The sequence below is a fragment of the Salisediminibacterium halotolerans genome, from assembly GCF_003814815.1.
GTDB classification, from domain to species: Bacteria; Bacillota; Bacilli; order Bacillales; family Salisediminibacteriaceae; genus Salisediminibacterium; species Salisediminibacterium halotolerans.
The window spans coordinates 172,395-285,871 of sequence record NZ_RKQQ01000004.1; the positions used below are offsets into that span (position 1 = coordinate 172,395).

The window sequence follows — 113,477 nt, forward strand, 5'->3', positions numbered from 1 at the left end:
CCAAACAATGTTTAACGGACTTGTATACACGATGATTGCAAAGGAGATGGTTAATCAATTTATGGAATGTGACTTAAAAACGTAACGGCCCCGTCTCGGTAATTGAGGCAGGGGCCGTTTTCTTGTGATAACGGAATTGAACAAGTCAGAATCGATTGTTCTCTGGCGAATTCCTTTTCTTTACGGTGTAATCCATGTATACTGTCGGTGTAGCGAGTGAGAGAGAAGCACCGGTTTGGAGGTTTTGGCATGACGGCGAAGCGCGCACGGTTAATATACAATCCAAAGTCTGGCAGAGAACAAGTGAAAAAACATTTGCCTTACATATTAAACGCATTTGAAGAGGCAGGTTATGAAACCTCGGCTCATGCGACGAAAGGAGAAGACTGTGCCGTAAAAGCGGCTGCAGCTGCCTGTGACGATCATTATGATCTGATCATTGCCGCGGGAGGAGACGGGACGATTAATGAAGTGGTGCGGGGGATGGCTGAGAAGCCGCATCGACCGAAGCTGACGATTTTGCCCGGCGGCACGACGAATGATTTTGCCCGAGCGCTTCATATTGCAAAAGATTTACCGACAGCCTGTGACCAATTAACAAAAGGCAAAACGCTTCCCGTTGATATCGGCAAGATCGGTGCAGAATATTTCATAAATATTGCCGGGGGCGGTACGCTGACGGAGCTGACTTACGAAGTGCCGGGCCGGCTTAAAACAATGCTCGGCCAGTTAGCTTACTATATCAAAGGGATTGAGAAATTGCCGCGGATCCGGCCGACAGAAGTCGTCATTGACTATGATGGCGAACGGTTTGAAGGCGAAATCATGCTGTTTTTAATCGCGAATACAAACTCCGTCGGGGGCAATGAGAAACTTGCGCCGAACGCGCGGATTAATGACGGATATTTTGATATGATTCTTGTTAAAAAGACGAATCTCGCTGATGTTGTCCGCTTAGCCGGCGCCGCTTTGCGCGGGGAACATTTGGATGACCCGCGCGTGCTTTACCGCCAGGCTAAGCGAATTGATGTCAGTGCGGCTTCTGAAATGCTTTTAAACGTTGACGGTGAATACGGCGGGAAGCTTCCCGGCGAGTTTATCAACCTCCATGCCCACATCGACATGATTATCCCGGATATTGATCTTCCTTGTGTAGCAGATCATGAATAAACCCCGCTGAGGCGGGGTTTTTCAGAGTGTTGACAAAGTCATGTTATCGTCATATGTTATCCTGATTAAAGACCGGATGACGACGCATCGTCCGGCTTATTTCCTGCGGGCGAGCGCGGGCGGCTTCGGGCTGATGCCCTGCAGGGTCTCGTCTGTCTCGCTTTCCCGCGGGAAAAAGCCGGGATGCTGGGTCATCCTCTTTTTTGAAGCGAGTTTATTCATAAAAAAAAGAAGCCATGCATCCACTCCTCCGACGCCTCCGGGAAAGCAAGAGACGAAGATCCGTATTCGGCGGTCTCAGGCCTCCGAATACTAGCTGAGTCCTTGCCCGGGGGCAAGCGGAGGGTAGTGGATTCATGGCTGAGGTCAAAATAATAATTTGTCTACAACCTGTAACCCCCGCTGAGGCGGGGGTTTTATGTTTGAAGCAGGGAAATGCGAGCAACGGGGGAATCATTGCCGCCGAATCGGAACAATTCTCATATATGTGCCGCTGCGCCAGAGCCATTCCATTGGACCCAGTGTGAAATAGTTCAGCCAATGGGTGCTGATGATCATTTGCATGATAAAAAGGACGGCAACAAGCAGGATTCCCGGCAAAATGCCGAGGTTTCCAAAAAGACCCAGGCCATAGCCGTAAAAAACCGATGTCATAACAAACGATTGTCCGAGGTAATTGGTTAAAGCTGTTTTTCCCACAGCTGCAAGGCCGCGGTTTAAGCCGGTTCTAGTGAAACGGAAATAGTTTAAATTAAAGGCGGCTATCCAGCCTAATCCAAGCAGCGGTCCGCCGATCATATAGCCCGCATAATCCCAGCCGGCGGTGAAAACCATCATGCCTTTAAGAAGCAAACCGGCAGGAAGGGCCGTCCAAAAGATTGTCTGCCAAATATTGCGGTAAGTTTGCAAGTTGTGCATCCATTCTTTTTTGGCAATGTAGCAGCCGATTAAAAATAAAAATAAAATTTGTCCAAGCATAAAGATAAACGAGGAGATCGCTGCCAGTTGAGAAATGCCGGCTTTTTCATACGGATCGCCTGAAATTCGCAAATCGAGAACTTCTCGGTACGTTCCTTCTGCGAGGATATGTTGCTCGGCTTCGATATAATCAGCAAACAGTTTCGCTTCGTTCATACCAGGGTCGCCGCCGAGCGCTGGAAGGATGATAAATAAGGCGAGCGAGACAATCCAAATCAAGATCGTTTTCGCCTGCGCTGCAAGAAAGGCGGTAAACACAAAACCAGTCAAGGCGTACGTCAGCAAAATGTCGCCGTCCCAGAGGAGATATAAGTGGGCAGCGCCGATGAACAATAAAATCAATAAACGCCGGGCGTAAATGGAGTAAAACGGTTTGCCTGCTTTCGCTGCACTCATAAACATTAAAGCGCCGCCAAAGCCGAAGAGAATCGAAAAAACCGGGTAAAAACTTCCTTGAAAAAGCCACTCGATCAGCAATAATCCGGCGCCGTCGCCTGTGTCGGCCGTACCGGGTGACAACGTTTTGAATCCATACATACCGTACTGAAAAGCGAGCATATTTACGAGCAGAATGCCAAAGAGTGCGAAGCCCCGTAAACTGTCAACATGTTCAAGCCGTTGCGGATGTTTTCTCTCTGCGATCAGATTCACACCACCTTTCAAATAACAAAGCCCTCATCTGAATGAGGGCTTCAGAGTGTTGACAAAGTCATGCTATCGTCAGATGTTAACTTGATTAAAGACCGGATGACGACGCATCGTCCGGCTTATTTCCTGCGGGCGAGCGCCGAGCCGCTTCGAGCTGACGCCCTGCAGGGTCTCGTCTGTCTCGCTTTCCCGCGGGAAAAAGCCGGGATGCTGGGTCATCCTCTTTTTTGAAGCGAGTGTATTTATAAAAAAGAAGCCATGCATCCACTCCTCCGACGCCTCCGGGAAAGCAAGAGACGAAGATCCGGATTCGGCAGCCTCAGGCCGCCGAATCCTAGCTGAGTCCTTGCCCGGGGCAAGCGGAGGATAGTGGATTCATGGCTGACATAAAAATATAGTGTGTCTACAGTCTGCAAAGCCCTCATCTGAATGAGGGCTTTTTCTTGTCAGGCTTCATTTTTGTCTGTTTTGCTCATTTGTTTCAAATAATAGAAAAAAGCCGCTCCGCGCAAAAGACCTTCGAGCTGGCTGCGGTCAATCGCATCAGCACCTTCTTTCGCTTTGTCTGTTTTTTGACCGGTAAAGCGGACAAGTGTAGAAGTTAAGTGGTGCGCTGCTTGCCCGGTATCGTGAATAATATCAAAAACCGGGTTCACTTTTTCCATCTTGCCGTGCACATCGGTTAACGTTTCGTTAGCGTTGTGCAGAATCACGGTGATTTCGCCTGTCATTTCACCGACGCTTTTATTAACCGTACTGACCGTGTCTGCGGTGTTGCCGAGTGTTGCCGTCAGTTTTTTCATCACCGGAATTAAAATCACGACCAAGCCGGCAAATGCCAAGCCTAAAATAAATACGCCAATTCCTAACCAATCCATATGTAATCACTCCTTTAAATTTATCGCGGCGACATCTGCGCCGTTTTGATATTGTTGAATCATATCAAGAAATTCTGCAATCCATTGACCGACTAACGGCAGTGAAACAGCTTGGCTGAGTATATAAAACAGCAAACCCAATACAATAGCCGTGCCGAGCGTTAATCCGACCCCGCGGGCGACACCGGCGATGAGATTGGTTTTAATCACTTCTTTTTTATTTGTGAAATGATAAGCCATGTCTTTTAGACGGCCTTTTGTCGTCATTTCTTCCAGTTTATCAAGCAAGGTTTCGAAGCGTTCGTTTTCTTCCTGGCGCTTTTGATCGCCTCGTGTTTTTGACTGAATTTTCTTTTCTTCCTGATCGCGGGAGACGCTCACATAATCCTCTCCTTCAGAATGATCTCTGTGTACTCTTTGACTATTCCACGATCACTATTATTGTAAACCAATTCCTGCAAAAGTTCCATGCCTGAAAAAATTATTGGAAGGGGTTTCAATTTACAAACAGTTTTGCTAAAGTGAAGAATGTACAACAAGACGTTAGACGTCTGATCTACTTTGCGGAAATTTCAGAATACTACTTGCATCTAAGAGGTGAGCGGCAATGAATATATTATGGGGAATCATGGGGATTTTAACGGTTTTCGCAATCGCTTTTTTAATTTCGAGCGATAAAAAAGCGATTCGTCCGCGAACGATATTAGGCGGATTAGCGATTCAAATGACGTTTGCGTTTTTGGTGCTGGAATCGGAAGTCGGGCAAAATGCGCTTCAAGTATTGACGTTTGGTGTCACAAATGTCATTGAATACGCCGATGAAGGGATTAATTTTCTTTTTGGACCGGTGCTTCCAGAAGACGGCAATGTCTTTGCATTTCAAGTATTGACCGTTGTGATTTTCTTTTCATCGCTGATTTCAGTTTTATACTACATAGGTATTATGCAATGGATCGTCAAGATTGTCGGAGGTGCACTGTCGAAACTTCTCGGCACGAGCAAGCCGGAATCATTATCCGCTGCCGCAAATATTTTTGTCGGCCAGACAGAAGCGCCGCTGGTTGTTAAACCGTTTTTAGAAAAAATGACGCGTTCAGAACTGTTTGCGATTATGACCGGAGGGTTGGCGTCTGTCGCCGGCTCGGTGTTAATCGGTTACTCTTTGTTGGGCGTTCCGCTTGAGTATCTTTTGGCCGCGAGCTTTATGGCGGCTCCTTCGGGTCTTGTAATGGCAAAAATGATTATGCCCGAAACAGATCCTGCTGCTACCTCGGATGAGCGGGAAGAAATGACGATGGGCGATGACAAGGAATCCTTCAACGTAATTGATGCAGCGGCGCGCGGCGCGAGCACGGGGTTGCAGCTGGCGCTAAACATCGGAGCGATGCTGTTAGCTTTTATTGCCTTGATCGCTTTAATCAACGGGCTTCTCGGCGGTGTGCAGACGGGCGTGAATGAATCCGTCAACACGTTAATGAGCTGGTTCGGTTCTGATTTTAGAATGGAATTTGAGGCTTTAACTTTAGAAAATATTTTCGGTGCACTGTTTGCCCCGCTTGCTTTTATGATTGGTGTCCCGTGGGCAGAAGCGTTTGATGCAGGCTCATTTATCGGACAAAAGCTGATTTTAAATGAGTTTGTCGCGTATGCAAATTTTGCGCCGGAAATTGATGCGCTCGATCCAAAAACGGTTCTTGTCGTTACCTTTGCTTTGTGCGGATTTGCAAACGTCTCCTCTTTAGGGATATTATTGGGAGGACTGGGAAAATTAGCTCCATCAAGACGATCCGATATCGCCCAGCTCGGTTTGAAAGCGGTCGCTGCCGGTATGCTTGCTTCATTGCTTAACGCGGCAATTGCAGGAATGTTTTTTTAACAAAGAGTTGCCTCAGCAGCTCTCACATTATAGAAAGGGTGATGAGAAATGACATCGTTAGCAAAAATGATCGATCACACACAACTGAAACCGGAGACGCGCGAGGAGAAAATCCGTGAAATTTGCACGGAGGCGAAAGATTATCAGTTTGCTTCCGTTTGTGTGAATCCGACGTGGGTAAAATTAAGCAGTGAGCTGTTAACAGGTACCGGGGTAGATGTCTGCACTGTGATCGGTTTTCCGCTCGGTGCGAACACCCCGGAAGTTAAAGCGTTTGAAACGACCGATGCGATTGCAAACGGCGCAACCGAAGTCGATATGGTGTTAAACATCGGTGCACTGAAAGACGGAAATGATGAGCTCGTAGAAAAAGATATGAAAGCGGTCGTCGAAGCAGCAAAAGGCAAAGCGTTGACAAAAGTAATTTTGGAAACGTGTCTGTTGACTGACGAAGAAAAAGTGCGTGCTTGTGAGATCGCCAAACGCGCCGGTTTGGACTTCGTCAAAACCTCTACCGGATTTTCGACCGGCAATGCAACGGTGGAAGATGTCGCGCTGATGCGAAAAACAGTCGGCAGCGACCTCGGGGTCAAAGCGTCCGGCGGGATCCGCAGCCTGGAAGATGCAGAAGCGATGAAAAATGCCGGCGCGACTCGAATCGGTGCGAGCGCCGGTGTGAAGATTGTTAAAGGTGAACAATCCGACAGCGATTACTAATACGCGACATTCAGCGAAGCTGACCGATTCGGTCAGCTTTTTTCTGTATCGGGAAATGCTCCCGGCCTTTTTGCGTCTGTGATACAATCAAACGAGATGAATTTAAGTTGTTATGGAAGGATGTATATACATGAGTAATACGGCTCCGCCTGTACAAAAAAATGAAACGGTGCAGGTCACGTTTGAAGACTTAACGCACGACGGCGCCGGAGTGGCGAAAATTGACGGTTACCCGCTGTTTGTAAAGAAAGCTCTTCCGGGCGAAACCGGCGAAGTGAAAGTGATTAAAGTGAAAAAAAATTACGGTTTCGGACGGCTGATCTCGCTTGAAAATGAAAGTCCCGAGCGAACGGAACCGCCGTGCCCGATTTTTGACCGTTGCGGCGGCTGCCAGCTCCAACATTTAAGTGCGGCTGGACAAAACCGCTATAAGACGAATCTTGTGTCGAGTGCGCTGGCTAGGATCGGCGGAATGGACGATGTCAAAGTCCATCCAGTACTGGCGATGGATGATCCGTGGCGTTACCGAAATAAAGCGCAAGTGCCTGTCGGTTTTCAAAATGGCGAACTCGTCGCCGGATTTTACGCGGAAAGAAGCCATAAAATCGTCGATATGAACGAATGCTTGATTCAGCATGACGTTAATGACCGTCTGCTGCAAACCGTCAAACAGGCGGCAAAAGATTTCGGCATCACCGCCTATAATGAAGAAACCGGCAAAGGGCTTATGCGGCATGTTGTCATCCGCCACGGTCAAGCGACCGGAGAAAAAATGGTCATTCTTGTTACGAACGGCAGCAAGCTTCCGCAAGCGGACAAACTGATTGAAAAAATTCATGCCGCCGTTGACGGGGTAACCTCAATTGTGCAAAACATTAATACAGCGAAAACAAATGTCGTTTTTGGCGAGCAGACGCATGTTTTGGACGGGAAAGCGGCAATTGAAGATAAGATCAGCGACATTCGTTTTCACATTTCGCCGCGTTCGTTTTATCAAGTCAATTCTGAACAAACTGAGGTGCTGTATGACGAAGCGCTGAAAGCCGCGGGTTTAAGCGGGGATGAAACGGTGCTTGATGTGTACTGCGGGATCGGAACGATCAGTCTCTTTCTCGCGCAAAAAGCGAAACACGTATACGGCATCGAAGCGGTGCCGGAAGCGGTGAATGATGCGAAGAAAAACGCGACGCTCAATGCGATCGACAACGCCTCCTTTTACGTCGGCGAAGCGGAGACGCTTATGCCGTGGTGGCGTTCGCAAGGGATGGCGCCCGATGTCATTGTCGTCGATCCGCCGCGAAAAGGCTGTGATGAAGCGCTGCTCGACGCGATGGCAGCGATGAATCCGGCGAAGATCGTTTACGTTTCTTGCAATCCGGCAACACTCGCGCGCGACATGGCCTATTTAGCAGAAAAAGGCTACCGCAGCGACGCCGTGCAGCCGGTCGATATGTTTCCGCAGACGACGCATGTCGAGTGTGTCGTCCTGCTTGAAAAGACGGAGCAATAAATTAATTTACATCGTCGGGAGGGGATTTTTTGAAAACGAAAATGATTTTCAACGACTATTTTGAGAGTGACCGATTGAGTGATGAATTAAGCTGGTTTTGTGAACCGGACAAATGGTTTATCGACACACATTCCTCTCAGCTTGTTCTCAAGACAGACAAGAATACGGATTATTGGCAGAAAACGCATTACGGTTTTCAAGCAGATAACGGCCATTTTCTTTATCGGGAAATAAATAAAAATTTCAGATTAACGACAAAAGTGAGCGCCAAACCTGAATCAAAGTATGATCAAGCAGGCTTAATGCTTCGAGTTACAGAAGATGAATGGGTCAAAACGTCATTGGAATATATCCCTGACGGCTCGAGTAAATTAGGCGCAGTTGTGACAAAAGGCGGCTATTCCGATTGGTCATCGCAACCTGCAGCTGATGATCAGGAGTATTTGTATTACCGGATATCAAGAATTGGCGCAAACATTTATGTCGACGTCTCGTTAAACGGCGCGGAATGGAAGCAAATACGTGTCGCTCACTTGGACATCCCGGAGCATTCTTCCGTTAAAGCCGGGTTATATGCATGCAGTCCACAGGGAGAAGGTCAGGAAGTAAGGTTTGATTATATTGAAATTGAAGAGCTGTCGGACGACCCTCAAGAGGCTTACTTATAAACGTGGTTTTAGCGGCTTATACGGGCCGCCGAGGCCGTTTGAAGGCGGGATGGTAACTGAACATCCACAAAGGCAAATGTTCGCTGGGATTATAATTTTCATATAGAGGAGTGAGGCTGTGAATCAGCAAACCTTTCATTTTATTAATCCTTTTCAAATCGACATCGACCCGATGGACCGGCTCTTGCTCGTGAATATTGAAAACGATCCGGATGATATTTATATCGGTTTTGAGCCGCAAGTATTTGCCGACGAACAACTTGGCGAAGTGCATTTAGTCATCGGGTGGCGGCGTGACGGCAAGGTTGATGTCTACCATCAACCGGGGATGAACATTGACCCAAGCAATTATGATATTGTCGGCAAGGGTTTGGCCGCTATCGTTGAATGCGAATTCGCGGCAGCGTTTTATGAAGTGACCGATACCGGCGTGCAAGCGAATTATCAATTTGCTGATCGATATCAGCGCGAGATTAATATAAAGATTGCTGAAACAAATTCAAAAAAGCGCAAACCTTTTGGCTTGCTTGCCCCGATGGGGGATGCGGCAGAAACGCCGTCAGCGCTGCCGTTAGTTCTGCTGCACGACTTTTATTTTGTGCGAAAAAAACAGACGACAGCCGAGGTGGAAATCAACGGCAAGTCGCATCAGCCGGATGAATTGCCCCTGCCGATCGACCGAGCAAAGATGCTCTTTACCCGCTACAGCCCCAAACCGCTGATTGCAAGATTTAACCCTGCAGTTGAGGAAGATTTAATCCCGCTGGAAGTCCAATTGCAGCAGGAACAGCTTACATTAGCGAACTGTGATTTTACCTTTGAGTGGACAGGGCGTAAGCCGGCGATCAAGAGCATCACGCAGAGGAATGACATTTATCCTGTTACGTTACGTTTTACCGAGGCTTTTCCTGATATTAAATCTTTGTATGAAAACAGCAGATTTGAAGGGAAGTTTGAACTGAGCGCTCATCCTTCTACCGGGGTGATCGCCGGAAACTATGCGGTTGAGAAAACAAAAGGCGAAACAACGATCACGATCGTCCCGTCAGACGGGTGGAAACCGCGTCCGGCAAAATTGTCACTGCTGTTTTTATATACAGCAGCGAAAATTTTTAAGCATTGGCCGAAAACGTATGAATGGACAGCCAATATTTACGAACAGGACAATGGCCAGTATGCGATCAGTTCGAATTGGAGACGAATCAGGTAGTTAGCTGTAATCATCATCATTTTGTCAGCGAAATGTACTGAGGGGATTTTTATGAATTGGCAAGTATATAATGAATTAGCATGGACGGACGCGTTGCTGTCTGCGGCAGAGGATTATCAATACGAAGTAAACTTGTACGTTGAATGGCTGAAGCAACACGCGAAAAGATCAGTGGACAATGTCCTTCATCTCGGTTGCGGGGCAGGCGGGCATGATCAGTTTTTGAAGCAGTTTTTTAATGTGACGGGTGTCGATTTGAGCGACGGCATGCTGAAAGAAGCTGAAAAAACCAATCCTGAAGTGGCCTATATCAAAGACGATATGCGGACAGTGAACCTTTCCAGGAAATTTGACGCGGTTGTTATTCCTGATTCCATCATGTATCAATCGGAAATAGAAGATGTCGAGCGTACAATTCAAACGGCGGTAGATCATCTCTTGCCGGGCGGGTGCCTGTTGATTGTGACACACACGAAAGAACAGTTTCAGAACAATCAATTTAGCTACACAGGCTCTGATAATCACACACATATTACATTGTTTGAAGATAATTTTATCGTCTCCGAGAGTACATATGAAGCCGCATTCGTGTACCTCATTAGACAGAATAATGAGCTTTCGATTCACGAAGAAGTTCATACCCTCGGCATTTTTCCTGAAAAAGATTGGCAGCAATTATTTCATCAAGCTGGTTTCGAAGTTTCAGTCAAACCGTTACCGGATTTATATGAAAGTTATCTGCAAAATGAGGGAGACTATCCGCTGAGCGTCATAGTCGGGACATTAAAAGCAAATGATGAGAGTGAATAAAACAGCCCGCTTCTGTAAAAGAAGCGGGCTGTTTGAGTTCATTCGTACAAGGTTCGGCGGTCAAACCGTTATCGGCATACGGTGTTCATAAATTTGCCATTTTTTTATGATAAATATCGTTTTATTTGTAAATATTTATTGAGCAGCCGGCAAACCGGCTATATAATTAAATTAACAGGTACTGGGTGTAAATTGAGAGGAGATGCTGCTCTATGTACTCGGAGTGTTATTTTCATCCAGGTAAAGGATCCGTAGCAGGATGTGGGGATTGCGGGAAAGGACTGTGTCGTGACTGCGCTGCTTACTGGGAGCCGCCGTCTTGTTCGAAATGTGTGGAAAAGGCACTCAGCCGGCAAAAAAGTCAGGTTATGGGATTGTTGATTGCTTCGGCCGTGTGTTTCGTCATTGCCATCTTAATTCCAATTAATAACTGGCTTTTTATTTTATCATTCACCGGCATCCCGGCTATTTACTCAGCTGCATCTTTAAAAGACCCGATGGAGGACAGTCTGATTTTTAACTATTACTTTTGGTGGTGGTACTTAGTCAAGTTGGTACTTGCATTTATATTCGGTTCGTTAGGGTTTATCTATATCGTTTACAAAGTACTCAGCTTCTTGAAGCGGGAACGTTCATACAAAGAACTTTTCAATCGATCGCCCAACTATCAAGTGTCGGGAACTGTATTTCCTTCTGACATGAAGGAGGAAGATGCCCAGGCAGCGAATGTCGTAGCTGGTTCAGCGGTATATGCGCAATATTCAGGAGACAATTGGTTTTATTTAGCTAATGTAGAAGAAGTTTTTGCTGATCGGGTCACAGTGAGGTTTTTTGATAATATTGTTGAAACGCTCCCGTTGCATAAGCTGCGCGACATCGATTATGCCCTTAACAACATGAGTCCGCACGCCAATATGAACAATATCGGTTATTATTATCAATGCGGGATTGAACAGATTTTTCCCGATCATATCGTCGTTAATTATTTTGGCAATCAACCAACAGAGAAAGTCAGCCTAGAGCAGCTTCGCTTTACGATGATGTAGAAGATCGGAGCCAGCGATACTGCGACAAAGGTTTCTTGGAAAGGTAAAAAGCTTCAGTTGGCATTTATTCCAACAGGTCATGGACGGCGAAAGGACTCGATCAAATCGAGCGTATTCATAATAAAAGATAAAAAATGGCTCTCACTGATGTGAGAGCCATTTTTATTTACTGGTTTTTGTCCCAGCCTCTTTAATTTAATTCATCACCGGTTCCGGCGTGCGGATCAAGTGATCGAAGGCGCTGAGTGCTGCTGTTGCACCGCCGCCCATCGAAATGATGATCTGTTTGTACGGCGTGTCGGTACAGTCGCCGGCGGCAAACAGCCCCGGCACGTTTGTTGCACCGCCATTGTCAACGATAAGTTCGCCGAATTTGTTTTTCTCAATCTCGCCGCCGATCCAATCGGTATTCGGGACGAGGCCGATTTGAACGAATACACCTTGCAGGGCAATGTGTTTCGTTTCCTCTGACACGCGGTCGAGATAGGTGATCCCATTGACCGTGTCATCACCGGTGATTTCGGTTGTTTTCGCATTCGTAATCACTGTTACGTTGTTTAAACTGTTTAGTTTTTGCTGCAAGACCTCGTCTGCTTTTAATTCCGGCATGAATTCAAGCACGGTGACGTGTTTGACAATGCCGGCAAGATCGATCGCCGCTTCGACGCCGGAGTTGCCGCCGCCGATCACCGCAACATCTTTGCCTTCAAACAGCGGTCCGTCACAATGCGGGCAGTAGGCCACGCCGTTATTGCGAAATTCCTCTTCGCCCGGAACGCCGATATTGCGCCAGCGTGCACCGGTTGAGAGGATAACGCTTTTGCTTTTCAGTACAGCATCGTTATCAAGTGTTAACTCAAAGTGATCATTCTTTTCCAGTCCGGCTGCCGTCAGCCCTTTCATGACATCGACATCGTAATCGTTGACATGCTCTTCAAGGTTGGCAACAAGCTTCGGGCCTTCGGTTTTATTGACACTGATGAAGTTTTCAATACTCAGTGTATCTTGGACTTGGCCGCCGAAACGGTCAGCAACAAGTCCGGTGCGAATTCCTTTGCGGGCAGCGTAGATCGCTGCGCTGGCACCGGCAGGTCCGCCGCCGACAACGAGAACGTCAAACGGATCTTTTTCAGACAGTTCATCAGCATCAATTCCTTGGCCGAGTTTGTCTAAAATCTCTTCGATCGTCATCCGTCCGCCGCCGAAAAATTCACCATTCAAGTAAACGGCCGGCACAGCCATCACATTGTTGTTTTCTGCTTCATCTTTGAATGTCGCTCCGTCAATCATCGTATGCGTCACACCCGAATTCAAGACGCTGAGCATGTTCAGTGCTTGGACGACTTCCGGGCAATTTTGACAGCTTAAGCTGACGTACGATTCAAAATGATACTCGCCGCTTACAGCTTTCATTTGGTTCATAACGTCTTCGTCCACTTTCGGCGGGCGGCCGCTGACTTGCAACAGGGCCATGACAAACGATGTGAACTCGTGGCCGAGCGGAATTCCGGCAAATGTTACACCGGAATCTTCGTCGGCGCGGTTTATACTGAAGCTCGGTGTTCGGTCTAGAGCTGTTTTTTCGACAGAAATACGCGAAGACATGTCCGCAACTTCATGAACGAAAGACAACAGGTCATCTGATGACTTTTCCGAACCGGCGCTCACTTTCAGGACGATGTCGCTCTCCAATAGCTGGAGATATTGCTTCAACTGTTCTTTAATGTTTGCGTCAAGTGTCATGCGGCTCCCCTCCTTGATTTAGATTTTGCCTACAAGATCGAGGCTAGGCGTAAGTGTATCTTCGCCTTCTTCCCATTTTGCCGGGCATACTTCGCCTGGGTTGTTGCGCACGTATTGCGCAGCTTTAATTTTGTTAGCAAGAATACTTGCATCACGGCCGATGCCTTCTGCATTGATCTCTGCAGCTTGAATGATACCGTCCGGATCAATGATGAATGTTCCGCGATCAGCAAGGCCTTCTTCATTCAGCACTTCGAAATTGCGGGAAATCGTCTGCGCCGGATCACCGATCATCGGATAGGTAATTTTACCGATTTTTTCGGAAGCGTCGTGCCATCCTTTGTGTACGAAGTGTGTATCCGTTGAAACGGAGAAGACTTCGGCACCGAGCTCTTTCAAGTTTTCGTATTCGTTTTGCAAATCTTCAAGTTCTGTCGGGCAGACAAAGGAAAAGTCGGCAGGGTAGAAGCAAACAACGCTCCACTGTCCTTTGAAGTTATCTTCTGTTACATCAATGAATTCTCCATTTTGATACGCTTTCGCCTGAAACGGCTGAACTTCTGTTCCGATAAGTGACATAGTAAATCGTCCTCCTTTGAATTGTCAGCCGGTGTTAAAACACCTAACTGTTTATAAGAATTATTACTCGATAGCTATTATTATATAAATGCGATTGTTTGTCAACTCTTTCACAAGCGACGGGCTGTTTCGGCAAAATGTTATCAGAACAGGTTTACGTCAGATGTGCAGTAAGAACAATAAAAAGAAAATTATGAACATTTTTTAACGATCTCTTCTTAATTGCTAAAGGTTTTTCTCAGTCGTGCGTTTGAGGATAGTTCTGTACGGCAAAGAGGAAAACATGTACGCTTGAAGCAGAAGATGATACCAAGGCTGATAAATATAGAGGAGGAATTGTGATGAACATTCGGCAGGCGGATATTTCCGACGCGCAAGCGATGGCGCGGATTCATGTCGATTGCTGGAAGCAAGCTTACGAAGGGATTTTACCGGAAGACTTGCTTCGTTCACTTTCATATGAAGATCGCGCAAAACGCTGGAAAGAAAATATCGAAGAAGCGACGAGCGGCGGATCGATGATTTATGTCGCCGAAGATCCTGAACTCGGCGTCATCGGTTTTGTGCTTGGCGGGACGATGCGCGATGCGACGATGAGAATGCGTTATACCGGCGAAATATACGGCATTTATGTTTTGCCGCGTTACCAGCGGATGGGGATCGGACGGGCGCTTTTTGAAAAAATGGCTGCATTTCTCGATGCGATCCATCACGCCAGAGCGGGCGTATGGATTTTGGCGGATCACCCTGATCGGCTGTTCTTTGAAAAATTAGGTGCAGAAGAAGTGTACAAAAAAAATGAAAAAGTCCGTGATGCAGATCATGTAACGCTAGCTTATGGAATTGAGGACTTATCTGCTTTTGCTGAGGATACTTCTTCAGGTGCATAAAATGTGAAAAAAAACGCAAAATTGTGTGTTCTGAAGCTATTCTCCGCTAAAAAGGCTGTATCGGCCTAAGTCGAGCTTAACCTCGTTTGTAGTAATACAGTGAAAGAGATATAATTCACTGTTGTAAAAAAAATTAAGAAATGGGGTATGGCTGAATGATGCGAGGATCTTTGCTTTCAACCGGTATGCTCTCTGCAGCACTGATTTTGACAGCTTGCGGAGAAAACAATGCCGATAATACAGAAAATGAAAATAATCTAAATGAGAACGAAACGAATAATATCGATGAAGACGGAAATGAGGTTTCCGGTGAAGATGAAATTGAAATCGGCTTAAATAACTGGGCGGAAAACGTTGCCGTTGCCAACATGTGGGGCGTCCTCCTTGAAGAAGAGGGCTACGATGTTGAACTGACAATGTCTGAAAAAGCGCCGATTTGGGAAGCCGTCGCGACAGACGGCATCGATCTTTCCTTGGAAGTGTGGCTTCCGACAACAGACGAGCCGTTTTATGAAGATCATGGAGACGATGTATATTTGAGCGATGAAATCTGGTTTGAAGGAACCGGACTCGGCTTGGCTGTCCCTGAATACGTCGACATTGACAGCATGGATGAGCTGAATGACAACGTGGATATGTTTGACGGCGAAATTGTCGGAATTGACGCCGGCGCCAGTTTAACGAGACTGACCGACGAAGCGATTGAAACCTATGACTTAGAGTACGAACAGCTCGTCAGTTCCGAGTCGTCGATGCTCTCAGCCTTAGATCAAGCATACAGCAATGAAGAGCCGGTGCTTGTCACGATGTGGAATCCGCATTGGGCGTTTTCAGAATATGATATTAAATATTTAGACGATCCGGAAAATGCCTTCGGCGAAGCAGAAGATATTCATTATAAAGCCCGTGAAGATTTCCCGGAAGTTTATCCGGAAGTAAAAGAATGGCTTGATAACTGGATGATGGATGATGAGACCCTCGGTGATTTAATGTCGTATATTGAAAACTCCGATGACGAGCGCGAAGGTGCAGAAGATTGGATTGAAGACAACCGTGACTTGATTGATGAGTGGATGGAATAAACATGAACGGTCCAGTTTCGCTGGGCCGTTTTTTAAATCAAGCTTGTATAAAAAGGGATTTTTGTGTAAAATATTCTGACAACGGGTGTATAACCGTTATTTCATTATTAGATGAGGAGAGATTTAGGCATGGAACGTTACAAAGTAACTTTTGAGTTCACGAACGGTAATATTGAAGATACGTATTTTACGGAAAATCCTCATGCCCGTGTTCAGTATTGGATTGAGCGGGAAAAAGGCGACTGGATCCCGATTGAAACGGGGATGGTTAATTTGGACAATGTCAATATGATCCGGATTGCCAAAGTAGAACTTGACGAGAAAACCGAAAAAGAAACATTTATTGAATGGGTATAATACGAATCCCCTGCTGATCGACAGCAGGGGATTGTTCATATCCTTAAGCATTGTGACAGCGAGGTGAGAATTTCCTCACTGAGGAGATTCACCGCTTTTTTCTGCGGCATTTTTCGCTATAATGAAAAGAAGGATGTCCGATAGGAGGAAAACCGATGTGGATTGAACAACTGCTTCACGAACCGCTCGTGTTAATATTTATCATTTTATTTTTCGGCTCGCTTTTGGGCCGGCTCAGTTTTAAAGGGATCAGTCTCGGGACGAGTGCGGTTTTATTTGTGGCGATGTTTTTCGGCCACTTCGGCTATGAAGTATCATCAGTCGTGCAAAATTTAGGGTTAAGTTTGTTTATTGTCGCTGTCGGCTTGCAAGCCGGTCCGCGTTTTTTCCGGATGATGCGGACGACCGGGGTCGTTTTTGGAATTATCGGGCTGATTACGATTGTGATTGCAGCTGTAACGACAGTGGTGATGGCAAAGCTGACGGGAATTTCGCCGGCGTTAAGTGTCGGAATTATGACCGGAGCGCTCACAAGCACGCCTGGACTTGCGGCAGCGCTGGATGCGACGGGCGATCCGCTTGCTTCGGTCGGATACGGAATCGCTTATCCATTCGGGGTGTTGGCGGTCGTATTGTTCGTGCAGCTTTTTCCGAAATTATTGAAAGTTGATTTAATGAAAGACTTGCATAAAAAAACCGGTCCGGTCAGACATAAAGGATCTCCTGAGGCGATGACAATTGAGGTGACCCGCGATGAATTGCATAAGCGCACGCTGAAAGAAATCGGCATCGGCAAAGGGACTTCAGCCGTTATCAGCCGGGTGATTCGAGGCGACCGAAACATTATCAGTTTGAGTGATACGGTGATTTTAAAGGGAGATCGCCTTGTTGCTGTCGGTTTACCGGAAGATTTACGCAAAGTTCGTGATCAAGCCGGGCGCGAGGTGGAACAAGCGTACGAAAACCCGGACCACATCGGCCTGCGCCGTGTGACGGTGGATTCAGACGAGATTGTCGGCAAAAGTTTACGGGAGCTTGCGCTGCGCCGAAATTACGGTGTGACCGTAACCCGGATTGAACGGGGCGGTTTTGAATTTAATCAGCAGCCCGGCTGGCGTCTTGAAAACGGCGATATTTTGACGATTGTAAGCAGCAGCGACCGGATCGACGAAGTTGAAAAACTGTTCAGCCGGCGGCCCTTGCAAGTGACAAATGTACATATCTTTTCGCTCAGTTTGATCCTGCTGATCGGGGTGTTGGCAGGAATGATACCGATCTATATTCCCGCTCTCGGTTCGATAACGCTCGGGGTAGCCGGAGGTCCTTTGTTTGTCGCCTTGATTATTGGGCATTTCGGCCGCCTAGGACCGATTCGGGCGCGTTTTTTTCAGCCGTCTAACCAAGTGATTCGCGACATCGGTTTGGTTCTGTTTTTAGCCGGAGCCGGCACCACAGCGGGGGACGGTTTAGTGGAGGTTGTTGCTGAAGAGGGACTGCGTCTGCTCGGCGCCGGGGCCGTTATTACGATTGTTCCGCTTGTCGTCGGGTTTTTAGTCGCGAAAAAGCTCTTTCATTTAAGCATGGTTCACTCGCTTGGAGCGCTGTGCGGCGGGATGACGAGCACACCGGGATTAGGTGCGCTGAATCAAATCGTAAACAGCGAAGATCCGTCGATTGCTTATGCTGCAGCTTACCCGTTTGCATTAATTTTTGTCGCGGTTGTTTCGCAGCTGCTCGTCTTTTTCTTATAACCCAGCAAATGATTAAGAAGGTGATCGAACGTGGAATGGCATGTGAAGAGATTTGAGGAATTGACGGCGAAAGAACTTTACCGCATCCTCGCGGCGAGAGTCGCTGTGTTTGTCGTCGAACAAAATTGTTCGTACCATGAAACTGACAATAAAGATGAAGCATCGATTCATATATACGTGCAAAATAACGAACGGATCACCGCCTACGCACGGATTTTACCGCCGGGATACGCGTACGAGGCACCGTCGATCGGGCGGGTCTTGGTCGAGAAAGAACAGCGCCGAACGGGACTCGGTGCTGTTTTGATGAAAAAAGCGCTCGAAATAACCGTGAATGAATGGGACTCGGAAAAAGTGATGATCCAAGCCCAGACACAGGCTAAGTCATTTTATAAAGGGTGCGGATTTGAAACCGTCTCAGAGATGTATCTGGAAGATAACATTCCGCATGAAGACATGGTGTGGAGGCGCCCGTTATAACTGAAAAGCCGCGGCTGTCAAAGCAGCCGCGGCTTTTTTTTAAGTTGACGCAGTTCGAACAGGCCGTTTCAACTTAGAGATTGTGTAAAGGATCAACCCGCTCCAAATCAATAGAAACGAAACAGCATGAACGGTAGTAAAAGGTTCTTGATATAATAATACGCCGAGCAAAAGCATCGTTGTCGGTGCGATGTATTGTAAAAACCCGATCAATGAGAGCGGAATATGCTGGGCGCCGTAACCAAACAGGATAAGCGGGACAGCTGTTGCAGCGCCGCTGCCGATCAGAAGCCAGAGCGTCGTATTTTCGCCGCCGCTAAGATGAAGCGCCTCTGTCAGTGAGCCGTGCAGCCAAAAAAGGTACACAAGAGCTGCCGGCATAAGCAGGATCGTCTCAATCATCAGTCCTGTCATCGAGCCGACCTGTGTTTGCTTTTTGACGAGTCCGTAGAAGCCGAAACTGAATGCCAAGATTAACGCGACGTAAGGAATTTCACCAAACGAGAATGTCAACACTGTTACGCCGCTTAAAGCGAGTAAAACGGCAATCCGCTGCGCATAACTGAGTGATTCTTTGAAAAATAACACGCCTAATACGACGTTTATCAGCGGGTTTATGTAATAGCCTAAACTTACTTCGACAATTCGCTCATTGGCGACCGCCCAAATAAATGTCACCCAATTAATGCTGATTAAAAGGGCGGTTAAAAAAATGGCAACGAAGATTTTTGGATGGGTCTTTATATAGCGAAGATCGGTCTTTAAAGAGTCGATTCGGTTCATAAGGAAAAAGAGCACGCCGAGAAAAACAACAGACCAGATGATTCGGTGAGCGAGCACTTCATCAGCTGGAATGTGGTCGACCAGTTTCCAGTAAATCGGCAGGAATCCCCATAACAAATAAGCTCCGATCCCGGAACTGACACCTTTACGTAAATCTTGGTACGCGCTCGTCATCTTCTATGCCTCCGTTTAACTCGAACATTCACTTCCTACAGTATAGACGCGAATATTCAAACTTGTAAACGAAATTGTTTAGTGACACGAATAATCTGCTGTGAAAGGCGAAAAAAAGCCGCTTCGGGCTTATGCTCTGCAAGGTCATTCTCTTTTTTGAAGCGAGTGTATTGATAAAAAAGAAGCCATGCATCCACTCCTCCGACGCCTCCGGGAAAGCAAGAGACGAAGATCCGGATTCAGCGGCCTCAGGCCGCCGAATCCTAGCTGAGTCCTTGCCCGGGGCAAGCGGAGGGCAGTGGATTCATGGCTGACATAAAAATATAGTTTGTCTACAGTCTGAAGCCGCCGGTTTAATTGAGACCGGCGGCTATCAACTTGTTATCTTTTAAGCGTTCTATCAAGCGGGGCTGTTCAATAAATAAACCCGGGCTTCATAAGGGCGAAGTGAGACAGTCAAAGCATTCGAATGGTCCGGATAATCCGGATAATTGATCAGCTGTAAATCCTGCGCTGAAAGAGCTGAAGCCTCTTTGTCAGCAGTCCATTCCGCCTGTTCGTCTGTCAGATTTGTGATCACAAGCGCAGTTGTTCCGTTCAATTCACGGCGATAAGCGAAAACAGCCTCATCTTTCGGCATCAACAGATCGTAACTTCCGTACGTGAATACGTCTGCGGATTTTTTCAGCCGAATCATTTTTCGGTAGAAGCTCAAGATCGAGTCAGAGTCTGCGGTTTGATCAGCAGTGTTGACGCCTGCTTGATAATTGGGATTTACTTTCATCCAAGGTGTTCCGTCAGTAAAGCCGGCTTGATCAGTTTTATCCCATTGCATCGGCGTTCGGCTGTTATCCCGTGACGTGTGCGCCAGTATTTCCAGCACTTCTTGAGGATCTTTTCCTGCCGCAGTTTCTTCGTTGTAAAAGTTCAGTGCCGCCACATCATCGTAATCTGCAATCGCATCAAAATAAATGTTTGTCATCCCGATCTCTTGGCCTTGATAAATGTAGGGGGTCCCTTTCATGAGAAAGTACATCGCTCCGAGCGCGGTAGCACTCTCTTTCCAATAGGTGGTATCGTCGCCCCACGTCGAGACGACCCGGGCTTTGTCGTGATTTTCAATAAACAGGGCGTTCCACCCGTCATGTTCAAGTCCTTTTTGCCAGCGGGAGAGCGTTTTTTTCAGTTCAACGACATCAAGGTCCGAAGCGACTTCGTAATCCCAAAGATCCAAGTGTTCAAACTGAAAAACCATATCCATTTTCCCGTTGTTTTTTCCGACCCACTCATCGGCATTTTTAGCGCTGACACCATTCGCTTCACCGACGGTCATCACATTCGGATCGTTTCCGTACGTGTGATCTTTCAGTTCTTGCAAAAACGTATGAATACCTTCTTGATTCATGTGCATTTTAAATGACGGGACGTAAGTCAAGCCCTTCGGATTCGGCATATCCGGCAGTCCCGGCCGTTTTTTAATATGGCTCAAGGCATCGATACGGAATCCGTCGACGCCTTTTTCCAGCCACCAATTAATCATGTCGTAAATGGCCTGGCGAACGTCGGGATTTTCCCAATTTAAATCAGGCTGACGGCGGCTGAAGACGTGCAAATAATACTGCCCGGTTTTATCATCATACTCCCAGGCGCTTCCGCCGAAGATGCTTTCCCAGTTGTTCGGCTCCGAACCGTCCGCTTTCGGATCACGCCAAATGTACCAGTCTCGTTTCGGACTGTTTTTTGACTGGCGCGATTCGATAAACCAAGGATGTTCATCGCTCGTATGATTCGGGACGAGATCAATGATTAACCGCATGCCGCGGTTGTGCACTTCGTTGAGCAGCTCGTCGAAATCAGCCATCGTGCCAAAGTCATCTAATATATCGCGGTAATCGGAAATATCATAACCGTTGTCATCAAGCGGCGATTTATACATCGGACAGATCCAAATAAAATCGATTCCTAGCTGTTTTAAATAATCAAGCCGGCTGATGATCCCTTGTAAATCGCCGATTCCGTCTCCGTTGCTGTCTTGAAAACTGCGCGGATAAATTTGATATCCGACCGCTTCTTTCCACCAAACACGTTCCATCAGACTCCACCTCTTGTCCATACATTTTGTGCAAACGATTTCCCAACTCATCATACCTAAAAAAAGGCGTATTTTCAATTCAGCGCATGAAATTGTTTGCAAAAATTTTTGCGGTGAAATATCCGTCTCTTTTTTCTGGAAATGGCTTATGAGTTTTTATCAGTCGATAGAACAGAAAAGCTGTGATACAGTTAGCAAAAGAATTTTTCGACTCTCTAACGATTAAGTCGAGTGTGAGGATGCGGTCAATTTATGAGACATATTTTTTCAGCGTTAAACCGTTACCGCTTTGCTGTCGTCATTGCGTTGTTATTAACACTTACAGAACTGGCGGTCGAATTAGTGCAGCCGCTGATTATGGCGCGGATCATCGATCAAGGTGTCGTTCAGCAGGATATGGAGACGGTGCTCTTTTGGGGCGGGGTTATGCTTATCCTCTCGTTTGCGGCATTCGGAGCCGGGATTGTCAACTCGTTCTACGCCGCACATGCGAGCCAAAATACAGCGTACGATTTAAGAAACGGTCTGTTTGCAAAAGTGCAGTCGTTTTCGTTTGCGAATTTCAGTCAGTTTCCGACCTCATCGCTGATGACGCGGATAACAAACGACGTGAACCAAATACAAAATACGATTTTTATGAGTTTGCGGATTATGCTCCGTGCCCCGCTGCTGGTAGCAGGCTCTGTCATTATGGCGATCGTTGTCAACGCTCAGCTCGCGCTCATTTTAGTGTTGACGATTCCGCTTCTCGTCGTTTTTCTCGTCTATTTAATGCGCAAAGCCGGAGCGCTGTTCAAACAAGTGCAATCGCGTGTAGACCGGGTGAACAGCGTCGTGCAGGAAAATTTAACAGCGATCAGAATGATCAAAGCCTTTACAAGGCGTTCTTATGAAACGGAGCGTTTTGACGGCGCGGCTGATGAGCTGCGTGTAAAAATGATGCGCACATTTCGTTTGATTGAGACGACGATGCCGGTCATTTTGCTCGTGATGAATTTCTCGATTATCGTGGTTCTATGGTTTGGTACAACAGGGGTGAATACCGGCGGAGCGACGATCGGCGAAGTCGTCGCGATCATCAACTACATTACCCGTATGAGCGGAGCTTTAACAGTATTTTCGATGATTATTATGATCTTTTCACGCGCCAGGGCATCAGCGGAGCGGATCGGCGAAGTGTTTGAAGCGGATGTTGATTTAAAGGAGCCTGGCGATCCTTACGATGATGCGTTGCTGTTTAACGGGGAGATAGTTTTTGATAATGTTCATTTCCGCTATCCGGGGACGAGGCAGTCTGTCTTAAACCGCTTGTCGTTCACCGTACAAAGCCGAGAGCAAACAGCCGTTCTCGGGGCGACGGGAGCCGGGAAAACATCGCTTTTTCAGCTGATCCCCCGCCTGTATGACACGGATGGCGGAACAGTGCGGATCGACGGCAAAGACGTCAGCCGAATGCCGCTGAAATCTTTGCGCCGGCAGATCGGTTACGTTCCGCAAGAAACGATGCTTTTTTCCGGTACAATTGAAGAAAATCTGCGCTGGGGAAATGAAGAAGCAGATGAAAACGAGATGATTCGAGCGTTAAAAGATGCGCAAATTTATGACACTATTGCTTCGTTAAAACACGGTTTGCAATCAACAGTCGGCCAGCGCGGTGTGAATTTATCCGGCGGGCAAAAGCAGCGGCTCGCGATTGCCCGAGCGCTTTTGCGCCGGCCGTCGATCTTGCTGCTTGATGACAGTACAAGCGCGCTTGACGCTAAAACGGAACAATCGCTTTTACAGGCGATTCGCAAGTATTCATGCACAACGATCATGATCACGCAAAAAATGAGTACGACGGTACGCGCGGATAATATTTTGCTTCTCGATGAAGGTGAACTTGTCGGTAAAGGCAGTCACAGTCAATTGCTTCGCGAGTCCGATCTGTACCGGGAGATTTACGCGTCGCAGCATGCGGTGAGCGAAGAGGAGGGAGTGCATGAATAAATGGACCGAACCGTTTCGTTATGAACGGATACAACTGAATCAAACCTGGGAAGATAACGATCTTCAGACAGAAACAGCGCCGGCCAAACGGGCGGAAGATTTCCGGGGAACTGCGAAGCGGATTTGGCAGCTATTATCCGAGCGGAAAATGTCTTTATATCTCGTGATTTTGATGGTTGCCCTCAGTTCATTTTTTTCCTTGGCCGGCCCCTTTGTCGTCGGGATGTCGATCGATTGGTTTGTTGAAGACGGTGACGTGACAAATTTAATTTATGCACTGATCGTTTTAGCTGTTATTTATTTATGTCATTCGCTGACGGTTTTTTTACAGCATTTTTGGATGATTAAAATTGCTCAAGAAACGGTATATCACATGCGGATTCAGTTATTTCATCATATGCAAAAACTTCCGATCCCGTTTTTTGATCGGCGCCGGCACGGCGAATTGATGAGCCGATTGACCAATGATATGGATAACGTCAGCAATATGCTGAATTCGTCCGTAATACAGATTATTCAAAGCGTTTTGACGCTTGCCGGTGTGTTGACGGTTATGCTGTATTTAAGCCCTCTTCTCACACTGGTGACGCTAACGATTATCCCGGCGATGTATGTTGGCATGAAGTGGATTACAAAGCGTACAGGGAAACTGTTTAAAGCGCAGCAGCGCCATCTCGGTGACATGAACGGGTACCTTCAAGAGACAATGTCAGGTCAAAAGGTTATTAAAAGTTTTTCCCAAGAAGACCGGGTGATCGCTGGGTTTGAAGAACGAAACGTCCGTTTAAGACTGGCAGCATTTTGGGCGCAGGTGATTTCAGGATTTATTCCAAAATTGATGAATATGCTGAATAATTTCAGTTTTGCAATTATCGCAGGTGCAGGCGGATTGTTCGTGCTGTATGATATGATTACGATAGGTGTTATTGTCATTTTCGCTGAATACGCCCGGCAATTTACCCGCCCGTTAAATGATCTTGCCAATCAGTTCAATACCCTCTTGTCGGCGATTGCCGGTGCTGAGCGCGTCTTTAACATTATCGATGAGCCCGATGAAGTGACTGAAGAAGCTGACAAAAAAGAACTTGTTTCGCTGCAAGGCGGAGTCTCGTTTGAAAACGTTTCGTTTGCTTACGATAATGACGAATGGATTTTAAACCGGCTGTCGTTTCAGGCCTCTCCCGGTGAAACGGTCGCCTTTGTCGGCCCGACCGGCGCAGGAAAAACGACGATTATCAGTTTGTTATCGAGGTTTTATTCGCCGACAACAGGTCTCATCCGCTTCGACGGGGAAGATGTGACCAATTTTAAGCGGGAATCGGTGCGAAATAACATCGCCTTTGTCCTGCAAGATTCCTATTTGTTTGAAGGGACCATTCGCGAGAACATCCGGTACGGCCGGTTAAACGCAACCGATGCGGAAATTGAAGAAGCGGCCGTTAAAGCAAATGCTCATTCGTTTATCCGCCGCTTTCCCGACGGCTATCAAACGAGGATCGACAGCGAAGGCGGCGGAATCAGCCAAGGGCAAAAACAGCTCCTTTCCATCGCCCGGGCGCTGTTGGCCGACCCGGATATTCTTGTCCTTGATGAAGCGACAAGCAGTATCGATACGGTTACAGAAATTAAAATCCAACAAGCGCTCAACATTCTCATGAAGGGGAGGACAAGTTTTATCATTGCGCACAGATTAAACACCGTCCGTTCGGCTGATCAGATACTCGTACTGAATGAGGGTGAAATTGTCGAGCGCGGCAATCATGAGCAGCTTCTGAACAAAAACGGTTTTTATGCGGATTTATATGCCAGCCACTTAAAAGAAAAGAGCGGCTGACGAACACAAACTATTTGCAGAGGAGCTGAAAAATATGGCGAACCGAAAAAAAGAACTGATTCAGGCAGCGTCTGGGGAGAAACCGGCCGATTTAGTTTTAAAAAACGGCAAGGTAATTAATGTCATGAATTTACAAGTGGAACAAGGAGATGTTGCAATTGTTGACGGAAAAATTGCCGGCGTCGGCCGCTATTTTGGCCGCGAGGAAATCGATGTGACCGGCAAGTATATCGCGCCGGGATTTATCGATGGACACGTGCATATCGAGTCGTCGATGATGACCCCGCACCACTTTGCCAACGAACTCGTGAAGCACGGGGTGACGGCGGCTGTGACCGACCCGCATGAAATCGCCAACGTCTCCGGAGCGGACGGAATCCGATTCATGCTTGAGGATTCCGCAAACGCGCCGATCGATATTTTTGCGATGCTCCCGTCCTGTGTGCCGGCGACGCCGTTTGAACACGCAGGTGCTCGTCTGACAGCTGACGACTTACGTCCATTTTACGACCATCCGCGTGTTTTCGGACTGGCGGAAGTGATGGATTACCCGTCGGTTCTTAAGCAAGATGATGATATGCTGGAAAAATTGGCTGACGCCGAAAAGCAGCGGGGACGAATTGACGGACACGGCGCCGGGTTTGATGAGACTGCATTGAACGTGTACCGGGCGGCAGGGATTTTAACCGATCATGAATGCACAACAGCCGAAGAAGCAGCGGAGCGGATCCGCAAAGGGTTTTATGTCATGATGCGTGAAGGCTCGGCGGCGAAAGATCTTTTACAGCTTTTACCGGCAGTTACGACTGCCAATGCACGGCGGTTTTTGTATTGCACCGATGACAAACACATCGATGAGATTGAAGCAGACGGCAGCATTGATGCGCATATCCGCATGAGCATTCGCCACGGAATGGATCCGCTGCAAGCGATTCAGCTGGCAACGCTTAACGCAGCAGAATGTTTCAAGCTCCACAGCCGCGGAGCTGTTGCACCCGGGTATGAAGCCGATCTCGTTGTCCTTGATGACTTAGAAAATGTCACCGTCCGGCACGTCTTGAAAGACGGACACCCGGTTGTTAAAGATCAGCTTCTTTTAAAACCGGCTGAACCCGCTTCAGTGATGCCCGAATCGGTGCAAAATACCGTTAATATCATGGAAATAAGCGCGGAACAGCTGCGGGTGAAAAATGAAAATGCAGCTGAAGCGTTGACGATCGCATTCACGCCGCACAGCTTATTGACAGAAAAAACTTCCTTAAAGCTTCCGGTTCATAACGGCGCCTTTACAGCAGATGTCACGCAAGATACGTGGAAAATGGCCGTGATCGAACGACATCACGGGACCGGTCATATCGGCACCGGATTTATTCAAGGTCTCGGGTTAAAGGAAGGGGCGATCGCCGGCACCGTCGCTCACGATTCCCATAACCTTGTTGTGGCCGGGTCAAACGATACGGATATGCTGAGAGCGATTGAAACGATCCGCGAGATGCAGGGAGGACTGGCAGCAGTGAAAGACGGCAAAGTGCTTGCATCGGTCCAGCTTGAAGTCGCCGGTCTTATGACGAACCGCGGGCAGCAGCAGGTAACCGAAGACCTTCACCGCCTGGATGAGGCTCTGGAGAAGCTTGGCGCAGCCGGTGATTTCCATCCGCTCTCGGCATTATCGTTTATGTGCCTTCCGGTCATTCCGTCGCTGAAATTAACCGACCTCGGTTATTTTGATGCTGCAAAAGGCAAGCACGTGACAATTACCGGGGCGGACACCGAATAAAAAAGACCCTTTACAGGGTCTTTCAATCTACGCTCCGATCAAGAATCGGAGCGTTTTTGTTTGGCGGTCAAAATTTGATGGAAAAGAACCGCTGCTTTTTCGCGCGGGTCGTCGGCAGTACTGATTTCAGATATTAGCGAAATACCGTCAGCGCCGCCGGCAATGACTTCCTGTGCATTTTCGGCAGATATACCGCCAATCCCGACGATCGGCAGATCAATATTCGCATTGCGCATCGAAGCAATCATTTCAGGTCCGCATACGTCTTTGGCGTCGGATTTGGTAGAAGTAGGATACATCGGTCCGACCCCGATATAATCAGCGCCGCTTTGCAAGGCGTGTTCGGCTTCAGAGATTGTATGAGCGGATACGCCGAGAAGCATATCGGGTCCGATTTGCAACCGGACATCTTCAGCGCGAGAATCTTCCTGCCCGACATGAACACCGTCAGCGCCGATAGCAAGGGCGAGCTCGACATCATCATTCACGATAAAAGGAATATTTTGCTGGCGGCATTGTTTTTGCAACGTTCTTGCCATTTGTTCTTTTTCTTTGCCGGTTAAAGAGCCGGCCCCTTTTTCACGATATTGAAAAGCGGTAATCCCGCCGGCAAGGGCATCTTCCAATACAGTGTGCAGGTCTCGGTCCGTATCTTGGGTGCCGGAGATAAAGTAAAGAGAAAGTGCATCTTTAACATTGTTTTTCGCAATCATTAGGACGAGGTCACCTCCAATTCATTAAACGGGTTGTTACGATGAGCGCTATGATCTACAGGTCCCGGCCCTTGACCGATGCGAAAGCCGTGTTTAATCGCTGTGTGAATATATTTTTTCGCCAAAATAACGGCATCGAGCAGCGTTTCTCCCCGGGCGAGATAAGCAGTGATCGCAGAGGCATACGTGCAACCTGTGCCGTGGGTACTTTTCGTGTTTATTTTCGGCACGCTCAATGCATGAAACGATTTGCCGTCGTAGAAAAGATCGGTCACGGTATCCGCGCCGTCTTCGTGTCCTCCTTTAAGAAGAATCGTCTTTGCGCCTTGAGCAGCAAGTTCTTGAACAGCTTTTTTTCGGTTTGCCAAGCTGTTTAAATCCATACCGGTCATTACTTCTGCTTCCGGAATGTTCGGTGTAATCACTGTGGCAAGCGGGACAATTCGCGTCATCAGATGTTCGATCGCGTCATCTTTCAGCAGTTTTGCGCCAGATGTCGAAACCATCACCGGGTCGACGACCAGCTCGGGCCAGCGGTAATGATCGGCCAAATCGGCAACGACATCGATAATTTCTTTATCAAACAGCATGCCTGTTTTAACGGCATCGGGCGCCAAGTCATCACTGACTGAACGGATTTGCTGTTCAACCCCCTCAGCGGAGACGGGATACACCCCCTGAACACCGAGGCTGTTTTGCGCCGTCAGAGCTGTGATCGCGCTCATTCCGAAGACGCTCAGTTCTTGAAACGTTTTGATATCTGCTTGAATGCCGGCGCCGCCGCCGCTGTCTGAACCGGCAATAGTCAGCGCTTTTTTCATGATTGCTGCACCTGCTTTCGCTCTGAAATATCACAAAGACGAGACAAGTCATCGTCGCTAATCAAGGCCAGTTGATCTAAGAAGCGGACTTGAAACGTGCCGGGACCGATCGTTTTGTCAGCGGCGGCTTTTTCAGCTGCAGAGCCGTAATAAGAGACAGCTGCACAGGCGGCATCAAACAGATTGTCGCCTCTGGACGCAAACGCGCCGATCACAGAGGAGAGAAGGCAGCCTGTTCCAGTAACAGAGGATTGGAGCGAATGACCGTTATTGATATAAACGATCGTTTCTCCATCAGTGACAATATCGGTCTCACCGGTCATGACAGTTAACGCTGAAAATGTCCGTGCAGTTTGAATCGCAGCTTCTTCGGCATTTTCAACCGGGTTTTCGGAATCGACGCCGCGTACGGTAACGGCAATACCGGCAAGGCGGGCGATTTCTCCTTCGTTGCCGCGAATGACATCGACATCAAGTTCTGCTAATAGACGTTTCGCGGTTTGATCACGAAATGTAGTCGCCCCGACACCTACGGGGTCAAAGACCACCGGTGTTCCGGCTTTGTTGGCAGCTTTTCCGGCGGTAAGCATCGCTTCGACTTGCTCAGACGTCAGTGTCCCGATATTAAGTGAAAGCGCGTCGGCGTGACCGGCCATTTCAGTAACTTCTTCAATGGCGTTGGCCATAACCGGTTTTGCGCCTAAGGCATACAAACCGTTGGCGGTGAAATTTGTGACAACAACATTTGTCATGTTATGAACAAGCGGGGGTTTTTCTGTTATTCTCTTTCGCATTTCGGATGGGCTTAGCATATGTCAATCACTCCTCTTGAAAAGTTGTATCGGCAATAAAAAACGATACCGCCTGAACCATGCGGTATCGTGAGTGAGCTGTTTAAACGATTCATAACGGCTCTGTCCACATTTCCTCCGCTGGCATTATCCAGGTCAGGTACGAAGGGATCAAGCGCAGCTTGTCTCAGCCGAAAACGGCACCCCCAGTGGTACTTATTGCATTTCACTTCAGTTTATCACAACTGAGAAAAAATCACAAAAAAACCAGTAAGCGCTTTCTTTATCACAATAGTGTGAAAAAACACACAGACTATGTACAACTTGCGAAAATAAGTGCATAATGCAGTTTGAGTATTCATAATCTATTTTAATTAAAAGCAGGTGATTTGATGTTTTTCATGCAATTATTGCTCGTTTTGATTGCGATATTTATCGGTGCCCGAATCGGCGGAATCGGTTTGGGTGTTATGGGGGGTGTCGGACTCGGTATTCTGACGTTCGGGTTCGGCCTGGAGCCGACATCGCCGCCGATAGATGTCATGTTAATGATTGTTGCTGTTATAACAGCAGCATCCGCTTTGCAAGCTTCCGGCGGGATGAACTATCTCGTCTCGTTAGCTGAGAAAGTGCTGCGGAAAAATCCGTCGCGGATTACGTTTATGGCGCCGATCGTCACGTATACGTTCACGTTTTTTGCCGGAACAGGCCACGTTGCCTACACGCTTCTTCCGGTTATTTCCGAAGTGGCGCAAGAATCGAAAGTCCGTCCGGAACGCCCGTTATCGATAGCAGTGATCGCTTCACAGCAGGCGATTACAGCGAGCCCGATTTCAGCCGCAACTGTAGCGCTCCTTGCGCTGATTGCTCCGTACGATTTAACACTAATGCACATTTTAGGTGTCACGATTCCGGCGACGTTGCTCGGTGTTATGACAGCGGCATTTCTTATCCGCCGCCGCGGGCCTGAATTAGAAGACGATCCGGAATACAACCACCGTCTCAAAGAAGGTTTATTGCCGGCAAGAAAAGAACGAGAAAAAGAAGAAATTACCGGCCGTTCGAAACTATCGGTCGCACTGTTTTTAACCGGTGCTGTTATGGTTGTTCTCTTCGGTTCATTCGAACAGCTGCGCCCGTCGTTTGAATCAGGCGGCGAAATCACCGTGCTTTCGATGCCGGATACGATTCAGATCGTTATGCTGACGATCGCGGCGCTTATTATCGTCCTTTGTAAAGCCGATGTTCACCGCGTGGCTTCCGGCAGTGTTATGCGTGCCGGGATTGTCGCGGTTATTGCGATTTTCGGTATCGCCTGGATGGGGGATACGTTCATTGAAGCAAACATGGATACCATTGAACCGTCGCTTCAAGGAGTTGCACAAGCAGCGCCGTGGATGTTTGCGTTCGCACTGTTTATGATGTCGATTTTATTGAATTCTCAAGCGGCGACAGTCCAGGCGCTTATGCCTCTCGGTCTGTCGATCGGGATCAATCCGATCTTTATGATCGCCATGTTCCCGGCTGTCAATGGTTACTTCTTTATTCCGAACTACGGTCCGATTATTGCAGCGATCGGCTTTGACCGCACAGGAACAACGAAAATCGGCAAGTATGTCCTCAATCACAGTTTCATGATTCCAGGTTTAGTCACGATCACAACAGCCGTGGCGCTAGGGTTCTTGTTCATCACAGTATTGCTGTAATAGAAAACGATCCAAAAAACCTGCCTGAGTTTATCTCAGGCAGGTTTTCAGATTGTAGACAAATTATTATTTTGACGTAAGCCACGCAGCCACTACCCTCCGCTTGCCCCGGGCAAGGACTCAGCTAGTATTCGGCGGCCTGATACCGCCGAATCCGGATCTTCGTCGCTTGCTTTCCCGGAGGCGTCGGAGGAGTGGATGCGTGGCTTTTTTTTATGAATACACTCGCTTCAAAAAAGAGGATGACCCAGCATCCCGGCTTTCTCCTGCGGGATAGCGAGACAGGCGAGACCCTGCAGGGCATAAGCCCGAAGCGGCTCGGCGCTCGCCCGCGGACTAGTAAGACACGGCGAAGTCTTTTTGAGCCGATGTCGCAGTGATACCTTCAGGTGAAAGAAGCCGGACGATGCGTCGTCATCCGTTCCTTTTAAGATGACATCTGACAGTGTCATGAATTTGTTAATACTCTAAAAACCTGCCTGATTTTATCTCAGGCAGGTTTTTTTATGATTGGACGCTGCTTTTTTCTTGTTCTGAGAACGTGCGGATCGCGGAGATGAATGAATCGCCGTAGGCGGCTAATTTCGTTTCACCGACACCTTTGATTTTAAGGAATTCGGTATGCGTTTTAGGACGGAAACGGCAAAATTCACGGAGCGTCTGATCCGAAAACACCATGTACGGCGCGACATCGTTTTGATCAGCCAGCTGTGAGCGCAATTCCCGGAGCATATCGAAAAGCGGATCGTCTTCAGTAATTTTTTTCGGCTGCACGGTTTGTTTGCGCATGACTTTCTCTTCGTTTTTTAAAACCGGAAGCGCATGCTCAGTCAGCTTTAAAACGGGATATTGGCCGCCGCTAAGAGCAATGTAACGGCTGGCGACAAGGTAGTCGATCAGCTGCATCACTTCTTTTTGTCCGGCTCCTTTCATTAAGCCGTATGTTGAGAGCCGTTGGAATGAGAAATCTTTCATTTTCTGATTAGAAGAGCCGACGAGAACTTGCGCGACAATCGTTTTCCCAAAGCGTTCATCCATCCGTTTGATGCAGGAAAGGACCATTTGCGCTTCTTTAGTAATATCGACAACGGAGCGCTCATCAATGCATGAGGAACATTTTCCGCACGTATCGCTCCCTGGATCACCGAAATAATCAAGGATATACCTTTCCAAGCATCCTTCTGTGTGACAAAAATTCACGATGTCCTGGAGCTTATCATATTCATTCTTTTTCCGGTCTTCAGCAAGATCAGATTGATCGATAAGAAACTGCTGAATTCTCGTATCTTGCGGATGAAAAAGCAGAATGCACTCGCTCGGAGAACCGTCCCGTCCCGCGCGTCCTGCCTCTTGGTAATAGCTTTCGATGTTGCGGGGCATTTGTGCATGAATAACAAAACGGACGTTCGATTTATTTATTCCCATGCCGAACGCATTCGTTGCGACCATAACGGTCAGCTCGTCATAAACGAACGCATCCTGCATTTCTTTGCGTTCGTCGGAGCTCATCCCGCCGTGGTAGGTTCCCGCCGCGATTCCGGCTTTTTTCAGTTTCGTCCCGAGTCGTTCCACTTCTTTTCTTGTCGCTGCATAAATAATCCCGGACTGTTTAGCATTTTCTTTGACGTAATCGCGGATGAACTTATCGCGGTCAATCCCTTTATGAACGTGAAAAGATAAGTTTTCGCGGGTGAAGCCGGTCAAAACGGTCCGCTCTTTCGGAATGTCAAGCAGGCGCCGGATATCAGCTGCGACTTCGGGGGTAGCTGTCGCTGTCAAAGCAAGAACCGGCGGTGCGGGATGGATTTGCGCTAAAAACTCCGGGATTCGCATATAACTGGGTCTGAAGTCGTGTCCCCATTGCGAAAGGCAATGGGCTTCATCGACAGCAACGAGCGATACGTGCAAATTACGAAGCATATTCATAAACGAAGGTGATTCCAGCCGTTCCGGCGCGATGTAAACGAGCGAGTATTCCCCCCGCCTGACAGCGCGGAACCGTTCCGCACCTTCTTCCTGCGAAAGCGAGCTGTTTAAAAACGTCGCCGGAATGCCCGCTTCTTTTAACTCATCGACTTGGTCTTTCATAAGTGAGATTAACGGCGAAATAACAAGCGTTACGCCGTTAAGAAGCTGGGACGGAATTTGATAACAGATGGATTTCCCTCCGCCGGTCGGCATAATCCCGATAGCCGAGGCGCCGGAAAACAAGTGCTGCATAATCGTTTCTTGGCCGTCTCTGAACGCCTCATGACCGTAGTAATGTTTGAGTATTTCCTGTGCATCTTTCAGCATGGCGGCCTCCCAATCAAGTTCGTTGATCGTTTATTTGTTTGAATGCACCGGATGTCATTCATTCTCCGGCACAAAGGTATGATTTACAATATGTAGAACTGCTGTTATTATTTTCTTAAACTGCAGCGAGGAAGTGAACAGATGAGCGAAACTTGGTATTACTTAGAGTCGTATTCAGAAGATGCCGCTCGAAATATGGCCATTGATGAATGGCTGATGACGAAAGTCGGCGCCGGAGACAGTAAACCGGTGTTGCGGTTTTATACATGGAAGCCGAAAGCTCTTTCTCTCGGCTATTTTCAGAAAACGGACGGAAAAATTGATTTGGATGCTGTTCAAGCCTCAGGCGCAGACATCGTTCGGCGTCTCACAGGAGGACGCGCTGTCTTGCATGATCATGAACTGACGTACAGCGTGATTCTGCCTGATACACATCCTAACATGCCGACATCTGTGACGGAATCCTATAAAATTTTATCACAAGGACTCATGGAAGGATATCGGAACTTAGGTATTGATGCAGAATTAGCGGAAGATCGTCCAGAAGGAAAACCGGATAATTCCGCTGTCTGCTTTGAAGAGCCGAGTTGGTATGAATTGCTTGCTTCCGGGAAAAAAGCTGCCGGGAGCGCTCAAGTAAGAAAAAAAGGCGCTCTTCTGCAGCACGGTTCTGTTCCGATCACGATGAACATTGAAGAACTTTATGACATGTTTATGTATCGAACCGAGCGTGCGAAAGAAAAAATGCGCGAATCATTCCGCGAAAAAGCGACGACAATTGCTGATGAATTGGGTCGGACTCCGGATATGGAAGAAGTGGCAGCAGCTTTTTACAGCGGATTTGAAAAAGGATTGAATGTAAAGCTCGAACCGATTGAACTTTCGAAGGAAGATCAAGATCAAATCAAAAGGCTGGAAAGCCGTTATCAATTTTCGCCGGCGCCGTCGGTGTCTTATTTAACGTAAATAATAAGTTAGCAAGTATGGAAAGGGTGGAATGGACTTGGCAAAGCAAACGTATCAACGCAAGCCGGAATGGCTGAAAATCAATTTAAACACGAACGAAAATTATACCGGGCTGAAAAAAATGATGCGCGAGAAAAACTTAAACACCGTCTGTGAAGAAGCGAAATGCCCGAATATTCATGAGTGCTGGGCGGTGCGCAAGACAGCGACGTTTATGATTTTAGGGCGTGTCTGTACCCGGGGCTGCCGCTTTTGCGCGGTGGAAACAGGTGTCCCGAATGAACTGGACCGTGAAGAGCCGGAGCGGGTGGCGGAATCGGTCCGCTTGATGGACTTGCGTCATACCGTCATTACCGCTGTTGCACGCGATGATTTAGCGGACGGCGGATCGGAAGTATTCGGCGAGACAGTCAAAGCAGTTAAACGGCTGAACCCGCAGACGACCGTAGAAGTTTTGCCTTCGGATATGAAAGCGGATGACGCGAGTATTCATAAGCTGATGTGCGGTGAGCCTGATATTTTCAATCACAACATCGAGACCGTAGAGCGGCTGACACCAAGGGTGCGGTCAATTGCTACGTACGAACGGTCGCTTTATTTGTTAAACCGCGTTAAAGAGCTTTATCCTGAGACCCCGACCAAATCAAGCATTATGGTCGGTCTCGGCGAAACGAAAGAAGAATTGTATACAGCGATGGATGATTTGCGCGCACATAACGTAGATATTTTAACGATCGGTCAGTATTTGCAGCCGACGAAGCAGCACCTGCAGGTTGAGCGCTATTACGACCCGAAAGAATTTGCAGAACTGAAAGATATCGCAATGGAAAAAGGATTTTCCCATTGTGAGTCAGGTCCGCTTGTCCGTTCATCTTATCATGCCGATGAACAAGTATCAGCAGCGGCAAAAAAACGCCGTGAGCAAGCCGAGTAACAGAAAGCCGGTCTTTTTAGGCCGGCTTTTTTTGATGTTTGAATCCGGCGGATTTCGGGGAAAGACTGGTGGAACACTTACTTTTTGAAAGTGATTTAAGGAGGCGATGTTGATGCACCATGTTTTTAAACAAGGAAATAATAATACTGATAAGACGCTGTTGCTTTTGCACGGAACAGGCGGCGATGAGAATGACTTGCTTCCGATTGCGGAAATGATCGACCCCGATGCAAATGTTTTAAGTGTCCGGGGCAATGTGAATGAAAACGGGATGAATCGTTTTTTTCGCCGGCTGGCTGAAGGCATTTTTGATGAAGAAGACTTAATTTTCCGGACCGAAGAGCTTCACCGCTTTATCGATGAAGCTGCTGCGAAATACGGATTTTCTCGTCATTCGCTTGTGGCTGTCGGCTACTCGAACGGAGCGAATATTGCCGGGAGTTTGCTTTATCATTATTCTTTTCCGCTTGCAGGCGCTGTTTTGCTTCATCCGATGGTTCCGCGAAAAGGAATAACCCTCCCGGAGATGAAAGACTTGCCGGTGTTCATCGGTGCCGGAACCAACGATCCGATCTGCCGTCCGGAAGAAACGGAAATGCTTTCGGACCAGCTCCAGGAAGCCGGCGCCCGCGTGGAAGTCTTTTGGGCAGATCAAGGTCATCAGCTGACTCGAGGAGAAATAGATCAAGCGAAAACTTGGTATGAAAAACTTGTTAAACATGAGGGGTGAACTGCGGTGCGAATTGATCCAACCGAGTGGACGAAAACCGAGCGGTACCGGTTTTTAACATCTGCCGTTACGCCGCGCCCGATTGCATTTGTAACAACGGTAACAAAAAACGGCACGGTTAATGCAGCGCCGTTCAGCTATTTTAATGTCGTCAGTGCGGAACCCCCGCTGCTGTCAATTTCAGTAGGGCGTAAGGAAGGAGCGATGAAGGACACCGCGCGAAATATTACCGAGAGCGGTGAATTTGTCGTCCAGCTTGCTGAAGCGGATATGATTCAGGCTGTCAATGATACATCGATGAACGCGGGTCCCGAAGAGAGCGAATTGCGTCATGTTCCGCTTAATACCGCTGACAGTCAGGCCGTCAACGTTCCGGGAATACTAGAAGCGCGGGTTCGTCTGGAATGCAAGCTGGAAAAACATCTTATCTTTGAAGAAGGCGCATCGGCAACGGACTTATTGATCGGCCGTATCGTGTCGATTTATACGGAAGACGGCTTACTTAAAGAAGGAATGGTTTCGCCGGATGAGTGGAAGCCGGTCGCCCGTCTCGGCGGGAAGAAGTACGCAGAGATCGGAAGAGTATTCGAATTGGAACGCCCGCAATAACAAAAAGCCGGATATTTATCCGGCTTTCAGACTGTAGACAAACTATATTTTGATGTCAGCCATGAATCCACTACCCTCCGCTTGCCCCGGGCAAGGACTCAGCTAGTATTCGGCGGCCCGAGACCGCCGAATCCGGATCTTCGTCGCTTGCTTTCCCGGAGGCGTCGGAGGAGTGGATGCATGGCTTCTTTTTTATGAATACACTCGCTTCAAAAAGAGGATGACCCAGCATCCCGGCTTTCTCCTGCGGGATAGCGAGACAGACGAGACCCTGCAGGGCATCAGCCCGAAGCGGCTCGGCGCTCGCCCGCGGACTAGTAAGACACGGCGAAGTCTTTTTGAGCCGATGTCGCAGTGATACCTTCAGGTGAAAGAAGCCGGACGATGCGTAGTCATCCGTTCCTTTTAACATGACATCTAACGATGTCATGACTTTGTCAACACTCTAAAAGCCGGATATTTATCCGGCTTTTTTGTATTTGTTTACTTACCGTTCGGTCACGTCGTAACCTTTATCCTCCAACAGCGCAGGGATCCCGTTTTCTGAGACGAGATGCAAGGCTCCGACAACGACAAAGTGGGTATCATCATTCTCGCTTTCAAGTTTTTCGGCGAGAACAGTAGACATATTTTCATCGCGCGAGTCCATCGCTTCTTGTCCGTGTTCATCATCAAACGAACGCATCTGCTTAAAAATCTCATTGTCGCCGGAGCGCCAAAGCCGAAGCATTTGTTCCAGTTCTTCTTCGTAGATCGGCAAACTTTCAAGCGTGGCTTTTAACGAGCTGATTTGTTCATCAAGCGGGGAGCTGCTCATAAAAGCAATCTGATCTTCAAGCGTTTCCAAGCTTTCAATCGGAATATCGTTGTCATTGGCTTGATCAATAAAATACTGATCAATGCCTTCTTCGCCGGTGAATGGGGTTTCTGTTCGGGCAATATCGTTTAAAAGCAGAGAGATGAACCATGGTTCAAATTGATTGATAGACATCTCCGGAATGCCGAAGTCGGTCAAGTGCTCTTGAATCTCGAGATACGTTTCTTCGGAGACGAGTTCTTCAAGCGATTCGTTATCCGGATTCATGCCTGCTGCTGCCATTTGTTCGGAAGCTTCGCTTTCATCAAAATCGTCAATATTGATTTCAACAGCAAGGGAATCCGCTTCACTGAACGCTTCTTCGATATTGTCTTGAAGGGGATAAATCCGCTCATCGCCGACATGAATCGAGCCGAAAAGATACATCGTTTGTCCTTCATGGCTCACTTCATAAAAGATTCCTTCTGACGGCCCTTCATGTTCGGGAAAAGACAGGCGCGGTCTGGTCCGAACGTCGACGCCGTTGTCTTCCAAGGTTTCCAGTTCACTTGTAACGGGATCATCTTCAGCGGATTCACCGGTAAAAAATATATCGCCGGCGTGCAACGAGGTTAACTGATCTAATTCCAGCAGCGGTTCAAAGGATTCGATCCGGTTCTCGGCCAAATTTAACTCGGCCAATGAAGTAAAAGCTTCAAGTCCTTCAATCGTCTCAATATCAGCATCGGCTAAATCGAGGGATTCAACATCTTCAGCTTCGGATGTTTTAATCGCGTCATCTCCTGTTTCAAGCTTTTCTGCAAGAGTTTGTTTCAGGTTATCGTCAGTAAACATAACCGTGTCTTCTTCCGATTGACAGGCGGATGCAAGAAGCAGGCTGGCGCCTGCAGCTATCGCATAGGTTTTATGAATGATTTTCATCACAGTTTCCTCCTATTCGTCGAGAAGTTCAAATTCTTCCAGCGATTGAACTACTTCCCCTGTGTCCATATAAGCAATCGCCACGTTATCGCCGGATTCCAGAAACACAGCATTCGGGTAGGAATTTGAACTTACGGAATAAATCGTGTCGCTGCCTTCGATTGTAAACCTGACCGTCACACTGTCTTCACGGTCCCATTGGTAAACACGGTCAACGGTTTCTTCCGCTTCAATTAGATCAGTGTATTCCCCGGGGACAACATCCTCATCGGTTTCTGTCGTGAGCTCCATTTGATAGTCACTAAACGCTTCTTGTTTCGTCGAGCCGTAACCGTAAACATTTTCATCTGATGAATTGACGAGCATGATTTCACGGAGGACATTGTTTCGGTCCATGAGCGGAACAATCCATGTATATTGCCCGTACATATTATAAAGCGACGGGGTTCCGGCGACGTAATCATCTCGCCTGAACGTGCGTTCCGCCAAATTCATCGCTGTCCGTCCGTTCAGCGCGCCGCTTGCATCACGGTAGTAATCCAGTTCTCCTGTCCGGGCGTTAAACATGGTAAAGCCGATCATCGAATTCGACCCTTCTTCGCCTTCGTCGGTCAGACGCATATGGTCGGTAAACCAAGTTAAGTTCAAGTCATTATCGACGACGCCGGTGACCGTATCATCGGCCTGCCACTGAGTCGGTTCGGTCAGTCCTTGCCGGCCGAAAAAGCGGTTAATAATTCCTTGTTTATAAATGCCGAACCAGCGGTTGCGTTCTTCAGCGATGTGCGGCGGGTAAACCCGGTTCACCCATTCCGGGGCTTCATCCGCTTCATACTGAGATAATTCGCCTGTTTCCGGATCAACGATAATGACGCCGTCAACGTCTGCGACACGGCGAAACTCTGTAAAATCACCGTAACTGACGATGTAGTAAGGATTACCTTCACTGTCGATTTCAAAATGAGTGTCAAGCATTACAACATCCGGAAATTCTGCGCGCACGTGTCTGTCGATATTTTCATGAAAAAAAGCTGACGGCACATACGTCATTTCTGCTTGGACGAGCTCCGGATCTTGTCGCGGGTTTTCTGCGCTGACACGAATATAGCCCGGAGCGGCATCGCTTCTAATCCAGCGGAAGAACCCGTCGTATTCAATCGGCGTAACCCAGTAAAGCGAGCCGTCAGCCTCTTGAATCCTTGTCGTGCCGAGGTTATAGAAAGCTTGATTTTCCAGCTGGCCCATTAATACATCGGACCGGTATTCGGCGTAGCTTCTCGGTACGACCGGGATATGTTCTTCATTGACAGGTTCGAGGTCGTCGATCGTTACTTCTTCGCCGTCAGCAATGTTATACTTTGAATCAGCAAGAAAAAGCGGCTGAAGTGCCCAAAAGACGCCTAAAAGGACAATTAACCCTGCACCGATTCCTGCGCCGATCAGTGCAGTTTGTTTTCGGAACGTGCGGATGAACATGAACACCAAAGTATAATCGGCAATAAGCCCAATGCCGATGACCGGAATGTAGTAGGAAAGAACAGCTGTGAGGCTTTGGTCAAGCAAGCCGACGTAAAACAGCATCCCGCCATAGATGATGCCGGCGAAGTACCGGGAGGGAATCCATTTTCTAAACATCGGCTGTTTCCAAGCTTCGGGGTGAAAAGGTAAAAATAACAGCGCTAAGACAGCACTGACTAAAATCATTTGCCACATCGTTTGTCACCTCTTAAAAGTAAGTATAATTGACTATGAATACTAAAGACAGTTTATCATGAATCGACGCCGCACAGGTGAAACGAATCTGATAGAATGTAACAGGAATCTATGTTGAAAAAGGAATGATCTCAATGAGCTTATTACGGTGTGAAAATTTACATAAAATGTTCGGAGAAAAAACATTGTTCGACGGTCTTTCATTTACTGTCGAACCGAATGAACGGATCGGTTTGATCGGCGTAAACGGAACTGGGAAATCTACGCTGTTAAAAGTGCTTGCCGGCATCGAAAGCAGTGAAAAAGGTGAGCTTTACCATGCGAATGACTTTACCATTGAGTATTTATCACAAGACCCAGAGCTTCCTCTTGACCAAACAGTGCTTGAAGTGATTTATCAAGGCGACGCAGATGTGATGAAAACGATGAGAAATTACGAATTTGCCTTGCAGCAATTAGACGCCCGTCCAGACAGTGAAGAAGCTCAGGCAGCGCTTACGAAGGCTCAGGAGAATATGGATCTTCACCAAGCTTGGGAAGCGAATGCTGCGGCGAAGACGGTGTTAACAAAACTGGGGATTTTTGATTTTTCCGCCCCGGTCCATACGCTGTCCGGCGGTCAAAAAAAACGGGTTGCGATTGCGAAGTCGCTGATTCAACCCGTAGACCTTCTCTTGCTGGATGAACCGACGAATCATCTCGATAATGAGACGATCGAATGGCTCGAGAGTTATTTGGCGTCGTATAAAGGGTCGCTGATTATTATTACGCACGACCGCTACTTTTTAAATCGCGTCACGAATACGATTTTTGAACTGGATCACGGCAGAATGTTTCGATACGAAGGGAATTACGAGCTTTTTTTACAAAAAAAGGCGGAGCGCGAACAGCAAGAAGCGGATGCAGAAGCGAAGCGGCAAAATTATTTGCGCAAGGAACTGGAATGGATGAGCCGACAGCCAAAAGCACGCGGAACAAAACAAAAAGCACGCAAAGACCGAATTGAAGAGGTGAAAAACCGCGAAGGACCGAAGCAAGACGGCGACGTCGATTTCGCAATCGGTTCAAAACGCCTCGGGAAAAAGGTTATCGAGTTAAGCGATGTGCAAAAATCCTTCGACAGCCATACATTGTTTTCAGGCATTGATGAGCGGTTTGTTCCGGGGGATCGTGTCGGACTGATCGGCCCGAACGGTTCCGGAAAAACGACGCTGTTGAATGTGATCGCCGGAAAGGAAACCCCGGATGAAGGTGAAGTGGTTATCGGCGAGACGGTGAAGATCGGTTATTATACGCAGGATCATGAAGAGATGGACGAAGATATGCGTATGCTTGATTACATTAAAGAAACGGCTGAGGTTGTTTATACAAAAGACGGCGATGAAAAAACGGCCGAACAAATGCTTGAACGTTTTTTGTTTCCACGGTCAACCCACCGGACTTATATTCGCCGGCTTTCAGGCGGTGAGAGGCGCCGTCTTTTCTTGCTGAAAACATTGATGGAAGAGCCGAACGTTCTGTTTCTCGATGAGCCGACAAACGATTTGGATACAAAAACACTGTCGGTGCTGGAAGATTATCTCGATCAGTTTCCCGGTGTCGTTGTGACTGTCTCACACGACAGATACTTTCTTGACCGCGCCGTCGGCCGCCTGCTCGTTTTTGACGGTGACGGCGGTGTAACAGGGTTTTACGGTTCGTATTCTGATTGGCTTGAGACAAGACGTGAGGAAAATGAGCGCACCGCAGCGAAAAAACAAGAAGATACAGATTCTTCGCATAAACAGACGGCGAAACCGAGAAAAAAGCTGTCGTATAATGAACAGCGGGAGTGGGAATCGATTGAAGATGAGATCGACGCCTTAGAACAGCAGATCGAGCAATTAGACAGCGAGATCGAACGAACAGGCAGCGACTTTGACAAGGCGAGAGAACTTCATGAAGAGAAAGTAGAAACAGAGAAAAAACTCGAAGAAAAAATGGATCGCTGGGCAGAATTATCAGAAAAAGTCGGCGACTAAAAAACACAGGCAGAAATGATTCTGCCTGTGTTTTATTACTGTTCCGGGGTTTTCACGATGATCGTGTAAGCTTCTTCATGCTCAAGCGTATCGATAAGTGAAAAGCCGGCAGATTCAAGTTCTGCAATAATTGTATCGCGCTCAATCCGTTCATAAAGAGGCGGGCCGGAGTCGCTTTCGACGGGAGCCCAATCAGTTATCGCCGCGCGTCCGCCGGGTATGAGCATCCGTTTAAGCTCTTCATAGGCATTGACCCGGTTTGAAATTTCGTGAACGACAAACGCAGCAACTGCAGCACCGGCGCAGTTATCAGCAAGCGGAATCTCTTCTAAATCCGCTTCGATATAGCCGATATGATTGTATCCGGCCGTTTGCGCCCGGACGCTCAACAGTCCGAGCATCTCGGGCTCAACGTCAACAGCGTAAATGTCCCCCGATGTGCGGGCAGCAAGCGGGAAGGTGAAAAATCCGTTCCCGGCGCCCAAATCAAGTACATTCATATCCGGACTGATGTTTAGACGATCAGCGATGGATTCAGGATCAATTTTCTTCGTTCGTTCAGGATCCAATAATTTTTCCGCTTTGGCTGGATCAAATCGGTGACCTGCCATGTTTATCCCTCCAAAAGTAGTGGCGCTATCTTTACAGCCATTCAATTTCACCAGATTCAGTGTGGTACAAACCGCCGATCACCGGAATATCAGAGCCGGCTTCACGGTAGGCGGATGTCGACAAGATGTGTTCGACTTGAGCTTGGATATTCAACTTTTCTAATTCGCCGACTGATAAATTTTCCAGGTCGGCTGTTTGCGATTCCAATCGGTTTTGTATAACAGCAAGCCACGGAGCCAATTCAGCGTGATCGACCCCGTCTTTGACGGCTTTAATTCCGCCGCAGCCGGTATGTCCAAGAACGATGACCGCATCAACTTGCAGCGCAGCCAGCGCATAATATAAACCGGCGCGGAAACTGTCGTCATTAACGTTCGCTTGGTTAGCAATGTTCCGGTGCGAAAAAATCCGTCCCGGCAGTGAAGATGTGATCGTTTCCGGATCTGTTCGGGAATCGCTGCAGGCTATCACGAAATAATCCGGGTTTTGACCGGCACCGGAAGTTTTAAAAAAATCAGGATCAATTTCTTTCATCCGTTCAATAAACTTCCTGTTGCCGCTTTGCATGTTATCTGTCGACATGTTCTTCACCTCTGCTGTTTAATGATAAAACGCTTATCGTTGTATCATATCAAAACACGCCTATCTTTCAAAGACAGGCGTGCATCGAGTATCGGTTAAGATTTTTTAATCCAAAACGTTAAGATACTGTCTGTTTCATTTTGATCAAGCAGTTCATTGCCGCTTGATTTAATCCACGCCGGAATGTCTGACTTCGCCCCTTTATCGGTCGCGATAACCTCCAAAATGTCTCCGCTGTTCATCGTATCCATTTCTTTTTTTACTTTAACAACCGGCATTGGGCAAGCGAGCCCTTTGGCATCAAGTGTTTTAGTAGCTTCCATGAGATGATTCTCCTTTCAAATTTTAAAATATTTAAACGCAAGGCAGTTCCGGAAAAAATTAGCCTTCTTCTGTCGGACCGTCCCATTCAGTCATTCCGGGCTTTACATTCCAAACGTTTTCAAAGCCCTGTTCTGTCAACGTGAGCGAAGCCATGTTGCTTCGGTTTCCTGTGCGGCAAACAACGTACGTCTCTTTGTCCGCATCGAGTTCAGAAAGGCGGTCTTCTAATTCACCGAGCGGAATCGAATAAGCGCCGGGAATATGGCTGAATGCATATTCTGCCGGTTCGCGGACATCGACTACTTGAATATTATTTTCATTCATTTTTGTCTTTAAAGTGTCGTTATCAACAATGTGTTCGTAATCTTTCACTTCAATCGTCTCGCTTTCGTCAGATTTTCGTAAATAATGATAAAGGACGTCACCTTCTTCTTTTGAACCTAAATACTGATTTCCGGTATTTTTAGCCCAGCCTTTAACATCTGCCAAGGAGCCGCGGTCGGTTGCTTCAAGCAGCATAACTTGTCCCGGTTCCAATTCATCCATCGATTTTTTCGTTTTGACAACCGGCATCGGGCAAGCCAGCCCTTTAGCATCAACGACATGATCTACTTTAATACTCATGATTTGTTCCTCCTTTTATTCCTTATACCTATAAGGGTATATAATTGTGTAAAAAAAGAGCCGCTTACGTTATTACAATTACCCCTATGAGTATATTAATAAACCTTCACAAAAATGTCAAGACTTAACCTTGCCGTTTTTGAATGCGGATTATTCCGCTTTATATGACGAAATCATTTGATTCATCTCATCAAAACGAACGAACCGGGACCCCCGCCAATACTCTTTGCCTTCAATAAATAAAAGCACAGTCGGTGCGGAAAAGACGAGGTACTCACCGGAAAACTCAGGAACATCTTCAAGTTTAATGCGGGCTGCCGGGACTTCGGGATCTTCAACTGCCCCGTCTTCAAGCTGTTGTTCGACCGCATCGCAGACAGAGCAGCCGTTCGTTTTCACGAGCAGGACAGCGACGTCATTGTCAGAGATAAGTGAATAAAATTCATCAAGTGATTGGATAGGTACCATTATATTCCTCCTTAAGTATCTGCAATGATACCGTTTCTTACTGCGTCTGTCTAGTAATGCCGTCTAACGACGGAAACAGCTGAAAATGTTCATTGTGATCCGGACGTGATAAGATATGTATAATCGTTGGAAAAAAGGGGGAGGCGGAGATGTGGACAGGAGTAAGTTTAGTCATATTTTTCGGCGCTTTGTTCGTGGCTGTTCAGTGGTATACAGGTGTGCGTAAACTGCCGGTTTTGAGCCGGGAAAAAACAGCAAAGATCGAACAGCCTCCCTCGGTAAGCATCATTGTTGCTGCCAGAAACGAAGAGACGACGATTTACCGTGCTGTCAGCAAGATGCTCGATCAGTTGTATCCAGAAATAGAAGTGATTGTCGTGGACGATCGCTCAACAGACCGGACCTCAACGTATTTACACGAGCTAAAAGCGAAGCACCATCAGCGGCGAAAACTGAAAATCATCCAAATCGAAACGCTCCCTCCAGGTTGGCTCGGAAAAAATCACGCCCTCTATCGGGGCACACAGCACGCGGCGGGAGAGTGGTACGTATTTATGGATGCGGACGTTATGATGGAAAAAAACACACTGTGGCGAAGCGTTCATTATTGTTTGCGGCATAATTTGGATCACTTTGCTCTCGTCCCGGAAAATATCGGCGGAACGCTGCCGTACCGAGCTTTTCACAGCTACTGGGGCATTCTCGGCATTTGGAATTTCATCCAGTTGAAACACGCCGGAATCGGGGCATTTAATATGGTAAAGGCAAATGTATATGAACAAATCGGCACGCACGGCGCTTTAAAAATGTCACCGGATGATGACTTGAAACTGGGTAAACGAATTGTCGAAAAAGGCTATCGCCAACAGCTCGGCTTTGGCACGGGGTTATTGCGTATTCAATGGTACGATTCTTTAAAAGCAACGGCTCAAGGGTTGGAAAAAAATCTATTCGCGTTTATGCGCTACCGGTTGTCTTATGTGCTGGTTTTTTCAGTCTTGATATTTTGTACACACGTGCTCCCGTTCATTGGCATCTGGGGACGTGAACCGGCAGCATCCTTTCTGTTTGCTGCAACGCTGATCATTTATTTTACGATGTATGCATACAACCGCCAAATAACCGGGGAATCAATCGTGTATTTTTTCTGGATGCCGGTGAACGGTTTGTTTTTTATTTCCTGTCTTATACGATCTGCTTTCAAAGCGCTGAAAACAAAGCAAGTTGATTGGCGGGGTACATCTTACTCATTGAGAGAACTTCGTAAAAGATTGTAAAGAATTGAAAATTTATTCTCTTGGTCATTTGAAAATCTGTTATATTGGATATATAAACTAGAAGGGAGGATGCGGTATGACAAAAGCGCACGGCTGGATGTTTTTGCGGCTTTTAGCAGTGATTGCATTTATTTCAGGTCTTGTTTGGCTGATCGGAGCGATCTTTGCCGTATCTTACCCTTTTTGGATATCCGCTGCTCTTGTAGGGATGTTTTATCCGGTAATTAAATTTTTGCACAATAAATTGCGCTTTCCCAATATGCTCGCGGTAATCATAACCCTTCTTTTTGGCTTAAGTATTGTCGGCGGGGCGCTGACCGGTCTTGTGTTTCTAATAATATTCGGTGTTCAGCGTATCGCACGCTACGTTCCCGATTGGATTCGTTCAACAGCAGAAGATCTGCAGGATTTCTTTAATGAATCGATATTCCCGCTTTGGCAATCGCTCTCCGGTATGATGGAGACACTGACACCCCAGCAGCAGGCGACGTTACAAAATGGTATTGAACAGCTGGGAAGCCAGCTTGCCGAGACATCGACCGATTACGGCCAAAGACTCGCGGATGGATTGACCCAGGTGATCATCTTTGTACCAACGGTGCTGTTAATCATGCTGTTCGTCATTATCGGTTTTTATTTTATCGGTAAGGATTGGGCGAGCATGACGACGAAAATCTATCGCGCGACACCTGCGGCGATAGTGAAAAAAACCCGTGCGTTTAAGAAAATGTTCAAATACCGCGTATTTGGCTTTTTACGAGCACAAGTATTTTTAATGTTTATTGCAGCCGTCATCGTCTTTATCGGTTTACTCATTTTGCAAGTGGAAAACGCTTTGACGATCGCCATTATCGTCGGTGTCGCAGAAATTCTTCCTTACTTAGGGTCTGGCACAATCTTAATCCCTTGGTTTATCTATATGATGCTGATCGGCGATCTCGGTCTCGGGATCGGTCTTGCGATTGTATACGGGGTGACAATGGCCATTCGTCAAGCGATTGAGCCGAAAGTACTGTCGTCGAGCATGAATTTAAACACGCTTGCCGTGCTGATATCTTTGTTTGCCGGGTTTCAGCTTTTCGGTGTTGTCGGAGTCTTTATCGGACCGTTTATCCTCGTCATCCTTGTCATCTCAAAAGATGTCGGGATTATTAACGAACTGTGGCGTTTTGTTAAATACGGATTTAAAGAAACGCCGAAGGGCGCGTTTAAAAAACACGGTTAGCGCTATGTCATAAACGAACCGCCTGCCGGCCAAAAAAAAGAGCACTGTCCGTGACGGACAGTGCTCTCAAATATATTGAAGTGTGTTTTATAGCCGTGAATCGTGGTTAGTGCCAAAGGTTTGAGCTGCGCCCCGTTCTGCTTGGGCAATTTGGAATTCTTCTAAGAATGTATACAGAATCCGCAACTCTTCTTCAGATAACTCGTCGATCATACGAAGGACATCGCGTTTGATGACATTCATTGAAAAGCCCCCTCTGTTCGTTCTACAGTTCTTTACCCTGGACTGACAAGCGTTAACCCGAATTTTTTTGCAAGAAGCGTTTTTGTTTAAGCAATTGGCTGATTGCCCCAGATGCGATCACAATCGCTCCTGCGCTTGCAATGAAAGCAAGCATCGGTTCTGTCGCACTTCTTTCAGCGAATATTCCGATATAAGCCCAGACAAAAACAAGCGGGTAAACGGCATCTTGCATGAGAAAAGATAAAAGCACAGCCAGCAGGACGCCTGCAAGCAATGCTGCAGCTGTCCATGTTTCGGCGGTAAGAAAAAGTCCCTGCTCAAAATTGAAACTGTTAAAAACAACGCCGATATTTAAAATAAACGCGACGGAAATCCAGCCAAGATAAATTGAAAAAGGAAGAAGCGTGAATGTATCGGCTTCATAGCTATGCTGGATGCGCCTGTATATGGCTATAAGGTTGACTAACAAGCCGGTCATGACAGCGAATGTCAGCAGAAAGAATTCATAGTGGAATAAGACAATCCAGGCAGCATTCAATAAGGCATTGACGGCAAAGGCATATTTTATTGCGGTTATACCGGTTTTATCAGGTGAGCGGCCGGACACGATCCAGCTCCGGACGATCCAAATTGTTAAGAGCGCATAAATGACACTCCAAATGCTGAAAACATAACCTGCCGGCGTAAACAGCACGTTTAGATTGGCGGAAATTTCTCCGGTTGTTTGTCCGTTGAGGGGAAGCACGTTCGCTAGTGTGTTCATGATGAGAATGATTGCCATGGATGCAGAGTTGATAATTAGCAATATGACCGGCTTAAGTTTTTTCATAAAAAATCTCTCCTTAACGAAGAACGTCTTTACTATACCGTGTACCCTATGTATTCGCAAAAAAACGTCAAAATTGTCAGCAAGGATTGAAAAATCCCTGCACAGCTGTATGGTTAAAGCAAGGAAGAAGAGGGAATAGATTCTACGTACTTAACGATTATACGATCGGTGAAAAATGATCAACCGAGATGAAAATTTGGAGGGGGCGCAACTGATGATAGAGGCGATCAAAGTGTTAAGAGATACGCAAAAACAATACTTCTATTCCGGGGAAACGCGCGGAATTGCTTTTCGCAGAGAGCAGCTGGAGAAACTGAAAAAAGCGATTCAAGAACGAGAACCGGAAATTTTAGCCGCTCTGAAAAAAGACTTAAACAAAGGGGAACATGAGGCATATTTAACCGAAATCGGCTATGTATACAGCGAAATAAAGGACTTGGCAAAAAATGTCGATTATTGGGCGGCGCCCGCGAAAGAGAAAACGCCGCTGACACATACCGGAAGTAAAAGTTTCGTATTCAAAGAGCCGTACGGGGTGACGCTGATCATCGCTCCGTGGAATTACCCTTTCCAACTTGCGTTGGCTCCGTTAATCGGCGCGATCGCGGCCGGGAACACCGCTATTGTTAAGCCGTCAGAACTGACGCCGAATACAAGCGGAGTGATCCGTGATTTGATCGCAGCGACGTTTCCGGAAAAATACATCGCTGTTGTTGAAGGCGATGCAGAAACAGCGAAAGCGCTTCTCGATGAAAAAATGGACTATATCTTTTTCACCGGCAGCACAGCGATCGGGAAGAAAGTCATGAAAGCGGCAGCTGAGCATCTGACACCGGTCACGCTGGAACTCGGCGGGAAAAGTCCGGCGATTGTAACGGAAGATGCCGATTTAAAACTGGCTGCGAAACGGATCGTCTGGGGTAAATTTTTAAATGCCGGCCAGACGTGTGTAGCCCCGGATTATGTCCTCGTCAGTGAGAACCGGCGCCGGAAATTTTTAAAGCACCTCGTTCAATATACGAAAAAGTGGTTTGGCAGTGACGCGCGCCGCGATCGGGCATATCCGAAAATCGTAAATGAAAAGCACGTCGAGCGAATCGAAAAGCTGATCGACCCGGAAAAATTATTTTACGGAGGCACGGTCGAAAAAGAAAGCCGCTTTATTGAACCGACGATTTTACTGGACGTCTCAATGGAAGACGACGTAATGGGAGAAGAAATATTCGGACCGGTGCTGCCGATTATGTTTTATGAAAATGAACATGAAGTGATTGACCTTGTCCGAATGCGGCCGAACCCGCTCGCGTTGTATTTGTTTACCGAAAATAAAGACAGCGAGCGTTTCATCATCGAAAACCTTGCCTTCGGCGGGGGGTGTATCAATGATACGATCATGCACCTTGCAACGCCTTACTTGCCGTTTGGCGGCATCGGCGAGAGCGGTATGGGTGCCTATCACGGGAAATACAGCTTTGACACCTTTACCCATGATAAAAGCATCTTAAAGCAAACGACATCGTTTGATTTGCCGATCCGCTACAACCCGTCGAGCACCTCGCTGAAGACGCTGCGAAAAATGTGGGAATAATTCATCGCCCCTCGATCCTGTACAACAGGGGGAGGGGCGATTCAGACTGTAGACAAACTATATTTTTATGTCAGCCATGAATCCACTACCCTCCGCTTGCCCCGGGCAAGGACTCAGCTAGGATTCGGCGGCCTCAGGCCGCCGAATCCGGATCTTCGTCTCTTGCTTTCCCGGAGGCGTCGGAGGAGTGGATGCATGGCTTCTTTTTTATCAATACACTCGCTTCAAGAAAGAGGATGACCCAGCATCCCGGCTTTTTCCTGCGGGATAGCGAGATAGACGAGACCCTGCAGGGCATAAGCCCGAAGCGGCTCGGCGCTCGCCCGCGGACTAGTAAGACACGGCGAAGTCTTTTTAAGCCGATGTCGCAGTGATACCTTCAGGTGAAAGAAGCCGGACGATGCGTCGTCATCCGTTTCTTTTAATATGACATCTATCGATGTCATGACTTTGTCAACACTCTGCATCGCCCTTCGATCCTGTACAACAGGGGTAGGGGCGCTTTTGATTTAAAAAAAGTCATACATAAACGGCTCTCTGTTATCGATCAGCTGGTCAAGCACCTTCACCGCATCCGGATCTTCACTTTTCAGCACCTCTTCTTCGAAAAGCGTTTGTGCTGACAGCTTCCCTAAGCAAACGGCCGTCAGCGAACCGATTTCAACCCGGACACCCCTTTTAGGCGGATGCTGACAAGCGGTGTTTTCTTTCGGTTTGTCCTCAAAGTGTTCAATCGCTAGCGAGCCGCGCTGATTTTTTAAAATAAAAATGCCGCGGTTCCATGTACAGACAGGATCATCCACATGGAGAATAAGCGGTTTCTTCAAAGCATCGGTATTGACAGGAACGCTTTCAAAAAACTTTTTCAAATCGACAATCCGGCTCATGAAATATGAGCGGATTTCTCGTTTTACGCCCGGGTCGGGCAAGATAAACGGCAGCACGCCGTCGGGATTCGTTTCAATTACAGCTTGGTCAATCATTGAATCATGGTTGCTCACAAATGTGCTCAGTCCCCGGCGAGCATCCGCATCAAGCCAGATCCATTCTTTAATCGTCATCGTCCGTTCGGCTGTCGAATAAATCATATAACCGCGCGCCTCTCCGTCTTGGTTGCGATAAACGGCAACGGTTCCCGTTTTTCGGCGGAAAACATGGCGGTTCCACCATTGATGATCTCGAGCGACTATACCGTTATATCGGCGGGCCCACTCGTCATAAATCGGTCCAAGAACCTCAGCGTCTTGGTCGATTCGGCGGACCCGGCCGGAAAAGCGGCTTCGTTCAGGGAGCTGATCTTTTTTGAGCGTGATCGTCTGTTTATCAGCATACATTTCCCAGCCGAACTTGCGGTAAAACGGAACCGAAAAAGGGTAAAGCAAAGCTAAGTGTTGGCCGTTTTCGCGCATCGTTTTTAGGCTGTGCTCCAAAAGCGAGCGGACGATACCGCCCCGGCGGTGTTCCGGCCATGTAGCCACACCGGAAATGCCGCCGGCAGGGATTCGAGTTCCGGCAAGAAAAAGATCAAAAGATAACAGCGTCAATTTCGACATCAGCGCACCGTTTTCTTCCGCTACCCACGTTTCTTCCGGGCGCATTTGCTGTTTGCGCTGTTCGCGCTCTTCGTCTGTCAGCGTTGCTTGAAAGGCGAAGAGCGATAAATCAATACTCTCATCACGTTCGTCTTCGCGCAGCTGCCGAATGTTCATATGGAATCTTCTCCTTTGTACCTGGCTAATGCTCGTTTTCGTTCGGTGTCGTGATCGACGATCGGTTCCGGATAGTCACGGCCGATGCGGCATCCGGATGAGTGCTGACTGTCTATAGGCATTAAGTGCGGTTTGTGAATATAGCGGTCCGGTACATCAGCCAGTTCCGGCACGTATAAACGGATAAACGCACCGTCAGGGTCGAACCGTTCTGATTGCCGGTACGGGTTGAATATTCGGAAATAAGGTACAGCATCTGTCCCGACGGAGGATGCCCACTGCCAGCCGCCGACATTTGAAGCCTCATCGTAGTCCGTTAATTTCCGCTCAAAATACTGTTCGCCTTTTCGCCAATCAATGTGCAAATCTTTCGTTAAAAAAGAGGCGGTGATCATCCGCAGACGGTTGTGCATCCAACCGGCTTGTTCGAGCTGCCGCATCGCTGCGTCCACAATCGGAAAGCCGGTGAGGCCGTCGGACCATGCTTTGAAATGCTGCGGATTCTCGTCCCACGGTATCGTGCGAAAGGCTTCTTTGAAAGCCTGGTGTTTAAGAAACGGAAAATAATCGTAAATCATCGCATAGAAATCGCGCCAAGCGAGTTCATTTAAAAAGGTTTGCGCACTCTCGTCACCGTTGTCGGCATAAGGTAAAACATTTCGGTAAACGTAGAGCGCAGACAAACTTCCGGTTGCCAGATGCATCGAAATGCGGGAAGTTCCGTCTAATTCCGGCATATCACGTGCTTGCTTATAGGCGGTCATTTTTTCATCGATAAATTCTTGAAGCCGTTGACGTCCGTCGTGTTCACCGATGGACGGCCATTTTCTACTGCAGGCCGGGAGGACCGTTGTATCAAAAAATTTCTCTGCGTCCGGGTCAGCTGGTTTTAATACTGTCATCCCGGGCAGTTTTTCAGCAATTTTTTCAGACGCTGCAAGCTCTCGTTTCGCGGTTTTATGCCAGCTTCGCATATAAGGGGTGTAAACTTTATAAGGCGTTCCGTCGCTTTTTAAAACGTCCTTTGTTCCGGCGATGCTGTTGCCGTCGAAGAGCTGAAAATCGATCCCTTGCTCATTTAACTGAGTAAAAACGTGTTCGTCACGCTCGGCTGCGAAAGGTGTGCGGCTCAGCGTTGCGTACACAGCTGAAAGGTCAGGCACGGCAGCAATTAACTGTTCGAAAGCCCTTGTCACAGGGCCGTGCAATAAATGCAAGGTTATTTGATTCGCGGATAACCGGTTGCGAAAATGCGCGAGTGTTTGGAAAAAATAATCGTTTCGCGCCGTGATCTCAGCAGTGAAATATTCATGTAAATGAAAAAACAGCACAAGCTTCGATCCATTCTTTTCAGCTTTATTAAATGCTCGATAGAGAGCCGGGTTGTCTGTAAGCCGCAAATCGTTGCGGAACCAAACGCCGATTGTATCTGTCATATCTCAACCTCCTAGAATAAGTCGCCACGTTAATCTTAGCGCAATCTTTATCAAATTGAAAACGATTCAAAAATGGACAAACTATGTTCAATATTTCACATGTACAAGGTGAACTGTTATGTTACAATGATCATAACGAAAGGGGATGTGATACAGATGAAAACAATCAATAGACCTATGATGTGCGAATGGCGGGACTTTTCAACGGATACGGAAACGTATACTAGAACAGTCTTTGAAGCGAAAGTCGGCGATAAATTCGATGCGATGATGTTTGAATCCGAGACTGATGAGATCCCTTCTTACATCTATACAAAAAATTACGTTTGTATCATCCGCCGCAACACTAGAATGATTAACGATATTTCCATTACGAAAATTCCGCGCAATCCTGATTGTTCATAATTATTACTGCATTTTTTAAACTCTGAGTATACTTTGCCTTTATATACCTTTTGTAAACCTTGTTTCAAGTTACAACTTGAAACAAGGTATTTTTTTCATCAAGTCATTAAAAAATAAGTCGATATCTGATGATTTCAGCGTTTAAAAAGGATAATCACCAAAGGTGTCTCCCAGTATTGCCTATTCATGTTAAGGTGAATTAAAAATTTATAGTCAGTGCGGAGATATTGAGCTTGCACAACAAAAACTTGGAGGAATTCCAGGTTTAGTTGTGCAAGTTTTTTTATTGAAATAAAAGGGAACTTATGTAAAAGACTTTCCGGTGTAAAACAGGCTTGCGGCAGCCGGCAGAAATCCCTCAGAACACTTGAGAAATCTCTGTCATTGATGGGCATAAGTAAAATATACGAGGAGGAACAATATGAAAAAAATCATTAATGAACCGAGCAATGTCGTAGATGAAATGTTAGACGGGTTTGTATATGCGAATGGCGATCGAGTGAAACGTATTGAAGATACAACTGTGATTGCACAAAAAGATATTCAACCAAATAAGGTTACATTGGTGAGCGGGGGCGGAAGCGGCCATGAACCGGCCCATGCAGGCTTTGTCGGAAAAGGAATGCTGCAAGCCGCTGTGAGCGGAGAAGTCTTTACTTCTCCGACTCCTGACCAAGTCTTCGAAGGTATCAAAGCAGCTGATGCCGGTGAGGGAGTCTTTTTAATAATTAAGAATTATACCGGCGATGTGATGAATTTTGATATGGCAAAAGAACTGGCAGAAGCTGAAGGTATTAATGTTGATTACGTCATTGTGGACGATGACATTGCCGTAGAAGACAGTACTCATACAGCGGGTAAACGCGGGGTAGCCGGAACGGTATTCGTTCATAAAATTTTAGGTGCTGCAGCTGACAGAGGCTATTCTCTTCATGAACTTAAACAATTAGCAGTCAGACTCGTCTTGAATGTCAAATCAGTAGGCGTCGCGATGACTGCAGCGACTGTGCCCGAGGTAGGAAAGCCGGGTTTTACTTTAGCTGATGATGAAATGGAATACGGGGTTGGCATTCACAGTGAACCTGGTTATAAACGTACTGCGATTAAATCAGCCGAAAAGATTGCCGCAGAATTGACAGCTCAGTTAAAAAAGGCATTTGATTTTCAGCCGGGTCAAGAGTATGCCTTACTTATTAACGGTTTGGGAGCAACGCCGTTAATGGAGCAGTATATTTTAGCAAATGATGTAAAAAAACAATTGAGTAATGAAGCAATTGCAATACCTTATAAAAAAGTCGGCAACTGGATGACATCATTGGATATGAACGGGGTCTCACTGACAATGCTAAAGCTAGAGGACGACTGGGTCGAGCTGTTAAATCATCCAGTCAGCGTGACGGATTGGTGAAGGAGGATAAACATGTTAACAGCAGAACAAACAAATAGATGGCTTGAACGTTTCGCTGAAAAAATTGAGGCAAATAAAGATTATTTAAGTGAATTAGACGGCATTATCGGCGATGGCGATCACGGTAATAATATGGCCCGCGGTATTGAAGAGATGCGTAAAAAATTACAAGCAGCTGACCCAGCAAACGGCAGTGAAGTTTTAAAAAATGCCTCAGTAGCGTTATTAAGTAAAATCGGCGGCGCAGCCGGCCCCCTGTATGGCACAGCTCTCCTGGAAATGTCGAAGCAAATGACGGAGGCTGATGATTTAAGTGCTGTTGTCAAAGCAGGGTTAGACGGTGTTCAAAAGCGAGGGAAAGCTGAAGAAGGCGAAAAAACGATGGTTGATGTTTTTGCCCCTGTTTATCGAGAGCTTGAAGCAGGGAATTTGACCGTTGAAGCTGTCGAAGATGCTGTCGAAGCGACAAGAGAATTAAAGGCAACCAAAGGACGCGCCTCTTATTTAGGGGAGCGCTCGATCGGTGAGCTCGACCCGGGTGCAGTTTCAATCGGTTATCTATTTATAAGCTTAATAGAAGAGGGGCTGACAGATGTCTGATATAGGTATTATTATTTCATCGCACGTTGCAGATTTGGCTCATGGTGTCTACAGGATGTTGAAAGAGGCGGCTCCTGAAGTCTCGATTACCTATGCAGGCGGAACGGATGATGATGATATCGGTTCCAGCTTTGAAAAAATACAAGCCGCGATTGAAGCCAACGAGAGTTCGCATTGTCTGGCGTTTTATGATTTAGGAAGCGCCAAAATGACAATGGAGATGGCGATCGATATGAGTGATAAAAAAATTGAACTGATGGATGTATCATTTATTGAAGGAGCATATACGGCCGCTTCGCTTTTATCAGGCGGCGCCACGTATAATAATGTTATGGAGCAATTAGCCCCATTAAATATTAAGTGATACACAGAGAAAAGAGAAGAGAATTTGTCTCTTCTCTTTTTTTATGCGGAAGTTTTGCATCCTGACAAAGAGTTTAAGATAATGAGTTCAGAAACGGAGGGGTGTCGAAATGAAATTAAGCATCCTCGATCAATCGCCGATCGCGAAAGGACGAACAGCCAAGGACGCGCTCAACGAAACGGAAGAGCTGGCGAATTTAGCAGAACGATGGGGGTTCCATCGTTTTTGGGTCTCCGAACATCACGATTCAGGCGCGCTTGCCGGAACATCACCCGAAGTTTTATTAGCCCGGCTCGGCGCGAAGACATCGACGATAAGAATCGGTTCCGGCGGAGTGATGCTGCCGCATTACAGCCCGTTTAAAACAGCAGAAAATTTCCGCATGCTTGAAGCACTTTATCCCGGCAGAGTGGATCTAGGTATCGGCCGGGCGCCGGGCGGAATGCCGGTTGCTTCCTGGGCGCTGAGCGAAGGCAGGCCGCGCAATGCTTCGCGCTTTCCGCAACAGGTCGATCATTTGCTAATGTATTTGCGGGACCAGGCAGATGAAACCCACCCTTACCCAAATGTCCAAGCCGGTCCTGTCATTGATACCGTTCCGCCGGTTTGGATACTCGGCTCCAGTCCGGGAAGCGCAGCTTTGGCGGCAGAAAAAGGGCTCCCTTATACCTTTGCGCACTTCATTAACGGTGACGGAGGCCGCGACTATATGGCCGAGTACTTAACGGGTTTTACACCGGGGGTGCAAGCGGAAAAGCCGCAAAATATGGCGGCGGTGTTTGTTGTCTGTGCAGACACAGAAGCGAAAGCAGAATACATTGCGAAAAGTTTTGATTTATCATTGTTGATGCTGTTAAAAGGTGAGAAATCGTCAGGTACCCCGTCGCCATCAGAAGCTGAAAAGATCGAACTGTCGAACTTCGAAGCTGAGCAAATCAAGGAAAACCGCAAGCGGATGATTGTCGGCACGCCTGACCTTGTGCGAGAGCAGCTTCAGCAATTTGCTGCTGATTATCAGACGGATGAGGTGATGATTGTTACAATCACATATGATCAAGATGACCGCTTCCGGTCGTATGAGCTCGTTCAATCCCTGGATCTGCATGAAAAACGGTCGCCTGATTCGTAATCAGGCGACCTGTCTTAATGCTCAATCTTAAATTTCGCTTCACCGGGGACGATTTCCTTTTCGGTTTTGTCAATCTTTTTAATTTTTACAGGGTACGGAAGTGATTGCAGCTTAGAAAAAAATGCGTCCACGTTTGTTGGTTCTCCTTGTGCTTCTAATTCGACCGTGCTGTCGCTTTTGTTTTGGACCCAGCCGGTTACATCGTTTTCCGCTGCAGTCATTTGCGCCTGAAAACGAAATCCGACGCCCTGAACACGGCCGTCAATAATAGCATGATATCGGATCATAAGCATCCCTCCCTGTTAAATCGTTCCCCGAAAAGAAGCTTTTTAATCATGGCGTTTTTTTGAAAATTATCGTTTTTTCTCCTTGCACTGTGTCAAACTTGATAAAATAAAGACAGTGAAGGGGGGGCTGCATGATGCTTGAACGGTTTTTGTTTAAACGCATACAGGAGCGGACGATGATCCGAATCAGCGAGAGCAGGTGTTTGCGTCAGCGTCACAAGGAGAATGCCTGCACGGCATGTGTGGATGAATGTCCGCACAATGCACTGGAGATCGACGGCCGTGCGGTCAAGTTTAACAGTGAACAATGCCGTGACTGTCATTTTTGTGTTCATGTATGCCCGACGGATGCTGTCTTTTATGAAGCTGAAATGATGAGCAAATACGAAAGACGGATTTTACAGCGGGACAAGGTTACTTTTACATGCCGCGAACAAGCCGATTCAGACGGCAACGACGTCGTTTTGCCTTGTTTGAAATGGCTGAGTCCGGAATGGCTGATGATGACTGAACTGCATAATAAAGCGAAAGAGGTGTATTGTGATCCCGGCATATGCTCGTCGTGCTCTGTCAGCTGGGATCCGGAAGAAGGCTTAAGCTGGCTGAAGGACTGGAATCGCCTTTCCTATACAGATGATACAGAACTGATTGATAAAGCTTTTGATAAATCCGGTAAGAAAAGAGCGTATAACCGGAGAGAACTGTTTCAAATGACATCGGTGCAGACAAAACAAGAAATCGGTGATTTATTTATCGATTCTTACACCGAGGAACCGTCGCTGCAAAAGAAAATTCCGCAAACGGAAAAACAAACGTACGCGGCTGCTTATTTGTATAAAGTCGACGCAGACAGCGGCGAAAATGATGCGGATATTGCCAAGCGGATGACAAGCGGAGAAATCAGCTTGAAAGCTCCCTCATCTTCTTGGGATTTGCTCACAGCCGTTTGTCCGACTGGAGCGATCATCCGCGAGGATACCGCGGACCGTGCCGACTTATATGCAGATCCATCAAGGTGTGTTGCTTGTGATATTTGCAGTCTGGCGGCAGAAGAAGTGACAATCAAGTCTTTGGATACTGTCGGCAAGTTCAGCCGGCCGATTCTTCTGCAAACGTTAGAGATGGACGATTGTCCTGCCTGCGGCGGAAAGAAAGAGCGAAGCCGGACGAAATGTCCGGACTGTGAAATGAAAGAAGAGAAAAAACGCGCGTTATTAGCCGATTGGTAACTCTTAATGCTTTATGCTAAGATCCAATTACAACTGTGAAGAGATAAAGAAAAGAAAGGGACGACACTTATGCTGCGCACGGCTGTTTGGTTTGTCTATTTTGCGAGCTATTTGGTCGCGGTGCTTCCAAAGCTTTGGAAGGCGAAGCGGCTGAAACAAAAAGACATCAACGATTATCACGATTATATCCACATCACCGCAAAAAACTGGTCGTCACGTTTAATTAAACTTGCCGGCGGAACGGTGCATGTCAACGGAGCAGCAAATATCCCAAAAGATGAACCGGTGCTGTTCGTTGCCAATCATCAGGGAAACTTTGATATTCCGGTGCTGCTTGCACACACAGGCAGAAAAATCGGCTTTATATCGAAAATGGAAGTGAAAAAAATTCCGCTGATTCGTGCTTGGATGGAGCACCTGGACTGCGTATTTATTGACCGGAAAAACCGCCGGCAAGCGATCGGCGCCTTGCTTGAAGGAGCTGAAAAACTCGAGGGCGGCAGAAGTCTCATAATCTTTCCGGAAGGAACGAGAAGTAAAGGCGGACCGGTCAACACGTTTAAAAAAGGCAGCTTCAAAATGGCGGAAAAGTCGAAAGCGACGATTGTTCCTGTTGCTATTGAAGGCACCTATACAATGATGGAGGCAAATGAAAACCACATCATCACCCCCGGCGAAGTTCAGGTAACTTTTTTAGAGCCGATCCGGATCCATCAATATGATGCAAACGTTAAGAGTGAAGAACTGGCATCGGCGAGCGAAGCGGCCATTGCTGTAAAGTTGGCTGGGTTGCACCCAGATGCAGAAAGTGCAGAATAAAACGCTCGTCTATGCGAGCGTTTTTATGTATAATAGAAATGAATGAACATTCAATCATTATATGGCGGGGTGAGAATATGGCTGTGCAGGCAACCTTTGAAAAACTGACGGCAAAAATGAATACAGATCCGGCGCCGATCGAACAGCTTTCATATGTTTATCAATTTGACCTTACCGGTTCAGAATCTGGCACATACCAGCTGAAGATCGATCGCGGAGAAGTGACGTATACGACAGGTGTGAAGTGGGAGCCGAGGTTAACGCTAAAATTGAGCGACGATCATTTTATCCAGTTAGCAAACGACGATTTAAACCCGACAATGGCTTATATGAAAGGGCAATTAAAAGTGGACGGCGACATCGGACATGCGCTGAAGTTTCATCAATTAATTAAAAAATACCAAGATGACTGATAGAAAACCGGCCCCGCATTCGCGGGAGCCGGTTTAGCGTAACACACTCGATGTGTGTTTTTTCACATGTTTTGTTATGCTGTGTTACGAATTCTCAGCTAATTCTTTCTCGTATTTTTGGTCAATCCGCTCTTCAATCTTAGACATTGCTTGATCATCTTTTAATATTTCAGCTTTATTCTCTTTCACGAGCTCATCGAAGCTTTTTTGTATGCGCCGTCCCATCAAGTCATCACCCTTTAATCAAAATTTTCTAACAATTACGATTGTAAAGGTTTTCACATAGGCTGTCGAGCAAAAGCCTTTACAATTTTATGAACAATTGCAAAGAAGCCGTAAAAAAGGATGGGAAATCATGATGGAATTACCGCTGATTAAAAAAACAGCTCAAATAAGGCAAATGACGCTGCCGACACCTTTTCTCGTCGGGCCTGTCAACACGTACCTCATCTGGTCAGATGCGCTCGTGCTGATTGATACAGGGCCGAAAACCGAGGAAGCCCGAGGGCAGCTGCTGCGCCGGTTACGCGAAATGAACTTACGGCCTAAAGATATTGACCGTGTGATTTTAACTCATCATCATCCGGATCATATCGGGATGACGCACGTATTTCAAGAACATGCTGACATTATCGGTCATCCGAAAATAGAGCCTTGGCTCCGTAAAGATATGAGTTTTTTTGAAGAAAGAAGAAAATTTTTTGCCGGATTTTATCGTCAGCACGGTATGCCGGAAAACTGGATTCAAGATATCGAACAAGGAAACCGTTATTATATGAAGTACACAGAAGAAAATCGCTTTGATGGCTCGTTGCAAGAAGGCGATGAGATCGACGGGTTGCCGGGATGGCGGGTAATCGAGACGCCTGGTCATGCCGAGACGCATATTTCGCTATGGAACGAAAGAGGCGGGACGATGATCGCCGGCGATCATTTAATTGGGCATATTTCCTCGAATGCGATCTTAGAAGCTCCTTATGAGAAAAACGAACCGCGCCCAAAAACATTGCTGAAATACCGTGATGCGATGAAAAAATGCCGCGGAGCTGCGATCGTTTATCCGGGTCACGGTGAAGATATTACCGAACCGGACCGATTAATCGATGAACGTTTGCACGAACAGACGAGTAAAGCAGCTGTTTTTAAAAAATGGCTTGAAGAAAAGGAAAAGACGGCTTTTGAAGTCTGTCAACAGATGTATCCGAAAATGTACAGCAAGCAGCCGGCGCTGACATTTTCAGAAACGCTCGGACACTTCGACTTGCTTGAGGAACTTGGCGAAATCACATCGCGAGAAGAAAACGGGAGAATCTGGTACAAAAGCGTTTAACCGTGAACGGATTATTGGTAAAATGATAGACAGGCATAATGGAGGAAACTATAAGAACGGAAGGGAGCTGGAAAACATGAACACAAAACAATGGGTAATCGGCGGCTCGCTGATCGGTTTAGCTGCCGGGAGCATTTTTGTTGCTTCAAACAAACAAGCTCGCAATACAGTTGCAGAATGGGCGGGGACGACGAAACATTGGACGAACGTAATTAGCGAAAATCGCGAGGAAGTTATCAATCAGCTCCGTCAATCGAGCGAGCGGATCCAAACGATCGTTGAAGAAGCTTCCAAAGATGTAGAACAGATTATGGAATCGACGCAAAGTATGAAAGGCCATATATACCAGCTGCTTGATGCTGTGCAGGACTCTTATGATGAAGTCAAAACAGTTAAAGCGAAACTGGAATCGCCGCAAATGCAGCAAGAATCATTGCCATCCGGTGCTGAAGAACAGAGCAGTCAATAATCAATCCGAAAAACCCCGCATAAGCGGGGTTTTTCAGGTTGTAGACAAACGATTATTTTGACGTAAGCCACGCAACCGCTAACCTCCGCTTGCCCCGGGCAAGGACTCAGCTAGGATTCGGCGGTCTAAGACCGCCGAATCCGGATCTTCGTCGCTTGCTTTCCCGGAGGCGTCGGAGGAGTGGATGCATGGCTTCTTTTTCATTAATATACTCGCTTCAAAAAAGAGGATGATCCAGCATCCCGGCTTTTTCCTGCGGGATAGCGAGACAGACGAGACCCTGCAGGGCAAGCCCGAAGCGGCTCGGCGCTCGCCCGCGGACTAGTAAGACACGGCGAAGTCTTTTTGAGCCGATGTCGCAGTGATACCTTCAGGTGAAAGAAGCCGGACGATGCGTAGTCATCCGTTCCTTTTAATAGGACATCGATCGATGTCATGACTTTGTCAACACTCTGAAAACCCCGCATAAGCGGGGTTTTATTTTTTGAAGTTTAATCCATTTCAAAACGGGTTACATTCACACTAGACAAGAAATTAGGAGGAATCCACATGGCACTGACTAACGAAATACAAGAACTGAAAAACATTCAATGCGATGACAAGTGTATTTTTACGCTATATCTGAATACGGACCCTGCCAACCCGGATAAGCAGAGCGGTGAGTGGAAAATTGAATTGAAAAACGGGCTTAAACGTATTACGGAGTATTTAGATGCATCTGGTGACAAAGATCAGAAAAAAGCATTTAAGACAATCAGCGATAAAGTGAATAAGGAAATTGAAGAAAACCGCACATCTCTGCAAAAAAGCGTCGTAATTTTTGCGTCCGAAGAAAAAGATTTATGGAGTGTGCACTTCTTGCAAATACCGGTGGAAACAAGCTTTCATTGGGAATCTTATCCCGTGCTTGACCAGTTAAAAGAATTAGAAGAAACGCACCCGCGCAGCGCAATTGTGCTTCCGAACATGGATGAAGTGCGAGTTCTCGACACTGCCCTCGGTGAGGTTCATTCAGAGCTCGTGTATACGTTCGATTCCGGTAAGGAAGAATGGTCGCTGCATGAAGGGCTCGGTTCTGCAGACCGAACCGCTTCAAGCGCCACGCACGTAGATAAATTCCAGACAAGATTTAAAGAAAACATGTCACGGTTTTATCGCGATCTGGCGACGAAAGTTGAGAAAATGAAGAAAAAATACGGCTGGCATGATATTCACATCGTCGGCGAATCCGATCAGGCGAATACGTTCAAAAACGCCATGCAAAAAGAGCCGGAATCGGTTACGTATAAAAACTTGAACGAAGCGAAAAACGATAAAATTCTCAGTGAAGTATTTTCAAAATAAATGTTAAATCGAAAAAGCTTGCCGTCAATGTTTCTGGCGGCAAGTTTTTTATGCGGCGTTTTCCAGTTGCGTATGTGTGCGGATGCGAAAGATAACCCCGGCAATAAACAAGAGAAACAGCATGCCGGAGAGAGAATAATAGACAGCGCCTTGACCGACGAGTCCGATCATAACACCGCCGACGACCGGTCCGATCATGCTTCCGGAAGCGAACATGACGGCCGTCATCACACTGCCTGTTGGAAGCAAAGAAGCAGGGACTAAGTCGGCTAAATAAGCTACTCCGAGCGAATAAAGAGAGCCCAGCAGCATTCCCGTGATGACAAACAGGCTGAACAGCACAATAAGGTTTTGCTCCGCCCAAGACATGGAGAAAAACAGTACGGATCCGACAGATAACAGCACCAGCAAAACGTTGCTTCGTCCGAATTTGTCACTGAGAATACCGAGCGGGAGCTGAGTGATCAGGCTTCCGAAAACAAAAGAGGGGAGCAGAAACACAGTGACGAAATCAAGATCAATCCCCATCCGGATCGCATAAACCGGGTAATTCCCGTGCAGCGAAGCTTCCATATAGCCGAAGGCAAATCCCGGAAGAAGGGCAAACCACGCGAGTTTTAACACGCTGGCATAACGCCCGAATGTATTTAAATTTTGCGCCGTTTCAAAGTCTGCAGCAGGATACTCGTTTTTTAACAAAAGCATGAAGCCGAGAGCAATTAAACTTGACCCGGCTGCAATAATAAACGGTAAATAATCATTAAACGCCAGCAGACGGGTCATCATCGGTCCGATTCCGAACCCGAGACCGAAAGCAAGGCCGTAAATGGCAAGCTGACGTCCCCGGGTTGAAGGGGCAGCTGTCGTGCTGATCCAGACTTGTGTAGAAAAGTGGATTAAATTATCGGCAATCCCGACGATAATCCGCAGGAAAAACCAAAACCAAAACGCTTGCCAAACAGGAAAGAGAAGTAAGGAAACGCCGACTAAAACAAGCCCGATCAAAATAATCGGTTTATAGCCGTATTTTCTCACGGGCTGTTCGATAAACGGAGATATTAAAATAATCCCGATATACAAAGCGGCAGCGTTCAGGCCGTTCGCGGAGGAAGAGATGCCTGCGCCTTCGAGCATGACAGCTAATACCGGAAGCAGCATGCCTTGTGAAAAGCCGGCAATCATAACCATTCCGACGAGTGTCCAATACCGGTATATCGGATTGTTAGACGGTTGTTGAGTTTGTGTCACGTCATCGGCTCCTTTGAATCAGAAAATGGCTTGCGCACTATATTGTAACGCGTCTCGAAATAATTGCAATCATAATTGTTGAATCATGATGCGCTGAGTGTTTAAACTCATAATACAGTGAACAGAAAAAGAAAGGGATGACAGGTATGAAATTTACGTATAATCACAACGAAGGTTTTGAAACCGATACAGAATTCGGCAAGATGACGATTTCCGGGAATGAAGAAAAAGGATACCGTCCTTATCAAATGATGGTCGGATCGATTGCCGTATGCAGCGCTTCAGTGCTGAAAAAAGTGCTGGAGAAGAAACGGTTTACAGTTGAAGACATCTCGGTTGAAGCAGATGTCGAACGCGATGAGCAAAACGCGAACAAATTGACAAAAATTGCCTTGCATTTCACCGTGATCAGCTCGGACATTGAGGATACGAAATTAGCTAAAGCAGTTGAAACAGCTCATAAACATTGCCCGATGGCGCGCACAGTTGAAGACGCGGTTGAAATAACGGAAACGTACGAACTGAAACAAGCGTAAGCTTTTGTTCTCAAGGGCAAAGAAGGAGGCCGGCTTTGCAATCTGCTGCGTATGATTTTACAAATGGCAGTATTATGCGGAAAATGGTGCTGTTTTCCGCACCGATATTTTTAACAAATATTTTACAGACGTCTTATCAAGTTGTCGATTCATTGTGGGTCGGCAACTTACTTGGGCCGAATGCGCTCGGTGCGATCGCGATCTCAGGAACGGTCGTATTTACCATTTTATCATTTATTATCGGAATCAATACCGCTGCGCTTACCGTCCTTTCACAGCACAGAGGAGCGAAAGATGAAGCGGGATTAAAGCGGGCACTGAATGCATTTGTTGTCACGCTTGGGTTATTAACGCTTCTGATGGGCATTGTCGGCGTGGTCATTTCTGAACAAGTGCTTATATGGATGGGGACCCCGGATGAGATTCTCCCTCTTGCCGCTTTATACTTGCGGATTAATTTTATCGGGATTATCTTTTTGTTCGGTTACAATTTTATCGCGACAGTTCTTCGCGCGCTTGGCGACAGTAAGACGCCGGTTCGCTTTGTGACTCTGGCGCTGTTATTAAATACTGTTTTAGATCCGCTGTTTATCTCCGGTTTTGACTGGGGGATTGCCGGCGCTGCTTATGCTACGATTGTTTCGCAAGGAACGGCGTTTTTATACGGGCTGATCTTTTCAGTGAAAAAGGCGGGCGTTCCGTTTTCGATCCCCTTTCTGCCTCGGCTTGAACAGCTGCGGAGGATATTTAAGCTCGGATTGCCGTCTGGTTTGTCGATGATGGTGATCTCCGGCGGAGTGCTCGCGATTATGACGGTCGTTACCGGGTTTGGAGAGGAAGTTGTTGCCGGCTTCGGTGCAGCACAGCGGCTCGACAGTTTAATTATGCTGCCGGCACTGACGCTCGGTTCGGCGATTAACAGCATGGCCGGACAAAATATCGGCGCTGATTTATGGCCGCGTGTTCGGGAAATAACGAAAAGCGGGTTGCTGTTAATTGCGATTGTGTCTGGAACGGTGAGTACACTTGTCTTCATCTTTGCCGAAACGCTCGTGGGGATGTTCGTCCAAGACCCGGAAACGATTGCTTTTGGCACGATGTATGTGCAGACGGTCGCGTTTTTCTATCCGTTTTTAGGGATCAACTTCGTCCTCAACGGAGTTATCCGCGCAGCAGGTGCGATGTTCCAAGTCTTTGTGTTGAATGTCATTTCGTTTTGGGTGCTTCGTTTTCCGCTCACGTACATCGCGGCCATGTATTTCGGCGAAGCCGGGATCGGCATCGGCATGGCAGCGAGCCTTGTTTTGAGCAGTTTAATCGCGATGCTCTATTACCGATTTGGCGGCTGGCGCAATATTGACATAATGGGTGAGGAAAAAGCATGATAGTTGAAACCGGCGGAACCTTTCCGCTGGTTTCAAAATGTTGATAAACGATCATTTTGACGAAAGCGGCGCGAAAAGATGAAGCTAACTCGTCGAAATAATAAAAGACGTTGCAACGAGTTCTTTCACAGTGTAAAATTTCCAAATAGATGGAATTTTCATTTTCGATCTTGAACGATAAGGGGGGGGGAATTATTAAGAAAGTCATTTATACTATTCTGGCACTGTCACTTTCGTTCGCAGCCGTTTATTTCATTACATATTCATTTATCCCTGCATACATCGAGGGAGGAAATGACGAAAAGAACGAAGCAGCGGAACAATTGAACGAATCAACTCATGACGAACTCGATCATCTGCCGCAAAAGGAAGCGGAAGATATTGAAAAATCAAATGAGGTCGTTAAAAAAGCCCATCAAACGATGAACGAATTGACTGGACACGGTGCGATCGCCAAATACAGGGACGAAAACAACTGGTCAGGTTCAACCGATGAAATGCGCAACGAAGTTGAACGAGTGTCGGGTTTTTTAGAAAAAAACCAAGTTGACTCAGAATCGATTGAAAAAGATTTGACCAACTTTGTTGATCTGCTGGACCATGCGATTGAAGATAAAAATAAAACGGCATTACGCTATGCTCACCGTGTGATTCATGACCTTGATATCGCGTATAACGGCTATCAAAACAGTAATATTTTTGGTGTTTCACATTATAACGAGGAAGAAAGAGAAGTCAGGATGGAAAGATTGGAAGAATTATTAGCAGAGAGCGGCGAATAACATTCGCCGCTTTTGTTATGCTCAAGATCATGGTTTTGTCACTTTCGCATGTCGTTTTGTGAAGTCGGTATCCGGGTAGTAAGCTTGTTTAACGAGCAAGTTCGGACCGAGACACTCAGCAGCGGGACAATGACAGTTTAATGCTTGTGCCGTTTTGGTATCGCGCCATTTGCGATAAGCGTCTTCCAATGAATCGGTTTCGATATTGCCTAATTGTCCTTCTGCCGTAAAGTCGGTTACGTGAATATCACCGCTGAAAATATTAATATTTACCCGTGATTGACCGTCAGGGTCGTTTCTCACAGTGACGTTTTGTTCATTGAACAGCCTTTCGATCAGCGCTTGGTCTTCTGCATCGTCATTGCACGGGTAAAACGGCAATGTGCCGAACAACACCCACATATCAGGATCTTTATGATCAAGCAGCCGGTGTATTCCAGAGCGTATGTCATCGAGCGAAGCGACAGGCAAGTGATCGGCGAAGTTTGTCGGATACATCGGATGCACCTCATGACGGGCTGCCTGCATTTGTACGATTTGATCGTGGATGCTTTCAAGATGCGGCAGTGTTCGGCTGTTGATCATTGTTTCCGCTGAGATCATCACCCCTTTGGCAGCTAAACGGCGGCTGTTTTCCACCATTGTTTGAAACAGAGCCTTTCGTTTTTCTGCAGACGGTTTTTTGTCCATGACCGCAAAACCGATCTCGGCAAAATCGTCAGCGCTCCCGTAATTGTGCGAAATGTGCAGCACATCGAGATAAGGAAGAATCCACTCATAACGTTCGAAAGGCATCGTCAAATTTGAATTAATTTGCGTTTTCGCACCGCGGCTTTTCGCATATTGAAGCAGCGGCAATACGTGGTTTTGAATCGATTTGACTGACATCATCGGTTCGCCGCCGGTAATGCTGAACGTCCGCAAGTGCTCGACGTCGTCGAGGCTTTGAATAATCCTCTCGGCTGAGTAGGCATCCGGGTCTTTTTTCAGCAAGGAATAACCGACGGCGCAATGCTCGCACCGCATGTTGCACAAGTGAGTGGTTGTGATTTCAATATTTGTCAGGCGCGCCTCGCCGAATTGTTTAATATCTGTATACGGCTCCCAAGGATCGTTGCTTGGGAAGATCGTTTGTTCTTTTTGCACCATAATTAGGCTCCTTTATGTCTGAAACTGAGTCATGAACAGTCAAAATTATAACATAATCAACCGGAGCGCATTCCCCTTGAGCTGATATTTTGATATACTGACGGTCGCCGTGAAAGTAACGAACTGTTTTTTGAAGGAGGAGCTTAAATTGACAGATAATGAAACGAAACTGAATGCCTTGTATCAGCAGATGGAGGCGCTCGCTAAAAAGCTGGACGAATTGAATCCTGAGGAAACGAAAGTAGAAGATATCGATAATATGATTGCTCTTTTAGAAGATGTCGAAGCGAAATGCGAATACATTCGTCAAGCTGAAAACAACAGGTAATTAATTTTGACAATTTCCCACATTTATTATTTAGCCACTCGAAATACTGTTCTGACGCCCTCGCAAGCTCGTAAGCATAAATGGAATCAGTGAGAGCTTCATCTGTCAGTCGTTTAGAATGCCGCATACTGGGAAAAATGTTGATATAATGCGATATGGAACACGATAAAGAAAGGGGAATGTATTCATGAAAGTAGTATCAAAATCATTGCTCGTTGCAGGTCTGGCTGTCGGTTTAGCTGCCTGCGGCAACGTAGAGAATGAAGAGAACAACAATGGCGAGAACATGAACAACAATGAGAACAACAACACAGAAAACAATGTTGACAACGAAGAGGAAGACAACAACGAAAACGAGATGAACAACGAAAACAACAATCTTGATGAAGAAAACAATGAGGCAGATGAAGATGCTGACGCAGAAGAAACGGCAGAACTTCCTGTGGAATTAATCGAGCATGAAGGCGGCGAGCTTGTTTTTGAAATGGATGGAGAAGAATACAGCTTTGAAGCCGAACAATATGAAACAGATTTCGGCAAGGAAATTACCTTAGTCGACGGTATGGAAACAGAATACGGTGAAGACGGATTGGTTGAATACGTTAATTTTACGATGGAAGATGAAGACCATGAGCTTTATGGCCTGTCGTTAAGAATTGACGAAGACTTCAATTATGAAGAAGGAGAAGAAGTCTTAATTTATACGCAAGAGCCCGATCCGGAAGCGACCATTGGTATGGAAGCTACAGAAGTCAATGCGGCCGGTCATGTTGAAGACTTGGAGAGTCATTTAATCGATGATGACACACCGTATCATTTTTACTATGAAATCTCCGGAAATGCCGGTTCTACCGGTGAATGGCATGAATCGCTCGAAGACGAAGACTATCAAGGTTACATGTTTTATGAGCTGATTGAAGAAGGGCAGTATATTGTCTCGGCTCACTTTGCTGAAGACGCTGATGAAAGTGTTGAAGGAGCAGCTGTTGCCATGGCGATGTCTTTTCAGCCGGAAGGCTTGACGGCTGATCTTGACGATGACGATTATGTCGGCGGCGGTGAAGAGGAATAATTCAATTGTACGATTAAGAGCTGTCCCGCTTGGGGCAGCTCTTTCTTTCGTGTACAATTAGCAGAGGAAACTAACAAAAAGGATGAGAGCAACATGACTACAATTTATTTTGTCCGCCATGGACAATCGGAAGCAAATAAACAAGGGATTATTCAAGGACATGCGGAGTTTCCGCTGTCAGATTTAGGCGAAAAACAAGCTGAACTGGTCGGAAACAAGCTGGCCGATCTGCCGCTGGATGCGGTTTATACGAGCGATTTACAACGGGCTTTTTTTACAGCGAAACAAATCGCGAAACATCATGAACTGGCGCCGGCTGCCGTGTCCTATTTGCGCGAAGTCGGATTAGGTCCGCTCGAAGGCAAAACCCGCGAACAAATGCGTGCAGAGTTTCCCGATATGAAAAACGAAAGTCTGCTTACTTCCGGGATCAAAGGTACTGAACAGATTGAAGAGATCACGGAACGCTGCCGAATTGCAACGGAAAGCTTAAAAAACTCCCCGGGAAAAAGCATCGCTGCTGTTTCTCACGGCGGGCTGATCAGCATTTTACTCATGTATATGATCGCAGGTGAGGACTGGCACTTGCTTAAACGCCCTTTTGTAATCGGAAATACAGGCATAACAAAAGTGGAAGTGTCGGAAAACGGACCGAAAATCCATTATATGAACCAGACAGCTCATTTAGAACTCGAAGAAAATTTACAGTCTTCAACGGTCGTTTACTGAGGACTCGGAGGGAGTGAGAACCTGAATGCGTGAACAAATTGAGCTCGACCAGCCGTATGATTTTAAACAGGCGCTTGCCCGCTTGGCAATTGATCCGCTTCTAGTGATCGTCAGAGACACTGAGCATATAAAAGTCCCCTTATGGATAAACGATTCTCCTGTGACCGTTGATCTGAGTCAGACCGGGACATTCAGCCGGCCGGTTTTTAATATTGAAGCGAACCTTCCAGCCGGTGTCACAGACGAGGATGTGATAACGGAATTGTCGAATCGTTTTCACTGGGACGTAACGATCAGTCAGATTGCCGATCATTTTCGCGGCAACGACTTGTATCCGCTCGTGGAAAAATACCGCGGCACGCCGTTTGTCTGCGACTTTCAGCGTACCGGCGCTTTAATGAAAGCGATCATTCACCAGCAATTGAACATGACGTTCGCCTTCACCCTGACAACCCGCTTTGTCAAAACATACGGGTTTGAACATGACGGCGCCTGGTTTTATCCGGAAGCGAAGACGGTGAAAAATATTGATCCAGAAGCTTTGCGTGAATTGCAATTCAGCCGGAGAAAAGCGGAATATGTCATCGGGTTGGCCGAAGAATTTGACGCCGGCCGGTTATCGCTTGAACAGTTTGAGCAATCAGATGATGCGGAAATTCAAAAACTGTTGACGAGTATTCGCGGCATCGGCCCGTGGACGGCGGAGAATTTTTTAATGTTCGGTTTGGGGCGGCTTGATTTATTTCCCGTTCAAGATATCGGATTGCAAAACGGGATGAAACATTTCTTCGGCTGGGATGATAAACCGTCGAAAGAAACAATGCTCGATTATTCAAAAGACTGGTCGCCGTACCGAACGTATGCGGCATTGTATTTATGGGAAAGCATCGAAACCGGCTAAACGAAAGGACGCAAAGATGGCAAATAAACCAAAACAGACAAATGTTCATATGAAAATCGGTCAGCAGTTTCCGCTTACGATCAAACGCCTCGGGATTAACGGAGAAGGAGTCGGTTTTTTTAAGCGGCAAGTTGTGTTTGTTCCAGAGGCTTTGCCGGGGGAGGAAGTTGTCGCCGAAGTTGCAAAAATCTCCGGTTCTTTTGTCGAAGCGAAAGTGCTGAAGATGCGGAAAACGTCGAAGGAACGTGTAACTCCGCCGTGTCCGGTTTACGACAAATGCGGCGGCTGCCAGCTTCAGCATTTATCGTACGCCGCGCAATTGGCAGAAAAACAAGACTTAGTCCGCCAAGCGTTCGAACGTTACACATCCGTGAACTTAAACGACGTTTCGCTGCATGAAACAATCGGGATGGAATCGCCGTGGTACTACCGGAATAAAAGTCAAATGCAAACCGGGGTGCAGAATAATCGGGTTGCTGCCGGGCTGTACGGAAAAGACAGCCATAAACTGATCGATATTCCTGAGTGCATCGTGCAGCATCCTGCAGCCAATGAAATTACCGCAAAAATGAAGCGGATTTTAGAAGATTTATCAATCCCGATTTATAACGAACGAAAACGAAAAGGCGCTGTGCGGACGATCGTTGTGCGCGCCGGTTTTGCCACAGACGAACGTCAGCTGACTTTGGTCAGTGCCGTTGATCCGCTGCCGCGTGAAGAAGCGGTGATCGAAGAAGTGAAAAAGCGGATTCCTGAAGTCGATTCGCTTATCTTAAACGTTAATGCGAAGAGAACATCGACGGTTTACGGCGACAAGACAAGGGTGCTTGCCGGACGGGAAAAAATTGCGGAAAAGCTTGATGAATCGGTGTTTTACTTATCTTCGCCGGCATTTTTTCAGCTCAATCCGCCGCAAACAGAGCGGTTGTACGAAACGGTGCGTGAAATGGCCGAGATTGACGGCGACACGAAAGTCGTTGATGCGTATTGCGGCGTCGGAACGATCGCAATCACGGCAGCGAAACACGCAAAAGAGGTGCGCGGCATGGATACCGTTGCGGAAGCGATTGCCGATGCGCGAAGCAATGCAAAAGCAAACGGTGTTGATAATGCGTATTTTGAAACGGGGAAGGCCGAGGCGTGCTTGCCGAAATGGATAAAAGACGGATGGCGGCCGGATGTCGTCATTGTTGATCCGCCGCGCTCCGGCTTGGACGAATCCTTGATCCGCACCTTGATCGAATCAGAACCGGATCAGCTTATTTACGTATCGTGCAACCCGTCGACATTGGCGAAAAACACGAAGGCGCTTGAAGATGGCGGGTTTACATTGCTCGAAGTTCAGCCGGTTGACATGTTCCCGATGACCGCGCAAATCGAGAGTGTCGCCCGTTTCAGCTGGGAAAAATAAAGGAGGGCACCGCATGAATCAACGGCGTTATGATCTGATCGGGATCGGCATCGGCCCGTTTCATCTCGGCATGGCGGCTTTAACAGAAGAGGTCGGCGACATTGACGCGCTGTTTCTTGACGAAGATGAAGAATTTCAGTGGCATCCCGGAATGCTTTTAGAAGGCGCGGATTTACAAGTGCCGTTTTTGGCAGACTTGGTCACGTTTGCCGATCCGACGAACCGGTTCAGCTTTTTGAATTACTTGCATCAGCACAACCGGTTGTATCAATTTTACTTTTTCAACCGTTTTGATATTCCGCGCCGGGAATACAATGATTACGCTCAGTGGGTCGCTCATCAGCTTTATTCCTGCCAGTTTGCCCGCCGCGTCATCGATGTGATTGATCATGACAATGAAGACGACCCTTTTTATGAAGTCGTGACGGAACATCCAAAGACAAAGGCACAGACAGTTTATTATGCCAAGCACGTATCGCTTGGAACAGGGAGCAAACCGGCTGTTCCCGAAGGATTGCGCCATTTGCCGGAAAATGATGTGATTCACTCCAGCCGGTTTTTGGATTCTAAGGAAACGATTTTAAACAGCGGGCATGCGGTCGTTTTAGGTTCCGGCCAGAGTGCCGCAGAGCTGTTTCTTGAGCTTTTGCAAAACCAGCGGTATACTCAGCCGCATATAAGCTGGCTCACGCGTTCTTCAGGTTTTTTTCAGCTTGAAGCGGGAAAAATCGGCTTGGAATTTTTTTCGCCTGACTTTGTCGATTATTTTTATCAGCTTCCTTATGAAAAACGGATGGATGAAATCCCGTTATTAACCCGGCTGCGAAACGGTGTGGAAGAACAGACGCTGCACAAAATTTACGATCTGCTCTACCACCGATCGGTTGAAAACGGCGAGCCGAATGTGACGATCCAAGGCCACACAGAAGCACTTAAAGCTGAAAAACTCGAAAACGGCCGCTATCGTCTTCACTGCCGCGAGTGGCAGGAAGAAGAGACCTTTTCGACCGATGCGGATAAAATTATTCTTTCAACCGGCTATAAGCCGCACATCCCGGATTGGTTCACGAAGTTTGCGGACAAGATTGAATGGGAAGATGACGCGAATTATAAAGTGACACGTGATTACCAGCTCGTGTTTAAAACGGCCCGGCCGCACCGCTTTTTTACGCTGACGGACTTGCTTCATTCCCACGGCATCGGCGCAACCAATCTTGCGCTCTCTGTGCAGCGTAATGTGACGATTATTAATACGATTGCGGGCCGAACGGTGTATCCAGAGCAGCGCAACACGGTCTTTCAACAATTCGGCGTCAAAAACAAACCGGAGTAATCATAAAACCAGCAGCCAAAGACGGCTGCTGGTTTTATTGATTCATTAAGCGTTTGACGCGTTCTTCATGCTCTAAAAACATGATAAATGTATCCATCGCTTTTTTCGGTTCACTCTGCAAATCGTGGATATAGCGGTCGATCAATTCTTGATTTAACAGCGAACTGTTTTTAACCCGTTCTTGCATGTATACGTAGCTCTCGGATCTCATATCATTTGTAAGAAATTTAGACTCTTTAAATAACGCCATCCCGACTGCGCCCAAGACAGCGAATAACAGCAAAAACCAAACCATTTCCGCGCCGGAGGGAACATGAACGAGCAGAAAATATAAATTAAATACAGAAGATATGATTAACGGGATCGCAATCGCCCCGTAGAGAAGGCTTTTTTTCATTTTCGGTGCAAGCATTTTTTGCAGCGCATCGACTTCGTGTTTGACATATGCAGAAAACCGCTCTTTAGATTCAGATGCCACGGTAATCACCTCACTTCGTTAGATAACCTCATTTTCATATATTTCCCGTTCTTTGGCAACTTAGATGCACTTTTAGTTAGTGCCCACTATCAATAAACACTATTAATAAACACAAATGTGATTTAATTCACAAAAAAGACATTGTTTCTTTGCTCTCTATTCACATTTGCGGCGCTGATGGAAGATGATTACTTATATAATTGAATATAAGAAGTCTGTTAACAAGGTAATATTTATGTAGGGGAAGAGATGCAATCGTAACTTTCTGAAGAGGTTGTTTTGGGAGTTAATCATGAATTTTGGAGGTGGCGAAGTTGAAATTATCACGCAGAAATTTTTTGAAAGCATCAGCAGTTACAGGACTTTTTGCAGCAGGGGCAAGTCAAAAAGGTCCAGTTATGAATGCGTTCTCAACGGCTGCGAACGCTGAAGAAGAAAATGTCGAACAAGGAGAGTGGATACCGAGTGTCTGTCAAGGCTGCACAGCTTGGTGTGCAGTTGAAATTTACCGTATTGATGGGCGGGCGACGAAAGTCAGAGGTAATCCGAATGCGAAAGCGAACCACGGTCATTCGTGTGTCCGTTCGCACTTAGGGTTGCAGCAAGTCTACGATCCAGACCGCGTGAAGCAGCCGATGAAGCGAACAAATCCGAATAAAGGAAGGGATGAAGATCCGGAATTTGTGCCGATTTCTTGGGAAGAAGCGATGGACACGATTGCCGAGAAAATCATGGAGCTGCGTGAAAATGATGAGACGCATAAATTTTCTGTTTGGCGCGGCCGTTACACATCGTTAAACGGCATATTATACGGCAATATGCCGAAAATCATCGGGTCCCCCAATAACATTTCGCACAGCTCAATTTGTGCCGAATCAGAAAAATTCGGCCGCTACTACACAGAACGTTATTGGGGCTATGCCGATTATGATCATGAGAACACGTTATATGAAATATTCTGGGGCGGCGATCCGATTTCGACAAACAGACAGGTGCCGCACACAGCGAGCATTTGGGGCGACTTGAAAAGCCGGGCGACACTTGCGTGTATTGATCCGCGCCTTTCAACAACTGCTGCCAAATCAGATGAATGGCTGCCGGTGATGCCAGGTGAAGACGGCGCGCTCGCCTCAGCGATTGCTCATGTGCTTTTAACCGAAGAACTATGGCACAAGCCGTTTGTCGGTGATTTTACGAATGGGGAAAATCAGTTCGTTGCTGGTCAAGAAGTTGACGAAGATGATTTTGAAGAAATTCAAACCCACGGTTTAGTTAAGTGGTGGAACTTAGTATTAAAAGATGCGACACCGGAATGGGCTGCCGAGCGTTCAGGTATACCGGAAGATCAAATTTACCGGGTCGCCCGCGGTTTTGGGAAAGCAGCTCCGCGTGCTATTTCTTTTTCGTCCCCGGGATCAAGCATGACCATTCGTGGCGGGTACACGGCGTTAGCGCAAGCGGCATTGAATGGATTAGTCGGTTCTGCCGATGCAGAGGGCGGTGTTATCAGCAACGGCATTGATGTACCGACAAACGATTGGCCGGAGATTGATGACTATCTCGATGATATTGCGGAAGCCGGGTTGGAGCGCGAACGCGTTGATCATGGCGGACGCTTAGAACTGCCTGCGCTAAAAGACAGTGAATCCGGCGGCGTTAAGCCGACGAATACAGTGGCCGACGCGATGTTAAACGAGGATCCTTACAACCTCAAAGTTGTTATGAGTTATTGGAATAATTTTAATTTCAGCAACCAAGGAACGGAAAGATGGGATGAAGCGTTAGCGAAACTTCCATTTATGGTTCATATGACAGTTAATCCCGCTGAACAGACGCATTATGCTGACATTGTTTTACCGGTGCCGCATTCAATGTTTGAACGCTTGAGCCCGGTCGACGGAAGCAACGGAAATCTTCATCGCCACTTGCATATGCAAAACAAAGTGATTGAATCGCCATTTGATATTCGTGTTGATGAAACGGAAATTCCATGGATGCTCGGGGAGGCTCTAGAAGAAAAAGGGTTTTCGAATTTAATCGATTACTTCCGCAACGAATTTCGTGATCCTGAAACGGGAGATGCGCCGACAAATGCGGAAGAATTTAACTTAATCGCAACGAAGCAATATACAGAACCGATTTGGGATCCGTCTTTTGAGAAAGACGGAGATACAATCAACGGCTGGGAAGAACTGTTGGAAGTCGGTACGTGGAATACAGCCAAATACGAATTCAGACAGAAGTGGGACGGCAACTGGGGAACAGAAACCGGCCAATTTGAGTTTTACAGTGAAACGCTGAAAAAAGCGCTTGAAGAACACGCGGATAAGCACGATGCCAGCGTCGATGAAGTGATGGAAGCTTGTAACTTAGAGGCGCGGGGAGAGCTAGCTTATGTTCCGCACTATGAACCGGCAATGAGAGTCGGTGATGAAGACGAATATCCATTTATTTTCACCGAGCACCGTTCGAAATTAAACCGCGAAGCTCGTTCAGCGAACACGTCGTGGTACCAGGCATTTAAAGATGTCGATATCGGCGATGAAGCTTGGGATGATGTTGCGAAAATAAACCCGAAAGATGCTGATGAACTTGGGATTGAAGACGGTGATGAAGTGAAACTGACAACAGAAACAGGATCGATTACTGTGAAAGCAAAGCGTTGGGAAGGAACGCGTCCCGGAGTTATTTCGAAGTGTTACGGGCAGGGGCATTGGGCTTACGGCCATATTGCCTCATTAGATCGTGAAAACCAGATTGCCCGCGGAGGCAATAATAATGACATCCTCGCGCCTGTTCATGAAGCACTCAGTGGAAGCGGTGCAAGGCACGGCGGACAAACGCGTGTGCGTATTGACAAAGTATAAATAATAATCGGAGGTGAAACCCATGGGGAAAAACTATGCGATGACGATAGACCTGCAGTCATGTATCGGCTGTGCAGCTTGCTCAGTCACATGTAAAAACGAAAACAACACAGATGACGGGATTAACTGGATGCATTTTTTGAAAAAAGAGACAGGGACATTCCCGAACGTCCGCTATGAATTTATGCCTGCTTTATGCAATCATTGTGACAATGCGCCTTGTATTAAAGCTTGTCCGGTTACAGCAATGTATAAAGATGAAGACGGGCTGACGCTTCACGATGCAGATAAATGCATCGGCTGTAAAGCCTGCATGGCAGCCTGTCCGTACGGTGTTATTTCCTATAACAAAGATAATCCGCACGAATACTGGACGTCAGAGGAAGCTTGGAGTGAACTTTCAGCGACGCCAGCCCACGTCAAACAAGAAACCGGCGAAACTCTTCCGTATTACAATCCGGAGCGAGCGTACAACTATGAAGCGATCCGAAGCCGCGGCGTTGTGGAGAAATGTCAGCTTTGCGACCATCGTTTAAAGCGCGACGAACAGCCTTACTGTGTTGAGCGATGCCCATCGGAAGCCATGTATGTCGGTGATTTAAACGATCCGGATGATAAAATTCATGAAATCTTAAAAGATGAGCACAAAACGTTAAAAGACGAACTGGGAACGAAACCGAAAGTGTACTATATTAACAGCTTCTAAACCGGAATCTAAAAGGAGTGAGAACATGGAGCCAGAACAGTTGGGAGAATTTCATTATAAGGCCAATCTCTTCAAAGTGCTCAGTGAACTTTACAAAGAACCTGTTCCTGAGCACCCTGACTGGATTCCTGCGCTGAATGAAGCAGTTGCGGAACTGTATCCAGAATTAACACCTTTCGCGGAGAACCTGGAAAAAGAAATTGCAAGTTATCAGTTAATCGAACAAAACAATTCGCTGATGATAGATTATGCTAAATTGTTTGTCGGTCCGTTTGATTTATTCGCACCGCCTTATGCCTCCGTCTATTTAGAGCAAGGAAGACAGATCGTCGGGGAATCGACGAAAAAGGTAGAGAAATTTTACCGGGAAGCGGGGATAGAAAAGGCAGCTGATTTTCATCAGCCTTCGGATCACATTGCGGTTGAGCTGGAGTTTATTTACTACTTGTATTATATGTATGCTGAGACAAACGAACTGAGGTATTTAGAGCTGCTGCAAACTTTTGTGACGAGACATTTGCAGATGTGGATTTTTTCATTTACAGATAAGATGAAAAACAGCGCAGGGGAAACGTATTACCGGATGCTGGGAGAATTGACCGAACAGATTGCAAATAAAGAATTAGAAGCTGTCGGGTACCCCGTAAAATAGTCCGTCTCCCCATGTATTAATTAATGAACGAAGGAGGGAGTCATTAATGACAGAGAAACTGAGTTTTAACAAAACGACGATTGCAGTAATTGCTGTATTGTTAGTGGTTGTTGCTGCCGGTGTATTCGCAATGGTGAATACACTTATACAAGGACAGGTTCTGTTTGGTTCGTCAGATCAAGTGCCGTGGAATCTCTTGATTGTTGCTTATGTATTTCTAGCGCTAATGGCCAGCGGTATGTGTATGTTTGCTTCTGGAGCCCACTTATTTGGTTTTGAGAAGTATCAATTTTTAGGCAAACGTTCGATATTTTTAGCGTTAGCGGTGTTAATTCCAGGGTTGGTTGTGCTCGCAATGGATCTTGGAAGATTGGACCGGGTGTATTATTTTATCACTTCCCCGAACTTGCAGGCGCCAATGTGGTGGATGGGAGCAACGTACGGCATTTATGTTGTGCTCTTACTTGCTGAGTTTATTGCAATGCATGTAAAAAATGAAAAGGTAATGCATTATCTTTCGTATTTCACGCTCGTAGGGGCGGTAGCGGCAACTAGTATTCTCGGCGGTATTTTTGCTACAGCTGTTCAGCGGCCGCTATGGTACGGCGGATCTACAAGCGTCTTCTTCGTGCTTTCAGCATTATTAACCGGTGTTGCAGCGTTAAGTATATTCGTTTACTTTACGCAAAAGTCACTTTTCAAACAAGCGTCTGAAAATGTATCATACGCGCTGAGCGGGCTGTCAAAACTTTTAGGGGTGCTCCTCGCTGTCGCTCTCGGGTTTAATGCTTGGAAGCTGATCACGATGTTTTATACCGGAACGCCTGATTTTGCGATGATCTTTAATGGTGAATATGCACTTCTCTATTGGGGAGGAGTTATCACGATCGGTTTAGTCATTCCGTTAATCGCGCTCATTGTTTCGCGTTCTCCGGTAACGATGGTAGTTGCGAGTTCGTTCGCTCTGATCGGGATGTTTATCGATAAGTACGTAACCGTTATCGGCGGTCAACTCGTTCAGCCTTTCGGACAGGAGATGGCAGTTTATTCAACAACAGTGACAGAATGGCTGATTTTTATAGGGGCAATGGCTGCCACAGTAGTTATATATATGCTGGGAATTAAATATTTATCATTGGATGATCACGATCCTCATCAATTGAAAGACGAAAAAGAAGACCGAACTGCGGCAGAAGCATTGTAATGTTTGCGATGAATTTGACCTTGTATGCGGAGATAACCTCTGCGTACAAGGTTTTTAAATTGTATTTAGAAAATAGAACAACCTGAATTTGCCGAAGTTAACACTACTTAAATAGTGTTTGTTACAAAATGTATACAATCTCGACACATCATATTCGAAACTTTACGTGAACAACTGCACAAAGATTTGATATTATTATGTTAAATAATTATTTATTTATTAAGCTATCTGATGTTCGAGTGAAACATTTTTTTAAAAAAACTATGTGATAACGTTCACAAGAAAATGCTGGGATTATTACACGGAAGGGTGAAGATAATGGAATTTCGACAGAGCGTTTATGACAATGCCAAGCAAATTACCGATGGATGCATGGGCTACGAAGAGGCATTTTGCACCGCGGCTTGTCCTATGCACACCGATGTTAAAAAGTATATTCGCCAAATCGGCGAAGGTAACGTAGAAGGGGCTATGGAAACAATTAGAGAGAAATTGTTTCTGCCAAACACATTAGGACGAATTTGCGCGCATCCTTGTGAAGCTGCTTGCCGAAGAGAATCTGAGTTCGGTCAGCCGTTATCCGTTGCAGCGCTGAAGCGATACGCAGCAGAAAAAGCTGATGAGAAAACAAGTTGGGACACGACGACAGGTGAAGATACCGGAAAAAGCGTTGCGGTAATCGGAGCCGGACCGGCCGGTGCGCAAGCCGCGATTGATTTACGCAAAGCCGGTCACCGGGCTGTCATCTATGACAAATTAAACGTTGTTGGCGGCATGATGCGCGTCGGCATTCCGGAATACCGGCTGCCGCGGGAAGTGATTGATTTTGAATACAGCTATCTTGAAGATTTAGGTGTTGAATTCAAAATGGGCGTTGAGATCGGGAAAGACATCACATTTACAGACCTTCGCGCTCAGCACGATGCTGTGATTGTCGCAAACGGAGCGCACAAAGGCGGGGTCCCGCCGGTTAAAGGTAAAGAAGCGCAAGGTGTTACGAACGCTTGCGACTTTCTGAAAGAAGTCAGTTTAACGCGCCAATCGGAAACAGCCGGCAAACGCATTGCGGTCGTCGGCGGCGGGGATGTAGCGATGGATTGCGCCCGCTCCGCTTGGAGAATCGGCGCCGAGGAAGTTTCCCTGCTTACGCTGGAAAGCTTTGATGAGTTGCCGGCCAGTAAAGAAGAAATTCATGAATCGATGGAAGAAGACGTTCGTTTTCTGAACAGCTGGGGAACCGATGAAATCATTGCCGATGAGACAGGCCGGGTTCAAACGATCCGCTTGAAAAAAGTCTTGTCAGTGTTCGATGAAAATGGAAAATTCGCGCCGCAGTTCGGCGAAGAAACGATGGAAATTGAAGCTGATACAGTCATCTTTGCCACCGGTCAGCAAGTGGAAGATGTTACCGGCGGACTGATTGAACAAAAAGGCGGCGGCCGTTACGTCACGAATCCTGAAACATTGGCAACAAGCGAAGACGATGTTTTTGTTGCCGGCGATGCATCCGGAGGGTATATCGTCGTCGAAGCAATGGCACTCGGGAAAAAAGCAGCGAAATCAGCGGATCGCTTTTTAAATCAACAAGAGCTGGAAGAAGGAAGAAACTTTAAGTACGAATACAGTTTTGTAACGAATTTAGATGTGCCGCTTCCGAAAGGAACGGAAAACCTTCCGCGTCAAAGCGGGAATCACCGAGCAGCAGAAGAAAGAAAACATGACTTCCGGCCTTATGACCTCGGTTATACAGACGAGCAAGCGAAGCAAGAAGCTTCCCGCTGTCTGCAATGTGAGTGCAAGCTGTGCATGGAAGAATGCTTGATGATGAACGATTACGGCGAGTGTCCGCAAGATATTTTCGGTCAGTTTTTGCAAGACGGCGAAATTGAGCCGATTGTTCCTTACTCTTGCAATGTTTGCGGCGGTTGTACGCATGTTTGTCCAAACGACTATCCAATCGGCGAAACATTCATGGCCATGCGGAAGGATTTCATTTTGCACAATGACGGAAAATCGCCGATGGAAGGTCATAAAGCGATCGAAATGCACCAAAAACTAGGATTTTCAAAAGTCTTTACGACGAAAGTTAAAGGGGGCAAATAATCATGACTGCATCGAAAAAAGGATTTATGCCAGGCTGCTCACTCCCTTCATATACTCCGGAAGGCGTTCAGAAAACGATGGAATATTTAAAAGAGATTTACCCGGATTTAGGCGGCGTGCAGAAGTGCTGCGGCAAGGGGACAAAAGCGCTCGGGCAAGAGGAAAAATTTAAAGAGCGTTTTGACGGGTTGCAGCAGGATATGGATGATATCGGGATTGATACGATGATCGTTGCTTGTCAAAACTGCTATAAAACGATCAACGAGACAAGTGAAACAACAAAAGCGGAATCACTCTGGACGCTGCTGCCGAAAATCGGTCTGCCGGAGGAGGTTCGCGGCAAGGCGAAAGACAGCGATGTGATCTTTGCTGTTCACGATTCATGCTCTACGCGGTATGAACGCGAAATGCAAGACGGCATCCGCTGGATATTGAGAGAACTCGGCTACCGTGTAGAGGAATCAGAAAACTCTTTTGAAAATGCGCGTTGCTGCGGGTTTGGCGGGATGATCGTCCCGGCGAATCCGGATTTGGCCAATCGGGTCATGCAGCGCCGGGCAGACGATTTTGAGAGTGACTATGTCGTCGTTTACTGCGCTGCGTGCCGCGCCTCGTTATCAAAAGTCGGCAAAAAAGCATTTCATATTCTCGATCTGTTGTGGGGACCGGTTGTGCATCGTGATGATGATGCGCCGGAAGATGTTCTCAGCAAACCGGCTCAAGCATGGATTAACCGTTACAAATCGAAGCGGGTAGTAAAGAAAGTCGTTAAAGCGTAAGACCTTTTATGTGAATAATTGATCAAATAACAGGGGGAATGAATGATGGGAAAAGCCATGAAAATCAGCGGATTATCAGCAGCAGGGTTAGTATTAGTCGGCGGTGCAGTTTACTTTTCGATGACCGGGATCGATGCTGAGGAAGTTGACATGAATGCTCAGGAAGAAAAGATCAGTGAATATGCGAACCCGGATGCGTTTGTCAGTCCGCGTCAATTGCAGGATATGATGGACAGCGATGAAGATGTTGTCGTGATCGGAACGATGGATGAACGAGGGGGAGCGATCCCGGGCTCATTTGAAGTGTGGCGCCCGGATTATTCCGGAACGGACGCTTACGAATATGACGGCATGGCAAATTCAAAAGAGGAAGTTGAAGAGCTGATGAGCTCTTTCGGTGTGACAGAAGATACGACTGTTGTTACGTACGCGGCGAATGCACAGCACGATTCCGCCCGCCTCTTCTGGCAGCTTGAAATGCTCGGTCATGAAGATGTCCGCTTTTTAGACGGCGGGATCAATGCCTGGAAAGGGGCAGGGTTTGATACAGGTGATCCGCTCGAAGCAGGCGATGTTGAAGAAACAAATTACGCAGCCCCTGACTTTAACGAAGAAGGTTTCAACGCTGATTTAGATCATATGCTCACAGCTGCGGCGGATGACAGTGTCATCATCGATACCCGCGATCCTGAGGAAGAAGACGGAAGCACGACTGTGACAGGTGCATTCGGACCAGGGAAGATTGCCGGATCTGAGTATATCAATTGGACAGAAGCGGTCGCAGAAGATGGAACAGCTGTAAGTGCAGACGAACTTGAAGATCTTTACGGAACGTATACAGACTCGGGTGAAACGATCATTCCTTATTGCCAGTCAGGCGTCCGTTCGTCTTATACATGGCTTCTGCTGACTCACGGAATGGGCTATGACAATGCGCTCAATTATGACGGCTCGTGGATCGAGTGGTCGTATCAAGCGTATGAACAAGGTGATGAAAATGTCATTAACCTGACTGAAAACGGTGATTTTTAAGCTGTCCAAATCGAAATAAGGAGTGAATGGTATGTCTGATAAAAATAAGTCTTTAATGAAAATTGTCGGATTGGTTGCTGCGATCGGAATTGTCTTCCTGATATTTTGGCAGACCGGTGCGATCAAATACTTTCAAAATATCGAAGCGATGCGTGAAGTGATTGAAGGATTCGGGGTTGCAGGTTACGCGATCTTTGTCGGCGCGTTTATGTTCTCCGCTGTGTTCTTGCTTCCCGGGGCGATTTTCCCGATCGTCGGCGGTGTGGCATTCGGACCGATCCTCGGCGGCATTCTCTCGCTTGCAGGAGCAACTCTGGGTGCGGCAGCCGCGTTCTTAGTCGCGAAATACTTGGCGCGAGAGATGATTTTGAAGAAATTTAAAGGGAATTCTATTTTTGAAAAGATCGATAAAGGCGTTGAAGAAAACGGCGGAAGCTTTTTGATCCTTACCCGGTTTGTGCCGGTGTTTCCGTATAATGTGCAAAACTACGTTTACGGCTTAACCCGACTCGGCTTTTGGAAGTTTACCATTGTTTCGGCGATCACGATGGCGCCAGGGGCGATGATCTACGCATTTATGGCCGGACAGATTGCCAGCGAAGGCGTTTCGACAACGCTTGTGCTGCAATTCGCCGGAGCGGGTGTGATTTTATTCCTCCTCTCCCTTGTGCCGAAAATATTTGCAAAGAAAAAGGGTATCGATATTGAAGAATTAAAAGAAACTTCATAATAAGAGTTTGAACTGGGAGCGTTCGACATTAGCGAACGCTCTTAAGTTTATCTTGCAAACGAATGGAAATCAGGACTTGAATCCAAAGGATACTGCTTTTTTACAAACAAATAAATGATATAATTTTGGTGGATTTAAACAAAAGGGGTGCAAAAATGAAAAAAGTATGGTTTTTAGGGGTAACTGCTTCATGTATACTGGCCGCCTGTTCGTCTGAAGACGAACAATTAAGCGCAGATGAATTGGCAGAGAAGGACTGGGATGCGATTAAAGAATCAGCCGAAGGCGCCGAAATCGGCATGTATATGTGGGGCGGCGATGACAGTGTGAACCGTTATATCGATGATATTGTCGTCCCGCATTTAGATGAAAACTATGACGTTACACTGGAGCGGTATCCGATGGATGCGCCGGATTTTTTAAACCGTCTGATGTCGGAGAAAGAAGCCGGAGACCAAGACGGCACGGCTGACGTTCTGTGGATTAACGGCGAAAATTTCCGCACGGCGAAGCAAAATGACCTGTTGTACGGTGAATTCACGCACTTGCTTCCAAATATGGAAGAGTATATTGGCGATGAAGCATCGTTTGTTCATATCGATATGGGAACTGAAATCGAAGGGTACGAAGCACCGTGGGGTAATGTTCAGTTTGCCTTTCAATACGATGCCGACCGTGTCGATGACCCGCCGAGCACAATGGATGAATTGATCGAGTGGTCGATCGACAATCCCGGTGAATTCACGTATCCGAACGTGAATGATTTTACCGGCAATTCGTTTATCAGCCATATGCTTTATTCCGTTGCTGACAGTCCGGATGAACTGGAAGAGTATGATGAAGAATGGCTGCGTGCGAATGAAGAAGAACTTTGGTCGAAACTGAATGATTTTCAAGATTCGTTATGGCGGGAAGGTCAAACGTATCCGGATGATCTGTCCCAGCTCGATCAAATGTATGCAGACGGAGAAGTATCATTTACGATGGGCTTCAATGAACACCGGGCAGAAAGTATGATCGAAGACGATGTCTTTCCCGAATCAACGGAAACGATCTTTTTAGAAGAGCCGGGTTCGATCGGAAGCACGCATTATTTATCGATGCCGTTTAATACAACGGAACCGGAAGCCGCCCTCATTGCGATAAATTATATGATCAGCGCTGAAGCGCAAATCAAAAAACTCGACCCGAGTTTATGGGGAGAAGGCCATGTGCTGGACAGCGATTTACTCTCTGAAGAGCAGCAAGCTGAAATCGAAGAACACTTAGGTGATGATGCGGTCGAGGCGGACGCTGACATCATTTTGCCTGAACTCGATTCCCGCTATCACGACTGGATTATTGACCGTTGGGAAGAGGAAGTTGTTCAATAACACCCCGTTAAAGCGTTTTTCCGCTTTCGGTTACCTGCTTCCGGCATTGTCCGTCATTTTATTCTTTGCAGGATACGGTCTTTACAGCGCTTTTCGCAACAGCTTGCATTTAGGAGAAGAAAGGCCGTTGTTTGCGTCTTACCAAGAATTATTACTCGAATCGCCGTTTTGGGAGTCCGTATCGATCAGCATCTGGGTCGCCTTTTCATCAACGGTCATTTCGCTTGTGATCGGGATCTTTTTAACGAGACGTCTGGTGAGACTGTTTCAACGCGATGATTGGAAATTTGCTGCGTGGTTTCCGATGCTTCTGCCTCATTTTGTGGCAGCATATATCATTTATTTATTGTTTGCACCGAGCGGATGGTTTTCCTCACTGGCAGCGCAGATCGGCTGGATTGATACGATGAGCCAGTTTCCGGTGCTCGTAAACGATCCGTTGTATACCGGAGTCATCTTCACGTATGTCTTCAAAGAGATTCCGTTTGTGATTTTAATGATGCTGCCTGTCTATCAAGAAATGGATCTTCGTTATGAAGACGTCAGTAAAACGCTCGGCGGCAGTGATTGGACCGTGTTTAAAACGGTGGAAGTGCCGTGGGTTATGCCGGTGTCCTTAGAAGTGTTTTTGATTTTATTTGTATTTGTCCTCGGAGCCTTCGAAGTGCCGGCGCTTTTAGGTGTGACGTATCCTAAAATGCTGCCTGTGCTTGCTTATGAATGGTTTTATCAGGCCGCATGGGCAAACCGTCCGCTCGCTCAGGCGATGATGGTTCTGTTATCAGCTGTCTCGCTCCTTGCCGCTTTTTTGATACTCCGCTTCACGTATAAATGGCGGTCGCACTGGGCAATGAGGAGGGAAGACGTATGATAGCGAAAAGAGACCTGCAGAAAATTTTTTGGCTGCTGTTATTGTTTCTGCTCTTTATTGCTCCGGCGCTGTTGATGTTTTGGCGCAGTTTAAGTCCCGGCGCCGTTTGGCCGGAACTTTTTTCCGGAGAATGGAACTTTCGCGCTTGGCAAGTGATTTTTAGTGACGGAAATATCATAAATGCGCTGATTAATACGGTGCTGATTGGGGCAGCGGTAGTATTAATCAACTTTTTGCTTGCCGTGCCGGCAGCGTATGGACTGGCGCGCTTTAACTTTAAAGGCAAGCCGCTGATCGAATCCGTGATGATGATGCCGATTTTAATCCCGGTATTGGCAATTGCGATGGGCATGCACATTACCATGATCCGGATCGGTTTGACGGACACGATGACAGGGGTTATTTTAATTCATTTAATGCCGACACTCCCCTACGCGATCCGCGTGATGAAAAGCGGGTTTGACCGCCTTTCGATTACATGGGAAGAACAAAGCGCTGTACTTGGCGTCGGCCGGTTTCGAACGTTTTTTACCACGCTGATACCGTTGCTGCTGCCGAGTATCCGCAGTATGGCTGTGCTCGTATTTGTTATTTCCTTAAGCCAATACGTTTTGACGTCGATTATCGGCGGCGGTCAAGTATCGACGCTTCCGCTGATCTATTACCCTTATTTTAACAGTGCTGACAGTGCTGTCGTGGCAGGGTTCTCAGTGATTTTCGTCTTGTTGCCGATGTTGTTTTTCCTTGTATTTGAAGGGTTAATCCGCTTGTATTTATCCGCTGTTCGAAGTGCGTGAGGAGGCTGAAAAAATGTTAATGGAATTAAAAAATGCAAGCAAGTCTTTCCGTGATACGGAAATTTTTCACGATTTAAATTTACAAATCACCGAAGGATCAGTGATGAGTCTTGTCGGCCCTTCAGGGTGCGGCAAGTCGACGCTTCTTAGGGCAGTGGCGGGATTGACGGCGCTTTCAAGCGGACAAATATTGATTGAAAATGAAGACATGACAACTGTAAAAGCTGAGAAGCGGCCGGTTGTCATGATGTTTCAAGACCCGCTGTTATTTCCTCACTTAACGATTTTAGAGAATGTGACGTACGGTTTGAAATACGGACGCAACAAAGTTAATAAGACGGAGCGGATCAAACGGGGCCGGGAGCTGCTTGAAAAAGTAGAGCTGGAAAGTTATGAGAACCGTTATCCAAATCAGTTGTCCGGAGGGCAAAAACAGCGCGTTTCACTGGCAAGAGCGTTGATTTTAAACCCGTCAGTCATTCTGTTAGATGAACCGTTCAGCAGTCTCGACCCGGAACTTCGCCACTCGATTCGCACATGGGTGCGCAGTTTTTTGAAAAGGGAAAATGTCACGGCGTTATTCGTGACGCATGACCGGGAAGAAGCGATGATCCTCGGCGATCGAATCGCGATAATGAAAAACGGGACGTTTTGTCAAGTCGGTTCTCCTGAAGACATTTATCATCACCCAAAGACAGACGAAGTAGCAGATATGTTTTCGGAAGGAATCATTTATAAAGGAGAATTTATTTCATCAGGCCGACTGAAGATTAAAACTGCAGATGAACCGGCAGCTGAAGAAACGGCGCTGGGCGCGGTTATTAACTACCGTATTTATAAATACGGGTTGCCGTTTTACGCTGTCACGATCGAAGTGTCCGGACAAGAAGTCATGATACACAGCGATCAGGCATGGAAGCGGGAAGATGAAGTGATGATTGCTTTTCGGCCGGAAGCGACGAACGAATTAACAGCGGTGGAAAGCGAGAAATAAAAGGGTGTGACATCATGCTAGACTCAAATGCGCGTCAATATATCCAGCCGGTTGTCGACACGTCGGCGGATCTATTTTTAAAGCGGGGATTTACCGCAAATCAAGTTACGGTTATATCATTTATTATCGGTGTGTCATCAGGGATGTTCGTCTATTTTGAGATGACAGTGACAGCGTTAATTGTGTTGTGGCTGTCGGGTTTTCTCGATGTCATCGACGGCACGATGGCGCGGAAAACAAAACCGTCTTCGTTCGGTACGGTTTTAGATGTCAGTTTTGACCGATTAGTCGAAATCAGTGTCATTTTAGGGCTGGCATTTCGTTATCCCGATGCAATGTGGGTCATGCTCTTGTTGAGTGTATCGATCATTTACTGTATGACGATCTTTTTGTCGGTAGGAGCGGTAGCCGAACAAAAAGGGATTAAAACGTTTTACTATCAGTCGGGTTTGGCGGAGAGAACAGAAGGATTTATTCTGTTTTCACTGATGATCATTTTTACCGATTATCTTATTTGGATCGGGCTGATTTTTCTTGTTGTTGAAATTATCACTTCGCTGCAGCGGCTCTTGGAAGCAAAAAAGATCTTACACGCCCATGAAGGACGATAACGAAGCAGCGATTGTTTTGTGAAATTCAAGTGAAGTATCAGGATTTGAATAGTAATTGGAGTGTTTTGTATAGTATCATGCACTTATTGGTATTTTAATATTATAAATAGTGATAAGTGCGGAGGCGATGAGATTGAAACTAGGAAGTTTAATTGTTTTAACAGCAACACTGTTGGCAGCTTGCGGTGAAAATGACAATGACTCTGAACCGGTAAACGTAGATAATATTAACATGGAAGAACTGGAAGCAGAATTAATGATTCCTGCAGAAACGGAACCGGGCGCAGAAGAAACACTGGAAGTTGAAGTTACCCAAGGTGACGAGCTCGTTGATGATGCCAGTGAAGTGATTTTTGAAGTGTGGATTGAAAAGGAAAAAGATGACAGTGAAATGATCGAAGCTGAACTGCCCGGTGATGAGGGACGTTACGAGGTGAGCTACACATTCTCGGAAGAAGAGGCCTATTTTGTGCAGCCGCACGTCACGGCGCGGGGCTCGCATGTGATGCCGGTCGAATCTGTTCTTGTCGGCGATGCAGAACTTGAGGATGATCACGATACAGAAGAGTGGGAAGAAGGCGACATGGAAGACCATAACAGCCACGGCAATGATGAGGAAAATCACGCCGAGAACAATCACTAAATAATCAGCTGAGACCGCCGGAACGCCGGCGGTCATAGACTGTAGACAAACTATATTTTTATGTCAGCCATGAATCCACTACCCTCCGCTTGCCCCGGGCAAGGACTCAGCTAGTATTCGGCGGCCCGAGGCCGCCGAATACGGATCTTCGTCTCTTGCTTTCCCGGAGGCGTCGGAGGAGTGGATGCATGGCTTCTTTTTTATGAATACACACCATTCAAAAAAGGAGGATGACCCAGCATCCCGGCTTTCTCCTGCGGGAAAGCGAGAGAGGCGAGACCCTGCAGGGCATAAGCCCGAAGCGGCTCGGCGCTCGCCCGCGGACTAGTAAGACACGGCGAAGTCTTTTTGAGCCGATGTCGCAGTGATACCTTCAGGTGAAAGAAGCCGGACGATGCGTCGTCATCCGTTCCTTTTAATAGGACATCGATCGATGTCACGACTTTGTCGACACTCTGAGACCGCCGGAACGCCGGCGGTCATTTTTTATTTGGAAATAAACTTGAACGTCATGTATATACAAGTTACAATAGGCGTATGATAGCGTTTTACTGAAATGGCAAGTTAAACAGAATGGAGGTATCTGTATGGAAATAACGATGAACGAGTGGTGGCGGCGCTCCGTTGTCTATCAAATTTATCCGCGCAGTTTTAATGATACGACCGGAAACGGAATCGGCGATATCCCGGGGATTATTGAAAAGCTCGATTATTTAAAAGAACTCGGTGTTGATGTGATCTGGCTGACGCCGGTATATGCCTCTCCGCAAAATGACAACGGCTACGACATATCGGATTACTTCAGTATCCATCACGAATTCGGAACGATGGAAGATTTCGACCGCTTGCTTAAAGAAGCGCACAGCCGCGGGTTGAAAATCATTATGGATTTAGTTGTCAATCATACGTCGACAGAGCATCAATGGTTTAAAGAATCGTTAAAAGATCAGAACAACCCTTACCGCAGTTATTATATTTGGAAAGAACCCGTAAACGGAGGAGAACCGACCAATTGGCAGTCGAAGTTCGGCGGGAATGCTTGGGAGTTTGATGAAACGACGGGCGAGTATTATCTTCACTTATTCGATGTGACCCAAGCGGATTTGAATTGGGAAAATCCCGATGTGCGCAAGGATATTTACGATATGATGCATTTTTGGTTTGAAAAAGGCATCGACGGGTTTCGGCTCGATGTCATTAACTTAATTTCAAAAGATCAGCGCTTTCCAAACGATGACGGTTCTGTTCCGCCGGGGGACGGCCGGAAATTTTACACCGACGGCCCGCGCGTCCATGAATTTCTCAATGAGATGAACCGCGAAGTGCTGTCCGATTACGACGTTATGACGGTCGGAGAGATGAGCTCAACAACGATTGACGACTGTATTAAATACACGCGGCCGGACCGAAACGAATTGAATATGACGTTTAATTTTCATCACTTGAAAGTCGACTATCCGGACGGAGAAAAATGGGCGATCGGGAAAATGGACTTTCATGAACTGAAGCGGATCTTGTCTGAATGGCAGACAAGAATGCATGAAGGCGGCGGCTGGAACGCGCTGTTTTGGTGCAATCATGACCAGCCCCGCGTTGTGACACGCTACGGCGATGACGGCGCTTATCATCAGCGCTCGGCAAAAATGCTTGCGACAACGATGCACATGATGCAGGGCACCCCTTACATTTATCAAGGCGAAGAATTCGGTATGACGGATCCGAAATTTGAATCGATTGACGATTTTCGCGACGTCGAAACGCTGAACATGTACAAAGAAAAAATCAACGCCGGTGTTCCGGAAGATGAAATTTTGCGCGTAATTCAAGCAAAAAGCCGCGATAATTCCCGCACACCAGTACAATGGGACAGCAGCCGAAATGCCGGTTTCAGTGACGGCGAGCCGTGGATTCCGGTGGCGCCGAATTACGAGCAAGTTAACGCCGAACAAGCGTTAAACGACCCGGAGTCAATATTTTATTACTATCAAAAATTGATCCGCCTGCGTAAAGAAATCGATATTTTGACTTATGGAGATTATACGCTGCATTTGCCGGAAGATGACCGTCTGTTTGTCTTCACGCGCAGCTGGAACGGCGAGAAGCTCCTCGTTATCAGCCATTTCTATGAGGGGACGGCTTCGTTTAACGCTGGATCGATTGTTAATCTGGATGACTATGAATCTGAAATGCTGATTGCCAATACCGAGGGCAAACCGTTAACGTCTGAAATGGAGATCGGCCCATACGAGAGCATTGTTTATCACTTAACTAAAGCGTGATAAACTGATAACGGTGATGATGATGCAAAATAAATATATTCAGATTTATAAGCAGATTGCAGAGGAAATCTCCGAAGGACACTATAAACCGAAAGAGAAACTGGCCTCGGAGCATGAGCTGATGAACGCTTATAAAACGTCGCGCGAGACGATCCGCAAAGCGCTCAACCTTTTGGCACAGAACGGTTACATCCAAAAGATCCAAGGGAAAGGGTCGATTGTGCTCGACAGGCAAAAGTTTGACTTTCCTGTGTCCGGACTTGTCAGTTTTAAAGAGCTTGCCGGGAGCTTAGGCGATAAACATCAAACTCACGTAGAAGAACTTGCTGTGATCGATGCGGATGACTATTTGATGTATCAGCTGCAAACACCTCCGGAGACTAAGATTTGGAAGGCGCTTCGTGTCCGGGAAATTGACGGGGAACGGATTATTCTCGATAAAGATTATTTTCTGCAGTCGAACGTTCCTGAATTAACAAAAGAGATTTGTGAAGTATCGATCTATGATTATTTAGAGAACGATCTCGGGCTGACGATCAGCTTTGCTAAAAAAGAGATTACCGTGGAAGAACCGAGTTCTGAGGACCGGCGGCTTCTTCATTTAGAGGGTTTCTCTAATATTGTCGTTGTAAAAAACTATGTATACTTGGAAGATGCGACATTGCTTCAATATACAGAATCGCGGCACCGGCCGGATAAATTCAAATTTGTTGATTTTGCCCGCCGCTCGCATAAATAATTTAAGAGCCCGTCAGGTTATCCTGACGGGCTCTCAATTCGTTAAATAAGTAAGCCGCGCAGGCACTCCTCCGACGCCTCCGGGAAAGCAAGTGACGAAGATCCGGCTTCGGCGGTCCAAGACCGCCGAAGGCTAGCTGAGTCCTTGCCCGGGGCAAGCGGAGGTTAGCGGCTGCGCGGCTTACGTCAAAATTCTAGTTTGTTTGCAGTTTAAGAGCCCGTCAGTTTTATCCTGACGGGCTCTTTTCGCTTGTATTTTATGAGCTTGTTTGCGACCTAAGGATATCGGCAATTGAGCGGCGCAATTCTTTGTTGGAAATCGTCTTTGACAGCCACTCTTTGTTCGTAAGCGCTGTTTCTTCTTTGACCCGCTGCAAAAGACGGGATAATAAATGTTTCATCATCGAAGTGTAATGAACGTGGTCGATTTTGTACGACTCTTGCAAAATCGATTCCACCGCTTCACGGTTGTTCACATCGACATAATCAGCGGCCCGGGCGAGAAATTCGGAGAGAATATCGCCGTTTTCGACGCTGATGTAGGCAACAGAGACTTTTTCGACCAGTTCCGGATGCTCTTGGACATGATTGGCGAGAAACGGAATGTAATCATCAAGCCGGTGTTTGGCGAGAAAATCGAAACTTTTTATCGGGTTCGCTTCTTTTATCGCTTCGGTCAAGGCAATCATAATTAACGACTGTGATGATTTGCCGTCGGCGTTTTGGAGTGCGATCAACCGCGATGGCCATTGATGTTTAATATCTTCGAGGTGTTCGTCCTTCAAATACTTCATAATATTATCGTTTTTCTTTTTCGCTTCGCCTTCAGGTTTTAAAGCGTCGTGCAAATCATCTTGGGTGACTTTATGCTTTTTCTTCCGTTCAGCGATTTCTCTGTAATGCTCCATCGCTTTCGCAGAGTCTTCCGTCGTTTTGTTGGAAAGAAAGAACGAATCTAAAAATTTCCCGTCTTTATCCATTACAGCGAAGATCGCCGGAACATCATGATCGAATAACAAAACATGGATTTTACGGGGCGGTTTAAAGTCTTCGTATTTAATGACATAGCAGCGTTGACTGTTTTTTTCTAAGAACACTTTCTTTCCTAAATAACTTGGGGGTAAATGAGACATGTGACGTCACCCTTCCTTTCGAAGGTAAAATTCTCTCTCGTACAGGTGCATGCGGCCTTCTCAGCCTTCGTAACGTATGATCAGGTAGGCAATAAGACCAATAATGGGGAAAAACAATGTGCCGAGGAGCACAATGATATTGAATTCTTTGCTGTTCCCTTTCCGCTGCGAATCGCGGTATGCCCAGATGCTCGTGAGGATGTTTAATAGAAATAACGTAAGCGCAATGACAATGATGATTCCGAACAGCGTAAACGGATCAAATTGAAAAAATAACGATTTAAACATCATGCGGTTGATCCTCCTAAACACCTGTATATATCTATCATACCTTTCTGAACGCGAAATGTGTAGGGGGAATAGTTAAAAAGAAAGACTCACCGGCAAAAATGGCCGGTGAGTCTCATCATTATTTCGCTTTAGCAGTTTGTTTCGACGGCGATTCAATTAAGCTGTCGAGTGCTCCGTACAATTGCGGATAATCAAAGACAAAGCCGTGCGCCTGCAGTTTTTTCGGCAGCGCTTTTTGACTGCTGAGAACGAGCTGGCTCATTTCACCGAGTGCTCCTTTTAAAAGCAGGCTCGGAACCGGCGCCCAAAACGGACGGTTCATCACATCAGCGAGGGTGCGGCCGAAGTTTTTCATTTTTTCCGGGTTCGGCGCGGTGAAATTGACCGGTCCGTCAATTGCCGTATTTTCGATGCAAAACTCGATTGCTTTCGCTACGTCATCAACATGAATCCACGACATCCACTGTTCGCCGGTGCCGAGCTTACCGCCGGCATAAAAACGAAAGGCGGGAAGCATTTTTCGAAGCGCTCCTTCGTAAGGATCGAGAACGACTCCGAAACGCGAGTAAACGGTCCGCACGGCGGCCGGTGCTTTCGCAGCTGTCTCTTCCCATTGTTTGACAACATCCGCCAAGAAGCCTTCACCGGGTTCGTCAGACTCCGTGAAAATTTTTGTGAACGATGAGCCGTAATAGCCGACAGCTGAGCCGTTAATAAACACTTCCGGCTTTTTTTCCAGCGCGTGAATAATCCGGACAGATTCTTCCGAAGCTTCAATGCGGCTGTTTAAAATTTCAGCTTTCTTTTTTTCCGTCCATCGCCCGCTGTTTAAATTCTCGCCGGCGAGGTTGATGAACGCATCAATCCCTTCTAAGTCTGTTTCGGGGCGTGTTCCTTCTTTGAGCCATTCCACATAGCTGAGCCCTTCACCGGCTTTTTTATTGCTTTTATTCCGGGTTAAAATGACAACATCGTGGCCTTGTGTGATGAACCGCTTTAATAACGATTGTCCGATCAGTCCGGTTCCTCCGGCAACAGCGATCTTCATGCTATACCCCTCCTGTTGGATAATGTATGATAAAACTGACGGTGTTTTGACTAAGGTGCACTATATCTTTTCCTTCTTTAAACACTTTTCAAACCAAGATATGACAGGGAGGACATGCGATATGCCCGTTATCAGTAAAATTACAGCTGCAAAAAAAACTGCGGGACGCTACCATATTTACCTTGACCGCAGCGGCAATGACGAATATTCATTTTCTGTCTCTGAAGACCTGCTCGTTCGCGAGCAGCTGTTAAAAGGGAAAGAATTGACCGAAACTGAAGTCAGCGATTTGAAAAAACAAGATGAAATTGACCGCGCTTATCAAAATGCGGTCAATTATATCAGCTACCGGATGCGATCTGTGCATGAAGTGCGCTCGTATTTAGCCGATCGGGAAGTGCCGGAAGAAGAAATCGACTCAATTATTGTTTCTTTATCTGAACGGGGGTTTTTAGATGACGAGTCTTTCGCCTTTTCATACGTGCGAACGAAACGCGATACAGCGAAAAAAGGTCCTTCGCTGATAGCGAGGGAGTTGAAAGAAAAGGGTGTTGACGCAGCTTTAATCGAGCGTGCTCTGCAGGAATATCCGTACGAGATGCAGCTTGATGATGCGATCCGCTTTGCGGAAAAAAAGCAAACCGCTTACCAAAAAGAATCGAAGCGTAAGCGGGAAGAAAAACTGATGCAATTTCTGATGCAAAAAGGCTACAGCACCGAAGTTGCCAAAAAGGCCGTTACAGAAGCGAACTTGGAAAACGACGAAGAGACGGAGTTTGCAGCGTTGCAGGCAGCAGCTGAAAAAGTGTGGCATAAACAGCGCAATAAAGAGGGGTGGGAAAAGAAACAGAAAGTGAAGCAGCACCTTTACGGAAAAGGGTTTCCCGGTGAATTGATCCAGCGCTGGATCGAAGAAAAGGAAGAGACGGAAGAAAACTGACCGGCAAGGTTCTTTTCAATCCAGTGTGAAGCATCTATAATGAACAGCAAAATCATGGCGGAGGATTGAGTGCGATGCAGAAAAAATACAGCGAGATGTCGATGGCCGAATTGCAAACGGAAATCGGCGAACTGAAGGTGAAAGCGCAAAAAGCCGAACAACAGGGGATGATTAATGAATTTGCCGTGCATGAACGAAAAATGTTGATGGCGCAGGCGTACTTGCTTGATGCAGATGCTTTTAACGCCGGTGAACGGTACGCATTTAAAGACGATCCCGACGATTATTTTGACATTGACTACATGAACGGTGTGTTTGCCTGGGGGCACCGAAAAAACGCGGATCAACAAGAGGCCGTGCCGATTTCGGTCTTTGGCAAGCAACTGCCGAAAAAATAAAAGCTGCCGAACGGCAGCTTTTACGAACGCGAAGGAGCGTGAGACAATTTACGCTTTAAAACATCGGTGTTATAGATCCAACCTGTGTAAGAATTCAAGATCTCAAGGTTTTCATCTAAGCGGACGATCGCAACGAACGGGTAATACCCTTTGCTGCGGTAGCGCAAGTCGACGAATTTAACAGAATACCCGTGTTCTTCGATCGAGACCGCCCAGCGGTAGGCCGGCGAAAAAGACAGAAAGGCGCTTAAATTTCGATCGTGTCTTGCCGCATTGATGACCGGATCGTCAGGAATCGGTTCAAACGGGTACGTTTCAAAGTAGTTAATGTTTCCGCGCCGGTATTCAGCGACATACATAATTGTGTTGGTACGGACGACGATATGCCACTGATGCCACTTAAATGTCGGCGATGTAAAAATATGTGTGGCGTCAGGATGGCGCCGCTCCATCTCTAAATAAACGGCGCGCTGCGCTTTAATACGCCAGACGTAATAACCGATTAATAAGATGTACAGCGTCAAAAACGTCCAGCCCGGATCAAAGCCGATGCGCCAAAGCGTGATGGCGGCGATGTGCGCGAGGAAGATAAACGGATCGAGAATATTAATCACCCCGAGGGCGATCCATTTGGAATAAAACGGTGAGTAAGCCTTCGTACCGTAGGCGTTAAAAATATCGACGAATACGTGTAAAAAGACAGCGAAAAACACCCACGACCATAAATGAAACAGGTTAATATTCGGCATGATCGAATCGAGGCCGAGAGTAATGATTGTCGGCCAGATAAACCAAAACGGAATCGAATGGGTCACACCGCGATGATTGCGGATGTATACAGCATTGTCTTTTAATTTCAGAACGGTATCGAAATCGGGGGCTTGCGAGCCGATGATGACACCGATCAAGGCTGCCTGCGTCATTTCCGGACTTTGAGCGACAACCGGATCGAGCGTGGCAATCCCTCCGACAGCAAACCCCATGACGACGTGGGTGCCTGTATCCATTGAAGTTTCCTCCTTTGCGCTTGCTCATTAAACCATACCCGAAACTATTGTCATATAAAAGGAGAATGTAATGTGAAATCGATCGATACGCGCGGATTTCAACAAGATTTATTAGGCTGGTATCACAATAATAAACGAGATTTGCCGTGGAGAAAAGACGGTGATCCATATAAAATATGGGTATCAGAAATTATGCTCCAGCAAACCCGTGTCGATACGGTGATTCCGTATTTTAATCATTTCATGCGGCTTTTTCCGACGATCAAAGATCTCGCGGAAGCGGATGAAGAAACGGTGCTGAAAGCCTGGGAAGGATTAGGCTATTATTCACGGGCGCGCAATTTGCATACTGCAGTGAACGAGGTTCAAGAACAATACGGCGGGGTGATGCCTGCTGATCCGGTTTCGATCCGCAAGTTAAAAGGGATCGGTCCTTATACGGCGGGAGCGATCTCCTCGATCGCGTTTCATTATCCCGAACCTGCTGTAGACGGCAATGTTATGCGCGTCTTGGCGCGGATATTTACGATTTATGATGATATCGCCAAAAACGGGGCGAGAAAACGGTTTGAAGCGATCGTTCGCGAGATCATTGCCGAAAACGAAGCAGCCGATTTCAACCAAGCTTTAATGGAGCTCGGAGCGATGATTTGTACACCGCGCGACCCGGACTGTCACAGCTGTCCGGTCGCTGATCACTGCTATGCAAGGGAAGAAGGCGTGCAAGCCTATTTACCGGTCAAAGCGAAAAAGAAACCGCCGAAAAACGTCTATCTTGATACGTATGTCGTCGTCAACGCCGGCGGCGAGCTGTTGATTGAACAAAGGTCCGACACAGGGCTTTTGGCAAAGCTGTGGCAGTTTCCGATGACGGAAAAAGAGCAAGAACAGGAAAAACTGCAAGACGAAGGCAATTATGTGCAGCACGTGAAGCACGTTTTTTCGCACTTAGTTTGGGAAATGGATGTTTATCTTTTACAGATCGGTGAAGAAGAAGAACAGACGTGGCTTGATGCGAACGATCGCAGAAAGTTTGTCCACCCGGATGATTTAACGCTTTATCCGTTTCCGGTTTCGCATCAAAAGATTATTGACGGGGCGATCGCCGCCAATATGAATTAATTTATAAGGAGTGATTGAAATGGATCTGCGTTTAAAAGGGAAAAATGTACTTGTGACGGGAGGTTCGAAAGGAATCGGCAAAGGTATTGCCGGAGCCTTCTTGCGTGAAGGGGCGAATGTTGCTGTCGTCGCCCGCGGGTTGGAAGCTTTGGAAAACGCGCAAACTGAAATGCCTGAACTGCGGATTTTCCAAGCAGATATTACTGATGAAACAGCCCGTGACAACGTTTTCAAGAAAATCGAAGCAGATCTCGGCAAAATTGATGTGCTTGTCAATAATGCCGGCGGAAGCAGCGGCGGCTCGGTAATGGATACGTCGCTGGCAAAGTTTGAAGAGGCAATGCAGCTGAATTATCATTCTGCTGTGCATTTCAGCAAATTGGCGGCAGAAACGATGGAAGCGAACGGCAGCGGCTCAATCATTAACATTTCCTCAATATTCGGCCGCGAATCGGGCGGGAAACCGACGTATAACAATGCGAAAGCGGCGATGATCAGTTTTACGAAGGCATTTGCGGACGAAATGATTAAAAAAGGCGTCCGTGTCAACGGTGTAGCGCCCGGGTCGATCTTGCATCCGACCGGCAATTGGCAGAAGAAGCTCGACGAAAACCCGGAGAAGATTCATCAATTCGTTCAAGAAGAAATCCCCGCCGGGCGTTTCGGAACGGTCGAGGAAGTGGCGGATGTTGTCACGTTTTTAGCCAGCGAACGCGCCCGCTGGGTTGTCGGAGCAACACTGAATGTTGACGGCGGCCAGTCGCGCGCCAATTTTTAATAAATTCTCCGGCGGCGTTCTTTCGTGAAGCGAAATATGATAAACTGAGAAAAATAATTGATGAAAGGCGGATCAGCCGATGTATGATGCACTGACATACCCTTATGCTTCACAAAGAACGGTTACATATGGAAAAAACGGCATGGTGGCCACGTCGCAGCCGCTGGCGAGCCAAGCAGGACTCGAGATATTAAAGCAAGGAGGCAATGCCATTGATGCGGCGATTGCTACTGCTGCGTGTTTGACCGTCGTTGAACCGACATCGAACGGGATCGGCAGCGATGCGTTTGCGCTTGTTTGGGTGAAAGACAAGCTTTACGGTTTAAACGGCAGCGGTCCGGCGCCGCAAGCGGCATCGATTGAAGCGGTAAAAGAAGACGGAACAGAAGACATGCCAAAATTCGGCTGGAAGCCTGTCACTGTGCCGGGAACACCGGCTGCTTGGGCAGAACTGTCCGAGCGCTTCGGCAAGCTGCCGTTTGCTGATCTGTTCGTGCCGGCGATCCGCTATGCAGAAGAAGGCTTTCCGCTTAGTCCGGTGCTGGCAGAATCGTGGAAAAAGGCCGTTTCTGCGTATAAAAAGCAGTTTAACGGCAGTGAATTCAACCCGTGGTTTGAAACATTTACATTTGACGGCCGCGCTCCGGAACCCGGAGAACTGTGGTCTTCGCCGGGGCACGCAGATACGCTGAGAAAGATTGCCGACACGAACGGCCAATCATTTTACAGCGGCGAATTGGCGGAGCGGATCGAGGCTTTTTCCAACCAGTACAACGGGTTTTTACAAAAGAGCGACTTAGAAGCTTACCGTCCGGAATGGGTCGAACCGATAGCTGTCCATTACAAAGGGTACGATGTGTGGGAAATTCCGCCGAACGGACAAGGGATCGCAGCGTTAATGGCGTTGAATATCTTAAAAGAAGATTCGTTTTCAACGCGAGAAGACGAGTTAACGTACCATAAACAGATTGAAGCGATGAAGCTGGCGTTTGCTGATGCAGAAAAATATGTGAGCGATCCGAAATGGATGACACAAAACCCGGCTGATATGCTGAGTGACACCTATGCAGCCAAACGTCGCAGCGAAATCGGTGAAGAGGCGCTGACTCCGGAAGCAGGCGATCCGTCAACAAGCGGAACGGTCTATTTAGCGGCAGCTGACGGTGAAGGGAACATGGTGTCATTTATTCAAAGCAATTATATGGGTTTTGGTTCCGGCATTGTTGTCCCGGAGACAGGGATTGCTTTGCAAAACCGCGGGCATAATTTCAGTATGGATCCAGCGCACGATAATGCGCTTTATCCCGGCAAAAAAACGCTTCATACGATTATCCCCGGATTTTTGACAAAGAACAATCAAGCGGTCGGTCCGTTTGGGGTGATGGGCGGATTTATGCAGCCGCAAGGACACTTGCAAGTCGTTATGAATACCGTTGATTTTAACTTAAATCCGCAAGCGGCGATCGATGCTCCCCGCTGGCAGTGGATGAAAGATAAACATGTCATGTTTGAAACGGGTGTGCCGAATGATATCGTGAAAAACTTGGCGCGGCGGGGCCATCAGGTTGAAGTGTCTTACACGCAGGCGCCGTTCGGGCGGGGTCAGATTATTTGGCGCGATCCGGTCACAGGCGTTTTAGCCGGCGGTACAGAGGCACGGACAGACGGCGCCGTGACAGCGTATTAGAAAGGTGAGAAAGAATGAACCATCGTGACATGTTTTACGCTTTTTTTCGCGTCGGAATGCTCGGCTTCGGCGGCGGTCCGGCTGCAATTCCGATCGTGGAAAAAGAAATCGTCGAAAAATACAAGCAAATGGAACAAAAGGAGTTCGGCGATATGCTCGCAATAGCGAATACGCTGCCGGGACCGATTGCGACGAAGCTTGCCGGCTATATCGGTTACCGTTTGCTGGGGACGGCCGGGATGATAAACGCCTTGATCGCTTCGGTGTTTCCGACGGTGCTATTGATGATTCTTTTACTCGTTACGCTCAGCTCATTTCGCGATTACGCCTGGGTGGAGGGGATGACGCGCGGCGTTATGCCCGTTGTAACCGTGCTGCTCGGTGTGCTGACGTGGGGTTTTTTTGCCAAGTCAAAGCAGGATTTAGGCTGGCTGTACGCGCTCATCTTATTAGGCGGATCTGTGTTAGTGATTCAAGGGTTCGGCCTTCATCCGGCCGTATTGATTGCTGCGCTGATTTTGTTTGTCTTTATGAAACGGGAGCGGCCGAAAGCGGGTGAGGCCGGATGATTTATTGGGAAATTTTTCTCGCTTTTTTCATCCCGGGAATTATCGGGTACGGCGGCGGTCCGGCGACGATTCCGCTGATCGAACACGAAGTGGTCCATCGTTATGAGTGGATGGCGACGAGCGAATTCGCGGAAGTGCTGGCGATCGGCAACTCGCTTCCCGGGCCGATTGCGACAAAAATGGCCGGCTACATCGGCTTTCAGGAAGCGGGTGTACTGGGCGCTGGCATTGCCTTGTTTGCCACGATAGCCCCGTCATTAATTTTAATGATTATTTTACTCAGCGTGCTGATGAAATTTAAAGAATCCCCGAAAGTGAAATTGCTCTCGCAAATTGTCCGTCCGACGATTGCGGTTTTGCTCGGGGCGATGACGTACCGGTTTGCGGAAACGTCCGTTGTCGATTCAGGCTGGGCGCACAGCCTATTTCTTGTAATTATCAGCTACTGGCTGATCGAAAAGCGTAAGCTGCATCCCGCTTGGGTCATCGGCGGCTCGCTTATATACGGCGGCATTTTCTTAAGCTGAACGTTGAGCCCGAAACAATTTGTTTCGGGCATTTTTTTCAGTGATATGTTCGCACTCATTTCATAATCGTCAGAAGAGTAGTATAATAAAAGGGATCATAAGCAGAATGGACCTAGGATTCATCAGCGGGTGCCTTACGGCTCGGCAGATGGGAGGAAGCATATGTTCTTCCGTAAACGAAAAAAACAAGTTGAAGAGAGTTCAGAAAAAGGTAAGAATATTGAAATAATCAGTGTATCGATCGAGGAGATGCGCAAAGCGGTGAATGCGTTTGCGGCCAATTTGGATGATCATATTCCGCTTCGCAGCATCATTAAAAGCGACCATCAAATTGACACTGAGCTGTTGTATTCCTATCTCGGCGGACAGCCGGATAAAACGTTTTATATGTCAAAAGAGACGTATGAAATTTTTGAAGAGCCGGATTTGCCGATGTATATCGATCAAGTTCAAATTGCCTGTGACCAATATGTATTGGAAACAGGCAAAGAACCGCTTGTCGCCGGGAATAAAGACCGAAAGATCAATTATTTCAAACTAAAACATTATTTGCATGAAACTCCTCCTTTTGATTTGTATCTGCACCCATTAGACCGTATGGTTACCCATCGTAAACCTGGCGATTCCTAAAGGAAGGAGGAAAGACGTGGATTTTCCGAAGACCGGAAGCAATATTGAAGTGCAAAGTTATAAACACAACGGTCAGCTCCACCGCATCTGGGAAGAAACGATTGTGTTGAAGGGAACGTCTCATGAAGTGATCGGCGGAAATGACCGTATTTTTGTCCATGAATCAGACGGAAGGAAGTGGCGGACAAGGGAACCGGCGATTTGTTATTTTTCGGCTCATCACTGGTTTAATGTTATCGGAATGATCCGAGATGACGGCGTGTATTATTATTGCAACCTTGGCACTCCGTTTACATACGATGAAGAGGCGTTAAAATACATTGATTACGACTTAGACGTGAAAGTGTTCCCGGATATGACGTATCGCTTGCTCGACCAAGACGAATTCAAATTGCACGAAAAGGAAATGAATTATCCGAAGGAGCTTGAAGGTATTCTTCATCATGCAGTCGATGAACTCGTTACGTGGGTGAGCCAGCAAAAAGGCCCGTTCTCCCAAGGGTTTATTGAATACTGGTACGAACGGTTTTTGCATTACCGCGGATAATTCGACATGTTTAACGGACCTTTGCGGCAAGCTGATGGCGCGGGGTCCGTTTTTCTTATCGCGGTTTGGTTGTATAAGGAGAGAGAAATATGGACAGTATTAAGCGTTATATGGGTTACATTAAACCTTATTGGAAAGAAATTATATTGACGGTCATCATCGGCGTGCTGAAATTCGGAATTCCCTTAATCACCCCGTTAATTATGCGTTATGTCATTGACGATGTGATCGGCTCAGATACGATGACGACAAATGAGCAGATGACGCATTTACTGTGGCTGATGGGCATCGTATTGCTCATTTTTGTTGTTTTGCGGCCGCCGATTGAATATTACCGGCAGTACTTTGCGCAATGGACAGGAAATAAAATTTTGTATGACATTCGAGAGCAGCTGTTTACTCATCTGCAAAAACTGAGTCTGCGCTTTTATTCGAATCAAAAAGCAGGCGAAGTGATTTCAAGAGTGATCCATGACGTCGAACAAACGAAAAATTTCATCATTACAGGTATGATGAACATTTGGCTCGATTTGTTTACGATTGTCGCAGCGATTATTATCATGCTGACGATGGATGTTTGGCTGACGCTCATCGCAGTTTCACTGCTGCCGTTTTACGCCCTGGCGATTAAATACTTTTACAGCCGGCTCCGTTACTTAACGCGAGAACGTTCGCAGGCGCTCGCGGAAGTGCAGGGGCACTTGCACGAACGCTTGCAGGGGATGAATGTCATCCGCAGTTTTGCGCTTGAAGATCACGAGCAGGAAGCGTTTGACCGGCAGAATAATCACTTTTTAACAAAAGCGATCGACCATACGAAATGGAATGCGAAAACCTTTGCCGTGGTCAATACAATCACAGACTTGGCCCCGATATTAGTCATCGGTGCAGCAGGGATGATCGTCATTCAAGACGCAATTACGGTCGGAACGATGGTCGCTTTTGTTCAGTATATGGACCGATTGTATAATCCGCTCCGGCGTCTGGTGAATTCGTCGACGGTGCTGACCCAATCGATCGCTTCGATGGACCGGGTGTTTGAGCTGGCTGACGAAAGTTATGACATTAAAGATCGTCCCGGCGCTGTCCCTTACGCGTATCCGCGCGGAGAAGTCACGTTTGAGAACGTGTATTTCAGCTACGATGACGACGAAGTGATCGCAGACATGAACTTCCGCGCTGAAGCAGGCGAGACAGTAGCGCTTGTCGGCATGAGCGGCGGCGGTAAAAGCACGATTATGAGTTTGATTCCGCGGTTTTACGATGTCACGTCAGGGAGGATTTTGCTCGACGGCAAAGATGTCCGCGATTATCAAGTCCGAACAGTCCGCGACCGGATCGGCATGGTCTTGCAGGATAATATTATATTCAGTGATTCGGTCATGTTCAATATTCGCATGGGGCGCCCCGATGCCAGTGACGAAGAAGTTTACGCGGCTGCCCGCGCGGCCAATGCGCATGATTTTATTGTCAAATTGCCGGAAGGGTACGAATCGAATATCGGTGAACGCGGGGTAAAACTATCCGGCGGCCAGAAACAGCGGATTGCGATCGCGCGCGTATTTTTGAAAAGCCCGGAAATACTCATTTTTGACGAAGCGACAAGTGCGCTGGATTTAGAGAGTGAAAGCTTAATTCAGCAGTCGCTGTACGATCTTGCCCGTGACCGCACAACGTTTATTGTCGCTCACCGGCTGTCGACGATAACACATGCGGATAAAATCCTCGTCGTGGAAAACGGCAGCGTCGTTGAGGAAGGCACGCACGATGAACTGATTGCAAAAGGCGGAGCGTATTACACGCTCTTTCAAGTGCAGCAGCTCGATTGACCGAGCTGGCAATCAATACAATAAAGCCGCTCGCAGATATTGCTGCGAGCGGCTTTGTTTTATTAGTACGTTTCTTTTTCGGTGATATAGACTTCGTTATCATCTGTATGATACGTATAAAACCCTTCAACGAGCCGATCAAGGTGTTCGAGTTCATCGCTGTATTCAATAATCAGCGCGATGACAGGCAAAAAGGTCATCCATTCTTCTTCATCGAACTGCTTGTGATCGCGGGAATTTAAAAACATCGAGACTAAATTCCGCTTCTCATCGGTAATTTCCTCATAATATTCCTCGGTTGTCTGCGGTTTGACTTTGCCCATGTATTTCAGCAAAATCCGTTCATGGTAGTTTGTTAAATAATCGAGCTGCGCGACGAGAGCTTCGTGCATCGTTTCCGGCAGCTGATGAATGACGTTGTCGTGCTTGGAGAGACTTTCTAAAATATGTTGAGCTTGTTTGCTGGCCGTAATCATCTGCCGGAAGAGGACAACCTTGCGCAAACGGGCGTACTCGTTTTTTCGGAAAATATTGCGTTCATCCTTGTACAACTCAAACAAATTCTCAACTTTTAAAAGCGCATCACTCGAGCGCTTTTGGTCTTGTTTAAGCGTTTGATAATCGACTTCATGATGGATCAGCAAGCGGATCCATTGAATAATCTCATCATTGGTGCTCGTCACCTTGTGATAAAGTTGGTTTTCGTGTTTCGGCGGGAGGAAGATTAAATTGACAACAAATGCTGAGAATACGCCGACCATAACGAGTAAAAACCGATTTACCGCCAGACCGGTGAAATCGTCTGTCGGATTTCCCATAATGATGATCGCGGTGACAACCGCCAACGGAATAATCGATTCTTTATTCATACGCAAATTGATCGCAATAATCAGCAAGACGACGACCCCGATGACAAAAGGTTCGTGGCCGAATGCGAGGACGAAGACGACTGCTAACACTGCGCTTAAAATATTTGCCTGTATTTGATCCCAAATTAATGTAATACTTTTATGCACAGACGGCTGTACAGCAAAAAAAGCAGCGAGTCCGGCATAAGCAATCGTGTCGTGACCGAGCAAAGCAGCTGCATAGAGGGACAGGGTTACGGCAAGACCAGTTTTAAATATACGGGCGCCAAGCCTCATTGTCTTTCAAAATCCTTTCTTCGTTTACTGGCAGTGTTTTTTGTGAAATATCTTCTCACGGAGTACTATACACGCATTACGGAGAATCTGCAAATACGGACAGACAAGCAAAAGCCTCCTGTCAGCAGGAGGCTTCAGACTGTTAACAAAATCATGACATCGATAGATGTCATATTAAAGGAACGGATGACGACGCATCGTCCGGCTTCTTTCACCTGAAGGTATCACTGCGACATCGGCTCAAAAAGACTTCGCCGTGTCTTACTAGTCCGCGGGCGAGCGCCGAGCCGCTTCGGGCTTATGCCCTGCAGGGTCTCGTCTGTCTCGCTTTCCCGCAGGAGAAAGCCGGGATGCTGGGTCATCCTCTTTTTTGAAGCGAGTTTATTCATAAAAAAGTAGCCATGCATCTACTCCTCCGACGCCTCCGGGAAAGCAAGAGACGAAGATCCGGATTCGGCGGCCTCAGGCCGCCGAATACTAGCTGAGTCCTTGCCCGGGGCAAGCGGAGGGTAGTGGCTTCATGGCTGACATAAAAATATAGTTTGTCTACAGTCTGAAGCCTCCTGTCAGCAGGAGGCTTCATGCTTCAGTTTAACTCGTATCAATCTTCAGATATTCCCGCTGCTCATATCTGCAAAGACGCTGTCGGCAGCGGCAATTGTCTCGTCAATGTCGCTGTCAACATGCTCGGTCGTTAAAAACCACGCCTCATATTTTGACGGGGCAAGGTTGATCCCTTGATTCAGCATACCGTGGAAAAACTGGGCGAAACGCTCACCGTTACTGTTGTCCGCGTCATCGTAGTTTCGGACCGAGTCTGTGTCAAAATACAGCGTCAAAGCGCCGCGCAGCCGGTTCATCGTGACAGAAATGCCGTGCTTTTGCGCGCTTGTCTGCAACCCATCGGCCAATTTCGCCCCGAGCCGGTCCATTTCCTCATAAACGCCCGGGGTCTTAAGCACTTCAAGACAGGCAATTCCGGCGCGGATCGAAGCCGGGTTTCCCGCATGGGTTCCAGCTTGATAAGCGGGTCCTAACGGCGCGACTTGCTCCATAATATCTTGCCGTCCGCCGTAAGCGCCGATCGGCAAACCTCCGCCGATGACCTTTCCGAGAGCCGTCAAATCAGGCTCAACGCCGAGCAGGTTTTGCGCAGCGCCGTAAGTGAAACGAAACGCCGTGATTACTTCGTCGTAAATGACGAGCGCATCGTGTTTATGCGTTTCGCGGTTGACATGTTCTAAAAAGCCTTCCTCAGGCTCGACAATCCCGAAGTTTCCGACGATCGGTTCAACAAGCACTCCGGCGATCTCTTCGCCCCAACGGTCCATCGCGGCATCGAACGCTTTGGTGTCGTTAAACGGCACGGTAATGACGTCTTCTGCGATCGCAGCCGGCACCCCGGCAGAATCCGGGCTCCCGAGCGTAGCCGGACCCGAGCCGGCAGCGACGAGGACGAGGTCGGAATGTCCGTGATAACATCCGGAAAACTTCAGCACCTTATTGCGACCGGTATATGCCCGGGCGACGCGGATCGTGGTCATGACCGCTTCTGTGCCGGAGTTAACAAAGCGGACTTTTTCCAGCGAAGGAATCGCCTCTTTCAGCATCGCGGCAAAACGGTTTTCATGGATTGTCGGTGTCCCGTACAGCACGCCGTCTGCTGCGGCATCTTGAATCGCCTTCGTCACGTGCGGATGAGCATGGCCGGTGACAATCGGTCCGTAGGCCGCTAAATAATCAATATAACGGTTTCCGTCAACGTCGAATAAGTGAGCGCCCTCCCCTTTCTCCATAAATACAGGTGTACCGCCTCCGACTCCTTTATAGGCGCGGGAAGGACTGTTCACTCCGCCTAAAATATGTTCTTCTGCTTCTTGGTAAAGTGCTTTTGACTGTTTTGTCGTCATGAAATCGCCTCCTGTATGAATCAAATTTTCATTGTCGATCGGTTAACGCTGTGCAAAAAAATCAATCACATCGTTTTGATCATCCGTAAAAAGCAAAACCTCGCTGTCATTTAGAACAGCATGAACCGGCCCGTCGGTAACTTCATCATAAAACGGACTCTCCTCACTGATGCCGACCGTGTCCCAGTCAGCCAATTCGCCGGATGCCAAGTGTTCGATCACGCCTTCTAAATCTGTTCCTGCTTGAATTTCACCGGATTCACTGATATTTAATGTAAGTATTTGAAACTTATTGTCTTTTACCGGCATATGATACGTAAAAAAATCGTCGAGCGTGTAAGGCTGCAACTCGATCGTTTTCGCTTCATAGACGGGGAGAAGCGCCGGGTTGAACGTCAGGTATCGGTCAAGCTCCGTTGTCGTCGTTTCAACCTCTTCAGCTGTTGTGACGTTGACCGTCTGATTGGGAAAAAACAGCGTCTCACTATCTTCTGCGGCCTCGTATTCGTCGAACGAGTACGAACGATCATTCGCAACAATTTCCGTCTCATCTGTTAAAAATAAGTGATAGGCTTTTGTATGATAGTCTTCGCGCTGATGGCGGTCAGGCGTTATGCGGATATTCCCGCCGGTAAGCTGATCCTCTTTTAAAATCAACAGCCGGTTGAAAAAATCGGGGCTTCCGCTGATCTTGCCGGACATCTCGTTTTTGCCGGATTCTTCATCCGCTTGACAGGCTGTTAATATTAAAGCGATCGCGCCGCTGATCCAAAAATATCTCATCATTTCTCGCCTCCGGTAACTTTGTAAATCATATCACGAGAGCAGGAAAGCAGTGAACAAAAATTCGAAAACCTCAACATTACAAAACGGTTTTTGATAAAATAAAGAAAAACGACAGAAATGGCGGCGATACAATGAAACAGGTTATGCCGTTTATCGTGATCGCAATTCTGATCGGTACAGTTATGTTTGTGATGCAAGATGACTATGAAGGTCCGGATTATGCCGATATCAAAACAGACGTGGAAATCCCGGGCTGGACGATTACGTATTATATCAATGATATCGCACATGATGAACCGATGCACGGGATTGAAGCAAAAAGGACAGAGGATAACGGCGATTTTGATACGATGAAGTCGTTAGAACTTTTTTTAGTCTCTTCTGAAGGGAGCTTCTATATTCAAGATTTGGAAGTTGAGGATTTTGACGGCACCGTGCGCCACGAAGAAGTATGCTCCGGGTGCGGCCAAGATGAACACATTAACGGGAGAGTTATGATTAACTGGAACGATCAAACGAATACGCATATGGAATACGAAACATTCGCGATCGAGATAAATGACTAAGTTCACAGATTAAAAGCCAGGGGGATGAAAGATGAAAGTTGTCACGAGCGCCAAAATCCGCCGCGATTTACGCGAACATTTATTGAATACGTACCCGCACATCGATTTTGCTTTTCATCCATCGATTGCTGAAGCTGAAAAAGATTTAACCGATGCCGATGTTTTAATCACTTACGGCGAGGATTTAACCGACCGCCACATTGCTGAAGCTGAAAAACTGCAATGGATTATGGTCATTTCTGCCGGTCTTGATAAAATGCCTTTTGAAGCGATTAAACAAAAAGGGATTACCGTAACAAACGCGACCGGGATTCATGCCGTGCCGATGGCCGAATACGCGCTGGCGGTGATGCTCCAAACAGCCCGGCAAACGAAAACCATTATTGAACAGGAAAAAAATAAGCTGTGGGACCGTTCCCCTTTGATGACCGAATTGCATAATAAAACCGTTCTCATCATCGGTGCCGGACAAATCGGCACTCAGACAGCCCGATTAACAAAAGCGTTTAATATGAAGACGCTCGGTGTGAACCGGACAGGCGCTGATTTTGCCCCTTTTGACAAGATCATTAAAACCGAGAACTTGCTCGACATGCTGCCTGAAGCGGATTTTATCGTTTCTGTTTTGCCTAAGACGCCGGAAACCGACGGCTTGTTAGATCAATCCGCCTTTGCAGCAATGAAAAAAGAGGCTGTCCTGATTAATATGGGCAGAGGAAATGTCATACATGAAATGGATTTAATCGAGGCTTTAAATCGAGAGGAATTTTCGCACGCCGTGTTGGACGTTTTTAATGAAGAGCCGCTTCCGGGAGATCATCCGTTTTGGGAACATCCGGATGTCACTGTTACGCCGCACATATCAGGAATTTCTCCGCAATATCAGCCGAGAGCATTGGAAATCTTTGAATACAACCTGGCTGTCTATGAACGCGGGCAGAGAAATTACTGGAATTGGATTGATTTAAACAAAGGTTATTAATACAGGGAGGGAGCGCTATGAAACTATTTATTTGTATCGTTCATAATCATTATCGCGATGTGATCGAAAAAGGTTTGAATGAACAAGGTTACCGGATGACAGAATTATCGAGCACCGGCAGCTTTCGGCGCCGGGGCAATACAACATTTCTCATCGGCGCTGCTGAGCAGGACGCAGAGAACGTGAAAGAACTAATGAAGGAACTTTGCACGGAACAAGAAAAGAAAAAGCCGCAGCCTGATTTTGTCACAAACCGGTTTGTCTCTTTCTTAATCGATGTTAACGACGTGAGGCTCTTCACAGAAAATTCACCCGGTTAAAAACGCTAGATGCTATTGGTTAAGCAATGTCAAGATTGACAGGCTTTCAGCTTGTTCGGTATACTGTTTATAAAGGTTCTAAAGAGAGAATGCATACTTTGTGATATTGTAAATACTTGTATAGATGACAGATGACGCATACATTCGCTTGCCATTATCAGCATCAAAGGGGTGAAACAACATGGAAAACCATCAATTTCAAGAGGCGTTAGAATCGCTTAAAAACACAAAAGTCCGTATGACCCCGCAAAGACACGCAATTTTGGAATTTTTATTCAGTGCTAAACAGCATCCGACTGCTGATGAAATCTATAAAGCATTGGAAAGTAAATTCCCGAATATGAGTGTGGCAACGGTTTATAACAACTTACGGGTTTTTAAAGAAGTCGGGCTCGTGCGAGAGCTGACTTACGGAGATTCTTCCAGCCGTTTTGACAGCAACACATCAGACCACTACCACGTCATTTGTCAAGACTGCGGAAAAATTGTCGACTTTCACTATCCCGGACTCGATGAAGTAGAAACCCTCGCCGAACACGTGACGGGTTTTAACGTGAAGAACCACCGGATGGAGATTTACGGAACATGTCCGGATTGTGCAAAAGGACAAGCGCATTAATCGATCGTTTCGAGGATGTAAAAACGGCTTCCAGCCTTAAAGCTGGAAGCCGCAGATTGTAGACAAAATATTATTTTGACGCAAGCCACGCAACCACTACCCTCCGCTTGCCCCGGGCAAGGACTCAGCTAGTATTCGGCGGTCTAAGACCGCCGAATCCGGATCTTCGTCTCTTGCTTTCCCGGAGGCGTCGGAGGAGTGGATGCGTGGCTTCCTTTATTATGAAAACACTTGATTCAAAGAAGGAGGATGACCCAGCATCCCGGCTTTCTCCTGCGGGATAGCGAGACAGACGAGACCCTGCAGGGCATCAGGCCGAAGCGGCTCGACGCTCGCCCGCGGAAAGAAGCCGGACGATGCGTCATCATCCGTTCCTTTTAATAGGACATCGATCGATGTCATGACTTTGTCAATACTCTACGGCTTCCAGCCATAAAGCTGGAAGCCGTTTTTGTTAAGATTTGTTGTGATTGTAACTTTCGTCGAACTCTTTGCCTTCAAGGGATTTATCGAGTGTCAGCGGCTCATTGCAAAACATGCAGGCGTCGACTTTTCCGAGCATTTTCGTCTGCTTTTCACAGTTCGGACAGACGACGTGGACAGCGCGTGACGAGAGCATGCCGATCCAAAAATAAACAACCGTGCTGCCGATGATCGCGAGAAACCCGAGAAGCATGAACAAAGACATTAAAATCGGACTGGTTTGAAAGAATAAGCCGAGATACATAATAATGATACCGCCGAAAATCAATACGAGCGCAAACGTGCGGATTTTGTTAATTTTATTCGAATATTTTAGCGACATAATCATACCTCCTGCAACGGAATTATATCATATTTTAAACATCGAAAGGAATAAAATGGGGTGGAGACAAAGAAAATGATATAAAAGGAAAGGAATTTGGCAAAGTTTGTCGAATTGACACAGTAGAAGCATGTAACACGAAACTGGGGCAAGGGAGAGAACCCGCTAATGGAAGAATATGTTCGGCAGCTTTATCAAGATCGCGCATCAGAAGACAGCACGCTCGGGATTATCTCTGTCAAGAAGCGTCATGAGATGGACGCAAATACAGATCATTTTGATCATGTGCTGTTGATTTTAGCAGATAATTCACAAGAGCGTTTATGGGAAACAAGACATTATGATTACAGCGGTATTTCCATTGCCGTTCATACGGCTTCTGAAGATCAGGTGAACGATTGGCTCTTAAATGGAACGAACCGGCGCATCGTCGACTGGCTCTTGAACGGTCAGGTGATTTTTGACCGAAATGAATACGTGAAATCTTTCCGGGAAAAATTAGATCAATTTCCTGCCGAGGAAAGGCAATTGAAAATCGGTGTTGAATTTTCAAAGCTGATCCGCCGCTACAGCGATGGAAAGTCTTTGTTTGAACAAGCACATTATTTGGATTCGTTTAATCAAATTCTCCATGCTCTTCATCACTTGGCGCGCTTTGCCATCATTGAACACGGTTCCTATCCGGAAATTACGGTCTGGAAACAAGTGAAAAAGCTCGAGCCGGAAATATATAAACTTTACTCTGAATTAACTGAAGGCGATGAAACGCTCGGGAAAAGATTAGAACTGTTAATGATCGCGATTGAATTTGAAGTTTCCCGTAAAACAAGGCTGGGCGCGGCGCATTTATTTTCGTTGATGGAGCAGCAAGAGGAGCCGTGGAGCATCGAAGATTTAAAACAGCAGCTTTCCGTGCGTGATTACTCGCTCGATCTTGGTATTTTGCTGGAGTTTTTAATTGATAAAGGGTTTATCGATATCGTTTTACGCGAAACGAAAGGACGAAAAATTTATCATCGCTATTATAAAAAAACGCGTTAATAAATGATTGATAAAATTTTTCTAATATAGGGTTGTCACACTTCGTCGCAGATGGTATATTATTTTTTGTCGCTGAAGTGAGCGGCCGCCGAATGATTGTTTAAATAAAAAATTGCATCATCTATTGACGCAGGCAATCAACTGGTGTTATTATAATAAAGTCGCCTTAAAGCGACAGAGCGATTCAGCTGCCCTTTGAAAACTAAACAAAAGCCAAGCGTAAAGTGGGATATAGTAAGAAGATATCCCGTCAATTTAGCAAGACAAGTCCGG

120 protein-coding genes and 1 riboswitch are annotated in these 113,477 nt (G+C 46.9%); of the genes, 77 read left to right on the top strand and 43 right to left on the bottom strand.

The genetic code is table 11. The features are described 5' to 3' along the window. Positions 1 to 249 precede the first annotated feature (249 nt). Positions 250 to 1,170 (top strand): diacylglycerol kinase, encoded by a 921-nt coding sequence (locus EDD67_RS08960; protein ID WP_093074136.1) that lies wholly within the window; start codon positions 250 to 252, stop codon positions 1,168 to 1,170. A 96-nt stretch (positions 1,171 to 1,266) separates the two neighbouring features. Here EDD67_RS08960 and EDD67_RS13930 read toward each other — a convergent pair whose 3' ends face one another. Together EDD67_RS13930 and EDD67_RS08965 are read right to left on the bottom strand one after the other, a co-directional pair. Beyond that, positions 1,267 to 1,416: a hypothetical protein gene (locus tag EDD67_RS13930; protein WP_162843802.1), complete on the bottom strand. Its 150-nt coding sequence runs from the start codon at positions 1,414 to 1,416 to the stop codon at positions 1,267 to 1,269. A 207-nt stretch (positions 1,417 to 1,623) separates the two neighbouring features. Then, complete coding sequence (locus tag EDD67_RS08965) at positions 1,624 to 2,799, bottom strand: DUF418 domain-containing protein (protein WP_123875828.1); 1,176 nt, start codon at positions 2,797 to 2,799, stop codon at positions 1,624 to 1,626. Positions 2,800 to 2,859: 60 nt separating this feature from the next. Here EDD67_RS08965 and EDD67_RS13935 point away from each other — a divergent pair, with 60 nt between their 5' ends. Continuing rightward, on the top strand, positions 2,860 to 3,027 hold the full coding sequence (locus EDD67_RS13935) for a hypothetical protein (RefSeq protein ID WP_154718769.1): 168 nt from the start codon (positions 2,860 to 2,862) through the stop codon (positions 3,025 to 3,027). Positions 3,028 to 3,242: 215 nt separating this feature from the next. On the opposite strand, the gene EDD67_RS08970 is transcribed toward EDD67_RS13935, so the two are convergent. Beyond that, complete coding sequence (locus EDD67_RS08970) at positions 3,243 to 3,674, bottom strand: DUF948 domain-containing protein (protein ID WP_093074140.1); 432 nt, start codon at positions 3,672 to 3,674, stop codon at positions 3,243 to 3,245. Positions 3,675 to 3,680: 6 nt separating this feature from the next. Next, positions 3,681 to 4,055, bottom strand: coding sequence for a DUF5665 domain-containing protein (locus tag EDD67_RS08975; protein ID WP_093074142.1), 375 nt, complete (start codon positions 4,053 to 4,055; stop codon positions 3,681 to 3,683). A gap of 226 nt (positions 4,056 to 4,281) precedes the next feature. On the opposite strand from EDD67_RS08975, the gene EDD67_RS08980 reads away from it, so the two are divergent. The 7 genes from EDD67_RS08980 to EDD67_RS09010 all read left to right on the top strand — a co-directional run bounded on the left by EDD67_RS08980 (position 4,282) and on the right by EDD67_RS09010 (position 11,511). Beyond that, the gene (locus tag EDD67_RS08980; RefSeq protein ID WP_121440372.1) at positions 4,282 to 5,550 is read left to right on the top strand and encodes a NupC/NupG family nucleoside CNT transporter; all 1,269 of its coding nucleotides are present in this window, start codon (positions 4,282 to 4,284) and stop codon (positions 5,548 to 5,550) included. A gap of 48 nt (positions 5,551 to 5,598) precedes the next feature. Beyond that, a complete protein-coding gene (gene deoC, locus EDD67_RS08985; protein WP_121440373.1) occupies positions 5,599 to 6,267 on the top strand; it encodes a deoxyribose-phosphate aldolase in 669 nt (222 codons plus the stop codon). 130 nt (positions 6,268 to 6,397) lie between these two features. After that, positions 6,398 to 7,777, top strand: coding sequence for a 23S rRNA (uracil(1939)-C(5))-methyltransferase RlmD (gene rlmD / locus EDD67_RS08990; protein WP_121440374.1), 1,380 nt, complete (start codon positions 6,398 to 6,400; stop codon positions 7,775 to 7,777). Positions 7,778 to 7,806: 29 nt separating this feature from the next. Then, positions 7,807 to 8,445, top strand: coding sequence for a DUF1349 domain-containing protein (locus tag EDD67_RS08995; RefSeq protein WP_242006047.1), 639 nt, complete (start codon positions 7,807 to 7,809; stop codon positions 8,443 to 8,445). Between the two features lie 118 nt (positions 8,446 to 8,563). After that, entirely contained in the window at positions 8,564 to 9,655 is a 1,092-nt protein-coding gene (locus tag EDD67_RS09000; protein WP_121440375.1) for a hypothetical protein, read from the top strand. Positions 9,656 to 9,706: 51 nt separating this feature from the next. Next, positions 9,707 to 10,465 (top strand): class I SAM-dependent DNA methyltransferase, encoded by a 759-nt coding sequence (locus EDD67_RS09005; RefSeq protein ID WP_121440376.1) that lies wholly within the window; start codon positions 9,707 to 9,709, stop codon positions 10,463 to 10,465. Between the two features lie 368 nt (positions 10,466 to 10,833). Next, positions 10,834 to 11,511: a tudor domain-containing protein gene (locus EDD67_RS09010; RefSeq protein WP_123875829.1), complete on the top strand. Its 678-nt coding sequence runs from the start codon at positions 10,834 to 10,836 to the stop codon at positions 11,509 to 11,511. A gap of 195 nt (positions 11,512 to 11,706) precedes the next feature. Here the strand turns inward: EDD67_RS09010 and ahpF are convergent, their stop codons facing one another. Together ahpF and ahpC are read right to left on the bottom strand one after the other, a co-directional pair. Further along, positions 11,707 to 13,254 carry an alkyl hydroperoxide reductase subunit F gene (gene ahpF / locus EDD67_RS09015; protein ID WP_121440378.1) on the bottom strand — a complete coding sequence of 516 codons (1,548 nt, stop codon included), beginning with the start codon at positions 13,252 to 13,254 and terminating at the stop codon, positions 11,707 to 11,709. A gap of 18 nt (positions 13,255 to 13,272) precedes the next feature. Next, positions 13,273 to 13,833, bottom strand: a complete 561-nt coding sequence (gene ahpC / locus EDD67_RS09020) for an alkyl hydroperoxide reductase subunit C (protein WP_093073110.1) — start codon at positions 13,831 to 13,833, stop codon at positions 13,273 to 13,275. Between the two features lie 341 nt (positions 13,834 to 14,174). On the opposite strand from ahpC, the gene EDD67_RS09025 reads away from it, so the two are divergent. From EDD67_RS09025 to EDD67_RS09045, 5 genes are all read left to right on the top strand, one after another. Next, on the top strand, positions 14,175 to 14,723 hold the full coding sequence (locus EDD67_RS09025; protein ID WP_121440379.1) for a GNAT family N-acetyltransferase: 549 nt from the start codon (positions 14,175 to 14,177) through the stop codon (positions 14,721 to 14,723). Positions 14,724 to 14,878: 155 nt separating this feature from the next. Further along, the gene (locus EDD67_RS09030; protein WP_121440380.1) at positions 14,879 to 15,805 is read left to right on the top strand and encodes a glycine betaine ABC transporter substrate-binding protein; all 927 of its coding nucleotides are present in this window, start codon (positions 14,879 to 14,881) and stop codon (positions 15,803 to 15,805) included. A 129-nt stretch (positions 15,806 to 15,934) separates the two neighbouring features. Further along, on the top strand, positions 15,935 to 16,162 hold the full coding sequence (locus EDD67_RS09035) for a hypothetical protein (protein ID WP_093073107.1): 228 nt from the start codon (positions 15,935 to 15,937) through the stop codon (positions 16,160 to 16,162). 155 nt (positions 16,163 to 16,317) lie between these two features. Continuing rightward, positions 16,318 to 17,913, top strand: coding sequence for an aspartate:alanine exchanger family transporter (locus tag EDD67_RS09040; protein WP_121440381.1), 1,596 nt, complete (start codon positions 16,318 to 16,320; stop codon positions 17,911 to 17,913). Between the two features lie 30 nt (positions 17,914 to 17,943). Further along, positions 17,944 to 18,393, top strand: a complete 450-nt coding sequence (locus EDD67_RS09045; RefSeq protein ID WP_121440382.1) for a GNAT family N-acetyltransferase — start codon at positions 17,944 to 17,946, stop codon at positions 18,391 to 18,393. Between the two features lie 39 nt (positions 18,394 to 18,432). Here EDD67_RS09045 and rarD read toward each other — a convergent pair whose 3' ends face one another. The 3 genes from rarD to EDD67_RS09055 form a co-directional block, all read right to left on the bottom strand. Then, positions 18,433 to 19,350 carry an EamA family transporter RarD gene (gene rarD, locus EDD67_RS09050; protein ID WP_121440383.1) on the bottom strand — a complete coding sequence of 306 codons (918 nt, stop codon included), beginning with the start codon at positions 19,348 to 19,350 and terminating at the stop codon, positions 18,433 to 18,435. A gap of 56 nt (positions 19,351 to 19,406) precedes the next feature. Continuing rightward, the gene (locus EDD67_RS13940) at positions 19,407 to 19,547 is read right to left on the bottom strand and encodes a hypothetical protein (protein WP_154718770.1); all 141 of its coding nucleotides are present in this window, start codon (positions 19,545 to 19,547) and stop codon (positions 19,407 to 19,409) included. A 203-nt stretch (positions 19,548 to 19,750) separates the two neighbouring features. Next, a complete protein-coding gene (locus EDD67_RS09055; protein WP_121440384.1) occupies positions 19,751 to 21,442 on the bottom strand; it encodes a glycoside hydrolase family 13 protein in 1,692 nt (563 codons plus the stop codon). Between the two features lie 252 nt (positions 21,443 to 21,694). On the opposite strand from EDD67_RS09055, the gene EDD67_RS09060 reads away from it, so the two are divergent. From EDD67_RS09060 to ade, 3 genes are read left to right on the top strand one after another with little or no spacing between them, the layout of a single operon-like run. Beyond that, complete coding sequence (locus EDD67_RS09060) at positions 21,695 to 23,431, top strand: ABC transporter ATP-binding protein (RefSeq protein ID WP_121440385.1); 1,737 nt, start codon at positions 21,695 to 21,697, stop codon at positions 23,429 to 23,431. Beyond that, positions 23,424 to 25,265: an ABC transporter ATP-binding protein gene (locus EDD67_RS09065; protein ID WP_121440386.1), complete on the top strand. Its 1,842-nt coding sequence runs from the start codon at positions 23,424 to 23,426 to the stop codon at positions 25,263 to 25,265. The genes EDD67_RS09060 and EDD67_RS09065 overlap by 8 nt, the downstream gene beginning before the upstream one ends. A 34-nt stretch (positions 25,266 to 25,299) precedes the next feature. Next, entirely contained in the window at positions 25,300 to 27,042 is a 1,743-nt protein-coding gene (gene ade, locus EDD67_RS09070) for an adenine deaminase (RefSeq protein ID WP_121440387.1), read from the top strand. 38 nt (positions 27,043 to 27,080) lie between these two features. On the opposite strand, the gene thiE is transcribed toward ade, so the two are convergent. The 3 genes from thiE to thiM are packed head-to-tail and all read right to left on the bottom strand — an operon-like array spanning position 27,081 to position 29,388. Beyond that, positions 27,081 to 27,755, bottom strand: a complete 675-nt coding sequence (thiE, locus tag EDD67_RS09075) for a thiamine phosphate synthase (RefSeq protein WP_121440388.1) — start codon at positions 27,753 to 27,755, stop codon at positions 27,081 to 27,083. Further along, positions 27,755 to 28,576 (bottom strand): bifunctional hydroxymethylpyrimidine kinase/phosphomethylpyrimidine kinase, encoded by an 822-nt coding sequence (gene thiD, locus EDD67_RS09080; protein WP_307723721.1) that lies wholly within the window; start codon positions 28,574 to 28,576, stop codon positions 27,755 to 27,757. Before thiD ends, thiE begins: the two co-directional genes overlap by 1 nt. After that, complete coding sequence (gene thiM, locus EDD67_RS09085) at positions 28,573 to 29,388, bottom strand: hydroxyethylthiazole kinase (RefSeq protein WP_121440390.1); 816 nt, start codon at positions 29,386 to 29,388, stop codon at positions 28,573 to 28,575. Before thiM ends, thiD begins: the two co-directional genes overlap by 4 nt. A gap of 94 nt (positions 29,389 to 29,482) precedes the next feature. Beyond that, positions 29,483 to 29,585: riboswitch (TPP riboswitch) on the bottom strand. Positions 29,586 to 29,759: 174 nt separating this feature from the next. On the opposite strand from thiM, the gene EDD67_RS09090 reads away from it, so the two are divergent. After that, positions 29,760 to 31,073, top strand: a complete 1,314-nt coding sequence (locus tag EDD67_RS09090; protein WP_121440391.1) for an anaerobic C4-dicarboxylate transporter family protein — start codon at positions 29,760 to 29,762, stop codon at positions 31,071 to 31,073. A 230-nt stretch (positions 31,074 to 31,303) separates the two neighbouring features. On the opposite strand, the gene EDD67_RS09095 is transcribed toward EDD67_RS09090, so the two are convergent. Beyond that, complete coding sequence (locus EDD67_RS09095; protein ID WP_123875830.1) at positions 31,304 to 31,525, bottom strand: hypothetical protein; 222 nt, start codon at positions 31,523 to 31,525, stop codon at positions 31,304 to 31,306. A gap of 52 nt (positions 31,526 to 31,577) precedes the next feature. Continuing rightward, positions 31,578 to 33,368 (bottom strand): DNA helicase RecQ, encoded by a 1,791-nt coding sequence (recQ, locus tag EDD67_RS09100; protein ID WP_121438750.1) that lies wholly within the window; start codon positions 33,366 to 33,368, stop codon positions 31,578 to 31,580. A 141-nt stretch (positions 33,369 to 33,509) separates the two neighbouring features. On the opposite strand from recQ, the gene EDD67_RS09105 reads away from it, so the two are divergent. From EDD67_RS09105 to EDD67_RS09120, 4 genes are all read left to right on the top strand, one after another. Continuing rightward, a complete protein-coding gene (locus tag EDD67_RS09105; RefSeq protein WP_121438751.1) occupies positions 33,510 to 34,334 on the top strand; it encodes a lipoate--protein ligase family protein in 825 nt (274 codons plus the stop codon). A gap of 31 nt (positions 34,335 to 34,365) precedes the next feature. Next, positions 34,366 to 35,268, top strand: coding sequence for a lipoyl synthase (gene lipA, locus EDD67_RS09110; RefSeq protein WP_177169704.1), 903 nt, complete (start codon positions 34,366 to 34,368; stop codon positions 35,266 to 35,268). A gap of 112 nt (positions 35,269 to 35,380) precedes the next feature. After that, positions 35,381 to 35,998 carry an alpha/beta hydrolase gene (locus tag EDD67_RS09115; protein WP_186806003.1) on the top strand — a complete coding sequence of 206 codons (618 nt, stop codon included), beginning with the start codon at positions 35,381 to 35,383 and terminating at the stop codon, positions 35,996 to 35,998. 6 nt (positions 35,999 to 36,004) lie between these two features. Then, complete coding sequence (locus EDD67_RS09120) at positions 36,005 to 36,607, top strand: flavin reductase family protein (protein ID WP_121438753.1); 603 nt, start codon at positions 36,005 to 36,007, stop codon at positions 36,605 to 36,607. Positions 36,608 to 36,677: 70 nt separating this feature from the next. On the opposite strand, the gene EDD67_RS09125 is transcribed toward EDD67_RS09120, so the two are convergent. Genes EDD67_RS09125 through EDD67_RS09135 form a run of 3 tightly spaced genes read right to left on the bottom strand, consistent with a single transcriptional unit; the run spans position 36,678 to position 40,058 of the window. Continuing rightward, positions 36,678 to 37,037, bottom strand: coding sequence for a hypothetical protein (locus EDD67_RS09125; RefSeq protein WP_123875831.1), 360 nt, complete (start codon positions 37,035 to 37,037; stop codon positions 36,678 to 36,680). A gap of 57 nt (positions 37,038 to 37,094) precedes the next feature. After that, positions 37,095 to 38,345 (bottom strand): TraB/GumN family protein, encoded by a 1,251-nt coding sequence (locus EDD67_RS09130; RefSeq protein WP_121440622.1) that lies wholly within the window; start codon positions 38,343 to 38,345, stop codon positions 37,095 to 37,097. Positions 38,346 to 38,357: 12 nt separating this feature from the next. After that, the gene (locus EDD67_RS09135) at positions 38,358 to 40,058 is read right to left on the bottom strand and encodes a tripartite tricarboxylate transporter TctB family protein (protein ID WP_121440621.1); all 1,701 of its coding nucleotides are present in this window, start codon (positions 40,056 to 40,058) and stop codon (positions 38,358 to 38,360) included. A gap of 134 nt (positions 40,059 to 40,192) precedes the next feature. On the opposite strand from EDD67_RS09135, the gene EDD67_RS09140 reads away from it, so the two are divergent. Further along, complete coding sequence (locus tag EDD67_RS09140) at positions 40,193 to 42,079, top strand: ABC-F family ATP-binding cassette domain-containing protein (protein WP_121440620.1); 1,887 nt, start codon at positions 40,193 to 40,195, stop codon at positions 42,077 to 42,079. 35 nt (positions 42,080 to 42,114) lie between these two features. On the opposite strand, the gene EDD67_RS09145 is transcribed toward EDD67_RS09140, so the two are convergent. The 5 genes from EDD67_RS09145 to EDD67_RS09165 form a co-directional block, all read right to left on the bottom strand. Further along, positions 42,115 to 42,690 (bottom strand): class I SAM-dependent methyltransferase, encoded by a 576-nt coding sequence (locus tag EDD67_RS09145; RefSeq protein WP_121440619.1) that lies wholly within the window; start codon positions 42,688 to 42,690, stop codon positions 42,115 to 42,117. Positions 42,691 to 42,721: 31 nt separating this feature from the next. After that, a complete protein-coding gene (locus EDD67_RS09150) occupies positions 42,722 to 43,273 on the bottom strand; it encodes a carbonic anhydrase (RefSeq protein WP_093073084.1) in 552 nt (183 codons plus the stop codon). A 95-nt stretch (positions 43,274 to 43,368) separates the two neighbouring features. Then, positions 43,369 to 43,596 (bottom strand): sulfurtransferase TusA family protein, encoded by a 228-nt coding sequence (locus EDD67_RS09155; RefSeq protein WP_093073083.1) that lies wholly within the window; start codon positions 43,594 to 43,596, stop codon positions 43,369 to 43,371. A gap of 58 nt (positions 43,597 to 43,654) precedes the next feature. Further along, positions 43,655 to 44,221, bottom strand: a complete 567-nt coding sequence (locus EDD67_RS09160; protein WP_121440618.1) for a sulfurtransferase TusA family protein — start codon at positions 44,219 to 44,221, stop codon at positions 43,655 to 43,657. A 150-nt stretch (positions 44,222 to 44,371) separates the two neighbouring features. After that, positions 44,372 to 44,689 (bottom strand): thioredoxin family protein, encoded by a 318-nt coding sequence (locus tag EDD67_RS09165; RefSeq protein ID WP_121440617.1) that lies wholly within the window; start codon positions 44,687 to 44,689, stop codon positions 44,372 to 44,374. 149 nt (positions 44,690 to 44,838) lie between these two features. Here EDD67_RS09165 and EDD67_RS09170 point away from each other — a divergent pair, with 149 nt between their 5' ends. Both EDD67_RS09170 and ytvI read left to right on the top strand, forming a co-directional pair. Then, the gene (locus EDD67_RS09170) at positions 44,839 to 45,966 is read left to right on the top strand and encodes a glycosyltransferase family 2 protein (RefSeq protein ID WP_121440616.1); all 1,128 of its coding nucleotides are present in this window, start codon (positions 44,839 to 44,841) and stop codon (positions 45,964 to 45,966) included. A 76-nt stretch (positions 45,967 to 46,042) separates the two neighbouring features. Further along, entirely contained in the window at positions 46,043 to 47,191 is a 1,149-nt protein-coding gene (ytvI, locus tag EDD67_RS09175) for a sporulation integral membrane protein YtvI (protein ID WP_121440615.1), read from the top strand. A gap of 87 nt (positions 47,192 to 47,278) precedes the next feature. Here the strand turns inward: ytvI and EDD67_RS13945 are convergent, their stop codons facing one another. After that, complete coding sequence (locus EDD67_RS13945) at positions 47,279 to 47,434, bottom strand: hypothetical protein (RefSeq protein ID WP_162843803.1); 156 nt, start codon at positions 47,432 to 47,434, stop codon at positions 47,279 to 47,281. Between the two features lie 52 nt (positions 47,435 to 47,486). Then, the gene (locus EDD67_RS09180; protein ID WP_121440614.1) at positions 47,487 to 48,263 is read right to left on the bottom strand and encodes a tryptophan-rich sensory protein; all 777 of its coding nucleotides are present in this window, start codon (positions 48,261 to 48,263) and stop codon (positions 47,487 to 47,489) included. Positions 48,264 to 48,477: 214 nt separating this feature from the next. Here EDD67_RS09180 and EDD67_RS09185 point away from each other — a divergent pair, with 214 nt between their 5' ends. Then, positions 48,478 to 49,851, top strand: coding sequence for an aldehyde dehydrogenase (locus tag EDD67_RS09185; RefSeq protein ID WP_121440613.1), 1,374 nt, complete (start codon positions 48,478 to 48,480; stop codon positions 49,849 to 49,851). Positions 49,852 to 50,075: 224 nt separating this feature from the next. Here EDD67_RS09185 and EDD67_RS09190 read toward each other — a convergent pair whose 3' ends face one another. From EDD67_RS09190 to EDD67_RS09200, 3 genes are read right to left on the bottom strand one after another with little or no spacing between them, the layout of a single operon-like run. Beyond that, complete coding sequence (locus EDD67_RS09190) at positions 50,076 to 50,318, bottom strand: hypothetical protein (protein WP_121440612.1); 243 nt, start codon at positions 50,316 to 50,318, stop codon at positions 50,076 to 50,078. A gap of 42 nt (positions 50,319 to 50,360) precedes the next feature. Then, positions 50,361 to 51,560, bottom strand: a complete 1,200-nt coding sequence (locus tag EDD67_RS09195; RefSeq protein WP_121440611.1) for a GNAT family N-acetyltransferase — start codon at positions 51,558 to 51,560, stop codon at positions 50,361 to 50,363. Beyond that, a complete protein-coding gene (locus EDD67_RS09200) occupies positions 51,557 to 52,996 on the bottom strand; it encodes a cryptochrome/photolyase family protein (RefSeq protein WP_121440610.1) in 1,440 nt (479 codons plus the stop codon). The genes EDD67_RS09195 and EDD67_RS09200 overlap by 4 nt, the downstream gene beginning before the upstream one ends. 156 nt (positions 52,997 to 53,152) lie before the next feature. Here EDD67_RS09200 and EDD67_RS09205 point away from each other — a divergent pair, with 156 nt between their 5' ends. The 5 genes from EDD67_RS09205 to EDD67_RS09225 all read left to right on the top strand — a co-directional run bounded on the left by EDD67_RS09205 (position 53,153) and on the right by EDD67_RS09225 (position 56,902). After that, complete coding sequence (locus EDD67_RS09205) at positions 53,153 to 53,401, top strand: hypothetical protein (protein WP_177169701.1); 249 nt, start codon at positions 53,153 to 53,155, stop codon at positions 53,399 to 53,401. Positions 53,402 to 53,822: 421 nt separating this feature from the next. Beyond that, a complete protein-coding gene (gene dhaK, locus EDD67_RS09210; RefSeq protein WP_121440609.1) occupies positions 53,823 to 54,809 on the top strand; it encodes a dihydroxyacetone kinase subunit DhaK in 987 nt (328 codons plus the stop codon). A gap of 12 nt (positions 54,810 to 54,821) precedes the next feature. Continuing rightward, positions 54,822 to 55,409 carry a dihydroxyacetone kinase subunit DhaL gene (gene dhaL, locus EDD67_RS09215; RefSeq protein ID WP_121440608.1) on the top strand — a complete coding sequence of 196 codons (588 nt, stop codon included), beginning with the start codon at positions 54,822 to 54,824 and terminating at the stop codon, positions 55,407 to 55,409. Then, entirely contained in the window at positions 55,402 to 55,773 is a 372-nt protein-coding gene (gene dhaM / locus EDD67_RS09220; RefSeq protein ID WP_121440607.1) for a dihydroxyacetone kinase phosphoryl donor subunit DhaM, read from the top strand. Before dhaL ends, dhaM begins: the two co-directional genes overlap by 8 nt. 109 nt (positions 55,774 to 55,882) lie before the next feature. Further along, positions 55,883 to 56,902, top strand: a complete 1,020-nt coding sequence (locus EDD67_RS09225; protein ID WP_121440606.1) for an LLM class flavin-dependent oxidoreductase — start codon at positions 55,883 to 55,885, stop codon at positions 56,900 to 56,902. Positions 56,903 to 56,916: 14 nt separating this feature from the next. Here the strand turns inward: EDD67_RS09225 and EDD67_RS09230 are convergent, their stop codons facing one another. Then, the gene (locus EDD67_RS09230; protein ID WP_121440605.1) at positions 56,917 to 57,189 is read right to left on the bottom strand and encodes an acylphosphatase; all 273 of its coding nucleotides are present in this window, start codon (positions 57,187 to 57,189) and stop codon (positions 56,917 to 56,919) included. 131 nt (positions 57,190 to 57,320) lie between these two features. On the opposite strand from EDD67_RS09230, the gene EDD67_RS09235 reads away from it, so the two are divergent. From EDD67_RS09235 to EDD67_RS09245, 3 genes are all read left to right on the top strand, one after another. Beyond that, entirely contained in the window at positions 57,321 to 58,418 is a 1,098-nt protein-coding gene (locus EDD67_RS09235) for a 4Fe-4S dicluster domain-containing protein (protein ID WP_121440604.1), read from the top strand. A gap of 69 nt (positions 58,419 to 58,487) precedes the next feature. Continuing rightward, positions 58,488 to 59,237, top strand: coding sequence for a lysophospholipid acyltransferase family protein (locus EDD67_RS09240; RefSeq protein WP_121440603.1), 750 nt, complete (start codon positions 58,488 to 58,490; stop codon positions 59,235 to 59,237). 77 nt (positions 59,238 to 59,314) lie between these two features. Beyond that, positions 59,315 to 59,650 carry an SCP2 sterol-binding domain-containing protein gene (locus EDD67_RS09245; protein ID WP_158638264.1) on the top strand — a complete coding sequence of 112 codons (336 nt, stop codon included), beginning with the start codon at positions 59,315 to 59,317 and terminating at the stop codon, positions 59,648 to 59,650. A gap of 84 nt (positions 59,651 to 59,734) precedes the next feature. Here the strand turns inward: EDD67_RS09245 and EDD67_RS09250 are convergent, their stop codons facing one another. Continuing rightward, complete coding sequence (locus EDD67_RS09250) at positions 59,735 to 59,875, bottom strand: FbpB family small basic protein (RefSeq protein WP_121440601.1); 141 nt, start codon at positions 59,873 to 59,875, stop codon at positions 59,735 to 59,737. A gap of 130 nt (positions 59,876 to 60,005) precedes the next feature. Here EDD67_RS09250 and EDD67_RS09255 point away from each other — a divergent pair, with 130 nt between their 5' ends. Beyond that, the gene (locus EDD67_RS09255) at positions 60,006 to 60,980 is read left to right on the top strand and encodes an MBL fold metallo-hydrolase (RefSeq protein WP_242006060.1); all 975 of its coding nucleotides are present in this window, start codon (positions 60,006 to 60,008) and stop codon (positions 60,978 to 60,980) included. Positions 60,981 to 61,056: 76 nt separating this feature from the next. After that, positions 61,057 to 61,449: a hypothetical protein gene (locus EDD67_RS09260; protein WP_093073064.1), complete on the top strand. Its 393-nt coding sequence runs from the start codon at positions 61,057 to 61,059 to the stop codon at positions 61,447 to 61,449. Positions 61,450 to 61,652: 203 nt separating this feature from the next. Here the strand turns inward: EDD67_RS09260 and EDD67_RS09265 are convergent, their stop codons facing one another. Beyond that, a complete protein-coding gene (locus tag EDD67_RS09265; protein WP_123875832.1) occupies positions 61,653 to 61,886 on the bottom strand; it encodes a hypothetical protein in 234 nt (77 codons plus the stop codon). 112 nt (positions 61,887 to 61,998) lie between these two features. Between EDD67_RS09265 and EDD67_RS09270 the strand changes: the two genes are divergently transcribed. After that, positions 61,999 to 62,793 carry a VLRF1 family aeRF1-type release factor gene (locus tag EDD67_RS09270; protein ID WP_093073063.1) on the top strand — a complete coding sequence of 265 codons (795 nt, stop codon included), beginning with the start codon at positions 61,999 to 62,001 and terminating at the stop codon, positions 62,791 to 62,793. Positions 62,794 to 62,841: 48 nt separating this feature from the next. On the opposite strand, the gene EDD67_RS09275 is transcribed toward EDD67_RS09270, so the two are convergent. Next, positions 62,842 to 64,041, bottom strand: a complete 1,200-nt coding sequence (locus EDD67_RS09275) for an MFS transporter (protein ID WP_121440600.1) — start codon at positions 64,039 to 64,041, stop codon at positions 62,842 to 62,844. A 146-nt stretch (positions 64,042 to 64,187) separates the two neighbouring features. Here EDD67_RS09275 and EDD67_RS09280 point away from each other — a divergent pair, with 146 nt between their 5' ends. The 3 genes from EDD67_RS09280 to EDD67_RS09290 all read left to right on the top strand — a co-directional run bounded on the left by EDD67_RS09280 (position 64,188) and on the right by EDD67_RS09290 (position 66,744). After that, positions 64,188 to 64,577, top strand: coding sequence for an OsmC family protein (locus EDD67_RS09280; protein ID WP_121440599.1), 390 nt, complete (start codon positions 64,188 to 64,190; stop codon positions 64,575 to 64,577). Positions 64,578 to 64,651: 74 nt separating this feature from the next. Further along, on the top strand, positions 64,652 to 65,962 hold the full coding sequence (locus tag EDD67_RS09285) for an MATE family efflux transporter (protein WP_121440626.1): 1,311 nt from the start codon (positions 64,652 to 64,654) through the stop codon (positions 65,960 to 65,962). 323 nt (positions 65,963 to 66,285) lie between these two features. Further along, positions 66,286 to 66,744, top strand: coding sequence for a hypothetical protein (locus EDD67_RS09290; protein WP_123875833.1), 459 nt, complete (start codon positions 66,286 to 66,288; stop codon positions 66,742 to 66,744). A gap of 27 nt (positions 66,745 to 66,771) precedes the next feature. Here EDD67_RS09290 and yfkAB read toward each other — a convergent pair whose 3' ends face one another. Further along, positions 66,772 to 67,893 (bottom strand): radical SAM/CxCxxxxC motif protein YfkAB, encoded by a 1,122-nt coding sequence (yfkAB, locus tag EDD67_RS09295; RefSeq protein WP_121440597.1) that lies wholly within the window; start codon positions 67,891 to 67,893, stop codon positions 66,772 to 66,774. A gap of 148 nt (positions 67,894 to 68,041) precedes the next feature. Between yfkAB and EDD67_RS09300 the strand changes: the two genes are divergently transcribed. From EDD67_RS09300 to EDD67_RS09325, 6 genes are all read left to right on the top strand, one after another. Continuing rightward, positions 68,042 to 68,221, top strand: coding sequence for an SE1561 family protein (locus EDD67_RS09300; protein ID WP_121440596.1), 180 nt, complete (start codon positions 68,042 to 68,044; stop codon positions 68,219 to 68,221). A 187-nt stretch (positions 68,222 to 68,408) separates the two neighbouring features. Then, the gene (locus tag EDD67_RS09305; RefSeq protein ID WP_121440595.1) at positions 68,409 to 69,293 is read left to right on the top strand and encodes a hypothetical protein; all 885 of its coding nucleotides are present in this window, start codon (positions 68,409 to 68,411) and stop codon (positions 69,291 to 69,293) included. 93 nt (positions 69,294 to 69,386) lie between these two features. Then, positions 69,387 to 70,022, top strand: coding sequence for a histidine phosphatase family protein (locus EDD67_RS09310; RefSeq protein WP_121440594.1), 636 nt, complete (start codon positions 69,387 to 69,389; stop codon positions 70,020 to 70,022). A 25-nt stretch (positions 70,023 to 70,047) separates the two neighbouring features. Beyond that, entirely contained in the window at positions 70,048 to 70,923 is an 876-nt protein-coding gene (locus EDD67_RS09315) for a DNA-3-methyladenine glycosylase family protein (RefSeq protein WP_121440593.1), read from the top strand. Positions 70,924 to 70,939: 16 nt separating this feature from the next. Further along, complete coding sequence (gene rlmD, locus EDD67_RS09320; protein ID WP_121440592.1) at positions 70,940 to 72,334, top strand: 23S rRNA (uracil(1939)-C(5))-methyltransferase RlmD; 1,395 nt, start codon at positions 70,940 to 70,942, stop codon at positions 72,332 to 72,334. Between the two features lie 13 nt (positions 72,335 to 72,347). After that, the gene (locus EDD67_RS09325; RefSeq protein WP_121440591.1) at positions 72,348 to 73,667 is read left to right on the top strand and encodes a lysine N(6)-hydroxylase/L-ornithine N(5)-oxygenase family protein; all 1,320 of its coding nucleotides are present in this window, start codon (positions 72,348 to 72,350) and stop codon (positions 73,665 to 73,667) included. A gap of 34 nt (positions 73,668 to 73,701) precedes the next feature. Here the strand turns inward: EDD67_RS09325 and EDD67_RS09330 are convergent, their stop codons facing one another. Next, positions 73,702 to 74,145 (bottom strand): DUF5392 family protein, encoded by a 444-nt coding sequence (locus EDD67_RS09330; RefSeq protein WP_093073052.1) that lies wholly within the window; start codon positions 74,143 to 74,145, stop codon positions 73,702 to 73,704. Positions 74,146 to 74,450: 305 nt separating this feature from the next. Between EDD67_RS09330 and EDD67_RS09335 the strand changes: the two genes are divergently transcribed. The 14 genes from EDD67_RS09335 (at position 74,451) to EDD67_RS09400 (ending at position 89,507) form a co-directional block, all read left to right on the top strand. Then, positions 74,451 to 77,012 carry a molybdopterin-dependent oxidoreductase gene (locus tag EDD67_RS09335; RefSeq protein ID WP_244922841.1) on the top strand — a complete coding sequence of 854 codons (2,562 nt, stop codon included), beginning with the start codon at positions 74,451 to 74,453 and terminating at the stop codon, positions 77,010 to 77,012. Positions 77,013 to 77,034: 22 nt separating this feature from the next. Beyond that, positions 77,035 to 77,718 carry a 4Fe-4S dicluster domain-containing protein gene (locus tag EDD67_RS09340; protein ID WP_121440589.1) on the top strand — a complete coding sequence of 228 codons (684 nt, stop codon included), beginning with the start codon at positions 77,035 to 77,037 and terminating at the stop codon, positions 77,716 to 77,718. Positions 77,719 to 77,743: 25 nt separating this feature from the next. Continuing rightward, entirely contained in the window at positions 77,744 to 78,370 is a 627-nt protein-coding gene (locus EDD67_RS09345; RefSeq protein WP_121440588.1) for a TorD/DmsD family molecular chaperone, read from the top strand. Positions 78,371 to 78,416: 46 nt separating this feature from the next. Beyond that, positions 78,417 to 79,574: an NrfD/PsrC family molybdoenzyme membrane anchor subunit gene (nrfD, locus tag EDD67_RS09350; RefSeq protein WP_121440587.1), complete on the top strand. Its 1,158-nt coding sequence runs from the start codon at positions 78,417 to 78,419 to the stop codon at positions 79,572 to 79,574. Between the two features lie 318 nt (positions 79,575 to 79,892). Next, positions 79,893 to 81,677: an FAD-dependent oxidoreductase gene (locus EDD67_RS09355; protein ID WP_121440586.1), complete on the top strand. Its 1,785-nt coding sequence runs from the start codon at positions 79,893 to 79,895 to the stop codon at positions 81,675 to 81,677. A 2-nt stretch (positions 81,678 to 81,679) separates the two neighbouring features. Then, positions 81,680 to 82,456, top strand: a complete 777-nt coding sequence (locus EDD67_RS09360) for a heterodisulfide reductase-related iron-sulfur binding cluster (protein WP_162843805.1) — start codon at positions 81,680 to 81,682, stop codon at positions 82,454 to 82,456. Positions 82,457 to 82,501: 45 nt separating this feature from the next. Beyond that, positions 82,502 to 83,488, top strand: a complete 987-nt coding sequence (locus EDD67_RS09365) for a sulfurtransferase (RefSeq protein ID WP_121440585.1) — start codon at positions 82,502 to 82,504, stop codon at positions 83,486 to 83,488. Between the two features lie 31 nt (positions 83,489 to 83,519). Beyond that, complete coding sequence (locus tag EDD67_RS09370) at positions 83,520 to 84,218, top strand: TVP38/TMEM64 family protein (protein WP_093073049.1); 699 nt, start codon at positions 83,520 to 83,522, stop codon at positions 84,216 to 84,218. Positions 84,219 to 84,373: 155 nt separating this feature from the next. Beyond that, positions 84,374 to 85,591: an ABC transporter substrate-binding protein gene (locus tag EDD67_RS09375; protein WP_093073048.1), complete on the top strand. Its 1,218-nt coding sequence runs from the start codon at positions 84,374 to 84,376 to the stop codon at positions 85,589 to 85,591. Next, positions 85,581 to 86,462, top strand: a complete 882-nt coding sequence (locus EDD67_RS09380) for an ABC transporter permease (protein ID WP_242006059.1) — start codon at positions 85,581 to 85,583, stop codon at positions 86,460 to 86,462. The genes EDD67_RS09375 and EDD67_RS09380 overlap by 11 nt, the downstream gene beginning before the upstream one ends. Then, entirely contained in the window at positions 86,459 to 87,259 is an 801-nt protein-coding gene (locus tag EDD67_RS09385; RefSeq protein ID WP_242006058.1) for an ABC transporter permease, read from the top strand. The genes EDD67_RS09380 and EDD67_RS09385 overlap by 4 nt, the downstream gene beginning before the upstream one ends. Positions 87,260 to 87,272: 13 nt before the next feature. After that, positions 87,273 to 88,253: an ABC transporter ATP-binding protein gene (locus EDD67_RS09390; protein WP_121440583.1), complete on the top strand. Its 981-nt coding sequence runs from the start codon at positions 87,273 to 87,275 to the stop codon at positions 88,251 to 88,253. 14 nt (positions 88,254 to 88,267) lie between these two features. Continuing rightward, the gene (locus EDD67_RS09395) at positions 88,268 to 88,864 is read left to right on the top strand and encodes a CDP-alcohol phosphatidyltransferase family protein (protein WP_121440582.1); all 597 of its coding nucleotides are present in this window, start codon (positions 88,268 to 88,270) and stop codon (positions 88,862 to 88,864) included. A gap of 133 nt (positions 88,865 to 88,997) precedes the next feature. Further along, complete coding sequence (locus EDD67_RS09400; protein WP_158638263.1) at positions 88,998 to 89,507, top strand: FixH family protein; 510 nt, start codon at positions 88,998 to 89,000, stop codon at positions 89,505 to 89,507. Between the two features lie 200 nt (positions 89,508 to 89,707). Here the strand turns inward: EDD67_RS09400 and EDD67_RS09405 are convergent, their stop codons facing one another. Next, positions 89,708 to 89,947, bottom strand: a complete 240-nt coding sequence (locus EDD67_RS09405; protein WP_123875834.1) for a hypothetical protein — start codon at positions 89,945 to 89,947, stop codon at positions 89,708 to 89,710. 147 nt (positions 89,948 to 90,094) lie between these two features. Between EDD67_RS09405 and treC the strand changes: the two genes are divergently transcribed. Together treC and treR are read left to right on the top strand one after the other, a co-directional pair. Then, on the top strand, positions 90,095 to 91,786 hold the full coding sequence (gene treC, locus EDD67_RS09410) for an alpha,alpha-phosphotrehalase (RefSeq protein WP_242006057.1): 1,692 nt from the start codon (positions 90,095 to 90,097) through the stop codon (positions 91,784 to 91,786). A gap of 22 nt (positions 91,787 to 91,808) precedes the next feature. Then, a complete protein-coding gene (treR, locus tag EDD67_RS09415) occupies positions 91,809 to 92,525 on the top strand; it encodes a trehalose operon repressor (RefSeq protein ID WP_121440580.1) in 717 nt (238 codons plus the stop codon). A 256-nt stretch (positions 92,526 to 92,781) separates the two neighbouring features. On the opposite strand, the gene EDD67_RS09420 is transcribed toward treR, so the two are convergent. The 3 genes from EDD67_RS09420 to EDD67_RS09430 form a co-directional block, all read right to left on the bottom strand. Beyond that, positions 92,782 to 93,657, bottom strand: a complete 876-nt coding sequence (locus EDD67_RS09420) for a hypothetical protein (RefSeq protein ID WP_121440579.1) — start codon at positions 93,655 to 93,657, stop codon at positions 92,782 to 92,784. 60 nt (positions 93,658 to 93,717) lie between these two features. Beyond that, positions 93,718 to 93,945, bottom strand: a complete 228-nt coding sequence (locus tag EDD67_RS09425; protein ID WP_158638266.1) for a PLDc N-terminal domain-containing protein — start codon at positions 93,943 to 93,945, stop codon at positions 93,718 to 93,720. A 121-nt stretch (positions 93,946 to 94,066) separates the two neighbouring features. Next, positions 94,067 to 94,996, bottom strand: coding sequence for a TIGR01777 family oxidoreductase (locus EDD67_RS09430; protein WP_121440577.1), 930 nt, complete (start codon positions 94,994 to 94,996; stop codon positions 94,067 to 94,069). Between the two features lie 121 nt (positions 94,997 to 95,117). Between EDD67_RS09430 and recX the strand changes: the two genes are divergently transcribed. Further along, positions 95,118 to 95,936, top strand: coding sequence for a recombination regulator RecX (gene recX / locus EDD67_RS09435; protein WP_158638262.1), 819 nt, complete (start codon positions 95,118 to 95,120; stop codon positions 95,934 to 95,936). Positions 95,937 to 96,010: 74 nt separating this feature from the next. After that, positions 96,011 to 96,334 (top strand): YfhH family protein, encoded by a 324-nt coding sequence (locus EDD67_RS09440; RefSeq protein WP_093075163.1) that lies wholly within the window; start codon positions 96,011 to 96,013, stop codon positions 96,332 to 96,334. 20 nt (positions 96,335 to 96,354) lie between these two features. Here EDD67_RS09440 and EDD67_RS09445 read toward each other — a convergent pair whose 3' ends face one another. After that, positions 96,355 to 97,341, bottom strand: coding sequence for a metal-dependent hydrolase (locus tag EDD67_RS09445; RefSeq protein WP_093075166.1), 987 nt, complete (start codon positions 97,339 to 97,341; stop codon positions 96,355 to 96,357). 72 nt (positions 97,342 to 97,413) lie between these two features. Here EDD67_RS09445 and mutY point away from each other — a divergent pair, with 72 nt between their 5' ends. From mutY to EDD67_RS09485, 8 genes are all read left to right on the top strand, one after another. Next, the gene (gene mutY, locus EDD67_RS09450; RefSeq protein WP_121440575.1) at positions 97,414 to 98,463 is read left to right on the top strand and encodes an A/G-specific adenine glycosylase; all 1,050 of its coding nucleotides are present in this window, start codon (positions 97,414 to 97,416) and stop codon (positions 98,461 to 98,463) included. Positions 98,464 to 98,482: 19 nt separating this feature from the next. Further along, entirely contained in the window at positions 98,483 to 99,241 is a 759-nt protein-coding gene (locus EDD67_RS09455; RefSeq protein ID WP_121440574.1) for an SDR family NAD(P)-dependent oxidoreductase, read from the top strand. Positions 99,242 to 99,320: 79 nt separating this feature from the next. Continuing rightward, positions 99,321 to 100,928 (top strand): gamma-glutamyltransferase family protein, encoded by a 1,608-nt coding sequence (locus EDD67_RS09460; RefSeq protein WP_121440573.1) that lies wholly within the window; start codon positions 99,321 to 99,323, stop codon positions 100,926 to 100,928. A 14-nt stretch (positions 100,929 to 100,942) separates the two neighbouring features. Next, positions 100,943 to 101,497 (top strand): chromate transporter, encoded by a 555-nt coding sequence (locus tag EDD67_RS09465; RefSeq protein ID WP_093075178.1) that lies wholly within the window; start codon positions 100,943 to 100,945, stop codon positions 101,495 to 101,497. After that, entirely contained in the window at positions 101,494 to 102,024 is a 531-nt protein-coding gene (locus EDD67_RS09470) for a chromate transporter (protein ID WP_121440572.1), read from the top strand. Before EDD67_RS09465 ends, EDD67_RS09470 begins: the two co-directional genes overlap by 4 nt. Before the next feature lie 162 nt (positions 102,025 to 102,186). Continuing rightward, positions 102,187 to 102,654 carry a DUF3939 domain-containing protein gene (locus EDD67_RS09475; RefSeq protein WP_121440571.1) on the top strand — a complete coding sequence of 156 codons (468 nt, stop codon included), beginning with the start codon at positions 102,187 to 102,189 and terminating at the stop codon, positions 102,652 to 102,654. Positions 102,655 to 102,670: 16 nt separating this feature from the next. Beyond that, entirely contained in the window at positions 102,671 to 103,201 is a 531-nt protein-coding gene (gene ntdP, locus EDD67_RS09480) for a nucleoside tri-diphosphate phosphatase (protein ID WP_121440570.1), read from the top strand. An 89-nt stretch (positions 103,202 to 103,290) separates the two neighbouring features. Next, positions 103,291 to 105,030: an ABC transporter ATP-binding protein gene (locus tag EDD67_RS09485; RefSeq protein WP_121440569.1), complete on the top strand. Its 1,740-nt coding sequence runs from the start codon at positions 103,291 to 103,293 to the stop codon at positions 105,028 to 105,030. Between the two features lie 62 nt (positions 105,031 to 105,092). On the opposite strand, the gene EDD67_RS09490 is transcribed toward EDD67_RS09485, so the two are convergent. From EDD67_RS09490 to EDD67_RS09500, 3 genes are all read right to left on the bottom strand, one after another. Next, positions 105,093 to 106,175, bottom strand: a complete 1,083-nt coding sequence (locus EDD67_RS09490) for an FUSC family protein (RefSeq protein ID WP_121440568.1) — start codon at positions 106,173 to 106,175, stop codon at positions 105,093 to 105,095. A 608-nt stretch (positions 106,176 to 106,783) separates the two neighbouring features. Further along, positions 106,784 to 108,085, bottom strand: a complete 1,302-nt coding sequence (locus EDD67_RS09495; protein WP_121440566.1) for a glutamate-1-semialdehyde 2,1-aminomutase — start codon at positions 108,083 to 108,085, stop codon at positions 106,784 to 106,786. A 42-nt stretch (positions 108,086 to 108,127) separates the two neighbouring features. After that, positions 108,128 to 108,871 carry a hypothetical protein gene (locus tag EDD67_RS09500; RefSeq protein ID WP_121440565.1) on the bottom strand — a complete coding sequence of 248 codons (744 nt, stop codon included), beginning with the start codon at positions 108,869 to 108,871 and terminating at the stop codon, positions 108,128 to 108,130. Between the two features lie 131 nt (positions 108,872 to 109,002). Between EDD67_RS09500 and EDD67_RS09505 the strand changes: the two genes are divergently transcribed. The 4 genes from EDD67_RS09505 (at position 109,003) to perR (ending at position 111,358) form a co-directional block, all read left to right on the top strand. Beyond that, entirely contained in the window at positions 109,003 to 109,437 is a 435-nt protein-coding gene (locus tag EDD67_RS09505) for a hypothetical protein (protein WP_121440564.1), read from the top strand. 31 nt (positions 109,438 to 109,468) lie between these two features. Continuing rightward, positions 109,469 to 110,419 (top strand): D-2-hydroxyacid dehydrogenase, encoded by a 951-nt coding sequence (locus tag EDD67_RS09510; RefSeq protein WP_121440563.1) that lies wholly within the window; start codon positions 109,469 to 109,471, stop codon positions 110,417 to 110,419. 17 nt (positions 110,420 to 110,436) lie between these two features. Further along, positions 110,437 to 110,739 carry a cyclic-di-AMP receptor gene (locus tag EDD67_RS09515; protein WP_121440562.1) on the top strand — a complete coding sequence of 101 codons (303 nt, stop codon included), beginning with the start codon at positions 110,437 to 110,439 and terminating at the stop codon, positions 110,737 to 110,739. A 181-nt stretch (positions 110,740 to 110,920) separates the two neighbouring features. Then, complete coding sequence (perR, locus tag EDD67_RS09520) at positions 110,921 to 111,358, top strand: peroxide-responsive transcriptional repressor PerR (RefSeq protein WP_093075422.1); 438 nt, start codon at positions 110,921 to 110,923, stop codon at positions 111,356 to 111,358. A gap of 219 nt (positions 111,359 to 111,577) precedes the next feature. Here perR and EDD67_RS09525 read toward each other — a convergent pair whose 3' ends face one another. Together EDD67_RS09525 and EDD67_RS09530 are read right to left on the bottom strand one after the other, a co-directional pair. After that, positions 111,578 to 111,760 (bottom strand): hypothetical protein, encoded by a 183-nt coding sequence (locus EDD67_RS09525; RefSeq protein ID WP_121439469.1) that lies wholly within the window; start codon positions 111,758 to 111,760, stop codon positions 111,578 to 111,580. Between the two features lie 52 nt (positions 111,761 to 111,812). Further along, a complete protein-coding gene (locus EDD67_RS09530; RefSeq protein ID WP_093075425.1) occupies positions 111,813 to 112,163 on the bottom strand; it encodes a YgzB family protein in 351 nt (116 codons plus the stop codon). Between the two features lie 168 nt (positions 112,164 to 112,331). Between EDD67_RS09530 and EDD67_RS09535 the strand changes: the two genes are divergently transcribed. Further along, a complete protein-coding gene (locus EDD67_RS09535) occupies positions 112,332 to 113,204 on the top strand; it encodes a nucleotidyltransferase-like protein (protein ID WP_121438754.1) in 873 nt (290 codons plus the stop codon). Positions 113,205 to 113,477 lie beyond the last annotated feature (273 nt).

Coding starts and splice junctions, on each gene's coding strand:
- perR (WP_093075422.1), top strand. CDS start 110,921: ATGGAAAACCATCAATTTCAAGAGGCGTTAGAATCGCTTAAAAACACA.
- EDD67_RS09500 (WP_121440565.1), bottom strand. CDS start 108,871: ATGATGAGATATTTTTGGATCAGCGGCGCGATCGCTTTAATATTAACA.
- EDD67_RS09205 (WP_177169701.1), top strand. CDS start 53,153: ATGAAAACAATCAATAGACCTATGATGTGCGAATGGCGGGACTTTTCA.
- EDD67_RS09355 (WP_121440586.1), top strand. CDS start 79,893: ATGGAATTTCGACAGAGCGTTTATGACAATGCCAAGCAAATTACCGAT.
- EDD67_RS09125 (WP_123875831.1), bottom strand. CDS start 37,037: ATGACATCGTTAGATGTCATGTTAAAAGGAACGGATGACTACGCATCG.
- ytvI (WP_121440615.1), top strand. CDS start 46,043: ATGACAAAAGCGCACGGCTGGATGTTTTTGCGGCTTTTAGCAGTGATT.
- EDD67_RS09025 (WP_121440379.1), top strand. CDS start 14,175: ATGAACATTCGGCAGGCGGATATTTCCGACGCGCAAGCGATGGCGCGG.
- thiD (WP_307723721.1), bottom strand. CDS start 28,576: ATGAAAAAAGCGCTGACTATTGCCGGTTCAGACAGCGGCGGCGGCGCC.
- rlmD (WP_121440374.1), top strand. CDS start 6,398: ATGAGTAATACGGCTCCGCCTGTACAAAAAAATGAAACGGTGCAGGTC.
- recQ (WP_121438750.1), bottom strand. CDS start 33,368: ATGCTGAAAGATGCACAGGAAATACTCAAACATTACTACGGTCATGAG.
- EDD67_RS09425 (WP_158638266.1), bottom strand. CDS start 93,945: ATGTTTAAATCGTTATTTTTTCAATTTGATCCGTTTACGCTGTTCGGA.
- EDD67_RS09155 (WP_093073083.1), bottom strand. CDS start 43,596: ATGGAAGCTACTAAAACACTTGATGCCAAAGGGCTCGCTTGCCCAATG.
- EDD67_RS09345 (WP_121440588.1), top strand. CDS start 77,744: ATGGAGCCAGAACAGTTGGGAGAATTTCATTATAAGGCCAATCTCTTC.
- EDD67_RS09375 (WP_093073048.1), top strand. CDS start 84,374: ATGAAAAAAGTATGGTTTTTAGGGGTAACTGCTTCATGTATACTGGCC.
- EDD67_RS09190 (WP_121440612.1), bottom strand. CDS start 50,318: ATGCAGAGTGTTGACAAAGTCATGACATCGATAGATGTCATATTAAAA.
- EDD67_RS09455 (WP_121440574.1), top strand. CDS start 98,483: ATGGATCTGCGTTTAAAAGGGAAAAATGTACTTGTGACGGGAGGTTCG.
- EDD67_RS09465 (WP_093075178.1), top strand. CDS start 100,943: ATGAACCATCGTGACATGTTTTACGCTTTTTTTCGCGTCGGAATGCTC.
- EDD67_RS13935 (WP_154718769.1), top strand. CDS start 2,860: ATGCTATCGTCAGATGTTAACTTGATTAAAGACCGGATGACGACGCAT.
- EDD67_RS09510 (WP_121440563.1), top strand. CDS start 109,469: ATGAAAGTTGTCACGAGCGCCAAAATCCGCCGCGATTTACGCGAACAT.
- EDD67_RS09305 (WP_121440595.1), top strand. CDS start 68,409: ATGAAAGTAGTATCAAAATCATTGCTCGTTGCAGGTCTGGCTGTCGGT.
- EDD67_RS09105 (WP_121438751.1), top strand. CDS start 33,510: ATGAGCGAAACTTGGTATTACTTAGAGTCGTATTCAGAAGATGCCGCT.
- EDD67_RS09270 (WP_093073063.1), top strand. CDS start 61,999: ATGGCACTGACTAACGAAATACAAGAACTGAAAAACATTCAATGCGAT.
- EDD67_RS09535 (WP_121438754.1), top strand. CDS start 112,332: ATGGAAGAATATGTTCGGCAGCTTTATCAAGATCGCGCATCAGAAGAC.
- EDD67_RS09185 (WP_121440613.1), top strand. CDS start 48,478: ATGATAGAGGCGATCAAAGTGTTAAGAGATACGCAAAAACAATACTTC.
- EDD67_RS09285 (WP_121440626.1), top strand. CDS start 64,652: ATGCGGAAAATGGTGCTGTTTTCCGCACCGATATTTTTAACAAATATT.
- EDD67_RS09490 (WP_121440568.1), bottom strand. CDS start 106,175: ATGAGGCTTGGCGCCCGTATATTTAAAACTGGTCTTGCCGTAACCCTG.
- treR (WP_121440580.1), top strand. CDS start 91,809: ATGCAAAATAAATATATTCAGATTTATAAGCAGATTGCAGAGGAAATC.
- EDD67_RS09135 (WP_121440621.1), bottom strand. CDS start 40,058: ATGTGGCAAATGATTTTAGTCAGTGCTGTCTTAGCGCTGTTATTTTTA.
- EDD67_RS09505 (WP_121440564.1), top strand. CDS start 109,003: ATGAAACAGGTTATGCCGTTTATCGTGATCGCAATTCTGATCGGTACA.
- EDD67_RS09440 (WP_093075163.1), top strand. CDS start 96,011: ATGCAGAAAAAATACAGCGAGATGTCGATGGCCGAATTGCAAACGGAA.
- ade (WP_121440387.1), top strand. CDS start 25,300: ATGGCGAACCGAAAAAAAGAACTGATTCAGGCAGCGTCTGGGGAGAAA.
- EDD67_RS09325 (WP_121440591.1), top strand. CDS start 72,348: ATGAATCAACGGCGTTATGATCTGATCGGGATCGGCATCGGCCCGTTT.
- EDD67_RS09255 (WP_242006060.1), top strand. CDS start 60,006: ATGATGGAATTACCGCTGATTAAAAAAACAGCTCAAATAAGGCAAATG.
- EDD67_RS09515 (WP_121440562.1), top strand. CDS start 110,437: ATGAAACTATTTATTTGTATCGTTCATAATCATTATCGCGATGTGATC.
- ahpF (WP_121440378.1), bottom strand. CDS start 13,254: ATGACACTTGACGCAAACATTAAAGAACAGTTGAAGCAATATCTCCAG.
- rarD (WP_121440383.1), bottom strand. CDS start 19,350: ATGACGAGCGCGTACCAAGATTTACGTAAAGGTGTCAGTTCCGGGATC.
- EDD67_RS09065 (WP_121440386.1), top strand. CDS start 23,424: ATGAATAAATGGACCGAACCGTTTCGTTATGAACGGATACAACTGAAT.
- EDD67_RS09260 (WP_093073064.1), top strand. CDS start 61,057: ATGAACACAAAACAATGGGTAATCGGCGGCTCGCTGATCGGTTTAGCT.
- EDD67_RS09430 (WP_121440577.1), bottom strand. CDS start 94,996: ATGAAGATCGCTGTTGCCGGAGGAACCGGACTGATCGGACAATCGTTA.
- EDD67_RS09310 (WP_121440594.1), top strand. CDS start 69,387: ATGACTACAATTTATTTTGTCCGCCATGGACAATCGGAAGCAAATAAA.
- EDD67_RS09130 (WP_121440622.1), bottom strand. CDS start 38,345: ATGAAAATCATTCATAAAACCTATGCGATAGCTGCAGGCGCCAGCCTG.
- deoC (WP_121440373.1), top strand. CDS start 5,599: ATGACATCGTTAGCAAAAATGATCGATCACACACAACTGAAACCGGAG.
- EDD67_RS08960 (WP_093074136.1), top strand. CDS start 250: ATGACGGCGAAGCGCGCACGGTTAATATACAATCCAAAGTCTGGCAGA.
- EDD67_RS09315 (WP_121440593.1), top strand. CDS start 70,048: ATGCGTGAACAAATTGAGCTCGACCAGCCGTATGATTTTAAACAGGCG.
- EDD67_RS09280 (WP_121440599.1), top strand. CDS start 64,188: ATGAAATTTACGTATAATCACAACGAAGGTTTTGAAACCGATACAGAA.
- EDD67_RS09470 (WP_121440572.1), top strand. CDS start 101,494: ATGATTTATTGGGAAATTTTTCTCGCTTTTTTCATCCCGGGAATTATC.
- EDD67_RS09245 (WP_158638264.1), top strand. CDS start 59,315: ATGGCTGTGCAGGCAACCTTTGAAAAACTGACGGCAAAAATGAATACA.
- EDD67_RS09365 (WP_121440585.1), top strand. CDS start 82,502: ATGGGAAAAGCCATGAAAATCAGCGGATTATCAGCAGCAGGGTTAGTA.
- EDD67_RS09460 (WP_121440573.1), top strand. CDS start 99,321: ATGTATGATGCACTGACATACCCTTATGCTTCACAAAGAACGGTTACA.
- EDD67_RS09010 (WP_123875829.1), top strand. CDS start 10,834: ATGGGATTGTTGATTGCTTCGGCCGTGTGTTTCGTCATTGCCATCTTA.
- EDD67_RS09485 (WP_121440569.1), top strand. CDS start 103,291: ATGGACAGTATTAAGCGTTATATGGGTTACATTAAACCTTATTGGAAA.
- EDD67_RS09495 (WP_121440566.1), bottom strand. CDS start 108,085: ATGACGACAAAACAGTCAAAAGCACTTTACCAAGAAGCAGAAGAACAT.
- EDD67_RS09165 (WP_121440617.1), bottom strand. CDS start 44,689: ATGGTACCTATCCAATCACTTGATGAATTTTATTCACTTATCTCTGAC.
- EDD67_RS09140 (WP_121440620.1), top strand. CDS start 40,193: ATGAGCTTATTACGGTGTGAAAATTTACATAAAATGTTCGGAGAAAAA.
- EDD67_RS13945 (WP_162843803.1), bottom strand. CDS start 47,434: ATGAATGTCATCAAACGCGATGTCCTTCGTATGATCGACGAGTTATCT.
- EDD67_RS09090 (WP_121440391.1), top strand. CDS start 29,760: ATGTTTTTCATGCAATTATTGCTCGTTTTGATTGCGATATTTATCGGT.
- EDD67_RS09525 (WP_121439469.1), bottom strand. CDS start 111,760: ATGACATCGATCGATGTCCTATTAAAAGGAACGGATGATGACGCATCG.
- dhaM (WP_121440607.1), top strand. CDS start 55,402: ATGTCTGATATAGGTATTATTATTTCATCGCACGTTGCAGATTTGGCT.
- EDD67_RS09030 (WP_121440380.1), top strand. CDS start 14,879: ATGATGCGAGGATCTTTGCTTTCAACCGGTATGCTCTCTGCAGCACTG.
- thiE (WP_121440388.1), bottom strand. CDS start 27,755: ATGATTGCGAAAAACAATGTTAAAGATGCACTTTCTCTTTACTTTATC.
- EDD67_RS09390 (WP_121440583.1), top strand. CDS start 87,273: ATGTTAATGGAATTAAAAAATGCAAGCAAGTCTTTCCGTGATACGGAA.
- yfkAB (WP_121440597.1), bottom strand. CDS start 67,893: ATGGTGCAAAAAGAACAAACGATCTTCCCAAGCAACGATCCTTGGGAG.
- recX (WP_158638262.1), top strand. CDS start 95,118: ATGCCCGTTATCAGTAAAATTACAGCTGCAAAAAAAACTGCGGGACGC.
- EDD67_RS09265 (WP_123875832.1), bottom strand. CDS start 61,886: ATGACATCGATCGATGTCCTATTAAAAGGAACGGATGACTACGCATCG.
- EDD67_RS08970 (WP_093074140.1), bottom strand. CDS start 3,674: ATGGATTGGTTAGGAATTGGCGTATTTATTTTAGGCTTGGCATTTGCC.
- EDD67_RS09235 (WP_121440604.1), top strand. CDS start 57,321: ATGATGCTTGAACGGTTTTTGTTTAAACGCATACAGGAGCGGACGATG.
- ahpC (WP_093073110.1), bottom strand. CDS start 13,833: ATGTCACTTATCGGAACAGAAGTTCAGCCGTTTCAGGCGAAAGCGTAT.
- thiM (WP_121440390.1), bottom strand. CDS start 29,388: ATGCTAAGCCCATCCGAAATGCGAAAGAGAATAACAGAAAAACCCCCG.
- EDD67_RS09040 (WP_121440381.1), top strand. CDS start 16,318: ATGTGGATTGAACAACTGCTTCACGAACCGCTCGTGTTAATATTTATC.
- EDD67_RS09160 (WP_121440618.1), bottom strand. CDS start 44,221: ATGAGTATTAAAGTAGATCATGTCGTTGATGCTAAAGGGCTGGCTTGC.
- dhaK (WP_121440609.1), top strand. CDS start 53,823: ATGAAAAAAATCATTAATGAACCGAGCAATGTCGTAGATGAAATGTTA.
- EDD67_RS09060 (WP_121440385.1), top strand. CDS start 21,695: ATGAGACATATTTTTTCAGCGTTAAACCGTTACCGCTTTGCTGTCGTC.
- EDD67_RS09395 (WP_121440582.1), top strand. CDS start 88,268: ATGCTAGACTCAAATGCGCGTCAATATATCCAGCCGGTTGTCGACACG.
- EDD67_RS09385 (WP_242006058.1), top strand. CDS start 86,459: ATGATAGCGAAAAGAGACCTGCAGAAAATTTTTTGGCTGCTGTTATTG.
- lipA (WP_177169704.1), top strand. CDS start 34,366: ATGGACTTGGCAAAGCAAACGTATCAACGCAAGCCGGAATGGCTGAAA.
- EDD67_RS09005 (WP_121440376.1), top strand. CDS start 9,707: ATGAATTGGCAAGTATATAATGAATTAGCATGGACGGACGCGTTGCTG.
- EDD67_RS09150 (WP_093073084.1), bottom strand. CDS start 43,273: ATGTCGACAGATAACATGCAAAGCGGCAACAGGAAGTTTATTGAACGG.
- EDD67_RS09340 (WP_121440589.1), top strand. CDS start 77,035: ATGGGGAAAAACTATGCGATGACGATAGACCTGCAGTCATGTATCGGC.
- EDD67_RS09145 (WP_121440619.1), bottom strand. CDS start 42,690: ATGGCAGGTCACCGATTTGATCCAGCCAAAGCGGAAAAATTATTGGAT.
- EDD67_RS09370 (WP_093073049.1), top strand. CDS start 83,520: ATGTCTGATAAAAATAAGTCTTTAATGAAAATTGTCGGATTGGTTGCT.
- EDD67_RS09360 (WP_162843805.1), top strand. CDS start 81,680: ATGACTGCATCGAAAAAAGGATTTATGCCAGGCTGCTCACTCCCTTCA.
- EDD67_RS09195 (WP_121440611.1), bottom strand. CDS start 51,560: ATGAACATTCGGCAGCTGCGCGAAGACGAACGTGATGAGAGTATTGAT.
- EDD67_RS09180 (WP_121440614.1), bottom strand. CDS start 48,263: ATGAAAAAACTTAAGCCGGTCATATTGCTAATTATCAACTCTGCATCC.
- EDD67_RS09250 (WP_121440601.1), bottom strand. CDS start 59,875: ATGGGACGGCGCATACAAAAAAGCTTCGATGAGCTCGTGAAAGAGAAT.
- EDD67_RS09095 (WP_123875830.1), bottom strand. CDS start 31,525: ATGACACTGTCAGATGTCATCTTAAAAGGAACGGATGACGACGCATCG.
- EDD67_RS09240 (WP_121440603.1), top strand. CDS start 58,488: ATGCTGCGCACGGCTGTTTGGTTTGTCTATTTTGCGAGCTATTTGGTC.
- EDD67_RS09225 (WP_121440606.1), top strand. CDS start 55,883: ATGAAATTAAGCATCCTCGATCAATCGCCGATCGCGAAAGGACGAACA.
- EDD67_RS09200 (WP_121440610.1), bottom strand. CDS start 52,996: ATGACAGATACAATCGGCGTTTGGTTCCGCAACGATTTGCGGCTTACA.
- EDD67_RS09230 (WP_121440605.1), bottom strand. CDS start 57,189: ATGATCCGATATCATGCTATTATTGACGGCCGTGTTCAGGGCGTCGGA.
- nrfD (WP_121440587.1), top strand. CDS start 78,417: ATGACAGAGAAACTGAGTTTTAACAAAACGACGATTGCAGTAATTGCT.
- EDD67_RS09530 (WP_093075425.1), bottom strand. CDS start 112,163: ATGTCGCTAAAATATTCGAATAAAATTAACAAAATCCGCACGTTTGCG.
- EDD67_RS09035 (WP_093073107.1), top strand. CDS start 15,935: ATGGAACGTTACAAAGTAACTTTTGAGTTCACGAACGGTAATATTGAA.
- EDD67_RS09475 (WP_121440571.1), top strand. CDS start 102,187: ATGTTCTTCCGTAAACGAAAAAAACAAGTTGAAGAGAGTTCAGAAAAA.
- rlmD (WP_121440592.1), top strand. CDS start 70,940: ATGGCAAATAAACCAAAACAGACAAATGTTCATATGAAAATCGGTCAG.
- EDD67_RS08980 (WP_121440372.1), top strand. CDS start 4,282: ATGAATATATTATGGGGAATCATGGGGATTTTAACGGTTTTCGCAATC.
- treC (WP_242006057.1), top strand. CDS start 90,095: ATGGAAATAACGATGAACGAGTGGTGGCGGCGCTCCGTTGTCTATCAA.
- EDD67_RS09420 (WP_121440579.1), bottom strand. CDS start 93,657: ATGTCTCATTTACCCCCAAGTTATTTAGGAAAGAAAGTGTTCTTAGAA.
- EDD67_RS09445 (WP_093075166.1), bottom strand. CDS start 97,341: ATGGATACAGGCACCCACGTCGTCATGGGGTTTGCTGTCGGAGGGATT.
- dhaL (WP_121440608.1), top strand. CDS start 54,822: ATGTTAACAGCAGAACAAACAAATAGATGGCTTGAACGTTTCGCTGAA.
- EDD67_RS09055 (WP_121440384.1), bottom strand. CDS start 21,442: ATGGAACGTGTTTGGTGGAAAGAAGCGGTCGGATATCAAATTTATCCG.
- EDD67_RS09115 (WP_186806003.1), top strand. CDS start 35,381: ATGCACCATGTTTTTAAACAAGGAAATAATAATACTGATAAGACGCTG.
- EDD67_RS09170 (WP_121440616.1), top strand. CDS start 44,839: ATGTGGACAGGAGTAAGTTTAGTCATATTTTTCGGCGCTTTGTTCGTG.